This window comes from Enterococcus sp. E4-223 (assembly GCF_035727065.1).
GTDB classification, from domain to species: Bacteria; Bacillota; Bacilli; order Lactobacillales; family Enterococcaceae; genus Enterococcus_B; species Enterococcus_B faecium.
The window spans coordinates 1-115,343 of sequence record NZ_JAPMLH010000002.1 but is presented as its reverse complement, the minus strand read 5'-3'; the positions used below and the strand labels follow the sequence as shown (position 1 = coordinate 115,343).

At 38.3% G+C, this 115,343-nt stretch carries 107 protein-coding genes, 2 tRNA genes, 2 pseudogenes, 1 riboswitch and 2 other annotated features (1 of these 114 running past the window's edge); of the genes and pseudogenes, 25 read left to right on the top strand and 86 right to left on the bottom strand.

Annotated features, from left to right (window positions below):
• From murA to OS139_RS03220, 16 genes are all read right to left on the bottom strand, one after another.
• Nucleotides 1-90: the 5' end (the start) of a UDP-N-acetylglucosamine 1-carboxyvinyltransferase gene (gene murA / locus OS139_RS03295; protein ID WP_325066798.1), read on the bottom strand. 1,212 nt of this gene lie to the left of the window's left edge; 90 of the gene's 1,302 nt are visible here — the first part of the coding sequence; its start codon is at nt 88-90; its stop codon lies off the left edge, out of view.
• Between the two features lie 96 nt (nt 91-186).
• Nucleotides 187-417: a DUF1146 family protein gene (locus tag OS139_RS03290; RefSeq protein ID WP_002331563.1), complete on the bottom strand. Its 231-nt coding sequence runs from the start codon at nt 415-417 to the stop codon at nt 187-189.
• 468 nt (nt 418-885) lie between these two features.
• Complete coding sequence (locus OS139_RS03285; protein WP_002306202.1) at nt 886-1,308, bottom strand: F0F1 ATP synthase subunit epsilon; 423 nt, start codon at nt 1,306-1,308, stop codon at nt 886-888.
• Between the two features lie 13 nt (nt 1,309-1,321).
• Nucleotides 1,322-2,728: a F0F1 ATP synthase subunit beta gene (gene atpD, locus OS139_RS03280; RefSeq protein WP_002289006.1), complete on the bottom strand. Its 1,407-nt coding sequence runs from the start codon at nt 2,726-2,728 to the stop codon at nt 1,322-1,324.
• A gap of 22 nt (nt 2,729-2,750) precedes the next feature.
• On the bottom strand, nt 2,751-3,653 hold the full coding sequence (locus OS139_RS03275; protein WP_002292792.1) for a F0F1 ATP synthase subunit gamma: 903 nt from the start codon (nt 3,651-3,653) through the stop codon (nt 2,751-2,753).
• A 13-nt stretch (nt 3,654-3,666) separates the two neighbouring features.
• Nucleotides 3,667-5,223, bottom strand: a complete 1,557-nt coding sequence (atpA, locus tag OS139_RS03270) for a F0F1 ATP synthase subunit alpha (protein ID WP_002289008.1) — start codon at nt 5,221-5,223, stop codon at nt 3,667-3,669.
• A gap of 22 nt (nt 5,224-5,245) precedes the next feature.
• Nucleotides 5,246-5,788, bottom strand: coding sequence for a F0F1 ATP synthase subunit delta (locus OS139_RS03265; protein WP_002289009.1), 543 nt, complete (start codon nt 5,786-5,788; stop codon nt 5,246-5,248).
• Nucleotides 5,775-6,299, bottom strand: a complete 525-nt coding sequence (atpF, locus tag OS139_RS03260; protein WP_002289010.1) for a F0F1 ATP synthase subunit B — start codon at nt 6,297-6,299, stop codon at nt 5,775-5,777. Before atpF ends, OS139_RS03265 begins: the two co-directional genes overlap by 14 nt.
• Nucleotides 6,300-6,389: 90 nt before the next feature.
• Nucleotides 6,390-6,605 carry an ATP synthase F0 subunit C gene (atpE, locus tag OS139_RS03255; RefSeq protein WP_002289011.1) on the bottom strand — a complete coding sequence of 72 codons (216 nt, stop codon included), beginning with the start codon at nt 6,603-6,605 and terminating at the stop codon, nt 6,390-6,392.
• A gap of 52 nt (nt 6,606-6,657) precedes the next feature.
• On the bottom strand, nt 6,658-7,377 hold the full coding sequence (gene atpB, locus OS139_RS03250; protein WP_002289012.1) for a F0F1 ATP synthase subunit A: 720 nt from the start codon (nt 7,375-7,377) through the stop codon (nt 6,658-6,660).
• A gap of 301 nt (nt 7,378-7,678) precedes the next feature.
• On the bottom strand, nt 7,679-8,143 hold the full coding sequence (gene smpB / locus OS139_RS03245) for an SsrA-binding protein SmpB (RefSeq protein WP_002289013.1): 465 nt from the start codon (nt 8,141-8,143) through the stop codon (nt 7,679-7,681).
• Between the two features lie 21 nt (nt 8,144-8,164).
• The gene (gene rnr / locus OS139_RS03240; RefSeq protein WP_002289014.1) at nt 8,165-10,522 is read right to left on the bottom strand and encodes a ribonuclease R; all 2,358 of its coding nucleotides are present in this window, start codon (nt 10,520-10,522) and stop codon (nt 8,165-8,167) included.
• A gap of 2 nt (nt 10,523-10,524) precedes the next feature.
• Nucleotides 10,525-11,280, bottom strand: coding sequence for an alpha/beta hydrolase (locus tag OS139_RS03235; RefSeq protein WP_325066797.1), 756 nt, complete (start codon nt 11,278-11,280; stop codon nt 10,525-10,527).
• 102 nt (nt 11,281-11,382) lie between these two features.
• Nucleotides 11,383-11,619 carry a preprotein translocase subunit SecG gene (gene secG, locus OS139_RS03230; RefSeq protein ID WP_002289017.1) on the bottom strand — a complete coding sequence of 79 codons (237 nt, stop codon included), beginning with the start codon at nt 11,617-11,619 and terminating at the stop codon, nt 11,383-11,385.
• 117 nt (nt 11,620-11,736) lie between these two features.
• On the bottom strand, nt 11,737-12,015 hold the full coding sequence (locus OS139_RS03225) for a GNAT family N-acetyltransferase (protein ID WP_002296443.1): 279 nt from the start codon (nt 12,013-12,015) through the stop codon (nt 11,737-11,739).
• Between the two features lie 112 nt (nt 12,016-12,127).
• Nucleotides 12,128-13,096 carry an alpha/beta hydrolase gene (locus tag OS139_RS03220; RefSeq protein WP_002289477.1) on the bottom strand — a complete coding sequence of 323 codons (969 nt, stop codon included), beginning with the start codon at nt 13,094-13,096 and terminating at the stop codon, nt 12,128-12,130.
• Between the two features lie 214 nt (nt 13,097-13,310).
• A riboswitch (PreQ1 riboswitch) is annotated at nt 13,311-13,355 on the top strand.
• Between the two features lie 23 nt (nt 13,356-13,378).
• On the opposite strand from OS139_RS03220, the gene OS139_RS03215 reads away from it, so the two are divergent.
• Together OS139_RS03215 and OS139_RS03210 are read left to right on the top strand one after the other, a co-directional pair.
• Nucleotides 13,379-14,353: a nucleoside hydrolase gene (locus OS139_RS03215; RefSeq protein WP_002331564.1), complete on the top strand. Its 975-nt coding sequence runs from the start codon at nt 13,379-13,381 to the stop codon at nt 14,351-14,353.
• Between the two features lie 4 nt (nt 14,354-14,357).
• Complete coding sequence (locus OS139_RS03210; protein ID WP_325066796.1) at nt 14,358-14,933, top strand: ECF transporter S component; 576 nt, start codon at nt 14,358-14,360, stop codon at nt 14,931-14,933.
• A gap of 66 nt (nt 14,934-14,999) precedes the next feature.
• Here the strand turns inward: OS139_RS03210 and OS139_RS03205 are convergent, their stop codons facing one another.
• From OS139_RS03205 to rpoN, 7 genes are all read right to left on the bottom strand, one after another.
• Nucleotides 15,000-16,139 carry an ArgE/DapE family deacylase gene (locus tag OS139_RS03205; RefSeq protein ID WP_002331565.1) on the bottom strand — a complete coding sequence of 380 codons (1,140 nt, stop codon included), beginning with the start codon at nt 16,137-16,139 and terminating at the stop codon, nt 15,000-15,002.
• 398 nt (nt 16,140-16,537) lie between these two features.
• Nucleotides 16,538-17,836 carry a phosphopyruvate hydratase gene (gene eno, locus OS139_RS03200; protein ID WP_002331566.1) on the bottom strand — a complete coding sequence of 433 codons (1,299 nt, stop codon included), beginning with the start codon at nt 17,834-17,836 and terminating at the stop codon, nt 16,538-16,540.
• A 115-nt stretch (nt 17,837-17,951) separates the two neighbouring features.
• Nucleotides 17,952-18,707, bottom strand: coding sequence for a triose-phosphate isomerase (gene tpiA, locus OS139_RS03195; RefSeq protein ID WP_002292815.1), 756 nt, complete (start codon nt 18,705-18,707; stop codon nt 17,952-17,954).
• A 103-nt stretch (nt 18,708-18,810) separates the two neighbouring features.
• Complete coding sequence (locus tag OS139_RS03190) at nt 18,811-20,001, bottom strand: phosphoglycerate kinase (protein ID WP_002295135.1); 1,191 nt, start codon at nt 19,999-20,001, stop codon at nt 18,811-18,813.
• Between the two features lie 109 nt (nt 20,002-20,110).
• On the bottom strand, nt 20,111-21,112 hold the full coding sequence (gene gap, locus OS139_RS03185) for a type I glyceraldehyde-3-phosphate dehydrogenase (RefSeq protein ID WP_002292818.1): 1,002 nt from the start codon (nt 21,110-21,112) through the stop codon (nt 20,111-20,113).
• Nucleotides 21,113-21,152: 40 nt separating this feature from the next.
• Nucleotides 21,153-22,244 (bottom strand): sugar-binding transcriptional regulator, encoded by a 1,092-nt coding sequence (locus OS139_RS03180; protein WP_002321448.1) that lies wholly within the window; start codon nt 22,242-22,244, stop codon nt 21,153-21,155.
• A 148-nt stretch (nt 22,245-22,392) separates the two neighbouring features.
• Complete coding sequence (gene rpoN / locus OS139_RS03175; protein ID WP_002331567.1) at nt 22,393-23,727, bottom strand: RNA polymerase factor sigma-54; 1,335 nt, start codon at nt 23,725-23,727, stop codon at nt 22,393-22,395.
• A gap of 59 nt (nt 23,728-23,786) precedes the next feature.
• Here rpoN and OS139_RS03170 point away from each other — a divergent pair.
• Nucleotides 23,787-23,858 (top strand) — tRNA-Arg (locus tag OS139_RS03170).
• Nucleotides 23,859-24,049: 191 nt separating this feature from the next.
• On the opposite strand, the gene OS139_RS03165 is transcribed toward OS139_RS03170, so the two are convergent.
• The 5 genes from OS139_RS03165 to OS139_RS03145 all read right to left on the bottom strand — a co-directional run bounded on the left by OS139_RS03165 (nt 24,050) and on the right by OS139_RS03145 (nt 27,765).
• Nucleotides 24,050-24,934, bottom strand: coding sequence for a polysaccharide deacetylase family protein (locus OS139_RS03165; protein ID WP_002331568.1), 885 nt, complete (start codon nt 24,932-24,934; stop codon nt 24,050-24,052).
• Between the two features lie 86 nt (nt 24,935-25,020).
• Nucleotides 25,021-25,920, bottom strand: coding sequence for an RsiV family protein (locus OS139_RS03160; protein WP_002306193.1), 900 nt, complete (start codon nt 25,918-25,920; stop codon nt 25,021-25,023).
• Between the two features lie 16 nt (nt 25,921-25,936).
• Nucleotides 25,937-26,443, bottom strand: coding sequence for an RNA polymerase sigma factor (locus tag OS139_RS03155; RefSeq protein ID WP_002331569.1), 507 nt, complete (start codon nt 26,441-26,443; stop codon nt 25,937-25,939).
• Nucleotides 26,444-26,631: 188 nt separating this feature from the next.
• Nucleotides 26,632-27,252 (bottom strand): DNA-directed RNA polymerase subunit delta, encoded by a 621-nt coding sequence (rpoE, locus tag OS139_RS03150; protein WP_002292825.1) that lies wholly within the window; start codon nt 27,250-27,252, stop codon nt 26,632-26,634.
• Nucleotides 27,253-27,327: 75 nt separating this feature from the next.
• The gene (locus OS139_RS03145) at nt 27,328-27,765 is read right to left on the bottom strand and encodes a DUF1934 domain-containing protein (protein ID WP_002331570.1); all 438 of its coding nucleotides are present in this window, start codon (nt 27,763-27,765) and stop codon (nt 27,328-27,330) included.
• Nucleotides 27,766-27,927: 162 nt separating this feature from the next.
• Between OS139_RS03145 and OS139_RS03140 the strand changes: the two genes are divergently transcribed.
• The 3 genes from OS139_RS03140 to yidA are packed head-to-tail and all read left to right on the top strand — an operon-like array spanning nt 27,928 to nt 30,937.
• Nucleotides 27,928-28,758 (top strand): lipoate--protein ligase family protein, encoded by an 831-nt coding sequence (locus OS139_RS03140; protein WP_002313475.1) that lies wholly within the window; start codon nt 27,928-27,930, stop codon nt 28,756-28,758.
• Nucleotides 28,742-30,109 (top strand): HD domain-containing protein, encoded by a 1,368-nt coding sequence (locus OS139_RS03135; protein ID WP_002308544.1) that lies wholly within the window; start codon nt 28,742-28,744, stop codon nt 30,107-30,109. The genes OS139_RS03140 and OS139_RS03135 overlap by 17 nt, the downstream gene beginning before the upstream one ends.
• An 18-nt stretch (nt 30,110-30,127) precedes the next feature.
• Entirely contained in the window at nt 30,128-30,937 is an 810-nt protein-coding gene (yidA, locus tag OS139_RS03130; RefSeq protein ID WP_002292832.1) for a sugar-phosphatase, read from the top strand.
• Between the two features lie 48 nt (nt 30,938-30,985).
• Here yidA and OS139_RS03125 read toward each other — a convergent pair whose 3' ends face one another.
• Nucleotides 30,986-31,429 carry an NUDIX domain-containing protein gene (locus OS139_RS03125; protein ID WP_002331571.1) on the bottom strand — a complete coding sequence of 148 codons (444 nt, stop codon included), beginning with the start codon at nt 31,427-31,429 and terminating at the stop codon, nt 30,986-30,988.
• Nucleotides 31,430-31,562: 133 nt separating this feature from the next.
• On the opposite strand from OS139_RS03125, the gene gloA reads away from it, so the two are divergent.
• Nucleotides 31,563-31,934, top strand: a complete 372-nt coding sequence (gene gloA / locus OS139_RS03120; RefSeq protein ID WP_002295115.1) for a lactoylglutathione lyase — start codon at nt 31,563-31,565, stop codon at nt 31,932-31,934.
• Nucleotides 31,935-32,102: 168 nt separating this feature from the next.
• Here gloA and OS139_RS03115 read toward each other — a convergent pair whose 3' ends face one another.
• On the bottom strand, nt 32,103-32,885 hold the full coding sequence (locus OS139_RS03115) for a PhzF family phenazine biosynthesis protein (protein ID WP_002331572.1): 783 nt from the start codon (nt 32,883-32,885) through the stop codon (nt 32,103-32,105).
• Entirely contained in the window at nt 32,882-33,853 is a 972-nt protein-coding gene (locus tag OS139_RS03110; RefSeq protein ID WP_002306180.1) for an ornithine cyclodeaminase family protein, read from the bottom strand. Before OS139_RS03110 ends, OS139_RS03115 begins: the two co-directional genes overlap by 4 nt.
• 91 nt (nt 33,854-33,944) lie before the next feature.
• Here OS139_RS03110 and OS139_RS03105 point away from each other — a divergent pair, with 91 nt between their 5' ends.
• Nucleotides 33,945-35,339 carry an aminotransferase-like domain-containing protein gene (locus tag OS139_RS03105; protein WP_002331573.1) on the top strand — a complete coding sequence of 465 codons (1,395 nt, stop codon included), beginning with the start codon at nt 33,945-33,947 and terminating at the stop codon, nt 35,337-35,339.
• Nucleotides 35,340-35,530: 191 nt separating this feature from the next.
• Here the strand turns inward: OS139_RS03105 and OS139_RS03100 are convergent, their stop codons facing one another.
• Genes OS139_RS03100 through OS139_RS03055 form a run of 10 tightly spaced genes read right to left on the bottom strand, consistent with a single transcriptional unit; the run spans nt 35,531 to nt 45,448 of the window.
• Nucleotides 35,531-36,886 carry a TrkH family potassium uptake protein gene (locus OS139_RS03100; RefSeq protein WP_002331574.1) on the bottom strand — a complete coding sequence of 452 codons (1,356 nt, stop codon included), beginning with the start codon at nt 36,884-36,886 and terminating at the stop codon, nt 35,531-35,533.
• Nucleotides 36,887-36,915: 29 nt separating this feature from the next.
• On the bottom strand, nt 36,916-37,551 hold the full coding sequence (locus tag OS139_RS03095) for a V-type ATP synthase subunit D (RefSeq protein ID WP_002295103.1): 636 nt from the start codon (nt 37,549-37,551) through the stop codon (nt 36,916-36,918).
• A gap of 6 nt (nt 37,552-37,557) precedes the next feature.
• Complete coding sequence (locus OS139_RS03090) at nt 37,558-38,934, bottom strand: V-type ATP synthase subunit B (RefSeq protein ID WP_002292842.1); 1,377 nt, start codon at nt 38,932-38,934, stop codon at nt 37,558-37,560.
• Complete coding sequence (locus tag OS139_RS03085; protein ID WP_002331576.1) at nt 38,927-40,708, bottom strand: V-type ATP synthase subunit A; 1,782 nt, start codon at nt 40,706-40,708, stop codon at nt 38,927-38,929. Before OS139_RS03085 ends, OS139_RS03090 begins: the two co-directional genes overlap by 8 nt.
• A 21-nt stretch (nt 40,709-40,729) precedes the next feature.
• A complete protein-coding gene (locus tag OS139_RS03080) occupies nt 40,730-41,041 on the bottom strand; it encodes a V-type ATP synthase subunit F (protein WP_070704765.1) in 312 nt (103 codons plus the stop codon).
• The gene (locus tag OS139_RS03075) at nt 41,031-42,017 is read right to left on the bottom strand and encodes a V-type ATPase subunit (protein WP_325066795.1); all 987 of its coding nucleotides are present in this window, start codon (nt 42,015-42,017) and stop codon (nt 41,031-41,033) included. The genes OS139_RS03080 and OS139_RS03075 overlap by 11 nt, the downstream gene beginning before the upstream one ends.
• A 14-nt stretch (nt 42,018-42,031) precedes the next feature.
• Nucleotides 42,032-42,616, bottom strand: a complete 585-nt coding sequence (locus OS139_RS03070) for an ATPase V (protein ID WP_325066794.1) — start codon at nt 42,614-42,616, stop codon at nt 42,032-42,034.
• Between the two features lie 20 nt (nt 42,617-42,636).
• Nucleotides 42,637-43,107, bottom strand: coding sequence for a V-type ATP synthase subunit K (locus OS139_RS03065; RefSeq protein WP_002292848.1), 471 nt, complete (start codon nt 43,105-43,107; stop codon nt 42,637-42,639).
• Between the two features lie 18 nt (nt 43,108-43,125).
• A complete protein-coding gene (locus tag OS139_RS03060) occupies nt 43,126-45,129 on the bottom strand; it encodes a V-type ATP synthase subunit I (protein ID WP_002318568.1) in 2,004 nt (667 codons plus the stop codon).
• Nucleotides 45,116-45,448 (bottom strand): hypothetical protein, encoded by a 333-nt coding sequence (locus OS139_RS03055; protein WP_002349065.1) that lies wholly within the window; start codon nt 45,446-45,448, stop codon nt 45,116-45,118. The genes OS139_RS03060 and OS139_RS03055 overlap by 14 nt, the downstream gene beginning before the upstream one ends.
• A gap of 99 nt (nt 45,449-45,547) precedes the next feature.
• Nucleotides 45,548-45,595 (bottom strand) — a sequence feature (sodium ion sensor (DUF1646 type); this cis-regulatory element may regulate processes involved in with the transportation of sodium ions).
• A gap of 189 nt (nt 45,596-45,784) precedes the next feature.
• Between OS139_RS03055 and OS139_RS03050 the strand changes: the two genes are divergently transcribed.
• Entirely contained in the window at nt 45,785-46,504 is a 720-nt protein-coding gene (locus tag OS139_RS03050) for a gamma-glutamyl-gamma-aminobutyrate hydrolase family protein (protein ID WP_002300438.1), read from the top strand.
• Nucleotides 46,505-46,956: 452 nt separating this feature from the next.
• Here the strand turns inward: OS139_RS03050 and OS139_RS03045 are convergent, their stop codons facing one another.
• The 8 genes from OS139_RS03045 to zapA form a co-directional block, all read right to left on the bottom strand.
• On the bottom strand, nt 46,957-48,855 hold the full coding sequence (locus tag OS139_RS03045) for a fructose-bisphosphatase class III (protein WP_002331577.1): 1,899 nt from the start codon (nt 48,853-48,855) through the stop codon (nt 46,957-46,959).
• A gap of 160 nt (nt 48,856-49,015) precedes the next feature.
• Nucleotides 49,016-50,278, bottom strand: a complete 1,263-nt coding sequence (locus OS139_RS03040; RefSeq protein ID WP_002296456.1) for an ABC transporter permease — start codon at nt 50,276-50,278, stop codon at nt 49,016-49,018.
• Nucleotides 50,271-51,170: an ABC transporter ATP-binding protein gene (locus OS139_RS03035; protein ID WP_002295091.1), complete on the bottom strand. Its 900-nt coding sequence runs from the start codon at nt 51,168-51,170 to the stop codon at nt 50,271-50,273. Before OS139_RS03035 ends, OS139_RS03040 begins: the two co-directional genes overlap by 8 nt.
• Nucleotides 51,171-51,314: 144 nt before the next feature.
• Nucleotides 51,315-53,093: an excinuclease ABC subunit UvrC gene (uvrC, locus tag OS139_RS03030; RefSeq protein ID WP_002306170.1), complete on the bottom strand. Its 1,779-nt coding sequence runs from the start codon at nt 53,091-53,093 to the stop codon at nt 51,315-51,317.
• A gap of 181 nt (nt 53,094-53,274) precedes the next feature.
• Nucleotides 53,275-53,589, bottom strand: coding sequence for a thioredoxin (gene trxA / locus OS139_RS03025; protein WP_002290803.1), 315 nt, complete (start codon nt 53,587-53,589; stop codon nt 53,275-53,277).
• An 86-nt stretch (nt 53,590-53,675) separates the two neighbouring features.
• Nucleotides 53,676-56,036: an endonuclease MutS2 gene (locus OS139_RS03020; RefSeq protein WP_002296458.1), complete on the bottom strand. Its 2,361-nt coding sequence runs from the start codon at nt 56,034-56,036 to the stop codon at nt 53,676-53,678.
• A 114-nt stretch (nt 56,037-56,150) separates the two neighbouring features.
• Nucleotides 56,151-56,699 carry a CvpA family protein gene (locus OS139_RS03015; RefSeq protein WP_002331579.1) on the bottom strand — a complete coding sequence of 183 codons (549 nt, stop codon included), beginning with the start codon at nt 56,697-56,699 and terminating at the stop codon, nt 56,151-56,153.
• Nucleotides 56,700-56,756: 57 nt separating this feature from the next.
• Nucleotides 56,757-57,194 carry a cell division protein ZapA gene (gene zapA, locus OS139_RS03010; RefSeq protein WP_002295087.1) on the bottom strand — a complete coding sequence of 146 codons (438 nt, stop codon included), beginning with the start codon at nt 57,192-57,194 and terminating at the stop codon, nt 56,757-56,759.
• A gap of 201 nt (nt 57,195-57,395) precedes the next feature.
• On the opposite strand from zapA, the gene rnhC reads away from it, so the two are divergent.
• On the top strand, nt 57,396-58,313 hold the full coding sequence (gene rnhC / locus OS139_RS03005) for a ribonuclease HIII (protein WP_002295085.1): 918 nt from the start codon (nt 57,396-57,398) through the stop codon (nt 58,311-58,313).
• Nucleotides 58,314-58,568: 255 nt separating this feature from the next.
• Here the strand turns inward: rnhC and OS139_RS03000 are convergent, their stop codons facing one another.
• From OS139_RS03000 to OS139_RS02945, 12 genes are all read right to left on the bottom strand, one after another.
• Nucleotides 58,569-59,480 (bottom strand): N-acetylmuramoyl-L-alanine amidase family protein, encoded by a 912-nt coding sequence (locus tag OS139_RS03000; RefSeq protein ID WP_002331580.1) that lies wholly within the window; start codon nt 59,478-59,480, stop codon nt 58,569-58,571.
• A gap of 401 nt (nt 59,481-59,881) precedes the next feature.
• Nucleotides 59,882-60,460 (bottom strand): TetR/AcrR family transcriptional regulator, encoded by a 579-nt coding sequence (locus tag OS139_RS02995; RefSeq protein ID WP_002306167.1) that lies wholly within the window; start codon nt 60,458-60,460, stop codon nt 59,882-59,884.
• A gap of 19 nt (nt 60,461-60,479) precedes the next feature.
• On the bottom strand, nt 60,480-61,148 hold the full coding sequence (locus tag OS139_RS02990) for an ABC transporter ATP-binding protein (RefSeq protein ID WP_002295078.1): 669 nt from the start codon (nt 61,146-61,148) through the stop codon (nt 60,480-60,482).
• 14 nt (nt 61,149-61,162) lie between these two features.
• Nucleotides 61,163-62,233, bottom strand: a complete 1,071-nt coding sequence (locus tag OS139_RS02985) for an ABC transporter permease (RefSeq protein WP_002296464.1) — start codon at nt 62,231-62,233, stop codon at nt 61,163-61,165.
• Between the two features lie 171 nt (nt 62,234-62,404).
• Entirely contained in the window at nt 62,405-63,769 is a 1,365-nt protein-coding gene (locus tag OS139_RS02980) for an NAD(P)/FAD-dependent oxidoreductase (RefSeq protein ID WP_325066793.1), read from the bottom strand.
• Nucleotides 63,766-65,325, bottom strand: a complete 1,560-nt coding sequence (locus tag OS139_RS02975) for a helix-turn-helix domain-containing protein (RefSeq protein WP_016925810.1) — start codon at nt 65,323-65,325, stop codon at nt 63,766-63,768. Before OS139_RS02975 ends, OS139_RS02980 begins: the two co-directional genes overlap by 4 nt.
• A gap of 55 nt (nt 65,326-65,380) precedes the next feature.
• Entirely contained in the window at nt 65,381-67,861 is a 2,481-nt protein-coding gene (locus OS139_RS02970; RefSeq protein ID WP_325066792.1) for a hypothetical protein, read from the bottom strand.
• On the bottom strand, nt 67,845-68,180 hold the full coding sequence (locus tag OS139_RS02965; protein ID WP_002306162.1) for a hypothetical protein: 336 nt from the start codon (nt 68,178-68,180) through the stop codon (nt 67,845-67,847). The genes OS139_RS02970 and OS139_RS02965 overlap by 17 nt, the downstream gene beginning before the upstream one ends.
• Nucleotides 68,181-68,193: 13 nt before the next feature.
• Nucleotides 68,194-69,228: a DUF916 and DUF3324 domain-containing protein gene (locus OS139_RS02960; protein ID WP_002331585.1), complete on the bottom strand. Its 1,035-nt coding sequence runs from the start codon at nt 69,226-69,228 to the stop codon at nt 68,194-68,196.
• An 89-nt stretch (nt 69,229-69,317) separates the two neighbouring features.
• Nucleotides 69,318-69,998, bottom strand: coding sequence for a WxL domain-containing protein (locus OS139_RS02955; RefSeq protein WP_325066791.1), 681 nt, complete (start codon nt 69,996-69,998; stop codon nt 69,318-69,320).
• A gap of 283 nt (nt 69,999-70,281) precedes the next feature.
• Nucleotides 70,282-71,385, bottom strand: a complete 1,104-nt coding sequence (locus tag OS139_RS02950; protein WP_002331587.1) for an alpha-hydroxy-acid oxidizing protein — start codon at nt 71,383-71,385, stop codon at nt 70,282-70,284.
• 751 nt (nt 71,386-72,136) lie between these two features.
• Nucleotides 72,137-72,607, bottom strand: a complete 471-nt coding sequence (locus OS139_RS02945) for a DUF4809 family protein (RefSeq protein WP_002331588.1) — start codon at nt 72,605-72,607, stop codon at nt 72,137-72,139.
• Between the two features lie 329 nt (nt 72,608-72,936).
• On the opposite strand from OS139_RS02945, the gene OS139_RS02940 reads away from it, so the two are divergent.
• Nucleotides 72,937-74,577, top strand: coding sequence for a malolactic enzyme (locus tag OS139_RS02940; protein ID WP_002306156.1), 1,641 nt, complete (start codon nt 72,937-72,939; stop codon nt 74,575-74,577).
• Between the two features lie 153 nt (nt 74,578-74,730).
• Nucleotides 74,731-76,053, top strand: a complete 1,323-nt coding sequence (locus tag OS139_RS02935; protein ID WP_002301062.1) for a 2-hydroxycarboxylate transporter family protein — start codon at nt 74,731-74,733, stop codon at nt 76,051-76,053.
• Between the two features lie 67 nt (nt 76,054-76,120).
• On the opposite strand, the gene OS139_RS02930 is transcribed toward OS139_RS02935, so the two are convergent.
• From OS139_RS02930 to OS139_RS02900, 7 genes are all read right to left on the bottom strand, one after another.
• Entirely contained in the window at nt 76,121-76,555 is a 435-nt protein-coding gene (locus OS139_RS02930; RefSeq protein ID WP_002306155.1) for a GNAT family N-acetyltransferase, read from the bottom strand.
• Between the two features lie 64 nt (nt 76,556-76,619).
• Nucleotides 76,620-77,456 (bottom strand): sulfite exporter TauE/SafE family protein, encoded by an 837-nt coding sequence (locus tag OS139_RS02925; RefSeq protein WP_002331589.1) that lies wholly within the window; start codon nt 77,454-77,456, stop codon nt 76,620-76,622.
• A gap of 577 nt (nt 77,457-78,033) precedes the next feature.
• Entirely contained in the window at nt 78,034-78,339 is a 306-nt protein-coding gene (locus OS139_RS02920) for a DUF1292 domain-containing protein (protein WP_002290887.1), read from the bottom strand.
• Nucleotides 78,340-78,363: 24 nt separating this feature from the next.
• Nucleotides 78,364-78,795: a Holliday junction resolvase RuvX gene (gene ruvX / locus OS139_RS02915; protein ID WP_002296503.1), complete on the bottom strand. Its 432-nt coding sequence runs from the start codon at nt 78,793-78,795 to the stop codon at nt 78,364-78,366.
• Complete coding sequence (locus tag OS139_RS02910; RefSeq protein WP_002290885.1) at nt 78,792-79,058, bottom strand: IreB family regulatory phosphoprotein; 267 nt, start codon at nt 79,056-79,058, stop codon at nt 78,792-78,794. The genes ruvX and OS139_RS02910 overlap by 4 nt, the downstream gene beginning before the upstream one ends.
• 254 nt (nt 79,059-79,312) lie before the next feature.
• The gene (locus tag OS139_RS02905) at nt 79,313-80,038 is read right to left on the bottom strand and encodes a DNA/RNA non-specific endonuclease (protein ID WP_002296505.1); all 726 of its coding nucleotides are present in this window, start codon (nt 80,036-80,038) and stop codon (nt 79,313-79,315) included.
• A gap of 361 nt (nt 80,039-80,399) precedes the next feature.
• A tRNA-Gly gene (locus tag OS139_RS02900) sits at nt 80,400-80,470 on the bottom strand.
• A 116-nt stretch (nt 80,471-80,586) separates the two neighbouring features.
• Between OS139_RS02900 and OS139_RS02895 the strand changes: the two genes are divergently transcribed.
• Both OS139_RS02895 and OS139_RS02890 read left to right on the top strand, forming a co-directional pair.
• Entirely contained in the window at nt 80,587-81,339 is a 753-nt protein-coding gene (locus OS139_RS02895) for a threonine/serine exporter family protein (RefSeq protein WP_002289867.1), read from the top strand.
• Nucleotides 81,340-81,354: 15 nt separating this feature from the next.
• Entirely contained in the window at nt 81,355-81,834 is a 480-nt protein-coding gene (locus OS139_RS02890; protein WP_325066790.1) for a threonine/serine exporter family protein, read from the top strand.
• Between the two features lie 250 nt (nt 81,835-82,084).
• On the opposite strand, the gene OS139_RS02885 is transcribed toward OS139_RS02890, so the two are convergent.
• From OS139_RS02885 to OS139_RS02865, 5 genes and pseudogenes are all read right to left on the bottom strand, one after another.
• The gene (locus OS139_RS02885; protein ID WP_002306131.1) at nt 82,085-83,668 is read right to left on the bottom strand and encodes a hypothetical protein; all 1,584 of its coding nucleotides are present in this window, start codon (nt 83,666-83,668) and stop codon (nt 82,085-82,087) included.
• The gene (locus OS139_RS02880) at nt 83,661-84,404 is read right to left on the bottom strand and encodes an ABC transporter ATP-binding protein (protein ID WP_002287741.1); all 744 of its coding nucleotides are present in this window, start codon (nt 84,402-84,404) and stop codon (nt 83,661-83,663) included. The genes OS139_RS02885 and OS139_RS02880 overlap by 8 nt, the downstream gene beginning before the upstream one ends.
• 175 nt (nt 84,405-84,579) lie before the next feature.
• Nucleotides 84,580-85,355, bottom strand: a pseudogene (locus OS139_RS02875) (LytR/AlgR family response regulator transcription factor).
• A gap of 246 nt (nt 85,356-85,601) precedes the next feature.
• Nucleotides 85,602-86,444 carry a TIGR03943 family putative permease subunit gene (locus OS139_RS02870; protein ID WP_002306130.1) on the bottom strand — a complete coding sequence of 281 codons (843 nt, stop codon included), beginning with the start codon at nt 86,442-86,444 and terminating at the stop codon, nt 85,602-85,604.
• Between the two features lie 10 nt (nt 86,445-86,454).
• A complete protein-coding gene (locus OS139_RS02865; RefSeq protein WP_002331607.1) occupies nt 86,455-87,384 on the bottom strand; it encodes a permease in 930 nt (309 codons plus the stop codon).
• Between the two features lie 192 nt (nt 87,385-87,576).
• Between OS139_RS02865 and OS139_RS02860 the strand changes: the two genes are divergently transcribed.
• Nucleotides 87,577-87,930, top strand: a complete 354-nt coding sequence (locus tag OS139_RS02860; protein WP_002287745.1) for a thioredoxin family protein — start codon at nt 87,577-87,579, stop codon at nt 87,928-87,930.
• Between the two features lie 73 nt (nt 87,931-88,003).
• On the opposite strand, the gene OS139_RS02855 is transcribed toward OS139_RS02860, so the two are convergent.
• Nucleotides 88,004-88,660 carry a redox-sensing transcriptional repressor Rex gene (locus OS139_RS02855; protein WP_002287746.1) on the bottom strand — a complete coding sequence of 219 codons (657 nt, stop codon included), beginning with the start codon at nt 88,658-88,660 and terminating at the stop codon, nt 88,004-88,006.
• A 225-nt stretch (nt 88,661-88,885) separates the two neighbouring features.
• On the opposite strand from OS139_RS02855, the gene OS139_RS02850 reads away from it, so the two are divergent.
• Together OS139_RS02850 and OS139_RS02845 are read left to right on the top strand one after the other, a co-directional pair.
• Nucleotides 88,886-90,820: an ABC-F family ATP-binding cassette domain-containing protein gene (locus OS139_RS02850; RefSeq protein WP_002323592.1), complete on the top strand. Its 1,935-nt coding sequence runs from the start codon at nt 88,886-88,888 to the stop codon at nt 90,818-90,820.
• 193 nt (nt 90,821-91,013) lie between these two features.
• The gene (locus OS139_RS02845) at nt 91,014-92,627 is read left to right on the top strand and encodes an FAD-dependent oxidoreductase (RefSeq protein ID WP_325066789.1); all 1,614 of its coding nucleotides are present in this window, start codon (nt 91,014-91,016) and stop codon (nt 92,625-92,627) included.
• Between the two features lie 650 nt (nt 92,628-93,277).
• On the opposite strand, the gene OS139_RS02840 is transcribed toward OS139_RS02845, so the two are convergent.
• From OS139_RS02840 to OS139_RS02815, 6 genes are all read right to left on the bottom strand, one after another.
• On the bottom strand, nt 93,278-94,408 hold the full coding sequence (locus tag OS139_RS02840) for a 5-methyltetrahydropteroyltriglutamate--homocysteine S-methyltransferase (RefSeq protein ID WP_002331609.1): 1,131 nt from the start codon (nt 94,406-94,408) through the stop codon (nt 93,278-93,280).
• Between the two features lie 60 nt (nt 94,409-94,468).
• Nucleotides 94,469-94,696, bottom strand: a binding site (T-box leader).
• Between the two features lie 271 nt (nt 94,697-94,967).
• Nucleotides 94,968-96,041 carry an ABC transporter substrate-binding protein gene (locus tag OS139_RS02835; RefSeq protein ID WP_002293464.1) on the bottom strand — a complete coding sequence of 358 codons (1,074 nt, stop codon included), beginning with the start codon at nt 96,039-96,041 and terminating at the stop codon, nt 94,968-94,970.
• The gene (locus OS139_RS02830) at nt 96,038-96,865 is read right to left on the bottom strand and encodes an ABC transporter permease (protein ID WP_002287036.1); all 828 of its coding nucleotides are present in this window, start codon (nt 96,863-96,865) and stop codon (nt 96,038-96,040) included. Before OS139_RS02830 ends, OS139_RS02835 begins: the two co-directional genes overlap by 4 nt.
• Nucleotides 96,866-97,672, bottom strand: a complete 807-nt coding sequence (locus OS139_RS02825) for an ABC transporter permease (RefSeq protein WP_002287038.1) — start codon at nt 97,670-97,672, stop codon at nt 96,866-96,868.
• Nucleotides 97,673-97,683: 11 nt separating this feature from the next.
• The gene (locus OS139_RS02820) at nt 97,684-98,769 is read right to left on the bottom strand and encodes an ABC transporter ATP-binding protein (RefSeq protein ID WP_002331610.1); all 1,086 of its coding nucleotides are present in this window, start codon (nt 98,767-98,769) and stop codon (nt 97,684-97,686) included.
• A gap of 16 nt (nt 98,770-98,785) precedes the next feature.
• Nucleotides 98,786-99,328 carry a helix-turn-helix domain-containing protein gene (locus OS139_RS02815; protein WP_002287040.1) on the bottom strand — a complete coding sequence of 181 codons (543 nt, stop codon included), beginning with the start codon at nt 99,326-99,328 and terminating at the stop codon, nt 98,786-98,788.
• Nucleotides 99,329-99,585: 257 nt separating this feature from the next.
• On the opposite strand from OS139_RS02815, the gene OS139_RS02810 reads away from it, so the two are divergent.
• From OS139_RS02810 to OS139_RS02785, 6 genes are all read left to right on the top strand, one after another.
• Nucleotides 99,586-100,575, top strand: coding sequence for an oxidoreductase (locus tag OS139_RS02810; RefSeq protein WP_025481556.1), 990 nt, complete (start codon nt 99,586-99,588; stop codon nt 100,573-100,575).
• Nucleotides 100,572-101,309 carry a phosphopantothenate--cysteine ligase gene (locus OS139_RS02805; RefSeq protein ID WP_002331612.1) on the top strand — a complete coding sequence of 246 codons (738 nt, stop codon included), beginning with the start codon at nt 100,572-100,574 and terminating at the stop codon, nt 101,307-101,309. Before OS139_RS02810 ends, OS139_RS02805 begins: the two co-directional genes overlap by 4 nt.
• Entirely contained in the window at nt 101,306-101,857 is a 552-nt protein-coding gene (coaC, locus tag OS139_RS02800; RefSeq protein WP_002287045.1) for a phosphopantothenoylcysteine decarboxylase, read from the top strand. Before OS139_RS02805 ends, coaC begins: the two co-directional genes overlap by 4 nt.
• Before the next feature lie 15 nt (nt 101,858-101,872).
• Complete coding sequence (locus OS139_RS02795) at nt 101,873-102,505, top strand: ECF transporter S component (RefSeq protein ID WP_002287046.1); 633 nt, start codon at nt 101,873-101,875, stop codon at nt 102,503-102,505.
• A gap of 84 nt (nt 102,506-102,589) precedes the next feature.
• Entirely contained in the window at nt 102,590-103,237 is a 648-nt protein-coding gene (locus OS139_RS02790; RefSeq protein ID WP_002306120.1) for an NAD(P)-binding oxidoreductase, read from the top strand.
• Nucleotides 103,238-103,241: 4 nt separating this feature from the next.
• On the top strand, nt 103,242-104,225 hold the full coding sequence (locus OS139_RS02785) for an NAD(P)H-quinone oxidoreductase (protein WP_002306118.1): 984 nt from the start codon (nt 103,242-103,244) through the stop codon (nt 104,223-104,225).
• Nucleotides 104,226-104,684: 459 nt separating this feature from the next.
• On the opposite strand, the gene OS139_RS02780 is transcribed toward OS139_RS02785, so the two are convergent.
• Nucleotides 104,685-106,199 carry a flavocytochrome c gene (locus tag OS139_RS02780; protein ID WP_002287050.1) on the bottom strand — a complete coding sequence of 505 codons (1,515 nt, stop codon included), beginning with the start codon at nt 106,197-106,199 and terminating at the stop codon, nt 104,685-104,687.
• Between the two features lie 137 nt (nt 106,200-106,336).
• Between OS139_RS02780 and OS139_RS02775 the strand changes: the two genes are divergently transcribed.
• Entirely contained in the window at nt 106,337-107,143 is an 807-nt protein-coding gene (locus tag OS139_RS02775) for a hypothetical protein (RefSeq protein WP_002287053.1), read from the top strand.
• 174 nt (nt 107,144-107,317) lie between these two features.
• On the opposite strand, the gene OS139_RS02770 is transcribed toward OS139_RS02775, so the two are convergent.
• From OS139_RS02770 to OS139_RS02750, 5 genes and pseudogenes are all read right to left on the bottom strand, one after another.
• Nucleotides 107,318-107,887, bottom strand: a complete 570-nt coding sequence (locus tag OS139_RS02770) for a GNAT family N-acetyltransferase (protein ID WP_002287055.1) — start codon at nt 107,885-107,887, stop codon at nt 107,318-107,320.
• 82 nt (nt 107,888-107,969) lie between these two features.
• Nucleotides 107,970-110,033 (bottom strand): bacterial Ig-like domain-containing protein, encoded by a 2,064-nt coding sequence (locus tag OS139_RS02765; protein WP_002331613.1) that lies wholly within the window; start codon nt 110,031-110,033, stop codon nt 107,970-107,972.
• A 266-nt stretch (nt 110,034-110,299) separates the two neighbouring features.
• A pseudogene (locus OS139_RS02760) lies at nt 110,300-111,779 on the bottom strand (helix-turn-helix domain-containing protein).
• A 297-nt stretch (nt 111,780-112,076) separates the two neighbouring features.
• Nucleotides 112,077-113,012 (bottom strand): UDP-N-acetylmuramate dehydrogenase, encoded by a 936-nt coding sequence (murB, locus tag OS139_RS02755; protein ID WP_002291437.1) that lies wholly within the window; start codon nt 113,010-113,012, stop codon nt 112,077-112,079.
• A 72-nt stretch (nt 113,013-113,084) separates the two neighbouring features.
• A complete protein-coding gene (locus tag OS139_RS02750; RefSeq protein ID WP_325066788.1) occupies nt 113,085-114,005 on the bottom strand; it encodes a Gfo/Idh/MocA family protein in 921 nt (306 codons plus the stop codon).
• Between the two features lie 112 nt (nt 114,006-114,117).
• Here OS139_RS02750 and OS139_RS02745 point away from each other — a divergent pair, with 112 nt between their 5' ends.
• The gene (locus OS139_RS02745) at nt 114,118-114,870 is read left to right on the top strand and encodes an exodeoxyribonuclease III (protein WP_002306113.1); all 753 of its coding nucleotides are present in this window, start codon (nt 114,118-114,120) and stop codon (nt 114,868-114,870) included.
• Nucleotides 114,871-115,343: the final 473 nt, after the last annotated feature.

Here is a 115,343-nt window from a genome sequence, read left to right as displayed (position 1 = left end):
AGCTAAAATAGGCAAAACAGCATTTTTAGCTCCTTCAATTCTTACTGTTCCATTTAATTGATTGCCACCTCTTACGATGATCTCTTCCATGTTGTTCCCTCCAAAAAATTCCAATGAGCATACACTTACTCAAAATCTTTTCTATTATAACATCCTTGCTTTTAAAATAGTACCTTTTTTTAAAATTTACAGGCTAACGAAAAGATTTCGGCATAAAGCGATAACTTCTAAGAAAAAATTACTTGCAGTGTACCCTAAAAAAATTGAAAAAAGTACGATTGCCATTCTAATTTGCGTATTATGCATTGATCTGAAAAAAGTTTCAATGCGTAACGAACGTAAAGACCAGAAGGCTAAGTAGATAAACGCCAAATGACTCACGATTCGAAGCACCGCATCAATTCCGTATACTTGCATAATGACGTCCTTTCTAACGATTGTTTTATAATAACTAATAAAATGATAATACCATAAAATGTATAAAAGGAAAAACAAGTATACTTAAAAATATAGGAATCCCCTTACATTTTTTAGGAAATAAATGCTAAAAATATGCAAAAAAAGGGACTGAGACAAAAGTCTTGTCGCAGTCCCTTATTCCAAATAAACGGTGTTCAATCATCTGACCCTCGGTATTAGCTCAAAAAACGGCAAAATATGAGGAACTATTTTCCATTTGTTTCTCTAATACTCAGGACAAAACGCTGATTTCACAATCTCTGATATACGGTGTTCCAGAAGTAGCTTCTTCGAAAAATAAGCTGAGATTTCACAAAAATTTGAGAAGCAATTTTCGTAAATTCCTTCTTATGTCTTGAAGCTGACCACTTCTGTCATAACCTCTTTTTACTGTTCTTAAACACGGATAAACATCCGCATCTCATTTTATGAGTGCTTAGATACTTTGATACGATTGATTGCTCGGTGCAACGCAACAGTTGCCCGTTTCAATTCGTTCGTATCTTGTTTTGCTTTTGCTTCTTCGATTTGGCGTTCTGCACGTTGTTTTGCACGTTCCGCACGAGATACATCGATATCACGTTCACGTTCCGCACTATCAGCAACGATTGAAACAACATTATCACGAACTTCCATGATTCCGCCATTAACAGCGATCCAATCGACGTGGGTATCTGAATCTGTTCGTTTTACACGAACTTCATCAATCGTCAATGGAACGATGATTGGTGCATGTTTAGGCAAAATCCCAAGCTCACCAGCTGTCGTACGTGCAACGACGATAGCTGCATGGTGATCATAGACCAAACCGGCAGGAGTTACCACATTTACTGTTAAATATTGATTCATGGGGCACCCCTTTCTAGTAGCCTAGTGTTTTCGCTTTTTCTACGACGTCTTCGATTCGGCCAACACTTCGGAAAGCTTCTTCAGGAAGATCATCGTATTTGCCTTCCAAGATTTCGCGGAATCCTTTCACTGTTTCTTCTACAGGGACATATGAACCTGGAAGACCAGTAAATTGTTCAGCCACGTTAAAGTTTTGTGACAAGAAGAATTGGACTCTGCGGGCACGAGAAACTAACACTTTTTCTTGATCGGATAATTCATCCATACCTAAGATAGCAATGATATCTTGTAATTCACGATATCGTTGCAATACGTGTTGGACTTCTGTTGCTACTTTATAATGTTCTTCTCCCACGATTTCAGGTGCTAAAGCACTTGAAGAAGAAGCCAATGGATCTACCGCTGGATAAATCCCTTGTTCTGTTAATTTACGTTCCAAGTTGGTTGTCGCATCCAAATGGGCGAATGCTGTTGCCGGCGCCGGGTCAGTGTAGTCATCGGCTGGCACATAGATTGCTTGGATCGATGTGATCGAACCTTTTTTCGTAGATGTGATACGTTCTTGCAATTGACCCATTTCTGTTGCCAATGTTGGTTGATAACCAACCGCAGAAGGCATCCGTCCTAACAAGGCTGATACTTCAGATCCAGCTTGAGTGAAACGGAAAATGTTGTCGATAAACAACAGTACATCTTGACCTTCTACATCACGGAAATATTCCGCAATCGTCAAACCAGTCAAAGCAACACGCATACGTGCACCTGGTGGTTCGTTCATTTGTCCGAACACCATGGCTGTTTTTTCGATAACTCCTGAATCTTTCATTTCGTAATACAAGTCATTACCTTCACGAGTACGTTCACCTACACCGGTAAATACAGAAATACCACCATGTTCTTGGGCGATATTATGGATCAGTTCTTGGATCAGTACGGTTTTACCAACACCGGCACCACCGAATAGTCCGACTTTCCCACCTTTTAAATATGGGGCAAGCAAATCGATAACTTTGATCCCTGTTTCCAAAATTTCTGTACTTGTACTTAATTCGTCAAAGGCTGGTGCTTTTTTATGAATTTCGCTTCTTTCCGCATCTTCTGGGAAAGGTGTTTCTAAATCGATCGTATCTCCTAGTACGTTGAATACGCGACCTAATGTTTCTTTACCTACAGGAACAGAGATTGCTTTGCCTGTATCAATGACTTCCATTCCTCTTTGTAAACCATCTGTTGATTCCATCGCAATGGTCCGGATCACTCCGTCCCCTAATTCTAACGCTGCTTCAAGAACAACTTTTGATTTATTTTCGTCATTTTTATAAACAACTAATGCGTTGTTGATATCTGGTAAGGATTGGTCTAAAGAAAATTCCACGTCGACAACGGGACCGATTACTTGAACAATCTTGCCTGAACTCATCTTTTTTCCTCCAATCTCAATACTATTCTAGTGCCGAAGCTCCGGCAACAATTTCGGTAATTTCTTGGGTAATAGCCCCTTGTCTTGCACGGTTGTAAGAAACCGTCAGCTCATCAATGATATTAGCAGCATTATCAGTTGCTGTTTTCATTGCTGTCATACCAGCAGCATGTTCTGCTGTTTTGGCGTCAACGATCGCACCGTAGATCAAACTTTCAGCATACTGAGGCAATAACTGAGACAAGATTTCTTCTTTTGAAGGTTCAAAAATATATTCTTGTTCGAAAGTAGTTGCTTCTTCTGGATCTAAGTCTGAGATTGGCAGCATTTTTTCTACACGAAACTGACTAGTTAGCGAATTGATATGATGGTTATAACATACGTATAATTCATCGAATACTTCGTTTTGGTACATAGTTGTTGCCATATTTACGATTTTGCGGACTTCATCAAAGCTTGGCTGATCAGATAGATTGCGCAGCTCATATGCTAGATTGATACCGCGTGCTTTAAAGAAGTCTGCACCAGTTCCGCCAATTGCGATCATCACGTAATCATCGGGTGATTGGTGGTCTTCTTCTAAAATAGACATCGTTTGTTTCAATATCGAGCTGTTATATCCACCGACTAAACCGCCATCTGCAGTGATGACGATATAACCAGTTTTCTTAACAGGACGGCTGAGCAGCATGCTGTTGTAATTGATATCCCCTCTAGGATTTTCTGAGGCAATATCATTTAACTGAGTAGCAGTCAAATGCGTAACGATTTCTCTTACTTTTGTTGCATAAACCTGAAACTTCTGTGAAGAAGCTTCAGATTTTGTCAACTTAGAAGCAGACACCATCTGCATTGCCCGCGTGATTTGGCTCGTTTTTTTCGTTGAAGCGATACGTGTCTTGATTTCATTTAATGAAGCACCCATTCATCTCACCTCACTATGCATTTTGAATGGATTTCAATTTATCTTCTGTAGAGGAATTATTTCCTTTTGTAGCTAAGAACATGTCTTTATATTCCTGAATCGCACTGTTCAACGCTTCTTCTTCTGGAAGATCTTTTGTTGTACGGATTGTTTCAAAGATATCTGAATGATTGGTATCCAGATATTCGAATAATTCATGTTCGAAGTCTAAAATACTGTCTACAGGGATACTATCTAAGAATCCATGTGTCAAAGCATACAAAATCACTACTTGTTTTTCAACAGCTAGCGGTGCATGCAATTTTTGTTTCAAGATTTCTACTGTACGGCGTCCACGATTTAGTTTTGCTTGTGTTGCTGCATCCAAGTCAGAACCGAATTGTGTAAATGCTTCTAATTCACGGTAACTTGCTAAGTCTAGACGTAAAGTCCCAGCAACTTTTTTCATTGCTTTGATTTGCGCAGAACCCCCTACACGAGATACAGATAGTCCGGCATCAACCGCTGGACGAGTACCTGCGTAGAACAAGTCGCTTTCTAAGAAGATTTGTCCATCAGTGATCGAAATAACGTTTGTTGGGATATAAGCAGAGATATCTCCAGCTTGTGTTTCAACAAATGGTAAGGCAGTCATTGAACCGCCACCTAAATCATCACTTAATTTTGCTGCACGTTCCAATAAGCGTGAGTGTAAGTAGAAAACATCCCCTGGATAAGCTTCACGACCTGGTGGACGGCGAAGTAGCAAGGAAAGTTCACGATAAGCAACAGCTTGTTTTGAAAGATCATCAAAAATGATCAAGACATGTTTCCCGTTGTACATGAACTCTTCACCCATTGCAGTACCAGCATATGGTGCGATATAAAGCAACGGCGCTGGTTGAGACGCACCGGCATTCACAACGATTGTGTAATCCATTGCGCCATATTTTTTCAATGTTTCAACTTGTGTACGAACTGTAGAATCTTTTTGTCCGATTGCTACATAGATACAGATCATATCTTGACCTTTTTGGTTGATGATCGTATCGATCGCAATGGAAGTTTTCCCTGTTTTACGGTCACCGATAACTAATTCACGTTGGCCGCGTCCGATTGGTACAAGAGCGTCGATTGCTTTTAGACCTGTTTGCATTGGTTCGTTAACAGATTTACGTTGCATAACGCCTGGTGCCATTGCTTCTACTGGACGAGCTTTGTCAGTAACGATTTCACCTAGTCCGTCGATTGGCTGACCTAGCGGATTAACTACCCGTCCGATCAAGGCCTCTCCAACTGGAACTTCCATGATCTTTCCTGTTCGTTTTACTTTATCTCCTTCACGAATGGACTCGAAATCGCCAAGGATAATGATACCTACATCATTTGATTCTAAGTTTTGCGCCATTCCGTATGAGCCATTTGAAAATTCAAGCAACTCACCACTCATCGCGTTTTCTAAACCATGTGCACGAGCGATCCCGTCACCTACATAAGTTACGGTACCGATTTCTTCGACTGAAAGCACGTTTTGATAATTTTCAATTTGTTCTTTAATCAAGGCACTAATTTCTTCTGCTTTGATGGCCATTCGATTCACCTACCTCTTTGTACTATCTATTTAATTGATTACGCATATTTTCTAATTGCGTGCGAATGCTTCCGTCGATTACTCGATGGTTAGCTTCAACAATCGCGCCACCAATAATAGAAGAATCAACGATTTGTTTTAATTCGACTGATTGATAGTTCATTGTTTTTGCAACATTCTTTTCTAATTGTATTCGTTGTTCGTCTGAAAGTGGAACTGCTGTTGTGACACTTCCCAACAGCAAACCTTGATGTTCATCATATCGACGTTCATATTCTTCGATCATGAACAAAAGATCATCCATCCGGTTATACGCATAAACAACTTCTAAAAAGTTTTTAACGATTCCATCATAGCCACTAACAAGCTTGTCCATGATTTCTCGTTTTTCATGAGGTTCTAGACGAACATCACTTAACATATTACCTAATCCAGGTACTTGTTCATAGATTTGACGTAAGCTTACGAGATCTTGATAGATTTCTTCTGCTTGATTTGAATCGATCGCCAGTTCAAATAAAGCTTTCCCGTAACGTCTTCCTACTGTATATTTATCTAGTTTCATTTGAAGAACCTAGACCTTCGATATATTGATTGATTAATGATTCGTGCATTTCTGGAGATAATTCTTTGTTCAAGATTTTTTCCGCGATTTGAAGAGATAGTTCTGCAACATCGTCTTTTACAGAGTTCAGCGCTGAATCACGTTCTACAGTGATATCAGCTTGGGCTTTACTTTTTAGACGAGCTGCTTCTTCTTGAGCATCCTTCAAAATATTTTGGCGGCTTAATTCTCCACTTTCTTTCGCATTTTTGATGATATCAGCTGCATCAGAACGAGAGGCTAACAATTGTTGTTCGCGTTCTTGTTCCATTTTCGCTGAGTTGATGCGAGATTGTTCTGCAGAATCCAAATCATTGGCGATCTTGTCTTCACGTTTTTTCAAAATATCGCTGATTGGTCCCCAAGCAAAATGCTTCAAGAGAGCCAGTAGTATCAAAAATGAGCCGCTGACAACGATGACATTTCCTAACATCGCATTGCCAACTTCTGCAATTGCCAATTGATTCAGCATAGGCGAGCCTTCCTTTCTTTGAAGTACTTCTAGTTTTCATGTAAAAAAGCAGTAACAAACCAAATTGTTTCTGCCTTAATACTGATTCAATTAAACACCAAAAACTAGAATCAAGGCGACAACTACCCCTAAGATAGGAACAGCTTCGACTAGAGCTACCCCGATAAACATTGTTGTACGGAATTGACCAGACATTTCAGGTTGGCGAGCCATTGATTCGATTGTTTTAGAGATAACTTGACCGTTACCATAACCGGCTCCGATTGCTGCTCCCATGATTGCGATTGCTGCTGCGATATAATTCATAATTGTTTTCCTCCTAAATTAGATAAATAGTAGTTTGTTTTTAAAACGAATATTATTCTTCCACTTCAATCTTATGGCTCATATAAACCATAGATAAAGTAACGAAGACAAATGCTTGGATGCTTCCGATAAACAAGGAGAATGCAATCCAGACCATCTCTAATGGAATTGCTAACGGCAATGAGAACCAGCCTAAGCTTATTACCATTTTTGCAATCAAGGTTAGCAAAACTTCCCCCGCATAAATATTCCCATAAAGACGTAAAGCAAGTGTTAATAAGTTTGTAAATTCTTCAATCAGTTTCATCGGAAACATAAAACTATATGGTTTCAAGAACGAATTTACGAAATATCCTTTGAAGCCTAACTTTTTCACCCCAAATAAGTGAGTAAGTAAGATCATTATAAATGCCAAAGTTAAAGTAACAAACGGGTCTGCTGTCGGGCTTTTCCAAAGTGTTGTTTCGTTAGGTAAAACGATTTTTGTTACTAAACCGATGTTGTTTGCAACAAAAACAAATAAAAACAATGTAAATGCCAACAAATGGAAATTGCTCAATTCTTTTCTAGGCAGATTATCTGTTACGATTCCTCGACTAAAATCAATGACCCATTCTATCGCATTTTGTTTGCCTGTTGGTTTCAACTTAAGATTTCTTGTAAAAAAGTAAGCTAAGAAGAAAACAATCAAACAGGTCAGTAACACCATTATACAAACTGTACCATCAAACCAAATTGGTCCAATGTGGAACGTTAGCGAGCGTTCATCCAATCCATTTCACCTCTTTTCCCCGAAATTCACATAAAATCAATTCATGTGCGTATCTGGTTTTTTCCAATCGGTTTCTAACCACACGGTATCATACCACCATGAAACAGAAAATTCAAAACATTTTCATGAAAATTAGACACTTTTTTATTTCAGTCAAAAACGAAGCGAATTTTTCTTTATACACGGTGCTCCTGATCTAAGAAAAAACCTATGATAATCATGTTTTATCAGATTAAATGCTAACAAATTTTATCATTAAGTAAAAGCAAAAGCACCGAATATGCGAAAAAGGATAATGAAATTATCTAGAGAAATTTTTTAATGTTCGATCAATTTGTCGATCGATATCTTTTCGTTTCAAATCTTCCCGTTTATCATACGATTTTTTCCCTTTTGCCAGACCAATCAATACCTTGGCATAGCCGTTACGAATATAGACTTTTAAAGGAACAACAGTGATCCCAGTATTTTTCAATTCATTTTCAAGACGGATGATTTGTTTTTTGTGTAATAATAACTTTCTCGTGCGCAACGGATCATGATTAAAAATATTTCCTTGTTCATAAGGACTGATATGAACATTATGCAAGAAAGCTTCTCCGTTGCGGACGCGAATAAATCCATCTTTTAGATTGATCCGGCTGTTTCGTATCGACTTGATCTCGGTTCCTTGCAAGACCATCCCTGCTTCCATCGTGTCGATGATCGAATAATCATGGCGAGCTTTCTTGTTTTGTGCAATTAATTTTCCCTCGCCTTTTGGCATAGCTGTTTCCTCCAACTCATTTTATTTTTTCTTTTTCTTCTTTTTAACACCTTTGTAAAATGGCTTCTTCCCTTTTTTCTTACCGAACGTTTGCTTACTATCGCTATATCGTTTGTTCTTCTTGCCATTTCTTTCTGGGCGTTTTCCTGCTTGTTTTCCTTCGCGTTTTCCTGATTTTCCATTTCGTGTTTTTGGCCGTTCCAACGCTGTAACCTCTTCTGCGGAAACAAGTTCAAAATCTACTGCTCGTTCATCTGGATCAGCTTTGACTACTTTTACTCGCACTTTCTGTCCGATTTTAAAAGTCAGACCAGTTCTTTCACCTACAAGAGCTAAATGATTTTCAACAAAATGGAAGTAGTCCTGTTTCAATTCATTGATATGGATCAATCCTTCTACTGTATTCGGCAGTTCGATAAACAGGCCGAATTTCACAACAGAGCTGATGATCCCATCGAATTCTTCTCCCACTTTGTCCATCATGAATTCTGCTTTCTTCATGGAATCTACTTCACGTTCTGTTTCTACTGCACGACGTTCCATCTTAGAACTATGATCTGCAATTTCAGGAAGTTCCGCAGCCCACGAACTTTGATTGCTTTCACTTTTATCTTCACTGTAAGAACGGATCAGACGATGGACGATTAGATCGGGATAACGTCGAATAGGAGATGTAAAGTGTGTGTAGTAATCTGCCGCTAAGCCATAATGCCCAAAATTGTCTTCTGAATAGCGTGCTTGTTGCATGCTTCTTAGCAACATAGTATTGATAACTGCAGCTTCTGGTTTGTCTTCTACTCCTTCGATCACATGCTGTAAATCTTTTGGTGTGATCGTTCCTTTCGTTCCTCGGACCAGAATGCCCAAAGCTGAAGCAAAATCAAAGAAGCGCTGCATTTTTTCTTCTTTTGGCTGTTCATGGATTCGGTAAATAAACGGCAGATTTAATTTATTATAATGTTCAGCTACCGTTTCATTGGCCGCAAGCATGAAAGATTCGATCAAGCGTTCACCAATTCCTCTGCTTCTTAGCTGGATGTCATTTGGGTGTCCTTCAGCATCAACAAGGATTTTCGCTTCGCGATCCTCAAAAGAAATCGCGCCACGTTTGATTCGCATCGTTTCAAGGATTCGGTGCAATTCACCCATTTCTTGGAACATAGGTACGAGCTGAGCATAGCGTTGCATCGTTTCTTCGTCTTGATCTTCTAAGATTTGATTGACAGCTGTGTAGGTCATCCGTTCTGTTGTTTGGATCACACTTGGGAAAATATCATGAGAGACTACTTGTCCATTTGGATCAATCTCCATTTCGCAACTCATGGTCAGCCTTGGAACATGGGGATTCAGTGAACAGATACCATTCGATAAACGTTGCGGGATCATCGGAATTACTCGATCAGTCAAATATACACTTGTTCCTCTTTCATATGCTTCTCTGTCCAATTGACTGCCTTGTGTCACATAGTAAGAAACATCTGCAATGTGTACTCCAAGAAAATAATTACCGTTATCTAATTTTTTAACCGTAACTGCATCATCTAGATCTTTTGCATCTTCTCCATCAATCGTAACAATGAGCTGATTTCTTAAATCTCTACGTCCAGTTATATCCTTTTCGCTGATTTGATCTGGAACTTCATCTGCTTCAGACAATACATCATCAGGAAATTTCGTAGGGATACCATTAGCCACGACAATTGAGAGGATATCCATGCCAGGGTCATTCTTATGACCAATCACTTGCTTGATTATCCCTTCTAAACTAGTCGCATACCCTTTTTCAGGGTAATGGGTCAGTTCGATCAGCACAATACTTCCGTCAACTGGACGAACTCCCTCTGCTGCTGCATATACTTTAAATTGGTTGAGCTTTCTATCTTTCGGGATAACAACGCCGTAAAGATCTGTTTCTTGTATTTCTTCTTCTGAATAAGCAACGAATTCCCCTGCTAACTGAGTAGTCGCCCGGTCTCGAATCTCGACTACTTTACCCTCTGCTCCGCGATCCATATCTGTATTTGCTCGCTTCATGATATCGATTGCTACGGTGTCTCCATCCATTGCAAAACCAGTCGCTTCTTTTGGGATATAGATGTCATCTTCTTCGGGATCAATCGTTACAAATCCAAATCCTCGTTCATTTGCTCGAAATGTTCCTTCGATCAAGATTGGTTTTAAAGGAAGTTTCACTTTTCCTTTTTTATTGAAAACTATACTCTGTTCTCTTTCCATTTGAGCAATCGTTTGTACTAGTAATTTAAAATCATCGCTTTTTTGGAACCCTAAACCTTCAGCGATTTCTTCCATAGAAAAACTGCGTTTGCGACTGCTTTCCATGAAAAAGAGAATTTTCTCTTTTATCGTTTCTTTTGTCATATTTATTCCTCATTCCAAGGTAATTTTTCTAAAAATTCCAAGACGTCTTTTTCTAATTCGCGTCTTGCTGTACCAACTGTAATCACATGACCACTTTCAGGATACCATTGAAGTGTCACTCGCTGACGGCTCAACTTGCGTGCAGTTTCAAATACGCCATTAGGGTCGATCATTTCATCTTTCCCAGCTTGAGCTAAAAATATCGGCTGTTGGATATCTGACAACCTACTTTCTACGATTGCTGCCTGATCTTGTATATCCATTAATTGTTGTTCAGCTAACGAGCGGTAAGCAACTGCTTTTTCATTGATTTCTTTCTCTGATTTACCTGCTGTCTTCAGCACTTGACGTACGTATTTTTCAAAGTTTTCAGGCACGTTTGTTTTTACAGGAGACAAAGGCGAACAGAAAAAACCGCCGCCAATCACTGATTCTTCTTCTAGTGCTCGTACAGCAAAGATGCCGCCCATCGATAATCCTAATACGGCAATATCAGAAAACTGCTCAGACTGTAAAAAATGGATGGCTTTTTTAGTGTCTGCCCACCAGCTTTCTGCTTTTTCTTGCAAGATATCATATGGCTCCATTGTTCCGTGTCCTTTAAAAAGCGGCGCATAAACTGTATAATCTGCTTTTTCCAAAAATCGTGCGAGCATTCGAACATCGTTTGGACTTCCTGAGTAAGCGTGAAGCAGCAAAACCGCTCGCTTTCCATGTTTTGCATAAAGGTGTTTTGGTAATTGTCTCACTCGTCTCACCTCTTTCGCCTCATTTTACCATAGTTTCTTTCATAACTTCTTCTTAAGCGTTCTCTTTGCAATAAAAAAAGCCGCCCGCCGTTTTGCGAGAGGCTTATTCAACTACTTCGAAGATAAATATGCTAGGACAAATAATAAGATCATCCAGATAGCTCCCATAACTGCAGTTGATCGCTGCATGACAGCTTCAAAGCCGCGAGCTTTTTGTTTGCCGAATAGTTGATCCGCACCGCCGGTAAATGCACTCGCTGCACTATTTTGCTTGCTTGGCTGCATCATAATCGCAATGACCATAACAATCGATAAAACGATCACGATTCCCAAAATTAAATTATACATATCGCAGCCTCCTTCCCAAAAGATATCGTCACTTTAACTTTATCATAGATAAAAGTCCGTGACAACTCTATATAAATGGAATAACAGCTGAAAGTTCAAAACTTTCAGCTGTTATTCTTATGACTGACGTAAGACGTCTTGATATTCTGGTTTCTTTTCAAACTCTTTTTTTGCATAAGGGCATAAAGGAATGATCTTTTTCCCGTCTCGTCTTGCTAATTCTACTCCAGTATACACTAGCTTTTCAGCTAACTTTTGACCACGATATGCTGGATCTACAAATGTATGGTCAATGATCATGATGTCTGGGCCCGCATCTGACCATGTCATTTCTCCGATCTCTTGTTGTTCATCATTGAATAAAGCAAGACGATTTTTTTCTTCTTTGATTTCCATATGCCGCACTCCTCAAATAACTGATATTTTTTTATTCCTACCTTATTTTAGCAGTCTCCTGATCTATAAACAATTATTTATCCTCGAATTACTTACAAAAAAGAAGAGAAAATTAATTCATCGTTATTCTTTGTTCAATAAATGAAAAAATCACTGTCCAATAGGTTTTCGGATCTTTCATCGATGCTTCCAAGTGTTCTGCTTCTGGAACAAGCAGCAGTGCTTTATCCCCTGCCGTAGCATTTTGAATCGTGTACGCTGCTTCTGTAGGGACAAAATGATCTCTTTCACCATGGATGACTAATAAAGGCAGATGATTGCTGCCAAGCTGTCTCGTAGCTGATGCTTGCTTTAAGGAGTAACCGGCGTATTTCTGGGCATAATGATTCGCATATCTCATGACCATTTTTTTAGGAAAGACAGTGATTTTACTTAACATATATCGGAATTCTGCATAAACAGAAACATATCCGCTGTCTAAAATAAATCCTTTGACCGCTGATGGAAGTTTTTCACCACTTGCCATCATGATCGTAGAAGCTCCCATTGATCCGCCGTGTAAAATAATGGACGCATTCGGCTGTTCATCTAAGATGAGTTGGATCCAGGCAATTAAATCTAGCCGATCTAGCCATCCCATTCCGATGATTTCTCCTTCACTTTCTCCGTGCGCACGTAAATCAGGTACAAGAACGTTGAATCCTTTCTCTGCATATCTTTTACCTATATGAGACATGTCTCTTTTCCCTGTGCTTCGGTAATCATGTACGCAAATGACCCATTTATTCTGCTTATTTGGATGAATGAACATCTGACCAGCTAGTTTCAACCCGTCATAACTTTTGATTGTTTTGGGTGTTCCCTGCTCCCAAAAGCTTTCACACTCTTCTTCTAATTTTTGTCGTTTTTTTTCTACTGACGTGACTGCAGCAGGGTCCATCAAACGATGACCAGTGTCTTCATACCAGTCATATCCTCTCTGTACTCCCGCTCTTACTAATTTCTTTGCATAAAAATAAGAAAGAAAATGGTAACTGATCCCTATAATTATCAGAATAAGAATGAAATAAAAAATAACCATTGTACACCCGCCGCTTTCTGCCAAACTATAATCTATCTATTATCCAATGTACCGATCCATAGAATTCTTTATTTTCGGCACACGTAAATTCCATTTCTTTTTCATTGTATCATTTACTTAAAGCTCTCCTCAATAGATTTACTTGTAAGAGAGCATTTACATTCGCAATAAAAGCCAGTATACTAATTTCGTGCATTATAATCAAGACGCTCGTCTTGGACTGGTTCGGAAACTTCCCAGAATAAAAAACTAAGTATCTCTAAAGAAAGGAGATTGGAAATAATGCGAAAAGTAATTATTGATTGCGATCCAGGGATCGACGACACTTTAGCTTTATCATTAGCTGTCAAATCCCCTGATATCGAAGTAGTTGCTATTACCGTAGTTTGTGGGAATGTCCCTGCAGATATAGGTACGCAGAATGTGCTGAAATGCCTGGAACGCTGTGATCGTTTAGACATTCCTGTTTATCAAGGAATGGAAAAACCTTTGAAGCAACCTTTCATCAGTGCACAAGACACTCATGGTATGGATGGTTTAGGGGAAACAAATTTCCCGATGATCTTGAGAAAACAGGCAGAACCTCTCCATGCCGTTGATTTTTTGGCTGATTATTTCAAAGAAAAGACAAATACATCAGTCATTGCTTTGGGTCCTTTGACCAATATCGCTTTTGCTTTGAAAGTCAACCCAAATCTTGGGAAACATATGGAACGTTTTGTCTCGATGGGTGGAACTTACAAAAGCCATGGTAACTGTTCGCCAGTTGCTGAATACAATTACTGGTGTGATCCTGAAGCAGCTTCTTATGTATTCGAGAATCTCAAACAAACGATAGAAATGGTTGGGTTAGATGTGACAAGAGAAATCGTCTTGACACCGACTATCCTCGAATACTGCTGTCAAATGAATCCTGAAGAGGGAGAGTATCTAAAAGCGATCACTCGTTTTTATTTTGACTTCCACTGGAAACAAGAAAGAATTTTAGGATGTGTCATCAATGATCCGTTAGCTGTTGCTTATTTTATCGAGGGGGCCATCTGTGAAGGTTTCAAAAGCTTCACTGCTGTGGAAACTCAAGGAATAAGTCGTGGACAAACATTGGTTGATCGTTATGAATTTTGGCAGAAACCTGCTAACAGTAAAATTATGACAAAAGTAGATACTCGTCTTTTTTTCCAAAAGTTTTTAACCGTTCTTTTAAATGCACAAGAAGAAACGATTATGAAAGATTTGGAAAGGTTAAAGATGGGCTAACAAAATGAATAAAAACAAAATGGCAACTCGCGTACTTACAGTGATGGCTTTGTGTATTGGGATCAATTATATTGGAGGAACGATTGCTTTATGGCTTCGTTTGCCAATCTATCTCGATTCTATCGGAACGATTTTTGCTGGTGCATTGCTTGGGCCTGTACCTGGAATGCTGACAGGATTGTCCAGCGGTATTTTAAGTGGAGTGACTACAGATATTTTTTCTCTGTATTATTCGCCAATCCAAATTCTCACAGGCTTGCTTGCTGGATTGATTTTGCCAAGATATCTCGGCAAAGATAAAAACAGCTTGAAACTGTTATTACTCGCTTTGATTTTGTCGGTACCTGGAACGATCGTTTCTTCGATCATTACCGTTCAGTTATTTGGCGGGATCACCTCCTCAGGATCCAGTATGATCGTTCAGCTATTACATGGGTTAGGTTTAAGTCAGACAACAAGTGTGATCTTGGTACAGGCAGGTACAGACTACCTTGATCGTTTGTTGTCTATCGTCGTTGTTTCATTAGTCATCACTATGTTGCCACAACGCTTGATATATTCAAAAAGAAAAACAGGCTGAATAAACAGAGCTGGATTAGCGAAATAATGCTAATCTGGCTCTGTTTTTTCATTTATTAAAAAAATCTTACGCTAAGTAGGATAAAATAATTCCTTGATATTTTTCGATCATATTCAAATAATTATCGATTTCAACATACTCATCTACTTGATGAGGCAAAGTAACGACACCAGGCCCAAAGACGACAAAGTCGAAGGAATGGTTAGCTTTCGTAAATTCGGCTGCATCCGTTGTTGCTGCCGCTCCAACCAAAGGTAATGGCTGGCTGAATTGTTGCTGAATGCAATGAATCAAAGGAGAATCTGGATCAGCTTTGACAGGTATTTTGTTGTAATCGATCATCAATTCCAAATGATAGTCTGTCTCTTGATTCAATTCATTGACGATTGATTTCAGCAATGCAATGATTTTATCATTTGGGTATTCTGGAATCGATCGAATGTTCCCTTGGAGCTGCGCATGGCTTGGGATGCTGTTGACTTGATTCCCGCCACTGATCAATGTAACATTATGGATTGTTTTTCCTAGGACAGGATTCTCGATTGTTTCAGCGAGGTGATTCATTTCAGCATTTGCTTTCGTAATGAATTCATTTAGGTGATTGATTGCATTATAACCTTGGTCTGGCATAGAGCTATGCGCTTCTTTTCCGTGCGAGGTGACTGTATAGTTGATTGATCCCATGTGCGTATACATCAAACTGTAATTGGTTGGCTCTCCGATGATCAAGGCATCTAAGTCATCTACATAGCCTGCTTTCGTGAGCTGTTCCCCACCTAGTTCACCCACTTCTTCTCCGACAGTGGCTAATAATTTGACTGTTCCGTTAAATGGTTTTCCTGACTCTTTCAGTTCGATCATGGCAATCACCATTGCTGCCAAGCCACTCTTCATATCTGTAGCACCACGTCCGTACAAACGGTTCCCATGGATTTCTGCTGCAAAGGGTGCATAGGTCCAAGACGATTCATCACCAGCCGCCACGACATCCATATGCCCAGATAGGCCTAACACTTTTCCTGATTGGCCCTTTTGGTAACGAGCAATCAAATTATCTCTACCATCTCTGTAAGAAACAATCTCTCCTGTTATGTCATGCTTTGCCAAAAGCTTATTCAAATAGGCTGCTACTTCACCTTCGTTTCCATTCACTGATTTAATTCGGATGATCTCTTGTAAAATCGCGATTTTTTCTTCTTTTTTCATCTAATCCTCTCCCTTGCCATTTCTTTTTATTGTATTTGAGTGTGCTCGAATTTTCAAATAGGAGCAACCAAAGTAAAAATGAAGAAAGAGAGCCACTTTATGAAAAATATGCTGCTACTTCCCTCCTATTTTATTTATACGAGAGGACTTGCCCATAGATTCTTATTCTACTGTTCTATCCTTAAAAGCTCTTATATGATGCTAGTTATTGTTAGCTTTCCTTTTTCAAGGATGATCTTTTCTTGTACCTTTCTTTGTAAACATCATATACAGAAGCTAGTTGCAAAAAAACTCTCTACCTGCTGATATTTCAGCAAGTAGAGAGTTCGATTACTTAACTAAGTGATCATACTCGACTATCTTTCAATAGTCGATCATGTATCTTCATTAGAAAAGAATTATTTGTTTTTTAAGTTGTAGAAAGATTTCAAACCTTTGTATTCTGCAACTTCACCAAGTTGGTCTTCGATACGTAGTAATTGGTTGTATTTAGCAATACGGTCAGTACGTGATAGAGAACCAGTTTTGATTTGGCCAGCGTTTGTTGCAACAGCGATATCAGAGATTGTTGAATCTTCTGTTTCACCAGAACGGTGAGATACAACTGCTGTGTAGCCAGCTTCTTTAGCCATTTCGATAGCTTCGAAAGTTTCTGTTAATGTACCAATTTGGTTCACTTTGATAAGGATTGAGTTAGCAATTCCTTTATCGATACCTTCAGATAATTTTTGAGTGTTTGTTACGAACAAGTCGTCACCAACTAATTGAACTTTGTCGCCTAATACGTCAGTTAATTTCTTGAATCCGTCCCAGTCGTTTTCGTCTAATCCGTCTTCGATTGAGATGATTGGATATTTAGAAACTAATTCTTCGTAGAATTTGATCATTTCGTCAGTTGTTTTTTCGCCTTCGCCTGAATCAGCTAGTACGTAAACACCTTTTTCTTTGTCGTAGAATTCTGAAGAAGCAGCATCCATAGCAAGAACAACGTCTTTACCAGGTACATAGCCAGCTTTTTCGATTGCTTCGATGATTACTTCAAAACCTTCTTCGTTTGAACCAAGGTTTGGAGCAAATCCACCTTCGTCACCAACAGAAGTTGCTAATCCGCGAGCTTTCAAGATTGAAGCTAATGCGTGGAATACTTCAGCACCCATACGTAGAGCTTCTTTGAATGTTGGAGCGCCAACAGGCATGATCATGAATTCTTGGAAGTCGATTGAGTTATCAGCATGTGATCCGCCGTTGATGATGTTCATCATTGGTGTTGGCAATACTTTTGTGTTGAATCCGCCTAGGTAGTGGTATAAAGGTACTTCTAGGTAGTCAGCAGCTGCACGTGCAACAGCGATAGAAACACCTAAAATAGCGTTCGCACCTAATTTACCTTTGTTAGGAGTTCCGTCTAAAGCGATCATAGCTTTGTCAATAGCCATTTGGTCACGAACATCGTAGCCAATGATTGCTTCAGCAATGATGTTGTTTACGTTGTCGACAGCTTTAGTTACACCTTTACCGCCATAACGAGCTTTGTCTCCGTCACGTAATTCAACTGCTTCGTATTCACCAGTTGAAGCACCTGAAGGAACCATTCCGCGGCCAAAAGCTCCGCTTTCTGTGTATACTTCTACTTCGATTGTTGGGTTACCACGTGAGTCTAAGATCTCGCGAGCGTAAACATCAGTAATAATTGACATGTTTTGTCTCTCCTTTGAGTTTGTTTTTTCCTAAGGGATTTCCCTCATATACGATTTTAGTTAATTTTGCTCATTAGTGCAAACATTTCTTGCATTTTTCGCAAATTTTCAACAATTATTTTACAGCGTCTAACAATGACAAGAATGAATCTGCTTGCAAGCTTGCGCCACCGACTAAAGCACCGTCAACATTTTCTTTTGCCATGTATTCAGCAATATTTTCTGGTTTTACAGAACCGCCGTATTGGATACGAACTGCTTCTGATACTTCTTTTCCATAAAGTTTTTCAACTGTTTGACGTACAACTCCACAAATTTCGTCAGCGATTTGTGCGTCAGCTGATTTACCAGTACCGATTGCCCAGATTGGTTCATAAGCAATAACCATGTTTGACACCTGTTCAGCTGAAAGATCAGCTAAACCAGCTGTAATTTGTCCTTCGATCCATTCAGCAGTTTTGCCTGCTTCATAGGTTTCTAAAGATTCGCCACAGCATAGGATTGGTGTCATACCATTTGCAAAGATAGCTTTCGCTTTTTTATTGATGTCTTCGTCTGTTTCATGGAAATATTCACGACGTTCTGAATGTCCGATGATCACATAATGAACACCTAGATCAGCAAGAGCTGCTGGTGAAGTTTCACCAGTGAACGCACCTGAGTTTTCCCAGTAGCAGTTTTGTGCTGAGATTTTTAGTTCTGTACCTTCAGCTGATGTCATTAATTCTTGTAAGAATAATGCAGGAGATCCGATGACTGAATCAACTTTGTCATTTGAAGGGATTTTGTTTTTTACTGCTTCAGCAAATTCTTTTGCTTCTGATGCAGTTTTGTTCATTTTCCAGTTACCTGCGATAATAGGTTTACGCATTGAGGAACACACTCCTTAATTTATTGAAAAATGGCTAGGGAGTCATGAAAACTCCCTTCACCTTTTGTTCGATTACTCGTCAGAATTGAGCAAACTTGGTCGTTTATTTATCGTTGATTGCTGCTAGTCCTGGTAATTCTTTACCTTCAAGCAATTCCAAGCTTGCGCCGCCACCTGTTGAGATGTGTGTGAATTTGTCAGCAAATCCTAATTGTTCTGCTGCTGCAGCTGAGTCTCCGCCACCGATGATTGTTGTTGCGCCTTCTAAGTTAGCGATTGCTTCACAAACACCGATTGTACCTTTAGCAAAGTTACTCATTTCAAATACACCCATAGGTCCGTTCCAAACAACTGTTTTTGCACCTTGTAATGTATCAGCAAATAATTTTACTGATGCTGGGCCGATGTCTAAAGCCATCAAACCATCAGGAATGTCTCCTTCGATTACTTGTGTTTCAACATCATTTGAAAATTCTGGTGCACAGACATTGTCGATTGGCAAGACAAGTTTGTCGCCTGCTTTTTCGATTAATTCTTTTGCTAGTTCTACTTTATCAGCTTCTACTAGAGAGTTACCGATCTTGATTCCTTTTGCTTCGTAGAATGTGTAAGTCATTCCGCCACCGATCAAGATTTTATCTGCTTTAGGAATCAAGTTTTCGATTACACCGATTTTATCAGAAACTTTTGCGCCACCAAGGATTGCAATCATTGGGCGTTTTGGTTCTTCTACTGCTTCACCGATGAACTTGATTTCTTTTTCCATCAAGAATCCAGCAACTGTTGGGATACCAGTTGAAGCGATACCTACGTTAGAAGCATGCGCACGGTGAGCTGTACCGAAAGCATCGTTAACAAATACATCGCCTAATGAAGCCCAGTATTTACCTAGTTCTGTATCATTTTTGCTTTCTTTTTTACCGTCAATATCTTCAAAACGTGTATTTTCGAATACGACAACGTCGCCGTCATTCATGTTGCGGATTGCTTCTTCTAATTGTTCTCCGCGAGTTTCAGGTACGAATGTTACTTCTTTACCTAATAATTCGCCTAGACGTTTTGCAACTGGAGCTAAAGATTTTCCTTCTTTGTCTTCTTCTGTTTTTACACGTCCAAGGTGAGAGAAAAGGATTGCTTTTCCGCCTTGTTCTAGAACGTAGTTGATTGTTGGCAATGCTGCTTTGATACGAGTGTCGTCAGTGATCACGCCGTCTTTCAAAGGAACGTTGAAGTCAACACGGACAAGAACTTTTTTGTCTTTTAAATCGATATCTTTCACTGTTTTCTTAGCCATTTTATTTCCTCCTGAATAAACTTATTATCAAAAAAAGCGGAAGAAGCGCGATTGCTTCCCCGCTTTTAAATGTACATGTCTATAATTTACACTTGTACGTTTGTCTATCTTATAAGTTAGCGAAGTATTCTAAAGTACGTACTAATTGTGCAGTGTATGACATTTCGTTGTCGTACCAAGCAACAGTTTTAACTAATTGTTTGTCGCCAACTGTCATTACTTTAGTTTGTGTAGCATCAAATAATGAACCGTAAGTCATACCAACGATATCTGAAGAAACGATTTCGTCTGTGTTGTATCCGTAAGATTCGTTTGAAGCTTCTTTCATTGCTGCATTGATTTCGTCAACAGTTACTTCTTTTTCAAGAACTGTTACTAATTCTGTTAATGAACCTGTTGGTACAGGAACACGTTGAGCAGCTCCGTCTAATTTACCGTTCAATTCAGGAATTACTAAACCGATAGCTTTAGCAGCACCTGTTGAGTTAGGAACGATGTTTGCAGCAGCAGCGCGTGCACGGCGGAAGTCACCTTTAGGATGAGGTCCGTCTAGAGTCATTTGGTCACCTGTGTAAGCGTGGATAGTTGTCATTAATCCTTCAACAACACCAAATTTGTCGTTCAATGTTTTAGCCATAGGAGCTAAACAGTTAGTAGTACATGAAGCACCTGAGATAACTGTTTCTTTACCAGTTAATGTTTCGTGGTTTGTGTTATAAACGATTGTTGGAACATCGTTTCCGCCAGGAGCAGAGATAACAACGCGTTTAGCACCAGCTGTTAAATGTTTTTCAGCTGCTGATTTAGAAGTGAAGAAACCAGTACATTCTAGAACGATATCTACGCCTAGTTCGCCCCATGGTAATTCTTCTGGGTTGCGGTTAGCTAATACTTTAACTTCTTTTCCGTTTACGTTGAATGAACCTTCATGAACTTCAACTGTTCCGTTGAAACGTCCTTGAGTTGTGTCGTATTTTAACAAGTGTGCCAACATTTTAGCATCTGTCAAGTCGTTGATTGCTACTACTTCGATTCCATCTACATCTTGGATACGACGGAATGCTAGACGTCCAATACGTCCAAAACCATTAATACCTACTTTAACTGTCATTTAAGATTTCCTCCTTATGAAAATCAAAAAAATATTTATTTTAAAGGGTTACCCCTTTTAAAATCTCATTTGCAGCAGCTTCATCAGTGATGAGCCACGTTTGTTTTGGTGCATTTTTCATATAAGCTCGAATTGCTTTGGCTTTTGATTTTCCGCCCGCGATTGCCATGATGATCGGGACTTTTTCCAAATCTTGCAATTCTATGCCGATTCTAGGGACCTTATAAACGACTTCACCTTTTTCATTGAAAAAGTAGCCAAAAGATTCCGCAACAGCATTTGCTTGTTTCAGCATGACTAATTCTTTTTCAGTCATCTTACGACGTGCTGCCATGTGTAATGCACGCCCAATACTATGAATAACACAATTCGCTTCACTAATCAAGTTTAAGACTTCTTGGATAGATGGCTCATTGAGTAAAGAATTGTAAGTTGCCAGACTTAATTGTTCCGGAACATAAAGTGCACGGTGGTTACCGTTTGCTTTAGCAGCCATTCTTGCACTGACAGAATTTGCCTGTACAGTTATCGCTTCACCAATCCCGCCTCTTGCAGGGACAAACAGGTTATGCCGTTTCTTATTTTCCAGATTAGACAATTGTTCGGCTACCACAGCCATAGTAGTTCCTCCCATCACAGCGATGATATTCTCGCCTTCTGGAAGTAGTCGGTCTAGGGCTTCGCTCAGCGCTTCGCCGAATGCATCAGCCACTTTGGTCTGCTCTTCGCTGTTTCCTGAAACAACGATACAGCGTTGGTTACCAAAATATTCTGCCAACTGTTGTTCGGTTTGATGCGTACCTAAAAGCTGATCCATGAAGTTTTCAAGGCTTTGATAAACTTCTTCGCCCTTAGTTGTCAGCGTCATACCGCTTTTTGAGGTGTCGATCAAATTCAGATTTTTCAAAAGATCTGTTTCTGTTCGCAATACTCGTTCTGTGATCCCCATACTTTCCGATAAACTTCGACGTCCAATCGGCTGCATCCAATAGATATTTCGTAAAATTTTATAGCGTTCTTGCAACACTTCGATAATATCTGGTGCAACAGATTCAATCATTTTTATTTCATCCAGCATAGCGATCTCCTTAGTTGGACACTTTACGTCCAATGTAGACTTAAAACGACCCATATACGATAAAAAAAGAAATTAACTATTCGAATTTCACATCAATAAAGGGAAATCTCAACCTCACGACTGTAAGTCTAACAGTTTTGCTCTCGTTTTTCAACTAAAAAGACTAGAAAAAGTGAAATACTTTTTCTAGTCTTTTGACTGATTAGTTATCATAACGTTTTCTTTTTGATGAACTCGGGATTCCTAATAAATCACGATATTTTGCTACTGTTCGTCTTGAGATCGCTATCTCATCTTTTTTCAGCAATTCAACCAATTTCTGGTCAGACAACGGCTTGTTTTTGTCTTCTTGATCGACTAATTCCTGCAACTTTTTCTTCGCTGTATCTGATGAAAGGTCTTCTGTCTGTTCTGTACTATTCGTAGGAATTCGTGTAGTGAAAAATTTTTTTAATTCAAATACACCGAAATCTGTTTCCAAATATTTCCCGTTGACTGCACGACTGACCGTGGATTCATGCACATCTATCTCAGTTGCAACTTCCTTTAACGTAAGAGGCTTGATTGGACGTTCCTTGTCGATAAAGAAAGCTTTTTGCCGGGAAACAATGACTTGAGCAACCCGCAAAATTGTATCCCCACGTTGTAGGATCGTTTTCTTCAACCATTCGAATTCCTGTTTCCGTTCTTTTAAATAATTTTCAGTTTCTTTATCTGCTTGTTGTGACATTTGTTTGAAGTAACTCTCTTGAAAGCGTATATTTGGCTGATTTTTTCGGTTTGAGATAACTTGTACATTTTTATCGTCGTCCACTAATACCCGGACATCAGGAATAATGTACAATTCGCTGCTACGGTCGAAAATCCGGCCAGGGCTTGGACTCAACGTTTGTAAATAGTCGAATATCTGCTGAACAGCATGTAGATCAACAGAAAAACGTTGTGCGATTTCTTTCCATTTTCGCTCCACCAGTTCCTCAAAACATTCTTCCAACACGATATAAGCTAATTCCGGCGCATAATCATCTCGTTCTGTTTGAAGCATGAGACATTCTTGCAAACTACGTGCACCTACTCCAGCTGGTTCTAATTGCTGAATCAGAGTCAACGCATCGAGCATTTGGATAGGCGTAGCTCCAATCTCTTTTCCGGCTTCTTCTAAACTAATCGTCAAAAATCCGTTCAAATCGATGTATTCTACAAGATAAAGAACGATTTTCCTCAAAAAAGTATCTCGGTAATTCAGATGGACTTGTTCGATCAATGAATCAAATAAAGACCCTTTTGTATCAGGAATCTGATTTAGGTAATTTGTCTCTTCTCCTTCATAAGAAGATGAAGAAGCTTTTATGTAATCTGGCTGCCATTCCGGCTCAACAACTTCCACCAATGGATTTTCCATTGCTTGATTCTCAACGAATGCCAACAGCTCCTCACTGTTATATTGTAAAACTTGGATGGACTGTTGCAACTGTTGCGTCATGGCTAGTTTCTGTGTCTGCTGCTGTTTTTGTGAAAAATTTTGCTCAAATTTCATTTTTTTGTCCAATCCCCTTGTAATTTTTTATCTGTTTAGTTACAATTATCCCAGTGCTTGCGTCCTTAGTGTAGTGGATATCACGTAAGATTCCGGTTCTTGAGACGGGGGTTCGATTCCCTCAGGACGCGTTCTACTGCTATTTTAGCATAATTTACGAATAGTTGCTTCTTTATTTTTAAGTGAAAACTGTCCGCCAAAGAAAATTGGTGGACAGTTTTTTGTTGTATCTGTACAGATATTGTTAAGCCTTTGCAAGTAAGGCAGTTATGTGTTCAACTACTTATTAAAATGTGTTATTTATTAAAGATACTTGTCTCACTTACTGAACTGGCCGATGATCGTTTCTACCATAGTAGTTCTCGACAGCCGTTGGATGCCCTAATAAATCCCCAACTGTCGTGATGCGACAGCCTTGCTCTTTCAGATAATCGATCACTTGAGGAACGGCACGAATCGTTTCAGGATAGATATCATGGAATAAAATAATTGCCCCATCGTATACTGTTGCTTGGATCTTCTGCAAAATCAAGTCAGGATTTCTTGTCTTCCAATCTTCTGAATCAACAGACCATTCGATGATCGGTCGCTGGATGATCGTTGCCCCTACATTCGTGACAGAACCATAGGGCGGACGAACAAAAGCGGGGGTTTTGCCAGTGACTTTTTTGATCTCAGTGTCTGCTTTCGTCACTTCCTCCGTCATCGACTGGGCAGAAAGAGTGGCCAGATTCTGATGATCGTATGTGTGATTGCCAATCTCGTGCCCTGCTTCAGCTGTCTGCTTCACGATTTCAGGATGCTGCGCCGTATTTTCTCCTAAGACGAAAAAAGTGACATGCACGTTTTTTTCTTTTAAGATTCGCAGAAGCTGCGGCGTTGTGGTCGCTCCTGGTCCATCATCAAAGCTGATTGCGACGCTTTTGACAGCCGTATCTCGGCTCGTTTTTGTACTGTCTTGTGTTGATGGTGATGACTGACTTTGTACCTTTTCCGCTGATTCTTGAATGGCTTCTTTGACGTTAGCTGTTTCAGTTGATTGGCTTTTAAAGGTTGATTGTTCTGATTGTTTGAAAGATTGTGACGAATGCTCCGAAGAGTGTGTTTGCCCTTTTACTTCGGTGACCAAGGAGGCCACCGAAGTAATTTCGAAAAACAAAAGCATGGATAAAGCAATAATACTGATAACTAAGTAATTTCTTTTCACTATATCTCTTCTTTCTCTTTTTCTCTTCTTATTATTTACTTGTACTTACTTGAAAATTGAAACTGCTAGTCGCAACTACTTCTCGTCTAATAATCCAAATAATCTTCCGATGCCAAAATCGTTTTTGTCACGGACTTGGGAATGACAAATTCTGGTGTACCCATATAACCGGGAGCAATTTCGTATTGAGAAAAAGTCAAAACTAATTGATGCTCTTTGTTCAAATAAAAACTTCGTGTAGGCGTAACAAGTGTTGGTTTTTCTATTGTCCCTTCTTGAATATCTTGCTCAGTCCAATAGTACTTAGATGGATCTTCCTTGACTTGTTCGGCCATCTGCCGTTTGACTTCTTTTGTCAAAACAGATAGATAGGTGTCATCTTTGAATAAAAGTGGAAGTGAGAGCTGGACACTGTTTTTCTTGTCGATTGTGTCGTATCTTTTTTCAACATGGCTATCTGCTGCTGTTTGGGTGATCTGCCTTTCAATCACGAGAAACCGGTTATCGTCTACGATTTTCTGATAATCTCCCAAAACTTGGTAATGATCCGTTTCAAAATTTCCATATTCTTTTTCAGCTTTTTCAAAATCTGCTTGTCCTTCGCGAAAGTATTTTTGATTTAATCCATGAATTGTTTTATTTTCTTTCTCATTTTGTGTATTGATCTTCGGTACCTGAATATCGATTTTTTCAGATCGATCAGTAAAGCGTTCGCCTAAGATCAATTCAATGACTGATCCTAAGATGGGTAAATCTTCTGCAAAGCTTCGAACTTGACTATTAAAAAGAAGGCTACTTGTTGTAATCATTACGATAGCCAAAGATACTCCGAACCCTTGGAGACGTCTCTTTCTCCGCCTTGCTTTTATAAATGATTGCTCTTCGATAATAAAACGCTGGCGGATCTCCTCTTTAAGCCCTTTGGGAATTGCTTGTTCTTTATAAGTTTTCTTTAGTTTTTTTAAATTTTCTTTTTGGGAATACATGGCACTCTTCTCTCCTTCATTCTAGGATTTGACGTAAAGCATTCAATGAGCGGTACATTTTCGTTTTAACTGTGTTTTCATTCACATCCAAGATAGTCGCAATTTCTTTCAAACGAAATCCTTCAAAAAAGTAGAGGATCAGAATCTCTTTTTCCGGACTGTCTATTTTATCTAAAATCATATGGAGCTCTGCAACGGAAGTTTCTAAAGGTAACTGTTGGGGGATATCTTGAATTTCAAATAAGTCCACAGGCGTCCTTTTTTGTCTGCGCCAACTATCTAATGCCGTGCGGATCAATATCCGATAAAACCATGCACTAAAATGCTCGATCTCTTTTTCTTTTTCAAAATAGTTCAGGGCTTTATGAAAACTATCTTGCATCACATCTAAGGCCTCTTCTTTATCATGTACGTAATTCATCGTGATACGGAACATTTTTTGATAATCAGTTTCGATGAGTCCATTCAGCAGGTGACGGTATTTTTCGATCTGCCGTTTTTTCTTATATCCAGTAAAAATCATTCTCCACTCCTTTCTGCCTCACTTAATATGACGTACAAGGTGCGCTAAAAGTTTCAATTATTTTATATTTTATGTATTTACTTGGGATTTTTATATACAAAAAAGAAGGTGTGACAAAAATCGTGTCACACCTCCTTATTCTGATAGGCTGATCGTCTCTGTCACAACCTCTCGTAAGAAAATAATGTTTATTCTTTTTCAGAGTCAGAAAATTCTTCCTCTTCATAATCTTCATCATCATCGTCTTCGTCTATGATACTTAAATCTTCTTCGATATTTCCTGGCAAGTCTTCTTCATCATCTGTCGGGTCATCTGCTCCGATTTCTTGCAAGTCAGAATTATAAGCAGCGATTTCTTCATCTTCATCATCATCGTCATCAAACAGATCATCGTCATCTTCTTCTGTCAGATCTGTATCTTCTGGGTCATCGTCATTGTAATCGATCGCGTCTTCATCATCATTGATAAAGGCGTTGACTTTCTTGCGTTTACGGCGACGTGGAGTATCTTCATCCTCTTCGTCCATTCCATGGTTTACTTCTTCATCGATCGAATCGATAGCATACCATGAACGCAAGCCCCAACGATTATCCCCTAATGAGATAAAGCTGCCGTCAATATTCAAGTCAGTATAAAATTGTGCGAGTGAATCACGAATTTCACTGTCTGATTTCCCAAGATAGTTTTGGATCTGGTTAGCTAAATCAGAAAAATCCATGACATCGCCACGTTGTTCTAAGATCGCGTGTGCTACTTCGATCATTGATAATTCGCTTTTGTTTGCACCTTCAAATACACTAATTTCCAATCAGGACACGTCCTTTCACAGTCTACTCCTTATCATACAAAATCAGACACAAAAAATCAAACTTTTCTTTTATATTTACGCTGTAAAATCCAAGGTCAAATAATATTCGCCGATTTTTTCCGGTCCCATGAACAGATCATAATCGATTCGAACCTTTCCTGCTGTGGGACGGTCTTTCAAACTTACATGCAGTTCTTTCGTAAAGGTAGCAATCTGAATCATACCGTATGGTGTTCGGTAGGCTGTTTCTAACCGTTCTTTATAACCAAATTTCAAACGCATTCGCATTTCTCCTGCACGAATCAGCTGTACATGACCATCTGGAACTAATTTGATCGTTACAGGGATTTCATCGCCTGTTTCCTCTTGCATCTCTTTATACCGTATGTACAGCGTATCGCCAATCGTCACCATTTGCCCTTTCAAATCAAAATAAAAATCTTGCATTTCCCCTTGTTGTTTCACTTTTGTACGCAATTTGATCGAAATCGGTGTTCCTTGTGATAATTCCATTCTTCATTCTCCTTTACTTCTCATAGCTACATTGTTCCTAGTTTCTTTTGTTTTGTCAACCAACTTGTCCATTTTTACAGAAAACCTTTTTTCCAAAACAACTCCTTGAATTTAGAGTATAATATTGTAGAAAATATGAATTTATAAAAAGGAGCCGGTTGAATGAACCCTGCGATTCGACTAGATCAGCACATTTATCAAAAAAACGACTTTTCCCCTTTCGCATTAACAGATATATTAACGGAATATTCCAAAGAACACCAGCAGATCTTTTTGCATTTCTGGCAATATGACTGCACCGTCATCTTAGGTATGAAAGATGTTCGGACACCTTTTCTTAGAGACGGGATCCAAACACTGAAAGATGCAGGTTATGCTCCGATAATCAGAAACTCAGGTGGATTAGGAATCGTATCAGACGAAGGGATTTTGAATATTTCTTTGATTTTCCCCCAGAATGACAAAAAAAAAATAACCATCGATGAAGCTTACGAGCAAATGCTTCGATTGACTAAATACGCCTTTCCTAAGGCACCGATTCAAGCATTCGAAATCACCCATTCTTATTGTCCTGGAACTTATGATTTAAGCATCCATGGCAAAAAATTTGCCGGCATCGCTCAGCGTCGCATCAAAAATGGGATTTCTGTTATGATGTACTTAAGTGTCAACGGTAATCAGGAAAAGCGCGGGCAAGTCATGAAACGATTTTATCAATCTGCTTTAAAAGAAGGCTTTGGTACAAATGGCTATCCTGCAGTTGATCCTGCCACAATGGCAACACTTGAAGAACTGCTTGACCATCCCCTTCTCGTAGAAGAAGTCAAAGAAGCATTTGCAAAAGCTTTTGAAAAGCTGTATTCTGCAAGTGATTTACTGGATTCTACCGACTGGCTAAAAAAAGAAATCCAGCTGGAGCAATGGAACAACCAAATCCAGAGAATGGAACAACGCAATAACATAAAGGAGCTACAATATGACAACCCCTTATAAATATCAAATGCTGCCTATGGAGAAAGTTTTTCGTGACCCAGTCCATAACTATATCCATGTCCAGCATCAAGTAATCTTAGATTTGATCAACTCGAAAGAAGTCCAACGTCTGCGACGAATCAAACAATTAGGCACTGCTTCTTTCACTTTTCACGGAGCAGAACATAGCCGTTTTACCCATTCATTAGGTGTTTATGAGATTTCAAGACGAATTTGCGATATCTTTTCTCGAAATTTTCCAAAAGAAAAGATAGGCAACGGAGGCTGGGATGATCAGGAACGGCTGGTAACTTTATGTGCGGCACTATTGCATGATGTCGGTCACGGTCCTTACTCTCATACATTCGAGCACATCTTCCATACGAATCACGAGGCTATCACTGTAGAGATCATCACTTCTCCAGAAACAGAGGTGTATCAGATCCTTAACCGAGTAGAAGAAGGTTTTCCTGAAAAAGTAGCGAGCGTGATCCAAAAAACCTACTCTAATCCGCAAGTTGTCCAAATGATTTCCAGCCAGATCGATGCAGATCGAATGGACTATTTGCTTCGGGATGCTTATTTCACCGGAACGGAGTATGGAACATTTGACCTTACCCGAATATTACGTGTGATTCGTCCATATGAAGGCGGGATCGCCTTTTCCATGAGCGGCATGCATGCAGTGGAAGATTATATCGTTAGCCGATATCAAATGTATGTGCAAGTGTACTTCCATCCTGTTTCCCGTGGTATGGAAGTGATCTTGGAGCATCTGCTTCATCGCGCGCACGAGTTGTATCAAGAAGATGCCAGCAGTTTTGAACTACACTCTCAACTACTCTTGCCATTTCTTGACGGAAGCTTTACTTTAGAAGAATACCTCAAACTTGATGATGGGGTCTTGGGTACTTACTTTACTCAATGGTCTGAATCTGCTGATCCTATTTTAAATGATTTAGCTAAACGTTTTTTGAATCGTAAACCACTGAAATCCGCCACTTTTTCTGGCAACCGGGATTCAAATTTGATTCAAAAACTCACTTTGTTAGTAGAAAAGGTCGGCTATAACCCTGTTTATTACACTGCTGTCAACTCTAGCTACGATCTGCCTTATGATTTTTATCGCCCAGAACAAGGCAGACATCGCACGCAAATCGAGATTTTGCGAAATGACGGAACTTTGATAGAATTATCACAGGTTAGTCAGCTTGTTGCCGCTTTAGCGGGACAAGAACAAGGAGATGAGCGATTTTTCTTTCCAAAAGAAATGGTTGACCCATCCTTGCGTGATCATTATGATTTATTTGATGAAACTTATCAAGAATTTGCCAGCCATATCCGTAATGGCGCATTGATTGAAATAAACTAAAATATATTGGAGGAAATTATGGCTATCAAACTAGTCGCTATCGACATCGATGGTACTTTATTAAATGAGAAAAGAGAAGTAACAAAAGAAGTAAAAGAAGCGATTGCCGCTGCTGTTGCAAAAGGGGTCTCAATCGTTTTATGTACTGGTCGCCCCTTACCAGGTGTCCAAGAACAGTTAAACGAGCTGGACCTTTTTCAAGATAATGATTACGTTATTACTTATAATGGGGCACTCGTACAACAAACAAAATCAGGTAAAATCATCGCCCGTCACGGTCTGACTCATGAAGATTTTCTAGAAATCGAAGTGATGGCACGCCGTGTTGGCAGTCATCTCCATTCGATTGATGACAAAGCAATCTACACACCTAATCGAGATATCAGCGCTTATACGATACACGAAGCAAGCTTAGTCAAGATGCCGCTAAAATATCGAACACCTGAAGAAATGACACCAGACATGAACATCGTCAAAATGATGATGATCGACGAACCAGAAATTTTAGACGCAGCAATTGCACGTTTACCGCAAACTTTCCGTGATAAATACACAACGGTCAAAAGTGCACCCTATTACTTCGAAGTACTAAATAAAGAAGCAAGTAAAGGTGCGGCAGTTGCGAATCTTGGACAACATCTTGGTATTGACCAAGATGAAATCATGGCTATAGGGGATAACGAGAACGACTTATCCATGATTGAATATGCTGGTCTAGGAGTAGCTATGGGAAATGCCGTTTCTCTTGTCAAAGAAGCAGCAAATGTCATCACTTCATCGAACGACGAACACGGTGTAGCTGAAGCAATCAAAAAATACGTTCTGTAATAAATAAAAAACTGAGAGAAAGCTGGTCTACTCGCTTTCTTTCAGTTTTTATTTATTATTTTTTTCGATCCATCTCTCGACTGCCCATCGATGGCTGCCACGTTTCAATTTATCAAGTGCTTCTTGAGGGCTCACCCACCAAATTTTATTGGTCTTTTCAGTTGGTTCTCCTATACGCTTCCAAGAATCAGCAACAAAGAAATATCCTGGATTATAATAATAAGTTGCACGATAATTCGAGTAAAAATACTCATCAGCTTCTCCCAGATAAGAAGAAATTTCTGCCACAATTCCCATTTCTTCTATCAGCTCACGGACAATCGCTTCTTCTTTCGTCTCTTCTCCTTCAATTTCCCCGCCAGGAAGAAAAAAAGCACCATTTGGAGCCTCGATTACTGCAATCTGCTGATCTCTTTCTATGACAATATATGCTGCATAACGGGTTTGATAATCAGCAAATTGCTTTTTTTCACCAAAAATTGGTTTATCCATGAATAGTTTCCACCTTAACAGTTTTATTTTCTATCCATTTTACATGAGAAATTTCTCATGAACAAGCACAAATCAACTATTTCCTTACTTCTTTTTGTTATGATTGAGTAAAAGGAAAAGGAGAGATGAATCTATGAAAATGGCTCACACATGTGTTCGAGTGAAAGATCTTGAAGCATCAATCGAATTTTATCAAAAGGCATTTGGTTTTGAAGAAAGCCGCCGCCGTGATTTTCCAGAAAACAAATTTACACTTGTTTATTTGACACTTCCTGGGGATGACTATGAATTAGAGTTGACTTACAACTATGATCATGGTGCGTATGATCTAGGAGACGGCTATGGTCATATCGCTATTGCAGCTGATGATCTAGAAAAATTACACGAGCAACATAAAGCTGCTGGTCTTGAGATTACTGACTTAAAAGGATTACCTGGCACTGCGCCTTCTTACTACTTTGTCATTGACCCTGATGGTTATAAAATCGAAGTCATCCGAGGATAGTTAGTATGGGGCATTTTACTCTTGATTGAATAAAAAACAAACACCAATAATTAAAATGAGACGCAAACTTTTCATTAAATTGAAAAAGTTTGCGTCTTTTTTTAACAACCATTGTAGCTATAAGGCTGCCACTCTCCACCAATTTATTTTTAATTCATTTGAAAGAAATCAAATAAACGAGGTACCTTTAGAAAACAAAACTGCTTTTCCTCCTATTATCACACGATCTTCTTTTAATTCACATTCTAGATCCCCGCCCCTTGATGACATTTGATGAGCTGACAATTTTGTTTTATTCATTCTTTCTGCCCAATAAGGAATAAGATTAGAATGTGCTGATCCACATACTGGATCTTCATTGATTGTTAATTTTGGAAAGAAGGTTCTAGAAACAAAGTCTTTTTGCACACTTTCTGCTGTCACGATGACTCCTATTCCTAATTCAAAATTTTTGATAGCTGTAAAATCTGGCTGCAATTTAGCCACCGTTTTTTCATCTTCTAATACGAAAAATAAATCACGTGCTAAGTAGGCTTCTTTAATCTTAGCCGCAATTGCTTCTTCATATTCAGTCAATATCGGCACTTTTTTCGGCATAATACTAGGAAAATCCATGTAATAATAATCTTTACTTCTTGTCACAAATAGATTACCGCTTTGAGTAGAAAATTTAATCGTTTCATCAGGTATTTTGTAATAGTTAAATAAAACAAATGCTGTTGCTAATGTCGCGTGACCACAAAGATCGATTTCTCGATCTGGCGTAAACCATCTAAGCTCAAATTCTTGGTTTTTCTTCACTGTAAATGCTGTTTCAGATAAATTGTTTTCAATGGCAATTTTTTGCATCGTACCTTCTGGCAGCCATTCTTCTAGCACATAAACCGCTGCTGGATTTCCTTTGAACACCTCATCTGCAAATGCATCAACTACGTAATAATCTAAGTTCATTTTAAAGCCCCTTTCTCTAATTTGTTATAAATATATTCTGCACAACAAAGATCTTCAATAGCTAGACCAACTGCGTCGAAAATCGTCGGCCTCGATTCTCCTTTATAAAATGTTTTTTTCTCAGAAACTAATTCGCCTAATGTACCAACAATACAAGATTCCTCTAAATCTCCTTCTGCCATGGCTATAAACAGGTCCCCGCTTTCTGTTAAGGCAGCTGAGTAATCATCTACATAGATTTGAGAAGTTTCCATCAACGATGTACTTATCTCTCTTGTATCAGGAGTAAATGTGCCCACAGCATTGATATGTGCGTCTTCCCTTACCCACTCTTTTTGAAGAAATGCCTCTTTACTAGAGGTCAACGTACAAATGATTTCCGCTGGACGTACTGCATCTTCTACTGATATTGCATTTATAAACGTTATTTTAGGATACTGTTTTTTAGCTTTAGCGATAAAAGTATTTCGTCTTTCTTCTAAAATATCGTAAACAAACACTGTAGTGATGGGACGAATGGTAGAAATCGCAGTCAAATGCGACAATGCTTGTTGACCAGCTCCAATTAAAGCAAGTGTTTCTGCATGCGGATTTGCTAAGTAATCTGTTGCCAGCGCAGATACAGCAGCTGTTCGAATCCAGGTGACTGCATTTGCGTTTATCAATGCTTTGGGTAGTCCGTTTTGAGCATCAAACAAGAAAATCTCTCCTAAATGAGAAGGTAAATGATACTGATGATTATCCGGAAAAGCGGTAATGACTTTTGTTCCAAAATATCTATTCTCCCCCAAATAAGCAGGCATCATCGCAAACATATTTTTGTCTTTTCCGTCAGGTAAAATTTCCACCAATCGAGGATTTTGGCTGATTTTACCACTTTCATAATCAAAAAAACATTTTTTCATTACTTGAATCGCTTCTTCAAAACTAAAAGAAGCTACTACTTCCTCAAAATTAATAATTTTCATAGACAATTCCCTCCTCACAAAAGATTAACTTCTAAAATCAATACAATCAATGGTAAAATTGTATGGTATACAATTTTAAGGAGTGGAGAAAATGCCTATTAATTCTTATGACAATTACCCGTTAACTTGGCGACCAGACAAACAAAAATTGAAGCGTCCTTATTATCGATCGTTGATTCAACAATTAGAACAAGATATTTTAAAGAATAAATTACAGAAAAACACTCAGTTACCCTCCCAAAGAGAGCTAGCTGATTATTTAGATTTAAATTTTACTACCGTTGGCAAGGCTTATAAATATGGAATTGAGAAAGGTTTGCTGTATACGAATATTGGAAGTGGCACATTTATTTCTCCCAATGTCTTTGAGTCCATCACCCTCTCTACCAATGAAGTAACCGAACATATCATTGATTTTGGTCTGGTTAGTTCTTTTGAAGAATGTAATAAATTCGTTGTCCCGTTTATTCAATCAACTAGTAATAACCCAAATCTTGTTGGTTTGCTTAATTACCAAGATCCCAAAGGCACAAATTTTCAATTGACTACTGCAGCAAATTGGTTAAAAACTCAAGGAGTCATTCCGTCCTTAGAATCTCTATCTATTGTTTCCGGTGTTCAAAATGGATTGGCTATCACACTTTCTGCACTTTTCTCTCCAGGTGATAGAATAGCAACAGACCGATATACATACGCTAATTTCATTGAATTGGCTCAGTTATATCATTTAGAGATCGTTCCAATTGATTTTGACGAGCAAGGAATGCGACCTGATATATTGATTCAGGAATGTAGAAAAAAGAAGATTCATGGTGTCTTTCTTATGCCTTCTTGTAATAATCCTATAGGGTTTCAAATCTCTCACAAAAGACGAGAGCAATTAGCCGAAGTGATTGAAAAAGAAGGTCTATGGGTTATTGAAGATGATATCCATTCATTTTTAACAACTTACTATCAACATACGATCATTCCTCCTTTCCAAAAATTATTACCTAACCAAACAATCTACTTAGCTGGAATGACAAAATTTATTTGTTCTGGATTGCGAGTTGCTTATCTTGTAGTTCCAGTACATGTCCAAAGCAAGATAGAACAAGCAATTTTTAATATAAATGTGAAAACTTCTGGATTAGATGTGGAAGTCATCACTCAAATCCTCCATTCAAATGAAGCAAATAGGATCTTAGAAACTAAATTAAGTCTTACGAAAAGAGCCAATCAGCTTTTTGATTCTCTTTTCAAAGTAGAAAAACCAACGAATCGTGTCCCTTACTATCGAATTCTTCCAGTTGATCCTGAGATTGACCCTAAGATAATTGAGAATGACTTTCTTGCTAACGGTATCCGACTTTATCATTCCAGACGCTTTACTACACGTGCGCAACCAGATGCATTCGTTCGAATTTCCCTATCCTCTAATAACCTTGAAATTTTAGCTTCTGGACTAAGTATCGTAAAAGAAAAAATAAAAAAATATGAATTATAACCTATTGATAAATAAAGGAATCAAATCTTATTGATTCCTTTCAATAAAAAAGAAGCACTACCCGAGGTTCAACAACGGGTAGTGCCTCAAAAAATAAACGAACATTTTGCACTTAAAGTATCCAAGAAGCAAGAAAAATTATTTTATTTTCTTATTTTACTAAATCACTAGGTTTCTGTCAGAAGATGAAATTATCCAATCATGACACTTTCTTCTGGATATTTGTATTTTGATTGTGTTCTTTGTGCTTTTGTCATCAGAGAGAAGACCACAGTCAATACACCAACTCGTCCAATGTACATAAGCGCTATAATGATCAATTTCCCTATTGCAGTCAAGTCTGGCGTCAATCCCATCGTAAGACCTACTGTACCAAACGCAGAGAAGACCTCAAAAGCAATATATTCGATGCCAGAAGTTTTAGGTATCGTTTCAGTCACCGATAAAATCATGATGGCGACTACACACAACGTCAACGTAACAAAAAATAAAGTAAGTGCCCGCAACACTGCGCCTTGTCGGATGGTACGGCCAAATGCTTCCGCTCTCGTACGTCCTTTCAACATCGAACGCATCTGGATCAGCAACACACCTAACGTAGTTGTTTTCAATCCGCCGGCCGTCGACCCAGATGTTCCGCCGATGTACATCAAAAACATCGTTAAAATCAGACCTGCATGGCTCATATGGAGGTAATCAACTGAATAATATCCAGCTGTTCTAGGTGTCACACTCATAAAAAAGGTGTTTGCCAATCGTTGAAACATATTCCCTTCCACTAGCGTTGCCCCATTGCGCTCTGTGAAAAAGAACACAACGAATCCGCCTAATAAAAGGGTACCTGTAACGGTTAATGCGATTTTTGAATGAATCGTCATCTTCTTTTTCTGATGATATTCCAGTAAATCACGCCATACGATGAAGCCTAACCCACCAGAAATGATCAAAGCAGATACCACCATGATCAAATAAACATTTTGCTGGTGATTGGCTAAACTGTCTCCTAACAAATCAAACCCTGCATTACAAAAACTAGAGATTGCATGGAACAAACTGTACCAGATACCTTTCAACCAGCCAAATTCAGGCACGAATACAAAAGATAAAGCAACCGTACCAATCAGTTGGATCACAAAGGCCAATTTCAGGATGTAAAGCATGAGCTTCATCACACCTGATACTTCTTCTAGATTCAGCGCTTCTTTTAATATAATACGTGTGCTGAGACTGACTTTCTTCTTTATCAATGCAAAGCATAGAATCGGAACCATCATAAAACCAAGACCGCCGATCTCAATCAAAAGCATGATCAAAAATTGACCAGCACTGTTCCAATGCTCTGCTGTATTCAATGTTGTCAATCCCGTTACACAGACAGCAGAAGTTGCAGTGAAAAGCGCATCGATAAAATTTGTCCCATGCCCACTATTACTAAAAAATGGTAGGGTAAGTAGGCCGCCGCCAATTAAAATCAGGAGAAAAAATCCTAATGCGAGAAGCTGAACAGCCGGCAAGCGTTTCTTTATTTGTTTGCTTTGTTTAATCATCGTTTTCCTCTTTTAAAAAAGGATACCACTTAGTCAGTGGTACCCATATTTTTTACTTTGATCAACCTTGTTACTTCTGCGCGCTCGTTTTCTTCCAGCTTCATACGAATATAATAGATCGTTTCTTCTAATTGAGGGATCGTCATATATTCTAATGCATTGACTCGCCGACGTGTCTTTTCGATTTCACTCGCCATCAGTTGACAAGTTTTTTCGATTTCTGTCAGTTCCAAAAGTTTTGGAAGCAGGGTAGTAAACCGATCGATTGACCGATCCAGTTCGGCACTGGAATTCAAATACCCGTATTCCAAAGGTGTGTCTGTCAGCTGTTCATCATATTCAAAATTCATCACAGGTACTTTTACACTCATGATATTTTTGTCTACGATAGACAAATCAACGTTTTCCGCCGGCAAAACAAATAATTCTTCGATGAAAGGTTCCGTGATCGAAGCATTTGCCAATACAAAATCAGACATTGCTTCTGTCATAGACTCTTCCATTTCTTGACGCAGCTGGTTGTTCTTTCGAATCAACAGGATGAATTGACGCATCAGTTCATCTTGCTTATCTTTTAATAATTTATGCCCTCTTGTGGCAGTTGTCAACTGTTTTTTCAATCGAGTCAATTCCATGCGGGTCGGATTCACATTCAATCGTGCCATCAGAACTCACTTCCCTTCTGGCAGATATTTGTCCAGCATGTCGTCTTTGATTCGTTTTAATTCGGTTCTTGGCAACATCGATAGCAGTTCCCACCCTAGATCAAGTGTTTCAGTAATCGAACGGTTCGTGTAGAATCCTTGATTGACATATTCTTTTTCAAACCGCTCAGCAAACTTCGCATAGATCTTGTCTACATCAGATAAAGCAGATTCACCTAAAACTACGGCTAATTCTTTTGCCTGTTTTCCTTGTGCATAGGCTGCAAAAAGCTGATTCATCGTAGCTGCATGGTCTTCTCTTGTCTTTCCGGGTCCAGTTCCCTTATCTTTTAACCGCGAAAGAGACGGGAGTACATCAATTGGTGGCTGAATCCCACTCTTGTAAAGCTCTCTAGTCAAGATGATCTGTCCTTCTGTAATATAACCAGTCAAGTCAGGGATTGGATGAGTTTTATCGTCTTCTGGCATTGTTAGAATCGGAATTTGAGTAACCGATCCTTTTAGTCCGCGGATTCTTCCTGCTCGTTCGAATAAAGTAGCTAAGTTCGTGTAAAGATACCCAGGATATCCTCTTCTTCCTGGAACTTCTCGCCGTGCTGCAGAAATCTCTCGCAATGCCTCTGCATAGTTGGTCATGTCTGTCATGATAACCAAAACATGCATTCCCTTTTCATAAGCAAGATATTCTGCAGCAGTCAAAGCCATACGAGGAGTAGCGATACGTTCGATTGCAGGGTCGTTTGCTAAATTCATAAACATGACAGAACGGTCGATTGCGCCCGTTTGACGAAAATCTTCCATGAAAAATTCTGCTTCTTCAAAAGTGATTCCAATAGCAGCAAAGACTACGGCGAAATCATCTGATGAATCGAGTACCGTTGCTTGTCGCGCGATCTGAGCAGCTAATTCTTTATGAGGAAGACCAGAGCCAGAAAATACTGGTAATTTTTGCCCACGAACTAATGTATTCAAATGATCGATTGCAGAGATACCTGTTTGGATAAACTCATCTGGATAATCCCGAGCTACTGGATTGATTACTTCTCCGTTAATATCCAAATGCTTTTCAGGCAGGATCTCTGGTCCGTTATCTTTCGGTCGTCCCAAACCATCGAATACTCGACCGATCATGTCTTCCGATACACCTAGTTCTAAAGGATGGCCTAAAAATCGTACAGAAGAGTCACGTAAATTGATACCACTTGTTCCTTCGAATATTTGGACCATTGCTTTATCTTCTTGGACTTCCAATACTTGTCCACGACGAATCTCGCCATTTTGCATACGGACTTCGATTAATTCTTCATATTTGACACCAGCAACTTTTTCAACCGCCATCAATGGACCGACGACTTCACCGATCGTACGATATTCTTTAATCATTGCTCATGCCTCCTTCTGAAACGATCGTTTGCATCGTTTGCTTGATTTCACCAATAATTTGATCTAGTTTTTCTAATTCTGTTTCCGGGATATATTTGCTTCGTCCGATCCTTTCACGAATCGATACGGTACCGTCCATGATCTCACTTAAATAAGCACCTAACGACAACGCACGGCGTCCTTCTTCACCAAAGGTCAAGATCATCTTCAACATTTTGAATTGTTTCTCTCTTGAAGTGAATGTATCGACATCATCAAAAGCATTTTGCTGCAAATAATCTTCACGAATGGATTTTGCCACTTCTAATGTCAGACGGTCATTATCTGAAAGGGAATCAATCCCTACCAAACGCACGATTTCATTCAGCTGCTGTTCTTTCTGCAAAATACGCATGCCCTCGGTGACCATGGATGCCCAGTCAGCTTGAAGGATATGATCCATATACTTCCCTACTTCTGTTGAATAAAGAGAATAGCTTTGTATCCAATCGATCGAAGGAAAATGTCTTTTTTGGGCTAAACTGGAATCAAGACCCCAGAATACTTTTACGACCCGCAATGTATTTTGTGTGACTGGTTCCGAAATATCCCCTCCAGACGGCGATACAGCACTGATTGCGGTTATACTTCCTTCGCGAGCTTCTGATCCTAATGCAATGACTCTTCCAGATCGTTCATAGTATTCCGCAAGCCGTGAACCAAGATAAGCTGGATAACCTTCATCACCAGGCATTTCTTCCAAACGTCCGCTCATCTCACGAAGTGCTTCTGCCCATCGTGAAGTGGAGTCTGCCATGATAGCAACGTCATAACCCATGTCACGGAAATATTCCGCAATTGTGATTCCCGTATAGATAGAAGCTTCTCGAGCCGCTACTGGCATGTTTGATGTATTAGCAATCAATACCGTACGTTCCATCAACGATTCTCCTGTATTAGGGTCAATCAATTCAGGGAATTCATTTAAAACATCCGTCATCTCATTTCCACGCTCGCCACATCCCACATAGACAACCATGTCCACATCGGCCCATTTTGCAATTTGATGCTGAACGACTGTTTTCCCTGCACCAAAAGGACCAGGTACAGCTGCTGCTCCTCCTTTTGTCACTGGGAAGAATGTATCAATCACTCGCTGTCCAGTGATCATGGGTGCATCCGGGTTTAATTTTTCTTTGATTGGCCGACTACGTCTTACTGGCCATTTTTGAAGCATCGTCAAATTTTTGTCACCATTTTCGGTTTCAATGACACATACTGTTTCATCAATAGTGAATGAACCTTTTTCGATTGTTTTGATCGTACCTTTTATCCCATTTGGCACCATGATTTTATGTTTGATAACTTTTGTTTCTTCTACGATCCCGATAACATCTCCAGCACTCACCGTTTCTCCGGCTTCTACTGTTGGTTCGAACCACCATTTTTTCTCATGGTCCAATGCGGGCAATTGAACTCCGCGCCCTAAGAAATTACTTTGTGTGATTTCCATAAAGGTATCTAATGGCCGTTGGATTCCGTCAAACATTTGTGAAATGATCCCTGGTCCTAATTCAACAGATAAAGCTTCACCAGTAGAGCGAACCGGTTCGCCTGGACCAATTCCAGAAGTCTCTTCATATACTTGAATAGACGCCACATCGCCACGCATCTCGATAATTTCTCCGATAACTCCTAGATCTCCCACTAGACACATGTCTTGGATACTGGCATCAGACATGTTCTCAGCCATTACAAGAGGTCCGGAGACTTTTATGATTTTTCCAATTTGCAAAATTTCTATCTCCTTTTCATACTATAAGATATTTTGACCTACTGCTTTTTCTACGTTTTTTTGAATTTCTTCCAGCCCTATCCCTAATGATCCTTGATGATTGGGAATCAATACGATAGCAGGTATCATTTGTTCCTTGTAACGTTCGATCGTTTCTGGGCTCAATGCTGCACATTGCTCTGTGACATAAATCACGCCATACTCATTCTTTGCCATTTCTTCAATTGCCTGACGAACGGTTTGCTTGGTTGTACCATAACGAACATCAAAGCCAAACAATTTGAATGGCAAAACAGAATCTTTGTCGCCAACTACACCGATCTTATACGTCATAGACTTGTCTCACCCGCTTTCTGATTGTTTCTGATTCGAAATGGCTTCTTTTGCCGATAACCAGTAAACGAAGGTTTTTGCTTTCTACCTCTTTTGCGTTCAAAAAGGCTAGTAGTGGCAGTGGTCCGAAAGCCTGGGTTTGTGCTTCTTGATACAATGAACTTAGATAATCATCTTTCAACTGTTCAAGCTTTACGAGATCAAGATTTCCCTCACGGATGACAGGGCGCAGAAAATCAGCATAATCTGTCTCTAATAGAAAATTCGTGTAATCTTCCATGTCTTTATCTACAAAGTTCAAAAATACTTCTTTTTCGATACTTCCCGAGCTGGAAAGTACCGTCGTCATGAACCCATATGTTCTTTTCTGCAATATTCCTCGAGCCATCGTTGTGATATTGGTCAAGTCAATAAAAGCAATGACTTCTGTTAGCAATTCTTGATATCCTAGCTTATCGGCAAGCCGTCGCTGCTCTGTCAAAAACTGTCGATCATAAATCACGTCAATTCCCTGAAGAATGGTAGACTCTTCAAAATAATCACGTACTTCTCGTATACTGTCCATAATGCTTTCAGGAAGTTCATTTGAAACTTGCGTATGAATGGCATCCTTCAAGGTTTCTAATGAATAAAATCCATCGTCGATATACAAATGGTCCAGATTTTGATTTGTCATCTCGGCTTTTGTCAAAACCTTCAGATTATGGAAAGTATAGCGCATCGTATAGATCCAAACGATTTCAGGCTCCGGTGCTGATTCCTTTAACCAGCGAAATAGACGGCTCTGCTCCTTTAAAAGATTCTGTTCGAAGTCATATTCATATCCGTCATAAATATATGGACTGTAAATCGTGGATTTCAATATTTCACCAAGTGCTTCGACAGAATTTGTTTGAATCATCCGTTCAAATGTCTCATTGGACAAAAGTTCAAGCTCTCTTCCGCGAATCAAGGGATTTAGTTCGTGGTATTCCATACACTGATCCCTCCTTATTCGAATAATTGATTGGCAATCTCAAAACTCATCGTTCCTTGGATATCTTGTACAAGGCTGCTGAAAAGAAAATTATACTGAACTCCTTGATCGTTTATCAGAAAACCCGCTTGAGCAGCAACAGTTTCATCACTTAAAACCATCATAAAGGGAAGTTCATTGTTCCATTCATCCAACAACGTCTGAGAAAGATAGGCTGCTGATTTTTCTCCAGCAATGAATGCTACTTTTCCTGTCAAAGGTAATGAATACAATGCATTTTTGATAAACTGGATTTGTTCAGATTCATCCCAATTTTCCATTTCAGTTACCGCATCTGCAAACAATCGTCTTAAAAATTCCTGCTTCGCATTCAAATTTTCTTGTCGTACTTCTACTTGCTGGCGATTCCTTAGCTGACGGTATTTTTTTTCGAGTAATTCGATTTGTTTTTCTTTTTGTTTTTGATGTTCTGTTTCAACTTGCGTACGTTTTTGTTCAAAGTTTTGATCGATCTTCATTCGCTCTTCTTGTTCTAACGCCGCTCTTTCCTGCTCTGCTGCTTCGTTCATCTGAGAGATGATTTTTTCAATGGCGTTCATCTGCTTTTCCTCCTTTATGCTTAGGCATTCAACACTAATAGGAAGGAAATAACGAAACCTAAAATCGCGTATGTTTCAACCATCGCAGCAAAAATGATTCCTTTTGTAGCATGTTCAGGTTTTTTCGCTAAAATTTGAATACCTGCCGCTGCGACTTTTCCTTGGGCAATACCTGAAAACAAGCCTGTAAAAGCAATCGGCAGAGAAGCACCTAGAAAGTTCAGTCCTTGTACAACTGACATGTCATTTCCTAAGTTGATAAAAATCAAAAAGGCAATAACAAATCCATACAAACCTTGCGTACCTGGAAGCAATTGCAGAATCAGAGCCTGCCCGAATTTTTCGGGTTGACTTGTTGTCAATGCTGCTGCTGCCTCACCTGTCATTCCAACACCTTTAGCTGAACCGATCCCTGAAAAAATCGTCGCTGTTGCCATCGCTAATACCGCAAATACCATTCCACCATTTTGACTAATTAAGTAATCCATCATTGTATAAAAATCCTCCAATTATTTATTGTTTTTTTTTTTGTGATTGATGTTGACGTATTTTTCCGCCGTTTTCAGCGGATCAAAGGCACGTCCGCCTCCTGTATAAAACTTCCCAAAAAATTCGACATACTGCAATCGTGCGCCATGGACATAGGCACTTAGCAGTGTCAAAAACATATTCAGTGCGTGTAAAGCGATGATCAAAAGGATCCCTACACTGAATCGAGCAGCTGGCGGCATGAAAGCAACTAGCATATTGAATGCCGCTCCAATACTTCCGCCTGAAATACCCAATGCCATCAAACGTGTATAACTGACTAAATCACCGATATAGCCGGTCAGTCCGTAAAGATTATACGCACCTTTGGCAGCACCTTTGACTTTAGACGGCGTTTGGATAATCGGAACGATCAAGATACATAAGGCAGCAATGATCGATAGCCCAGCGCCAAGGTAAACAAATGCTGTATTTTTTATCAACATGGCACCAACCAACGCAATAACGATCCCAATTAGGATACCTTGCCAGGCAAATCCATCACTGACAGCACTCAAGTAATCTTTTCTCCTGATATTTTCCTTTGCTGCCACAAATAATCCAACCAAAATCTGTATCAGACCGAAAATCACGGATAAAATCAAAATCGTATTGACGTCATCCGTCGTAGATAGGATTGGGAAAGGCAAGCGGATGCCAAACAGTTCTTTTGGTAATGCCTGTCCGAAAAATGAACTGTAGATCAATCCCCAGATGATCGATGGTATCGAGAGAATCTCAAAGAATTTTACGAAACGTTTCATCCCGCGTGGTAGAACAAGTAGTTTTTGAGCTAGTATTGTCCCAATGAGCATCAGCAATCCGTAACCAACATCTGCGACCATCATCCCGAAGAAGACAAGATAAAATGGTGTCATCCAAGGTGTTGGATCTACTTCTTCATATTTTGGCAGACTGTACATTTCAGTCAGCAATTCAAAAGGTTCGACAAGCGGATGGTTTTTCAATTTAGTAGGGACTTCCTGCTGAATCTCTTCTGAGTTTGGTGTTTCGAAACTGACGTATATATCTTCTTCTGATACGGTTTCGTTTAACACATGCAGCAAATTCTGTTTTTCTTCTGCATCTACCCAACCTTGCAAAACGATCAGATAAGTCGCATGGATAAACCGTTCTTTTATTTTTTCTCGTTCTGCAACGGCAAGTGTGACTTCTTCTACCCATTCAAATTCTTGGATATAGCCACTGCACTGACCTAACGCTGTCGTTATCTTCTTTTGCTGCTCGTGAACAATGGATAATTGCTGCTTGGTCTCTTGCAGTTTTTCTTTAGGATTTTGTTCATAAGGATACGTTTCTTTATTGAACCCGTATTTCCCAGCAATTTCTTCTATAACAGCAACTGATTTTTTTAAAGCAACATACGAAAGATAAACTTGTTTTGGCGTATAATCTATTTCTTCCATATAAACGTCATCAAGCTTACTCAGTTCTTCCTTGAAACTTTCAAAATTTGCTGCACTCACAGTCCCCATCTCAAAAATGGTCGTCTTACTTGCATACATACTTGGAGCAATATCCAGCTGTTGCCAATGAAGAAGCCATTCTTCCTCTTCTTCTAAACGATCACGTTCTTCAGTTAGTTGTTCCCACTTTTCTTTTAAATCAAGGACTTCTTTCAATTTATTTATGAAATTTTCTTCGGAATAATTGGCTTCCAAATCTTGTAAGGAAAGTTCTTGACGTTTCAAATGGAGTTTCTTTTGACGGCTATCGCCGTGGTGTTGTATGAATTGGATAGCTTCTTGGATGTCTTTCAACCGATTACCTAAAGCGCTTAATTTTGCTTCTTTATCAATAATCGTGGTATCTGGAAAATACTTCTCCACCCACTGGTTGTTTGTTCTATTTTGATACAGATCCCGGATTTCAACGTTTTGGATTCCTTGTACTGCTTGTAAAATCCTCTCCTGATTTCTTTTATCTGAAATGAGGGTCACTTTTTCCATCTTAGTGACGGCCATAAGTTTCTTTCACCCTTTCAATGATCGCACCGATCGCTTGACTCTGATGCTTTTGATATTGATCTTTCAAAGTTGCTTGCACCTTGTCTGCTTCTGCTTTCAATTTCATTTTTTCTTTTTCTAATTCTTGTATTTCGAATTGTTCTTTTTCTTCCACCAACTGTTTTAGTTGTTGTCGATAGTTTGTTTGGATCGTTTCCAATTCCTGCTCTTTTTCTGTTGCATAGATCTTCAGCTGCTGCCGCAGTGTTTGAGCACGCTTTTCATTTTCTTCTTCTGCTTTTCGGATTTGTTCCAAAGCTTCTAACACTTGCTTCACTTCCTTTCGATTTAAAAAAGAGGTACATGCTTTCTTTTTTCATTGAAAGTATGTACCTCTAAAGATAACTTAGTATAGGCAGGCCCCTTCAATAAAATGCCCTTCTCACCCCTTGAAGAACTAGATCCTTGAAGCTTACGCCCAACCTTTTTATTTCTGCTTACTTTTTATTATAACAAATTAAGCAATATTTTCAACTATCGTCATGAATTTCACACGAAATTTCTCTTTACAGATAGTAACACAGCAAGAACAGATAAGTATAGGGGCAAGTCTTACATAGTTTAATTTTTTTATAATCCTTGTTACAATAGGTCTACTTTAGGGGGAATACAAATGAAACCAATCATCGGCATTGCCGGAAATCAACTGATTCGAGCAACAGATACTTTCCAAGGAAATCAAGTGAGCTATACACCGCAAGGATTCGTGGATGCAGTTTTAGATGCTCAAGGATTGCCTCTTATTCTGCCAGTCATGTCTCCAGATTCAGCTCCTCAACTGATTGGACAAATCGACAAACTCATTCTTGCAGGCGGTCAGGATGTTAGTCCGCAACTTTACATGGAAGACCCTCATCCAAAACTAACGGAAACAAATATTCAACGAGACCAATTTGAACAGGCACTGATCTTGGAAGCATTGAAACAAAGAAAACCAATTTTTGCAGTCTGCCGGGGACTCCAACTATTGAATGTCGTTTTGGAAGGTACACTTTATCAAGATCTTTCATTATATCCAAAGTGGTCAGTAAAACATGAACAACAGCCCACTGCCCCGCAATTTACGACTCACGAAGTCAAGATTGTTTCAGACAGTTTGTTAAGCAACCTTCTCCCCGATCCATATTTTGTGAATTCTTACCATCATCAGGCAGTCAAAGATCTTTCACCTTTATTAAAAGCCATCGCTTTTTCTAACGATGGACTCGTTGAAGCGGTTCAAAGCAAAGATGATATGCATAAAATCCTCGGTGTTCAATGGCATCCGGAACTTACCCACCGTGTACATCCATCTGAACAGCGCTTATTCGATTTCTTTGTGAATGAATTTTAATAGACTTTCTGAGGGGGGTGTGAAAAAGCTGTTTAGTTTCGAGTATTAAGAAAAATTTTGTGAAAATGGCTTTTCACATTTTTGCATAAATTTGGCTTAATACCGAGAAACTGGCTTTTGAACACCGTTTAAGGAAGAGGTTGTGAAATCAGTGCCTTGTCCTGAGTATTAGAGAAACAAAACGGAAAAATAGCTTCTCATATTTTACCGTTTTTTGAGCTAATATCGAGGGTCAGCTGATTGAACACCGTTTATACCAAGAGGTCGTGAGCCTGCCGTTCAACTCTGAGTCACAAGGAGCAATTTCAAAAAACAGCTTTTCATGTTTGTTTGATATTATGACTTGTGACCGAGGAGTTGGCAGAAGAACACCGTTTATCCGGAAAAAGAGACTGCAACACGACTTTTGTCTCAGTCTCCAGTCTATGGAACAATGTTCACTGGAATTTTTCTCAATCGTCCTTTCGATAGTCCAACAGTCTTTTGAGCTGGGTAATCTGCTGCTGCAGTTCCATTCCTTTTGTTGTATCACGATTGAGTTTGCGTGGTAGCTGCTGTTCGATTACTTTTTTCACATTCGTTTGGTCAGATTTTCTTGCAAATTGTTGTTCAATAGGCAAAAACGGATAATGTGTCACGATTTGGAAACCATAAGAATTGCATAATAGTGAATAACCGGCAATTCCTGTCGTTTTTTGATAAGCTTTGGATAAACCTCCGTCAATGACAAATACTTTTCCATTTGCTTTGATCGGTGACTCCCCTTTTTTTACTTTTACTGGCGTGTGCCCATTAATGATTGCTGACCCTTCTTCTTTTGTGTCGAATTCTGCTAAAATTTTTTCACTGAACCACTCTTCATCTCGCAAGTGATAATAAGGGTTGCTTTTCTCGATGTGCGTATGAGGCTCTGTGAGAAAATAACGTTCAAAAGTCGCCATTTTACTCTTACCGAATAAAGGCGAAAATGGCCCACTCCACGCATACCAAATCAAATCGGTTGCTAAATCTTCTTTTGCAGTCAGATCTTTTGCGCTTTCAGTTATCTGTTTTTCAAAAAAGCCCAGCAGTTCTTTTCCGCGATAAGATTGGTCTAATTCAAATGCTAAGAGCTGTCCCTTCTCGTCTACAGGTATACAGCCATGAAACAGCACATGCTGATTGTTCGTGAGATACATTCCCCCTTTTTCGATCAAAAACGTCATATGTTTTTGCATTCTCAAAGAGTGCTGGAATGAATACATCAAACTATCAATCACTTTTTGTTCCTCTTCCAAGAATTTTTTTGGATCATCTGGCTGGATCGTTTGAAAACAAGTTCCTTTCAACTCATAGAGCTGACCTTCTAAATCAATCGTTGATGCTTCATAGTCGATTTTTTCCAGCAATTTACGATCGTCCATTTTAAATTCAGGTCGACGATCCAATAACTGATGTTCTGATTTGAATTGAAGGATAGAAAGTGCCTGATGGATTTTTTCTAATTCTTCTTGCTCTCTTTCGGATAGATTTTTACTGTTTTTAGGCGCAAATACTGGATTCTTCTGATAAGTTTGATGAGCAAAAGAAAACAATGGACGTAAATTCAACCCATATTCTTTCTCTAATTCAAATAAATAATTATAGCGTGCTGCAATCCGTAAAAGTGTCAGTAAACATGCCTCAGAGCCGCAATACGCACCAATCCACAAAATATCATGATTTCCCCATTGGATATCTACAGAAGAAAAATCCATGATTCGATCCATCACTTTGGCTGCTTGAGTTCCTCGGTCAAAAATATCTCCAACGATATGCAAATGATCGATGACAGATTTTTGGATCGTCTGTGCAAGTTTCGTTAAAAATTTTTCTTCTTCCTTCATCAAAATAAGTTGTTCAATGATTTTTTTTACATAGTCTTTTTTTCCATTGATACGGTCATCGATATACAAGAGTTCCTCAATGATATAGCTATATTCTTTCGGCAATCCTTTTCGAACTTTTGACCGGGTATATTTGACTGTCGTAAACCGTAAAAGATCGATCAAATGATGGATCAGCTGCGATTTATCTTGTTCTTTGTACCAATCAGTCGTTAATGCATATTCTGGATAAGCCGTAAAAATAGTGAATTGGCTGATATCCGTTTCCGTCATTTGCTCAGAAAAAAGGTCTTTGATCTTTTCTTTAAGATTTCCTGAACCGATACGCAGAATATGATCAAAAGCAGGAAATTCGCCATGTATATCACTCAAAAATAACTCTGTTCCTTTTGGAAGCTGCAAAATTGCTTCGAGATTGATGATTTCCGTGATGACATCTTCCGTTGAGGGGAATTTTTCTGAAAGTAAATCTAAATAACGGTCCATTAAAACGCCTCCAAAAATTGGTATACTCAATATTATAAAGTTGTTATACACTATTTTCAATGAATATATATCCAATATAGTAAAATAAATAAAATAGGTCTATACAAAAAGAAGCTGGGAACAATAGATGTCCAGCTTCCTTCTATATTTTAGGATTGTTTTATGCTTTTTTTCGTTCATTCCTCATAATTGAAATCGATTGTTTCAATGAACTCCATAATCCGCCTTCGCTATAAACGAGTACATTCGATTTGTACATGTTTGCAGACAAGATCATCAATAAGAATGTTACGGCTACAAGTACCAACAAGGAAATCAATGCTCCGCCCATACCGACTGTCTCATTTGCTAAGCGAACCGGCATAATATATGAAGATAAGAATGGAATATACGAAGTGATCCGAATAACGATATTGTTTGGATCTGAAGCTCCTAGTATCAATCCAAGCATGTATCCGCCTAGAGATAGATAAGTCACTGGCAAAATTGCTTTTGCTGTATCTTCTGCTTTGTTGACCAAAGAGCCACATAAAGCTGCTAAAACAGAAAAAATCAAAATGCCAAAGATCATGAATAGAAGAGAATACCACAAGAATGGTCCAATCAAGTTATCCAATGAGATACCGTCTAATATATTTTTGACCATTTCCATATCTTTGAATTGACTGTATCCTATACCAAAAATAATACCGTATAATGCCATTTGCGTTAATGCAACAAGTAAAACACCTGTTAATTTTCCGTAAAAATGCTTTTGTGCAGTCGTACTGGACAGGATCACTTCCATGATCCGCGTGCCTTTTTCAGAAGCGATCTCTTGTGCAATGATCTGCGCATACGTCAAAATAATAATGAACAAGACAATCGTTGCTACATAACTTACGACATATTGGACTGTCGAGTTATCTTCTCCGACTGTCATTTTTCCTTTTGAATCAAAATTGACTTTTTGTCGAGTCAAACTTGCTTGTTGGCTCAAGCTAGCTACTTCTTCTGGTGAAATGCCTAATTGACTCGCTCGAAGCATCGATTGCAAGCCAGTCAGTTGTTGTTGTATCAGTAGTTGTGTACTTTGTCCTAATGAATTTTCGCTATAAAGCATCCCATTTATCTTATCATTCTCAGTTGAGACTACTAAATACGCATCGATTTTTTCTTCCGAAAGCTCTTTTTGTGCTTTTTCTTCAGAATCAACTGCTTTGAACTCAAAATCATCTGTTTTGACTTGGCTCATTTGCTGACTGATTTGCTCATTATCAGCCAATACGCCGATTTTATTGACATCACTATTTTGTTGAGCAAAGTTTCCTGCTACATAAATGATACCCAGCATGATAAAAGGGACTAATATCATGATCAAGAAAGAAATCGACTTAACATTTTTTAAATAGACATCTTTGGTAATAATCCAAAACTTACGCATCGATTTCACCTGCTTTCAATTTGAAAATCTCTTCCAAAGTTGGCGGTTGCTGGTTAAACATAGGAATGTAGCCGAACTGAGTCGCACGAGTAAAGATTTCTTTCCCAGCTTCAGGATCTTCTAAGGTAATCTCTAATGTATTGTCTTCATGAAGGATCACTTTTTTCACGCCTTCGATTTCTTCTACTTCCTGTTGGCTTAAACCAGATTCCAAGAATAACTTCGTACGGCCAAATGATTCACGAATCTCATGTACTTTTCCATTCAAAACCATTTTTCCGTTTCGCAACATGATCAAATGATCGCAGATTTTTTCTACATTATCCATATTGTGGCTAGAAAAAATGACACATGAACCATGTTTTTTCAATTCCAATATTCCATCTTTTAGCAATTCAGCATTTACCGGATCTAACCCGCTGAATGGCTCATCCAAAATGATCAATTTAGGTTCATGGATTAACGTGGCGATCAGCTGGACTTTTTGCTGATTTCCTTTAGACAAAGATTTTACTTTATCCGTCTTTTTCCCTTTTACCTGAAATTTTTCCATCCAAAAATCGATTTTTGGTTCAATCTCTTTTCTTGATTTCCCTCTAAGTTCTGCAAAATAAAGCAGTTGGTCTTGAATCGTTACTTTCGGATAAAGTCCCCGTTCCTCCGGAAGATAACCGATGACATCATAATCTTTCTCCCCAAGATGATGGCCATTCCATAACACTTCTCCTTGGTCTTGTGTCAAAAAATCCAAGATCAAACGAAAAGTCGTTGTCTTCCCAGCCCCGTTTTGGCCAATTAGCCCCATGATTTTTCCATCGGGGATTTGGAAAGAGACATGATCGACAGCTGTGTAGTTCCCAAAAGTTTTAACAAGATCCTTGACTTCTAACATTTCTTCACTCCTTCTTCAAGAAATCACATATATCCTTAGACACCAGACGTAAGCGATTTATTATTTACCAACAAAACGTAAACGCTCTTTTTGTTGTACATAAAATGATAGGACACTTTACTTTCTTTGTAAAGTGCCCTTTCCTCATTCCTGATGTAATTTATCAAATACGTTTTGTGCGACATTTTTCGGCAGTCCGATTTCTTGTAATTCTTCTGTCGTGGCTGCTGTGATATTTTTCAACGATTTGAACTCTTTAAGCAGCATTTTTTTTCGTTTTGGTCCTAACCCTTCAATTTCATCTAATCGGGAAGCAAAACTGTTTTTACTGCGTAGCTGCCGATGGAAAGTGATTGCGAATCGATGGACTTCATCTTGGATTCGCTGGAGTAAGAAAAACTCTGGTGAATTTCGCTCAAGCGGTATTACAGCCAAATCTGTACCGAATAGCAACTCATTTGTTTTATGTTTATCGTTTTTTGCCATGCCAGCAATAGGAATATCGATTCCTAATTGATTTTCTAAGACATCTTTTGCCACATCTACTTGTCCTTTTCCTCCATCGATCAAGATCAAATCAGGTAAAGGCAACCCTTCGCGAATCACTCGCGAATATCTGCGATAGATGACTTCTCTCATTGATGCATAATCATCCGGTCCGTTGACTGTTTTTATTTTATATTTCCGATATTCTTTTCTTGCCGGTTTTCCATCAATGAATACGACCATCGCAGCCACAGGATTCGTCCCCATGATATTAGAGTTATCAAAAGACTCGATACGTATTGGGGTCGGGATATTCATCGCGTTTCCTAAACGTTCAACTGCTCCGATCGTCCGTTCCTGTTTTCTGGCAATCAGATCAAACCGTTCATTCAAAGCAACTGAGGCATTCTTATTCGCCAATTCAACTAATTTTTTCTTTTCTCCTCGTTTTGGTTGCAGCACTTTCGTAGCTAATAAAGCTTCTACACTTGGCTTGTCGATCGTATCAGGAATCAAGACTTCTTTAGGAATGAAATGCTCATTTTCCTGATAAAACTGACCGATGTAAGTCAAGAAATCTTCTTCTGCTTCGTTATAGAAAGGAAACATTGAAACATCTCGTTCAATTAGCTTTCCTTGTCTTACGAAAAACACTTGGACACACATCCATCCTTTGTCAATCGCATAACCAAATACATCTCGATCCAGTAAATCAGTATTTGTCATTTTTTGGCGAGTCATGATTGTCTCAATGGCACGGATCTGGTCTCGGTACTCTGCAGCTTTTTCAAACTCCATATTTTCAGCAGCTTTTTCCATTTTCTGATGGATCTCTGACTCGATTTTTTCGTGTCCTCCGTTTAAAAAGTTTTTCACTTCATCAACGATTTTCGTATAGACTTTCGGATCTACGTCGAAATAATAAGGACACAGACATTGTCCCAAATGATAGTAAAGACAAGGCTCCTTCGTCTGACTAGGTTTGCATTTTCTCAGAGGAAATAATCGATCGAGGATCTTCTTTGTCTCATTCGCCGCACCGACATCAGGATATGGTCCAAAATACAGTGCTTTGTCTTTTAGTACCTTACGAGTAATCACCAAACGGGGATATTTTTCATTCGTTATCTTAAGGAAAGGATAGGTTTTATCATCCTTTAACATAATGTTGTATTTAGGATCATTTTTCTTTATCAGATTGATCTCTAAGAGCAATGCTTCGATATTCGATTCTGTAACGATGTATTCAAAGTCTTCGATTTCACTAACAAGCCGTTCCGTTTTCGTATTATGGCTGCCAGTAAAATATGAGCGGACACGATTTTTTAATATTTTGGCTTTGCCGACATAAATGATCGTTCCATTTTTATCTTTCATCAAGTAACAGCCGGGCTGATCAGGAAGTAAAGCTAATTTGTTTTTGATTCGTTCGTTCATCTGGTACTCCCCTTCATATTCAATTAAAGTTATTATAGCATGTCTGTCAAAAAAACAATCCAGCCTGACAACGTAATTATACTCAAAAAATATTAATTTGAATAACCTTAACTCAACCGCAAAAAAACCGAGGACGGAACTGGATTCAGTCCCACCCTCAGCTTATTTTTGCTGTAAGTTTTTATAAATATTGATCGATCATTTGACGTAGTTGTTCTTTTGAATGAACACCAACAGCTTTTTCTACTACTTGACCATCTTTTTTCAACATTAATGTTGGAATGCTCATGATACCGAATTGTTGAGGAGTTTCTGGATTTTCATCCACATCCATTTTAGCAATTCTGAATTCTTCTTCATCATATTCTTGTTCCAACTGATCCAAAATCGGTGCTTGCATACGACATGGACCACACCAAGTTGCCCAAAAATCAATCAATACAAGTCCTTTATCTGTTTCTTCATTAAATGTCTTATCTGTAATTACTTGTGACATATCAAAGACCTCCATTTTTAAAATCTATGACTAGTATAGCATTTCTATACTTGGATAGCGAACCATCTGCTTACCTTTAGTAAGCTTTACTTAAATTTAACAATTGTCGCACCATTTCCGCCTTGGTTTGCCGGTGCAAACTCAAAGCTTTTGACGCTCCGATGGTTTTTAAGATAATCAGTAATTCCCTTGCGAAGTGCGCCTGTTCCTTTTCCGTGGACAATAGTCACTTGAGGATAACCAGCTAGAATGGCAGAATCCAAATATTGATCTACCTCACTTAGCGCTTCTTCGTATCGTTTTCCTCGAAGGTCCAATTGATTCGGCACGTGACTACTAGATTCAGATCGTACAGCATGGATAACTCGTTGTGTCGGCTCTTTTTGAGGAGCAACAGGCGTCAGCTCGTCTTCGGACACATTCATTTTTAATATACCGATTTCTACTTGCCACTGATTCCCGTTTTTACGTAAAAGCGTCCCTCTTTGACCGTAAGTCGTAACCAACACTTCGTCTCCCGGTTTCAACGTTTTTTGTTCTTTCGCCTTCTTCAATACTTTATTTTTCTTCAAAGTTTCTTCTTGATGTAGATTTGCTAATTGGGTCTTTGCATCGATCAACTGATGCTCTTTCACATTTCCTTGCCCAATCTGCTGTTGCATTTTACGAATATCAGCAATGATTTTTTCTGCTTTTTCTTCCGCCTCTGACACGACTTCGTTTGCTTTTTTCTTTGCTTTTTCCATTTCTTTTTCACGTTCTTCAAAGAAATAGCTGTAAGCTTCTTTCAAATCATCGTGAAGTTCTTGTGCCTCAGAAACAAAATGACGCATTTCCAGATATTCGGTCTCTGCCATTTTCCGGCGATTCTCTAAATCTGTGATCATTTCGTTTAAATCTTGGCTCTCATCATTCATCAACTGCTTCGCTTCATCAATAACTTCTGTATCAAGACCTAATCGGCTAGAGATTTCAAACGCATTGCTTCGTCCAGGAACGCCAATCAGCAAACGATACGTTGGACTTAGTGTATCCACATCGAACTCCATGCTGGCATTAATCGTATTTGCCCGATTGTATCCATAAACTTTCAATTCAGGATAATGCGTTGTTGCCATCACATAAGCAGACTTTTTACCAAGATCATCTAAGATTGCGATTGCTAGAGCAGCACCTTCTTGCGGATCTGTTCCTGCACCGAGCTCGTCAAATAATACCAGACTTTTTTCATTGACTTTTGATAAAATATCTACAGTGTTCGTCATATGAGAAGAAAAGGTCGATAGACTTTGCTCAATCGACTGTTCGTCTCCTATATCCGCAAATACTTCCTCAAAAATACCGATTTGACTTTCTTCACCTGCAGGAATCGGTAATCCTGCTTGCCCCATCAGTTGTAACAGACCTAAAGTCTTCAACGTGATCGTTTTCCCGCCTGTGTTAGGTCCTGTAATGACGATGGCTTGATAGTCTTTTCCGATTGTGATGTCATTAGAAACTACTTTTTCCTGATCGATCAGTGGATGTCTTGCTTGTTTCAAGACGACATGATTGTCTTCACTGATTCCCGGCACGATAGCTTTTACTTCTTTACCAAATCGTGCTTTTGCATTCATCAGATCCATTTTACCAATCACATAAGCATTGTGGATGATTTCTTGACGATGGGGAACAAGTTCAGCAGAAAGTTCACTTAAAATACGTTGAATCTCATTTCGTTCAGCGATTTGGTATTGACGCAAACGATTATTCAAATCCACCACTTGTTTTGGTTCAATAAATAAAGTCTGTCCTGAAGCACTTTGATCGTGGACTACACCGCCAAATACACCGCGGTATTCTTGTTTGACTGGGATAACGTAGCGGTCATTTCGCATGGTGATGATCGCATCACTTAAATACTTTGCATTTTTCCCACGGACGATCCCATCTAACTGTTCACGAACAGCTTGTTCACTTCGCCGAATGTTCTGTCTTATGCTCTTTAACTCAGGAGAAGCGTCATCAGTCACGCGTCCGTCTTCATCGATTGCTTCCTTTAAACGGCGGCTCAAAACAGGGATCGTGACTAACTGATCTGCCCACATATACAAACGTGCAAATTCGATTTCACTGTCAGAAAGATCATCAATGAAACGATTCAATTCGCTTGTCGTAGACAATACTCTGGAAACTTGTGCAAGCTCCACTCCATTCAAGTCTGCTCCGATCTCGATCCGTTTCATATGGGGACGGATATTTTCAAGTTTAGGTATAGGGATCCCGCCTCGCAGACGTTGCACTTTCAATCCATCCTCAGTTTCTTGAAGCCAGTTTGTGATCGTTTGTTTCTCACTCACTGGTACCAATTCTGCCAGTTCTTCTTTTCCTTGTGCAGTCACTACAAATTGTCTGACCATCTGTTTGACTTTTTCAAATTCCAATGTTTCAAGGATTCGGTTATTCATTTTATCACCTTATCTTTCACTATGAAAAAAGAGCTGTGCCGGACATACGCTACGCAGCCTTCTTAAATAAACTACTCTGTACAAAAAACGAAATATTTTCCAGCACTATTTTCCTTAATTCAAAATATTCGTTACCCAAAGCTCATACATCTTGTGGGTAAGAAATGGCGTTCTCTCAACGATAAAACGAGCGAAACTATGCTCGCCGAATTGATTTTGGACCACATCTAATGGAACAAAGGCAAGTAACTGCAAAATCAAAAATATAGTAACGTAAGCCATGATTAGTGACAGGATGCCTCCTGCAATCCAGTCTACCTGTCTCAAGATCGGCACATACGTCAATCCATGGACAAAAACCCCCACAAATCGGGTAAGCAGCCAGCCAATTAGCAAAATAATCAGAAAAGCAGTTCCTGCATAAAAAGCTTCATCTAGGTGAAAGGCAAATACCTGATCAAAAAATGCTAACTTTGATGTTGGGGTGACAGCTGGGTATGGAATGTATAATTCCAAATGACTTGCTAATGGTTTGTAAAAATGCTGGGCAGCAATAAATGACAATACATATCCAATCGCGAATATGATTTGCAAAGCAAACCCGCGACGTGCTCCAGAAAAAAACGCAATTAGCAATAAAAATAAAATTAGCAAACTCAGCATGCTACGTTCCTTTCTCTTCTAACTTTTTTAAATTTTTCTTATTTTGATAAAAGGATCTTAATTAGAAGATTTTTGTTTAATTTGTCCTTTTCGTTTCTCGTTTAAAATCTGTTGTGCTTCCACATGATTTTTAATGGTATGATCTGCTTGACCATTTTCTTTCAATACTTCCCGAGCTTCGTTCTCGATTGCTTCAATGCGTTTCACACGATTTTCAAGCTCTGTAAATTTGATCATTTTTTTCTTTAATTCTGCTGTTTCTTCTTCCAGCTCCAAGATTCTTTCTTGTTTCTTCAATTGATCCGAAAGCGCATTGACAGCCATCAAGATTGCTGCTTGTTCATTATCCATTTGTGGTGATAATTGTTTCAATTCTGCTAACTGTTCATTAATCAGCTTCGTTACGATATCCATATGATGCTTGGTTTCCCGTCCGATAATAGTATATGTTTGGTTGGCAATAACCGCTTTGTAGCGTGTTTTTTCGTGCGCCATACGAATCATTTCCTCCTATTTGATGAAAGTTTTATTTAGTGTACCATGAAGTTGGTTCTTTCACCGTTCTCCACAAATATTTTTCACATACTTAACTATTATATGATAAACTTTAAAAAAATGCTATGTCTCGCAATCTCTTAGAAAACGAAAAGTCGTGAGTTGCGGTATAGTTTTATGTATAAAAACGAGGAGAATTTTATGAGCAACGTCATTATCAAAGCAACAAACGACCAACTTAGTCAAATGAAAGCATACTATCGCTCTTATTTGTTAAATAAACAGATTCCTTATACTAGCTTTGCTGCAAAAAAAGACGGGACGACCATTACCGCTTATACATCCGGAAAAGTGATGTTTCAAGGTACGAATGCAGCAATAGAAGCTGATAAATGGGGGGAGGCACAGGATAAACAAGCCAAGCCAGCAAAAACAGCCTCTTCTTTGCCAAAAAATATCAGTCAATTATCCGTTTTAGGTAGTGATGAGGTCGGAAATGGCAGCTATTTCGGTCCGCTAACAGTATGTGCTGCTTATGTGAAACGTGATCAGCTTGCAGAATTACGTAAACTTGGTGTTAGAGATTCAAAAGAGTTAAAAGATAGCCAAATCATCCAGCTTGCTGACATCTTAAAAAAAACCATCCCCTATAAACTGCTTGTCTTATCTCCAGAAAAATACAATGAGATCCAACCAAAATACAATGCCGTTCGGATGAAAGTCGCTTTGCACAATCAAGCGATCCATTTGCTGCTAAAAAAAATCGAGCCAGAAAAACCAGAAGCGATTTTGATCGATCAGTTTACGCCGGAAGCAAATTTTAAAAAATATGCGCGTTTAGAAAAAAATCAATTACAAGAAAAACTGTACTTCGTTACTAAAGGAGAACAATATCATTTAGCTGTTGCTGCTGCTTCTATCATCAGTCGTGCCAGCTTTTTGGAAGAGTTAGACAAAGCATCAGCTGAAGCTGGAATCACCCTTCCGTCAGGAGCTGGAACGAAATCTGACCAAGTAGCGGCAAAACTATTGGAGAAAGGCGGCATGCCTATGCTTGAAAAATATGCCAAACTTCATTTTGCCAATACAGAAAAAGCTTTGAAGCTACTAAAAAAATAATGGAACTGTGACAAAAGTCATGTCACAGTCCCTTGTTCCGAATAAACGGTGTTCTCATGCCAACTCCTCGGTCACAAGTCACAATAGTCATCAAACATGAGAAGCTGTTTTTTGAAATTGCTCCTTGTGACGCGGAGTTAAACGGCAGGCTCACAACCTCTTCCTTAAACGGTGTTCAAAAGCTTGCATCTGCGATAATAAGCCCGGCCAAACGAAAAATATGAGGAGCTATTTTTGTTTGGCTGGGCTTATTTATTACTGAAAATAAGTGGTCAATGCTTGTGTCAAACTTGCAGCAATCTGCTGCTGATAACTGTCTGTTACTAATTCCTTTAAATCACTATCATTATTCATATAACCCATCTCGATTAAAATAGAAGGTTGAAGATTTTCTCGAAGAACTTGATAGTTCCCAGTGGAGATTCCTCTTGAATCCAGAGGCAGATCAGTGAAGGAGTCAGCAATTGTCTGTGCTAATGTTTCCTCTTGTCCATAGTAATAATATGTCGTGATTCCAGTTGCTTCATTCGCATATTCCGTAGAGTCTGCGTGTAAACTGATAAAGACATCTGCCTTTTTTTCTTCACTGTAGTCGCATATATCTCCAAGCTGTACTAATTCATCTGTAGTATGGGTCAAATAAACCGTTGCTCCAGCATCCTCTAGCGCCTTTTTTACTTTTATGGCTGTACTTAATGTTATATCTTTTTCTTCTGTTTGTTCATCATTGCTTAATGCCCCAGTATCATTTCCGCCATGCCCAGGATCTAATACAATCACTGCATCAGATAGCTCTTCCGGTTTTGTTTGTATATTCTTTGTGACTTTGGTTCCATCTTCGAGGGCTAAATATCCAGTATAGCCATCATTTGTCTTGATCTGATAAGCATTTTTTGTTTCAGAAAGAAACTCCGCCAGCTCTCCGCCGTTTATAGTTGCAAGTGGGGTAGTTAGCGAGTCATCTGTATATAGTGTACGGTCATTTTTTCCGATTTTGATTAATGTCTCTTGTTCTGTGTCATCAGATGATTCCTTTGTCTTTGTAACCGTACTGTTCGTACTGCTGACCGTTTGTCCAACTATCTTTTTTTGACCAAAAACATCTATTTGAAAACAGATAATAATGATAATGATTGCAAATACAAAAGCTCCAATTATTTTTTTCATTCTTGACTCTCACCTCGTAGATCCAGACTAAGGGCCAAAACTTAAAATCAGCTTAAGTACGCAAAAAAGGGGCTGTAAAAGATATAACCGTAGAAAATAACATTACTGCTAAAATGATTTTTTTCATTTTTGGCATATCCTGAAATCTCCTTTTGACTATTCGTGGTGATTCATCTACCCAATAAATAGTTTCCTTCATTCTACAAACAATTAATTTCTTCGTTATTAAATTAAAACACTTCCTGGAACACCGACATAATAAATAAAAATATACCCTGATAATCATGAGAGAATAACAAATTTGTATTTATGAAAAACTACCTATATAAAAAAGCAAGATATAACGATCTTCGTCATATCTTGCTTCTTCACCTAACTATTTTTCTCCCTATATAACAGCTTTACGCTTCTCCTAATACACCATTCAAATATAAATCGATCAATTGCGCCACATTTAGCGGTTCTTCCACAGGTCTTTTCGACCGGGTGATGTAAGGTGCTAACACTAAGAAAAAATGCCTTGCTGCGATTTCTTTTGAAATCCCATTTCTTAGCACAGATTGGTTTGCTGAAAAGATTTCTTCAAAAGGTTCACGATAATTTTTCTTCCATAGAAAGAAAAGATGATCTCTTGTTTCCTTTGAAAGATTGCTTTCAAGATCGTGAAGCATCAGAAACAAATCGACCAGATGTGTCTCAATCAAAAACTGCGCCATTTTTGTCAAGGTCACTTGAAATCCCGTTTCGCTTGTTTGAACGATTTCTCTCAAAGCTTTTCCAACATCTTTTAAGTGGTTTTCTAAAACTGCCGTATATAGTTTTTCTTTATCACCGAAATAATGATAGAGATTGGGCTGGGTGATCCCAACTTTTTGTGCGATCTCTCTTGTTGAAGTGCCGAGATATCCCTTGGACATAAACAAGTCAGTCGCTTCTTTCAAAATTTTTTGCTGTGTATCTTTATTGTATCGATGGATCATTTTTCCACCTGCTTTTTGGTTATTCTTTTTCTTTCAATACACCATCTTCCATCATAAATATTCTATCGCATTTGTCAATCAGCCGTGTATCGTGAGTAACCATGATCGTTGCTTTATTTTTGTCTTTTGATTCTTTTGCCAAGATATCGACTACTTCTCGTGCCTTTTCTGAATCCAAACTAGCAGTTGGTTCATCTGCTAGAATAATGGACGGATCATTGTACAATGCACGAGCGATTGCGACCCTTTGCCGTTCTCCACCAGATAGTTCTTCTGGATACTTGTTGATCAACTTATCCACGCCAAGCTGCTCAAATAATTCGTTTGCTTCTTTTTGACGATGTTCATGTTTGATCTTATCTACTAATAATAACTGCTTTTTTACTGTCAGAAAAGGAACCAGATTGGAAGCTTGCAAAATAAAGCCAATTTCTTTAAAACGTAGTTTAACGCGTTCACTTTCTTTTTGATTACTGAATTCTTGATCATTGATAAATACAGAGCCACTGCTAGGCGTCTGCAATCCGCCTGCCAAAGTCAAAAAAGTACTTTTACCTGAACCAGAAGGACCGATGATTGCAACAAATTCCCCTTTATCGATACTCATGGTTGTTTCTTTCAATGCTTTAACTACTTGGTCGCCATCTTGGAAACTTTTTTCTACTTCTTTAAATTCTATTGCTTTCATGCTCTTCCTCCTTCTTATCCAATTGCCTTCAACGGATCGATTTTTACGATTGTCCGAACAGAAAATAGTGCGCCTAACACAGCTACTACTAACATCAACAAGCTAATGACGCCAAAAAACAGCCAATTGCTTTGGAATGGAACCGCATCAGGTAGAACAAGGGATGTTCCCACTGTTCCTAATAGACCAAGAAGAATACCAACAAATGATAAAATAAATGTTTGTGCCACTACAGAACGCGCAATAAATCCTCCTGTGATCCCTTGTGCTTTCATTACACCAAAGATATTAATCTTTTGCATCGTCAGTACATAAATGAAAATCCCGATCACAATAGCCGCAATAACGATCAAAAATCCGATCATAAATCCAAAAGTCAATACTTGCGCATTATATCCAGGTAATTCATTGATGAATTTAGAAATTTTGATCTGTTCTAAATCTTCAGGTAAATTACTGATTTTACCTCTGACAACTATTGCGTTAATCCGTGCATTTTCACTTGTATCTTCTTTTTCGAAGCGGATCTCTTGGTAAGCATTGATGGTTGTATAGAGAACTGGTGAGACATTGAATTTGGCATGATCCGTAAAGCCAGTTAGTTTAAACGTCTTGTCACTACCAGATAACTTAACTGTATCTCCTACGGCTAGACCATATTCTTCTTTCAAACTAATATCGCCTACTGCCTCATCATCGTTATCAAAAGCTTTTCCTTCAACAAGATTGGGCATGATGAATTGATTTTTATCGATACCGAAGAAGCTAACATTGATTTTTCCTTCTTCTGTACTGTCTTTACTAGTCACGACTCCAGGTGTCTGGGCAAGATACGCCACTTTCCCACCTTCGACTTCTTCTGCTATCTTCTTAGTAATCATGGACATCCCTAGATTTGAATTTGCATCTTTCGAAAGCACAATCGAATCTGCCTCCCACTTGTCGACTGCTGTTCGATTATCTTGAGCTAAGCCATAAGCTAACCCAGTCAAAAAAAATACCAGGTAGGCAATCAAAAACATCACCCCTGCAACTAACGCATAACGTAACTTTGAATGCATAATTTCATTTAATGCTAAAAACATTTAACTCCTCCTCCTGAAATAATCATTTTATACAACAATTTTATCACTTGATAAATTTTTGGCGAATATTAAGCTCAAAAAATTCTTCCGCTATTTCATTATATGAATTTTTTTATTCTCGATTGATTAATATTTATTATATCCCCACACAATAAAAGACCGTGATGTTTCTCACAGTCTTTTATCTACTCTATTGCTATTTGCTCTTTTAGCTAGTACTTTAAAAGCTAACTCATTAAGGTAGTGAAAACGAGGGGTATATTCAGACAGAAATCCAAAATCCTCAACTGCTAACTGTGGAATCGTAGTTTTGTGTTTCACGATATCCGCAAGCAGGTTCAAATCTGATAATAAGAATTCTTGGCTTATCAGCTGTCCGCCAATTATTTCTAATGTATCCGGATGGTAGATCAGCTTTGCATTTACTGTTTTATTTTCTTCATCGTATTGTGGAAATAGATCAAATTCTCCTGAACACGAACCGGTATTTTGTTCCAAGAATGGCGCTTCATCTTCTGTCAGCCCTACAGTTCCTAAAAAGTAGTCTATAATGACTGCTGCTGTTATCTTTTGTCTGAGGTCGTAAGCGGTTGGCTGACCACTCAAAGTTAGCGCTACTGCTCTTGCCATATGTACAGCTCGAGTAACTAAAGGTAAAAAGAGATGCCGTTTATTTTTGTCAAAACTGACTGGGACGATATCTCCAATCGCATAGATGTCCGGATCACTTGTCTGCAGATATTCATTGACTATCACAGTCTCATCCTCATACAAAGCCACTTTTTCTTTTAACAATGTCGTATTAGGACGAGTTTGGGCAGAAAAAATGACCATATCTGCCTTTATTGTTTGAGACAGAAGTTGTACGGATACTACTTTCTCTTCTGATTTTTTCCAATCGATCAAGAATTCATTTGGATAAAAATTTATTTGCTTAGTTTGCAGCTGATTTTGAAAACTGTTGATCATATCCTTATCGAAATATCTTGATAAAACATTCGGCATATAATCAACTAGATGAATAATGTATCCTTTATTTCTCAAAGCATCTGCTAATTCCAATCCAATGTAACCAGCATCGAAGATCACTACTTCTTTTGCTTCTTTTAAAGCGGCAAGTACTTGCTTAGATTGCACTAGATTTTTATAGGTGTAGACATTTTCAGCTTCAATTTGTTTATACAAGGTGACAGGAGAGGAACCTGTCGCTACGATTAATTTATCATAGGTTATGGTCTCGTTTTTTCCTTCTTTGGATGCGAGGATGAGCTGATGTTTGTCTGGATCAAGTTCAGTTACTCTCCATTCGGTGATCAGTTTTGCCCCACTTTCTTGAAGAGTCCGCATGTTATGGGCAACTTCAGCTAAACTACGTATCTTTCCTTTTAAATAAAGGTTGATTCCATTTGAAACATAGCCTAGTCCATCTTTATGATCTTCATCGATCAGTAAAACTTCTGCTTTCGGTTGAAGTTTTCTTAGATTTAGGGCAGCTGTGATGCCTGCATGGGAAGCACCAATGATCACGATTTTCATGTTTTATTCATCCTTAAATTCAATTTTTCTAAATAACATTCTTTTAAAAATTGGTTCAAATAGGGGAAATCATAATTATATTCGTTGCTAGTGAATACAAAAACTTTAGCGGACTTCTGTGACGGGTACTCTTTCAATTGGCTAGTCAAAATGATATCATACTGCTTTTCTTTCTCGTATTCGACTAAATCATATTTGATCGTATTCAGCAATTGTTCCTGGATGATTTCTTTCACGATATCCGCCATTAGCCTTTCATAAGGAAGATCATAAGCAATTTGCAGACGTAATTCTAACTGCTTGATCAGCGTCCGTAAAATAGATGCATAGCGAGCAAATAATTCAAAGCGGGCATTTTCCTCGTCTACTTCAGTAAAATCAACAATAGCAAATGTTTGTCTGACCAATCTTTCACATAAAACCAGGAATTGTTTATCTTCTACTTCAGTTAACCGCTGTTTTAATCCTTCTTGGCCAAAAATATTCATCCATCCTCTAAAATAGGCAAAATGAGCGTGGTTTTGCATCACTGTCAACGCAATCTTTTGCGAAATCTCTTCTGGAAAAACATAAAAAGAGAAATATTCTTCTATCGATTGTTTAAACGTTCGATTCAATTGAGCTACTACGTCGTCTTTGTATTTTTCGCTTATCAAAAACTCCTGGACATGCGAGTTATGTGTATCTAATGTAAAGTTACTGATCATGAAAAGATAAAAAACCAACGTTTCATTTTGATTCCAAGGAAAGGCATATTGAAAGAAGTAACGGGTCAAAAATGTATGGAGGTCCAATAAAAATTGTGTCGTTTGAAACAATCCAACAGGAAGATTGCTATAATCTGGTTTGGATTTTTTCGTACAGCGCATTCGCTTCTTCATAATGGAAAGCCATATTTCAAATTTCAATCGTCCTTCTTCTGTAATAGCAAAACTAAACTCTTTTTGCAGCAGATCTAAAAAAGTGTTTCCTGATAAATCACTGTATTCTTTTTTGTTTTCAAGATAGGGACGTCCAAACCAAAATAATTGGAAATAAAAATAACGAATTTGACTTTCTGGACCGGTCAGCCGCCCGCTTTTTATTTTCAGATGAAACTCATTTAAAGAATCATTTAATTCCTTCACTCTGCGAGACAAAGTAGCCGAACTGATATTAAGTTCCATGACAAGTTTCTGCCGATCAAATGAGCCATTTTCCAACAGATAAAGAAGTATCTGATATTTTGTAGAATAGCGCAAGTAGCAATGATAATAAACATCGACTGCTGCTATATTTCCATGTCTGATTAATAAAATATTCCCTTCTTGGATAACAATTTCCAATTGTTTGATATTTTCCAAGTTAGCTTGTAAATAAAACAGATCTTCTTTCAAGGTAGCCCGATCAACTGATAAGCGGGTAAGTACGTTATTAACGGAAACCTCTCCTTTTTCCTCTAATAAAAGTTGGAAAAGTTTGATTTGCCGTTGTTCATTTTTTTCAAGCAAACTGAAAAGTTCCAAGTCCACTCCTCCAAGCATTTCTGATTTTAACAGCAGAAGTTTCCTTCTCATCCTTGAAAAAGAGGATCTGTGACAGTTATCACAGATCCATACAAATTCTAATCACTTAGCTGGTTGGCCCAGCTGTCAGTTCCCATGTGACCATGCCTTGATACGTTGCGCCAGGTTGAGCATTCGTACTGCTATTTACCTCTAAGAGTAAACCATCGGTATCGGGAAAGTCAACGAGAACCTCTCCTTTAGCTGTTCCATCACTCTCATAAATCAACGTGTTTTGACCTTGCTGAATCAATTGCTTTAATCCAGAATGATTGAAGTATAATTTTGTTCCGCTTAATTCTTGACCTTGATCATTCTTAAATAAAGAAGTCAATGTACCTGTCAGTTGCCAAGGAGATGTGCTTGGAAGCCGAGTATCCCGTACATCAAAAGAAAAATCGCCTTTTGCTTCATAATAACTTGTCTTCAACGGTTTGGGGAGATCGTTACCAAATGTAAAATCATCTGGTACATTAACTAATGTTAATTCTTGTTTGGGGACAAGAATTGTTTTAGCAGATGTTTGGACAACTGGGTTAGGAAGCTTAGCACCATCTGCTAATGTAATATTGCTGGAAAGTACAGCTGCCTTTGTCAGTATGCTGACGGATTGTACAGAAGTATCTACAGTATTTAATTGATAGTTGTAAGTAAAATGAATGGTATCTCCTATTTTGCTCAATAGATCTGCTGGGACAGAAACTCCTTGTTGAATGCCGGTATCTGCGATAGTTGTACCATTTAATTTTAAGGAACCATTGATATAAGTAGTATTTTCAGGAAGTGAGATCGTGATTTTTTTGTCGGTTATCGCATCCCCAGATTTTGTTAACGTGAATGTCACATTTTCTTGAATCGTATCTCCTGATAGAGCAGACAGGGGATCTCCTGTCTCAGGTTGTCTGCTAAGGTTTTTTAGCTGACTATCTGCACTCACAGATGGAAAATTAGCCACTGTTATTTGAGGAAGAGTGGTGATTCCAGCTTGTTCAGACTGCCATTTGTACGCAAAAGACGGATACATGTTAGTAAGTACATCGTCCACCAAGCGATAATCAAAATAATATTGCCCTGAAGCCAATGCAGGTAGTGTAGAAGTAGCTGTATTTACACCCCCGTTATTTGATTGGATCGTTTGGAAAAGTTGATCTGTCCATCCTGTCGCTAATTTTTGGGTTCCTTTCGAATAAAGCCTGTAATGGATCGAATCCTTTTTTAGTTCAGTTGCTGACCAATTGGCCGTGACTTGGTACGATGCAGAAGAAAGGAGCTTTCCCCACTGACTATCGGCTGTTAAGTTTGTTGGTAAAACCGTTCCGTCTAGCTTGTACTGCTCCAATACCTTTAAAGCAACAGGAGAAAGCAATCCGCCTTGCGCATCTTTCCCACTGTACACGATATTGGCTGTCTGATTCAATCCACTTGTGCTTGCTGGAGTATGAGTCAGTATTGCTCCTTGTGTAACGTTTTTTCCTGTAAAATAGTTGACTACGCGATCAAAGCGACTAAATGGCAACTGATCAAAACGTCCTTCAGTCAGCCCCATCGTCAATGTCCGACTATTGGTAGAGCCTGGAAGGTTCTGGTTATTTCCATCCACGTATTCTGTGGTATCAGCAAATGTATTATATTTTCCTGTTGAATCACTTGGTGAGATGTAACTATTCCACGTATTTATCTCTGCACTTGCAGAAAATGCATATGCTCCTGGATTCAAGTTTCCGCCAGTTAATTTAGGATAAAATCTACCTGCAGCTGGAGCTAAAATCGAATTGAACATACGATCTTGGATAATATTATTCGAATCATAAAAATCAACAGAAAAAACGGCCTTTTTCGAAACAGAAGGCTGTAATCTGCCTTTTGTCAAAACTTTGTTTGGGCTCGTATCATATTTATCTCCGTTTTCTGTCATCTTCGCTACATTAGCTGTAACATCAAATTGAAGCGGGATATCGTCCACGTTGAATTCGCCTCGCGTAATAATAGCAATAATATCTGCCAATAGAGTATTTGTATCCCACGACCCCATCCCAAAACGCAAGGTATGGCTTCCTGCTGATAATAAACTTCCGCTAGTAACCTTGATGGGGGCACCGGCAATATACAAGTAGGCGTTGTTCCAGTCAATTGCTTTTAATACATCACTGCTTGATACATGTTCCGGCAAATTGATGATCGCCACAAACGCAAATCCTTGTGCAGTGATATTCACCAAATCAAGTACATTTGTTAGTTTCACATGGCTTTCCCAATGAAAACGGACCGTGCCACCTTTCCAAGGATCATTTGAACCATCGTTCAAATAAGTAGCAGTCAATTTAGGCAATTGATTAGCCCCAGTTAGTTGGACAAGCTTCCCGCCATTGACTGCACTACGTCCACCATTTGGAGGTACGATATTTTCATACGTGTATGGATCATAAGAAATGGCAGGAGGCGTTGCTCCAACAGCTTCTGCCGAAGGTGAAAAGGTAAATATACTTAAAACAAAAAACGAAGTAAAAAAGAAGGAGCAAAAAAATGAAAATTTATTTTGTAGCAACATGTTCATCCTCCTTTTCCTTTCTTCTCCATAACAACAACCACGCAAGAAGCCATAATTCTATACCAATGATCAAATAAAGAAAACGGATCTTTTGTTCATTCGTCTCCGGGAATACGCCATGTTGATTAGATTCTTTATAAATCGGTAGCTGTGTCTGCTGTTTTGATGCGCCATTGACTGAACCACTTGGATGCGGAACTGGACTTAGATCATAAAATGTAATCGTACCTGAACTTTTGGTATCTGCTTGGACTGGCTCTTGCCAGCTGAAGAACAGCAAACTTGCAATAATCCCTCCCAATAAGATCGATGTTTTCAACGAAATCACCTCATCATGTTGTTTCTCCTTTTTTCTTTTTCTTGTGGACCCACAAAAACAGCAAAATCAACCATAACACTAGAACTGCAGCAACCAATCCTGCATAAAGCCATGGGAAAGATTGTTCTTGTACTGCAAAAACGGAATTTTCATTTACTTTTTGTGCTTTTTCTTTTTTGATCGTAAAGTTTTGTGTAAATCGCCATTCATTACTGTCGCCTGATTTTGCTATGATTTCTGCGCGGTAATCGCCGGCTTTTGCTTTATCACCAGCTAAATCAAGATTCAAGTGAAAATTCGAATTTGGTGCAACTAAAAATGCATTAGAGGTATTTTCAATATAAAGCTGATTTTCATAAAAGATCTTGCTCGTAAATATCAAATTGCTGATAATCCTAGGCTGAGGATTTTGGAAACGAAGCTGAACAATTGGCTTTGCGTTGACCTCGTCCAAATCTCCTGATAAAAGTTTCAGATCCGGTTCTATCGTCTCTTGACTTTCTTGTAAAACGACTGCGAGATTATAAGCAATACGATTTTTGATTTGTGCTCCTTCTGTAGCATTTTCTGTTTCAGCTTCTTCTTTAGGTGAAACATGAATACCCGCTAATACACGTCCCTTAAAGCTTTTTGCTGGGATTTTCACTTCTATAGGTACAGTTGTTTCTGCATGTGCTGATACATTGATTTCCTTTTTCGCAATGAGCAAAACGTCACGGACATCAAACGGCAATGTCTCATCTAACGTTGTTTTTTTTTGACTATAATCGATCGTTCCACCATCACTCGTTACCGCCGGATTGACAGAGACCTCAAATGTTCGTTCTTCATCTGAAGAATTGCTGATAATTACTTCTAGTGTCTGATTTTGTTCCGGTGCCACTAATAAATCAAAATAACCGATTGCTTTATCTATTTGGTTCTCTGGAAATACCGGTTTGATTCCAAAGTCTCCTGCTGAATCCTTTGCTTGACTGATTGACGGAAAAATGAAAAATAGACTTAAAATAGAAAAAAACGAAACAAACAGTCGTTTACTTTGATTCATTGTCCACCACATCCTTTCAACAACAACTGCGGTAAAAGATCCTTCACCTATAGTATTTTCACCGCAGTTTGTTGAATTTATTTCATACTCTATGCTACTGGGCCAGCCACGAGGTTCCAAGTCAAATCAGCCGTGAATGTTCCAGCTGCTGCTTTCGGCACTTTCAGTGTGATATTTGCTGGATCATAAACAGAAAGCCATGTTCCCAGACCTTGATCTTTTGCTGCTGTAAATATTGGTGTCGCTGCACTTGCTTTACTCAACCCAGTTACAGCTTGACTAGTTGGTGCAGTGGTTTCGTTATCTGACGTACTTTTCACAGTGGATGTTCCAAAATCTAATTCAGCGCCTTGCAAAACTTGTGAACCGTTTACAAAATCTGAAACCGAAACTGTCACGTCCCACCCTTGTGCTTGGCCATCTGCACCTACACCTCGACGATCTGATACTTGGAGATAAGGTGTATCGTTTTTTGAAGCGTCTACTTGATACGTTTTTGTTCCGCTTTCAATCTCGTGTGTACCAAATGGCAATTCAGGAACTACATCCAATGTTAAAGAACCTGTCTGGCCAGTTGCTGGATTTTCCGGATCTGCTGGCTCTACTGGTTTTGAAGGATCAGTCGGGTTAAGAAGCTCAACGGTATTTGTTGGTTCAGTAAAGGTAATATCTCCTTTTGAAGTCGCTTGACCCTCAGCAAAAGCTGGTGTTGCCAAGCCGCCTAGAAGAAGTGTTGAAAGTAATAATGTCCCAATCATGTTCTTTTTCATAATAAATCACTCCTTTTTCTTAGTGACCTAAGTATAGTAGAGACAGTATGCAAAAAATCCTCATGAATTCATCCGCTTACTTGAAATTATGACCCTTTTTGTATAAAAGAGAAAAAAACAATAAAATCGTTTACATGAATATTCTTCCTTTTTTATTAAGTATGAAAAAATATTTCAATTTTATTTTTTCGTTTCAAATTATTCTATTAGTGACATCCTTGAACTATAAAAATAGGAGTACGGCATCATCTGCCGCACTCCTATTTTTTTCGTCATTTATTTCTTAAATAAAACGATTCTCACGCAATTTTATTTTTTTGATATCTTCTACTGTTTGTGTTCCAGCTAATTGCATGACCATTTCCAATTCTGTTTTAAAGAAATCAAACACTTGATGGACTCCTGTACTTCCTCCTAAAGACAATCCATAAATAACGGGTCTGCCAATAGCAACAAGATCGGCACCTGATGCGATTGCTTTGAAAACATGTTGTCCACGTCGTACACCGCTGTCAAACACGATTGGTACACGTTTATCTACTGCTTCTGCCACATATTGCAACGAATCAAACGCAGCAGGCCCCCCATCTAATTGACGGCCACCATGGTTAGATACCCAAATTCCACCAGCACCAGATTCTAATGATCGATAGACATCTTCTTCTGATTGAACACCTTTCACGTAGACTGGCAAATCAGAATGAGCAGCGATAAATTCTACATCTTTTGGACTAAGTTTTTGTTTGGAAGATTTATATACAGCATCCATCGTTTGGCCTACTCCTGATTGATAAGCCTGAACGATCGGCATTGGCAGCGGGAAGGTAAACCCGTTTCTGCGGTCTGTTTCACGGTTTCCGCCAACTGTTGCATCCGCTGTCAATACGATTGCTTTTGCTCCATTACGCTTGGCCACTTCAAGAATATCCAAATTGATTCCATTATCTTTGCTCATATAAAATTGAAACCATTGCGGTGCTTTCTCCCCGCCTGCTTCTCTTATCTCTTCTAAAGTACAAGAAGCGTAAGAACTTGCTGTATAGATCGTCCCAAAATCTGCTACACCTTTTGCAGAAGCTTTCTCCGCCTTCACATGAGCTAATCCATGAGCAGCAACTGGTGCCATGATGATTGGTGCAGTCAGTATTTCTTCGTCAAAATGTGTAGTTGTATCGGGTAATTCTACATCTCTTAATACATGAGGAATAATCAAACGATGATTGAATGCCCGTTCATTTTCTTGATAAGTAAATAAGTCGCCAGCACCACTGCTGATGTAACCATAACCACCAGCTGGAATCACTTGTGAAGCCGCGATTTCTAAATCTTCCATATTGATAAAATCTACTATTCCTTCATTTGTACCTGCTTGATATGTTTTTTCCATCTCAATGCCTTCTCTCTATAAAATTAGAATGATGAACAATATGATAGCGTTTACACTTTTTATATTACTCTTCGACATTGATACAGGCAAATAATCTGTTTACATTTCAGCCATTCCAGATGTCACTACTCTGGAAGAAATGATTGTAATAAAAATAGATAAAAAACCGATGGGACTTTGACAAAATTCGTGTCAAAGTCCCTTTTTTTGAATAAACGGTGTTCAAAAGCCATTTTCTCGGTATTAAGTCAAATTTATGCAAAAATGTGGAAAGCCATTTTCACAAAATTTTTCTTACTACTCGAAACTAAGCGACTTTTTCACAACCTCTCGATAAAACGGTGTTCAATCAGCTGACCCTCGGTATTAGCTCAAAAAATGGCAAAATATGAGGAACTATTTTGCCATTTGTCTCTCTAATACTCAGGTCAGAACTCTGACTTCACAGTCTCTTCCTTAAACGGTGTTCTCCTGCCAACTCCTCGGTCACAAGTCACAATATTCAACAAACATGAGAAGCTGTTTTTTGAAATTGTTCCTTGTGACTCGGAGCTGAACGGCAGGCTCACGACCTCTTTCTTAAACGGTGTTCAAAAGCTTGCATCTGCGGTAATAAGTTCAACCAAACGAAAAATAGGAGGAGCTATTTTTGTTTGGCTGTTCTTATTACTTGATGCAGGGCAGCTTTTTCACGACCTCTGATTCACGGTGTTTCTTTTTCATCAACATTTTTACGAAATACTGTGGAAGACTATTGAAATAAGTGTGGATTGTTTCTTTGTGTTTCAATCGTTTCTTGCCATTCTTCATTTAATTTTGGATTACCGTTTTCTTCCTTGAACTCATAAGGTCCTAATTCAAAAAGCCCAGACAGTATTTGATTCACGATTTCATATAGTTCAGTGTGATCAGACACATGATTCTTGAAGATCATCTCATTATAACCACGTTTGAACCTCACATTCGGGCTCTCATGATGAACCTCTATGCATTTTTCTCCTTTTTTTAACTGACGGACTTCTGAAAACATCTCATAAATATCTTCTCCAGTAAAACCTTCAGCAAGCGCCAGACTGTCCACAAGACCGCCTACTGTCAGTTCAGAGATTATTGCTTGATTGGAATCTAATTTTAATGTATAGCTTGTCGCTTCTACTACGCCACATGCATTGCAACCGCCTTCTGATAGTTCGCTTTTTCTAATCAATTGAACTTCTTTCATTTTCTCTTCCTCCTCTTAATTTTCTACTTATGTATTTTTATCACCTGACATAGGTGACTCCTATCAACGCTATCATGTGCTTTTTTCCTCAGAAATCCTATTTATCCATTCCATCTATCCCTTATTCTTCTACTTTTCTTTCTCTAGCATATAAGAGATACGCATAGTATTCAAGCAAGGATTGTCGATATAAAAAGAACAAATACTGCTATTTTGATTTCTTTTGGCTATATTACATATAAATAAAATTTATCATACCTGCTCTTTTTGACTATATCATCATCTGACTTCTATACTTCGTTTGTATTAAAACTTAGGAGGAATCATTCATGCTTACAGGGTTAAACTTATTAAATAATCCTTTTCTAAATAAAGGAACAGCTTTTACAAAAGAAGAACGGGCAAAATATGGAATCACTGGTATGCTTCCAAGTACTGTCCAAACACTGGAACAACAATCTGTTCAAGCTTATGGTCAATACTTAAGCAAACAAACAGATTTGGAAAAACGTATCTTCTTAATGAATCTATTCAATACGAATCGGACGTTGTTTTATAAATTGATGGGCGAACATTTAGTTGAATTCATGCCTGTCGTTTATGATCCTGTCGTCGCGGATTCAATCGAACAATACAACGAAATTTTCTTGAAACCGCAAGATGCTGCATTTCTTTCAATCGACGAACCAGAAAACATCAAAGCAAGTTTGAAGAACGCGGCAGATGGACGAGACATTCGTTTGATTGTTGTGACTGATGCAGAAGGAATCTTAGGTATGGGCGACTGGGGTGTGAACGGTGTTGACATCGCTATCGGCAAATTGATGGTCTATACTGCTGCTGCTGGTATTAATCCAGCACAAGTTTTGCCTGTATCGATCGACGCTGGTACTAATAATGAAGAATTATTGAATAATCCCTTATACTTAGGCAATCGTCATGCTCGTGTAGAAGGCGAAACTTACTATGAATTCATCGATCAATTCGTTCAATCAGCTACCGAATTATTCCCAGAATTGTTATTGCATTGGGAAGATTTTGGACGAGGAAATGCTGCAGCGATCTTAGAAAAATACGAAGATCAAATCACTACTTTCAACGACGATATCCAAGGTACAGGAATTGTTGTCCTAGCAGGTGTATTAGGCGGATTGAATATATCCGGTGAACAATTGAAAGATCAAATAATTTTGACATTTGGTGCTGGTACTGCTGGTGTGGGTATCGCAAACATCCTTTTAGATGAGATGATCCGTCAAGGTGTACCTGAAGAAGAAGCACGCCAACATTTCTATCAAGTAGATAAACAAGGTTTATTGTTTGAAGATACAGAAGGATTGACTCCTGGTCAAATCCCATTCGCTCGCAAACGCTCAGAATTCACTAATGCTGATGAATTGACAAACTTAGAAGCAGTTGTAAAAGCGATCCATCCGACAATCATGATTGGTACTTCTACCCAACCTGGAGCATTCACTGAAGAAATCGTGAAAGAAATGGCTGCTCATACACCACGTCCGATCATCATGCCTTTGTCTAATCCAACAAAATTGGCAGAAGCAAAAGCAAAAGATTTAATAGAATGGACGGACGGAAAAGCATTAGTTGGAACAGGTATCCCTGCTGCTGATGTTGAATATAATGGTGTAACTTACCAAATCGGTCAAGCAAATAATGCTTTGATGTACCCAGGTTTAGGACTTGGTTTGATTGCTTCAACAGCTACACGAGTAAATGCTGAAATCATTTCTCAAGCTAGTCGAGCATTAGGCGGAATCGTTGATGTAACAAAACCAGGAGCAGCTATCTTGCCTCCAGTAGCAAAAATCACTGAATTTTCTCAAACGATTGCTGAAACTGTCGCAAAATCAGTTGTCGCACAAAACTTGAATCGTGAAGAAATCACGGATATCAAAGAAGCAGTTGAATCTGCTAAATGGGTTCCTGAATATAAATCTTTAGAAGATTAAGATCGTTATAGTAAAAGAACATACAGAAACTTTGTATGACGTCTAAAAAGAAAAAAGCGACTGCGGCAAAACAGCGGCCAGCCAACTCCTGCTCTTTTGCCGCTTTTCTTTGGCTTTTTTCATATGATACAGAATAAGAAAGGATCTGTAAAAATGGCACAAAAAACAACAACTGCAACTGCAGTTGAGGAAAAGAAAAAAGAAGGTTTTTGGTCCACAAAAATCACCGGCGTAAGTTTGCCACTTTATTTGATCATGGTCCTTGTCCTGATCATTGCAATGGCTTTAGGGAAATTACCGACGAATATGATTGGACCAATCGCAGTTTTGGTTATTTTCGGTAATTTATTTCATTTTATCGGGACAAAAATCCCTATCGTCAAAAGTTATTTGGGTGGTGGTTCCGTTTTTGCGATCTTCGCTTCTGCTGCGATTGCTACATTTGGGATCTTACCTGAATATGTAGTGAAATCCACAGAAAACTTTGTCAGCAATATGGGCTTTTTGGACTTTTATATTGCTGCCTTGATTACTGGTAGCATCCTTGGTATGAACCGTAATCTATTGATGAAAGCTTCTGTTCGTTTTATTCCCGTTGCACTTATTTCAATGGTCGTCTCCTTTTTTGCCGTAGGACTCGTGGGCATGCTTATCGGAAATGGTTTTGCAAATTCCGTTTTATACATCTCATTACCTGCGATGGCTGGTGGTGTTGGAGCCGGAGCCGTTCCTTTATCAACGATTTATGCAAATGTTTTAGGTACGGATGCTTCTTCTATCATTTCCCGCCTGATTCCTGCTACAGCAATGACAAATGTCTTAGCTATCATCGGTGCAGCATTAGTTGCTCGTGCTGGACAATCAATGCCAAAATTCAACGGCAATGGTAAATTAATGGAAAAAGGCGATCTTGGCGATGGAAAACCTCGAACTGTGAAACCTTCCATTCCACAGTTAGGTGTTGGTTTGATGGTATCATTGACTTTCTTCATCTTAGGACAAATTGGTAACTATTTTGTTCCTAAAGTCCATGCATACGCATTTATGATTATTATCGTTGTCATCTGTAAAATCGCCAACCTATTACCAGAATATTATGAAGATGCAGCTATCATGTTCAATAACTTGATTGTCAAAAACTTGACAGCAGCTGTTCTTGCCGGTATCGGTATTGCGTTGCTGAATCTGAATGTATTAGCTTCTGCTTTGACATGGCAATTTGTTGTCTTATGTCTGACAAGTGTTATCGCGATTTCAGTTGTTTCAGGATTTGTCGGTCGTTTGTTTGGTTTATATCCAATTGAATCAACTATTACTGCTGGCTTATGCAACAACTCGATGGGCGGAACAGGAAATGTAGCCGTCTTATCTGCAGCTAATCGGATGGAACTTATTGCTTTTGCTCAAATGGGCAATCGACTTGGTGGTGCCATCGTTTTGATCATCTCTGGTTTCTTGATGCAATTACTTTCTTAGTCAAAAAAACAAAAATACCTGATCATCAAGTATCGGCTTGATGATCGGGTATTTTTTTGATAAAGATTTACAGGATTTTCAAAAATCTTTTTTGCATTTTATCGGAATGATAACCGATGTGTTCATAAAATTGGTGTGCTTCTACTCTGTATTCTGCAGAATTAAGCCTTATTGCCGTTATTCCTCGTTTTTTCGCTTCTTCTTCTACGCCAGTCATCAAAGCCTTTCCGATGCCTCTTTTTTCAGCATATTTAGACACAGCAAGTGCCATAATATTGAACATTGGATCGCTAAAAATCGATTCATAGGACTCCGCTTGTACATAGCCAGCTGCTTTTTTAGAAGTAGGATCTTCATAAACCAAGAAAAAATTTTTCTCTGGCTCCTTCAGCAGTTTCTTCATTTGTCTCACCGTAACGGTTAATGGTATATCATACCCTAATTGATCCGCATTGATTTCACGTAGTGCTTCTGCATCTTCTAAACGCATTTCCCGTAACATCCAAATCACCAGCCAATTTCTGATTTTTTAAAATGAATTTTTTTATCATAGTATACTCTTTTTTTCATTTAAAACAATATGTTTCAGTGATTTTGACTTGCGTTAGTCTAGATTCTCCTAATGTTTGTAAGATGACAAAGGCATTGTAACAATTAACCAAAAGAACCACGAGGACAATTACTTGAAAAATAAAGGTCACTTTTTTTGGAGACAAAATCCTGCTAAATTTTGCTCCCCACAAACCTCCAATAACAGCAGCGGGGATAATATAAAACAACATAGATAAATCAAAGCGCATAAAGCCACTTGTTAAAGCAATCGTTACTAATTTAGCCAGTTGAGAAAAGAAAATCGTAGATAGAGAATACAGCGTTGCTTCTTTTATTGGCAAGGCAAACATCAGCATCAGCAATGAAACATTGATGGGTCCACCACCGATACCTAAAAAGCTAGCTAAAAAGCCCAAGATCACCCCACATATAAGATACCAAATCCATGACGTTAGATGAAATTTTGGCTGATGATGCTTGGTGTAGAAGAACGCAAAAACCAAGGTCAATACCGTCAAGAAAATTTGGATCAGCTGCACATGCTTTTCATTTTCAAACAACCGTAAAAAAACTTCGAATACAATGTTACCGGCTATTCCTCCAACTACAGCTCCACCAGATACCCAACCGACAATCTGCCAATTCAGCGATTTCCCACTTGATACTTGTCGCACTGTCGAAACAATAGACATCGTGAATACCGCAACCGTTGAGTAAAAAGAAATACCTGCAATAGAATGGGCACCGATAAGATCAAGAATCGGTTTGATCAACACGCCTCCGCCCATGCCGGAAATAGCGCCAACTGTATTTGCCAGAACGATCACCACAAAATAAATCAGACCAATCATATCATCTTGTATATCCTTTCTCTTATTTATATCTTTTAGCGATTTTTACTCTTTGCTTATATTATACAGTAAAAGAAACGAACGAGGCTTCGAAAGCTTTTCTACTTTTTAAGGAAATGTAGTACTAAACGAAAAGAGGTTGTGAAAAAGCTGTCCTGCATCAAGTAATAAGAACAGCCAAACAAAAATAGCTCCTCCTATTTTTCGTTTGGTTGAACTTATTACCGCAGATGCAAGCTTTTGAACACCGTTTAAGAAAGAGGTCGTGAGCCTGCCGTTCAGCTCCGAGTCACAAGGAACAATTTCAAAAAACAGCTTCTCATGTTTGTTGAATATTGTGACTTGTGACCGAGGAGTTGGCAGGAGAACACCGTTTAAGGAAGAGACTGTGAAGTCAACGTTTTGACCTGATTATTAGAGAAACAAATGGCAAAATAGTTCTTCATATTTCGCCGTTTTTCGAGCGAATGCTGAGGGGCAGCTGATTGAACATCGTTTATTTGGAAAAAGGGATTGTGACAAGACGTTTGTCACAATCCCTTTTTTTATATCTTATTAATTCATTCATTCTTTTGTTCTATTCTTCTTCTTCCGCCATGAATGTATTGAATACTTCTTCAATCATGTCCCACTCTGCGTCTGTTTCGATTTGTTCTAACTCGCCTTCTGTTCCATCTTCGTTTTCGATGTATGCATAAGCTTGTAATTCTACATCTTCATCTTCTGAAACACCAGCAGGATATAAAAGAACATAGTTACGTCCAAATTCTTCTTGTCCGTCAACTGTTAGTAGGATTTCATATAATGTTTCATTTCCTTGGTCATCCACCAATGTGATGTGTTCGTGTCCTTCATGGTCGTGGGAATGGTTATGTTCTGTCATAAGATTACCTCTTTTCTTTTATTATTAAAATAATTGCTTACCTGAGCCGTCTAAATAATTTTGTAAGATCATCACAGCTGCTAATTTATCGATGACTTTTTTTCGTTTGGCTCTTGAAGTATTTGCCTGCTCTACTAGCATACGTTCTGCCTGAACAGTGGTTAATCGTTCATCTTGATAATCAACTGGCAAGGAGAATAGTTCTTTGATCTTTTCTCCGTATGACATGGAAGCCTCTGCCCTTGGTCCGATGGAATTGTTCATATTTTTAGGTAATCCAACTACAAACCGGTCTACTTCATATTGTGCTACTAATTCCTTCAACCGATCAAAGCCAAACTCTTCTTCTGCTTCATTGATCCGAATGATCTCTACTCCTTGAGCTGTCCAGCCAAAGGGGTCACTGATAGCAACACCTACTGTCTTAGAACCGACATCCAAGCCCATTACTCTCATAAATTCACTCCATGATTTGAGAGGTAGTCCTTGACAATTACTTCCATGATCTCATCGCGTTCGTGACGGCGAATCAAATTTCGAGCATCACGATAACGAGGAATGTAGGCCGGGTCTCCAGAAAGCAAGTAGCCGACAATCTGATTGATTGGATTGTAGCCTTTTTCTTCCAAAGCCCGATAAACAATCGCTAATGTTTCGCTCACTTCTTTTTTGCGACTATCGTCAAAACCAAAACGTACGGTTTCATCTGTAAAACCCATGATTCTACACCTCTTTCCCGCAAGGTAATTCCAGCTTACCTTCTACAACCTTATTTTACTCGAAGAAAGGGAAAACTACAAACAAATATTCCAAACTTCCGAATAAATTAAGAAACACTATTTGTATGTTTTTTTCCTTTTTTCTGTAGCTTTATCAAAAGTACTCTTTTCATAAAGTATACGCTATATTTCTTTGAATGTATGTTTTTACACAATTTTTTCATAATATTCATAAAAAATTCGAATAGCTGCTACTAATTTTTTGTTTTTGTTGCTTGTCCTGTCTCATAATTGATCGTGTAGCCATCTTGAACATTGTAGATAAAGACATTGAATTCAATTTTTTTGTCTTCAATGCTTTCTGCTTCCAATTGCACTCCCCTGGCTACCAGTTCATTCCCCTCAAAATGAGGAGTGACACGGTAGCGTACATGATGATTTGTTTCTTTGATATATGCCGCAATATCATTTTCGTGAGCAAGCATGTATGGAGCATTCAACGAACGTGTCCCTGTCATCAAGTTTTTAATGTTGTTATTTTGACCAGTCAGCTGGAAACCAATTAAATGGCTGCGATTATATAACCATTGCCCGTCACTTAATTTCTTTTGTTTCCAACCTGTCGGGTCAATATACAAAGGCTCTCTCTTTTCAGTAGGGAACAAATCTTTTCCAAGCATAGCATTGGCTTGTCCTACTCTGTTCAATTTATCAATATTTGAATAGCTTTCCCATGTCCCTTTGGAAAGGCTAAGATCCTCTTTTGTAAATTCCGGCTGATTCCCATTGATTTCTATTTCTTGATGTTTTCCATCATATTCTGGCACATCCGCTACTTGAGAAGCTTGTGGTGTGGAATCAAAAATAGTTGTAATCTGCTGAAAGATATCTGAATCTTTTTGTGTGGTGGAAACACCAAATGCCCCTGCAATCACAGCAGCGACAATCCCCACGATCGCCTTGGTTGTTTTTTTGCTCATTTCTTTACTCCTTTACTAACAGCTCCCTAAATCTTAACATATGTTCCCCTATAAATAAATACTGGAAAGAAATAGAAACAGCAAAAAAATAAAACCAATTTTAAGATGGTTTAAAAATACAAAAAAGAGACGGATTCCTCGTCTCTAATCAGTCACCACTCTATCTGTAAGGTATTTATTATTATTCAAAAATTTTCTTCATACTCAAGACAATACACTGATTTCACAACCGCTTGGTAAACGGTGCGCAAAAACTTGCATCTGCGGTAATAAGTCCATCCAAGTTAAAAACATAAGAAGTTGTTTTTGCTTGGCTGTTCTTATTACTTGTTGCAGAGCAGCTTTTTCACAACCTATTTTAAGCGGGTGACGGGAATCGAACCCGCGACATCAGCTTGGGAAGCTGGGATTTTACCACTAAACTACACCCGCAATACAAAAACAGTATACGCCTCTTTTATTCCTTCCTCAAGTTTTTTTATTCTTTACGCTTCTGGTATGTTTTGTAGTAAAATAAAACTAATCAATCAATTATTGGAGAAGATGCTATGACGGGAAAAGAATTAGATCTGTTGCTGGACACTTGTTTACTCGCTGGGAAAATCATGATGGAAAGCAATGCGGAGATGTATCGGGTAGAAGATACGATGAGTCGAATTGCTTTAGCTTCTGGAAATTTCCGTTTGGTCAGCTATGTCACTCAAACCGGTCTCTTTATTGGTCTTGATCGTACCTCGACCATCCGAATGGAACAAATTACCAACCGTTCGATTAATTTAGAAAAAGTAGTAAAAGTAAACGATCTTTCACGTAAATATGTTGCTTCAGAGCTAACATTAGAAGAACTTTACTGCGAACTGCAAGCAATCGACCGAGACCGTTCTTTCTTTCCTGTCTGGTTGCAAATCGTTAGCGCGGCAGTGATCAGTGGAACAATTATGGTGTTATTTGGCGGAAAGATGACCGATTTACCTGTGACTTTAGTCATTGGAGGATTGGGATACGCAGCTTATCTATATAGTTTGAAATTTTTTAGAATCAAATTTTTATCGGAATTTTTATCTTCTTTATTGATTGGCATAGCCGCTATCTACAGCGTACGTTTTGGCTTAGGAAGCAATCAGGATCTAATCATTATCGGATGTGTGATGCCTTTAGTTCCTGGAGTTCAAATTACGAACGCTATCCGTGATTTGCTAGCTGGACATTATGTCTCAGGAGTTTCTCGCGGAACAGAAGCGATGATGACTGCTACGATGATCGGTTTTGCGATTGCTTTTATTTTCCAGCTTTTTTATTAGGAAAGGAACACAAGTATGGGGACGATATTTATTCAGTTTTCTTTTAGTTTTTTAGCGACTGCGGCATTTGCCGTTATTACAAATGTACCTAGGCGTTCATTGATTTGTTGTGGTCTTTCTGGTGCTTTTGGCTGGATGATCTACTGGATCTGTTTTCAAATAGGCGGATCTGCTGCTTTTGGTTCATTGCTTGGTTCTTTAGGAGTAGCATTCATCAGCGATCTTTTCTCTAAACGTTTGAAAATGCCCGTAACGATTTTCAATATTCCCGGGATGGTTCCTCTAGTCCCTGGTGGTTTAGCTTATCAAGCGGTTCGGAATCTCGTTACTGAATCCTATCGAGAAGCGGCTCATTATGCGGTCCAAGCCATTATGATTGCTGGAGCAATCGCTTTAGGTCTTGTATTATCAGAAGTCTTTAACCATAACATCCGTAATTTCAAAGTAAAGCGTGACGCAATCATGATGAAACGAAAAAAACGGCTTTTTAAATAAACGAAGTGTAACAAAGAAAAGGTTGTGAAAGAGACGTTCAGCCTTGAGCGATGACAAAATATCTCACAAACATTGCGACAAGTAACCGCAGGAGCAATAAGAAGTAATTATGAGTATTAAAAAAAGTTTTGTAAAAATAGCTTCTCACATTTTTACATAAAATTGACTTAATACTGAGAAACTGACTTTTGAACACCCTCTATCTGTAAAAAAGGGGCTGCGACATGATTTTTGTCACGGCCCCTCTTCTTTATTCAAATTTTTTCCAAAACGTTCGTTGATAATAAACGATCCATAGAGCGGAAAGTATTAGAACTAAACCGATCACAGGAATATTCACTAACCAAAATGGATAAAACAAAGCCAACATTCCGTATAAGACGATAAGAATAATACTGATGATCAATGAACCCATCATAGTTGCGACTAAACCCAAACTTCCTGAACCTCTGTTAAATAATTGGTTAATATTGGTCCAGTTCAGCAGCAGCAACCGATAATCTCTAGCGAAATAACGTAGTGACAATAAGTAGCAGCCGAATAAAGAACCAAATAGCAAGCTAGGGATAAAAAACAAAGGCAGCCGAAAAGACAGTCCGCTTAATAATGCGATCCCACCAGTTAAAAAACTCTGCAATATCCATCCGAATCTGAACTTTTCTTTTAAATATTGGTTCATAGAGATTGGCAAAGAACGGATAAACAGAAAATTTTCTTGATCCAAAGAAATAAGATTACTGATAAAAGAAGTCTGATTAACTGTTAAGAAAGCCAATGCGATCCCTACCAGGAAAACAACACCGATTAACTTATTATCTAAATCAGTTAATTTTATTTCGCCTCCTAGGGCAAAAGCAAGAATAAAAATGATTGGAGTTAACAAGGAAGAAGAAAGAACTTGCATAATCAAATTAGGTTCTTTTACTAATTGAGCATTGTAACTAAATAAAAGCTGATGCACATTTTGGTTCTTTTTATGGGTTCTTTTTATTTTGAACTCACTGTTTGAATCAGTCAGTTGCTCTGTAAGCTTTGGTACTATCAGCTGTTTTACAGCAAGGAAAAATCCCAGAGCCATGATAGCTAGTATTCCCCAACCCAATAAACCTTGTTGAGAAAGTGGCTGACTGGCAGCATCATAGAATGGCAATAATATCGAAATCGGATGCCGATCTGTTAACTCATTTTCAATAATAGTCCCCGTTTGATGATTCATCCACATGATTCCAGCAAATGCGATCAGCATCGAGCTGCCAAGCAAGATACTAGAAACTGTTTTTCTATGTTTTTTAAACACTGCTGTTCGAGCCAAACCAAAAACAATCAAACTAGCCAGACAAAAAAGAATAATCAAAAATAGAGAAAACAAAAGGATTGAGATAATGATAGTAAGCAAAATCCCTAGATCAGCTCGCCATCCGGTTAAAATAAACATGACTAGAAGCGGAAAAACAAAAGGAATGATGGTCAAAGCAACTACCAAAATCTTTGCTGAAAAAACCTGTCCTTGTCCAAAAGGCAGAGGCAAAAATACTTGCAGGTCATTTCCTTCAAAAAAGATATTATAAATGACTGATATACTTTGAGTTAAACCTAACATACCAAAAAGTGCCACGTAATAAGTAAAGAAACCTGGCAATTTAACAAAGTTCATAGCAAACATAGCAAATCCGTAAATCAGTAAAAAAATCAGCCCTGAAAAAAGATTTTGAGACAAAAGATAGATAGTTAATCGCTTTCCCTTTTTTCCTTTCTCTCTTGCTTTATTCGTGAGCTGTGGATTAACATATAAAAGATTAACTCGAATTAATTCTAATAATTGTCGCTTATACATACGGTCCATCTCCTGTCGCTTGCCTTCCAGCCATTTTCAAATAAATCTTTTCTAGCGTTTCATCAGGTGAGCCATTCAATAATTCACTAACTGCCCCCTGATAAATCAATTCACCTTTCTTCAAAATAGCCAGTTTATCGCATAACTGTTGTGCGGTATCCAATACATGTGTAGAAAAAATGACCGTTTTTCCTTTTGCGGCATGAGCCTTCATCATTTCTTTCAAATCAAATGCTGCTTGAGGATCAAGTCCTTGCAAAGGTTCATCCAATACCCAAATATCTGGATCCGGCAGCAACGTGCCGATCAAAATCGTTTTTTGACGCATTCCATGTGAAAAACTTGCGATTGTTTCATTTTGATGACTATACATATCAAAAAGCGCTGTCAATTCTGCTAAACGCTTTTCTTTTTTTTGTGTGTCTAATTCATAGGCAGCTGAAATCAAGTCCCAATATTCTCCAGCCGTCAATTGTAAAAAAATATCTGGGGAATCAGGCACATAACCGATTTTTTGTTTGATACTCAAGCGATTTTCCGTCAATTTCATTCCATCTACTAAAATCGTTCCCGATGATGGTTCAATAATACTAACTAAACTTTTAATCGTAGTTGATTTTCCGGCACCATTATGTCCTAAAAATCCAAAAATTTCCCCTTGTCTTATCGAGAGAGACAAGTCTTTTAATGCTTGTTTTTTCCCGTAACTTTTACTTACATTGATGAATTCAATCATTTCTGTACTCCTTTTGTTTGTTATTACTTTTTATTGTACCCTTCGTTATTGGTGGAGTAAATGTCAAAAAGAGTGCATAACAAAAAAGGATAGAAACGACTAGGCTGCTACTTGGGTTGTTCTCTTCTACAGGAAAACACTCTTCTAACAGGTAAGATATGAGTCTTTGTTTTCTTTAAAATGATTCATTTTCTATCTTTTCTTGCATAAAATTCTTTAGTTTATCAATACTTCTCTTTCCCATCTCTAGTTGTTCTCCATTTGCAAATGTTACTATTTCGTTTACTCTGCTAATAGATGTGATGTTTTCAGTATTAATGATATAAGCTTTTAAATCTTTACATAAATACTCATATTCGAGTGATTTTTTATATTTTTTAATTGTGCCGTTTACGAGAATCTCTTCATCTTTCAATACTAGGCCTATTTTATTTTTATAACCTGGCATGCTCTTAGATAAAGGATTTCATCGTAATGGATATAGTGATCGCTATTACCATAACGGACAGTTGTCCACCTTTTTTTCGTAGCATGTTGAACAGGATAGTTTTCTTTTTCTTTCAATAAGTAACTTTGGATGCTTTTTTTATTTTTTTCATAAGTGAATTCTTTTATCAAATAACCACTAGGCGTAATCTTTCGATTAATAACAGTTATTGCTTTATTCGGATGAGACGTTAGATAAACAATTTTACACTTTTCATTCTTTTCTCTAAGCATTTCGCCTAGTTCAATACCGCTATAATAGGCGTTCAAATCGATGTCTAGGAAAAAAATATCTGAGGAATAGATTTCATTATTTTTAATGAATTCAACAAATTGTATAACGTTCAATCCCTGAACGATCTCAAATTTCCAAGGACTTAATAAAATTCTAGATTCTTCCAAAATTTCTACTAGCATTTTTTCAAAAACCAAACTATCATCCAAAATAAATATACGCGTTACCATAAAAAGTACCTCCACTCGATATTTTACTATCAAAATCATTTCATACAACTTTTCAACATACATGTTAGGAATAAATTGTAATTCTCTTCACAATCTTTTCCAACACCTTTGAAACCGATATCAAATACTTTCAGGATGCTGCTTCTAAAATAAATATCAAACAAATGAATACATCATGAAAAAAAGCCAGACAACCGACGTCCTTGCGTGTCAGCTGTCTGAGCTATGTTTATTTATTTTGTTCTTTTAAAAAGAACGATACACATACTGATTTTTCGGAGCAGAGACTTTCTCAGCGTTTGTAACAACTACAGATGGGATTTCACGCTTGAATGGTTGATAATAGTCTGATTGGATGGTTCCTTCTATTTTATACCATTCATCATTTTTAACCGTTACTCCTTCCGGCATATGCGTCAACAAACCAAAGACTCCTGAATCTGCCACACAATGGATAATGCCGAATCGGAACAAGAAGATATCTGTATTGCTATCGTTCGGTGTTTGGTAAACAAATCCTTCATAGCTGATTTTTTTGCCAATGAATTCGCTAGGGTAATTATAAATTAACTCCATAACTTCTAAATAGTTTTCATCTGTAATCTTGATAGTTTGCTTATCCCCATACTTTTCTTTCAACTCATTCATTTGGTCTAAGTAGTCTGATTTGTTGAAATAAATACTGGTATCCGGCTTTAAGTATTGTGTCTGCATCTCCGGATCCCCTACTGATTCTTTACTTACTGGGAAATTAAATCCTTTGGCTTCTACGATCGTAGTGTCGAGACTAACTGTTGGAAACAACGTCCCCACGATTACTGGCAAAGCTAGCAGTACATAAGCGATTCCACGTTGATAAGGTTTTGACAACCCATGGCCATGGTCATGATCATGCTCATATGCCTTTTCCTCTGCTTTTCCGTTTTTGACCCACAAATACAGCTGAACTAAAGCCAAAAGAGCAGATAAAATCATTGAAAGAATAGCTAAGTAGCGATAATGGACATTGATATATTGATCGAGTTTGCCAGAAACTTGCAAGTACATCATCAATTCGAAATACCCAGATAAAATCAAAAACCGTAGCATATTTTCCCTCCTAAATAAATAATGTGAATCCAATAACGCTAAGGGCAATCAGTCCGATCAGCGATAAAATAAAGCGTCCTGTAAAATATTGTTTCATCATCAGTAGATTTTTGATATCGACCATTGGGCCAAAGACCAAAAAGGCAGCTACAGGTGCTGTGCCGAACAGACTTAACAAAGAAGATCCTATAAACGCATCTGCTTCTGAGCAAAGAGACATCGTAAAGGCCAATAACAGCAAGATGATAATGGCTAAAATCTTTGTTGAGCCGAGCGTTAGCATAATTCTAGTTGGTAAATAAGTCTGCATCGCAGCTGCGATTAATCCGCCAATGATCAAATAACGACCTGTATCAAAAAATTCGTCGATTGAATGTGTCAACACATGCCCAGTTTGATGGATCAGCTGATTTTTTGGTTCATTCTTCTCACTTTGTTCTTCTTCATGGACATGATGATGGTGATTTCCTGCTACTTTAGACGTGATTTTTTCTTTCAATACAGCGTCTTTTTGAAAATAGGCAAGCCAGACACCAATCACAAGGGCAACAAAAAAGCTGCCTATCACCCGCCAGCTTGCCATCTGCCAAGAATTGCCAAATGCGATAAAAGTGGAAAAAATCACGATTGGATTGATGATCGGAGCAGTCAGCATAAAAGCAAACGCTGTGTGAACTGGTACGCCTTTTTTAACAAATTGATGAACAATCGGTACGATGCCGCATTCGCATGAAGGAAAGAAAAATCCTAAGATCGAACCAGTAAAAATAGAGAATATACGATTTTCAGGAAGCCATCGCTTCACACGTTCTGGGGTCAAAAATACTTGTAAGGCACCTGAGATAAGACAGCCTAATAATACGAAAGGTAATGCTTCAATAACGATCGATAAGAAAATCGTACTCATCTGCAAAACCGAATTTGGAATAAAAGAAAACATGAGTTTCCTCCTTTTTATTTCTAGTTCATTCGCTTTGCAAATATACGCTTTTATTCAAAAAAAAACAAGTTGCTCTGTAAATTTTTACACAACTCTTATTTTTTACCAAAGCACTTCAATTGACTTTTTCTGTTATTCCCATTAAATTAAGGTCTCATACATATCACTTCTATCATAAAAGGGAGAATAAAAATGAAACAAACCACTAACTTGACTGAAGTTCAAGACATACTGCAACAGTCATCCGTTGCCGTCATTTATCTTTCGATGCCTAATTGCAGTGTTTGTCACGCTGTTCGTCCACGACTAGAGGAACTTCTCACACATTATGATATTCCGGCACTTCATTTGGATGCATTTGAAACACCAGAAGTAGCTAGTAAATTTGAAGTGCTGACTGCGCCAGTTGTCCTGATTTTTCATCAAGGAAAAGAAGTCTTTCGGCAAGCACGGTTCATCGACTTTAAAAAAATCCGTTATCTACTAGATGAACTGACAGCAGAAGATGATTCCCTTTCTTATGAAGAAATCTTCCGAACAAAATAATCGTTGTCCAAACAGAAAAAAGCGATTGAACAAGTGAAAGTTTTGCCTTCATTTGTTCAATCGCTTTTTATTTTTATTCTGCTGTATTTTCGGAATGCGCATTTGCGTCAGAATGCAAGAAATAGATCAAGGTTTGCAATTCATTCGTCAAATCAACATTTTGGATCAATACATCTGACGGAGCATTCAATCGAGCAGCGGTAAAGTTCAAGATTCCTTTGATTCCTGCTTCCGTTAACTGATTGACTACTTCTTGTGCTCTTTCAGCGGGTATCGTTAAAATTGCTACTTCGATTTGTTGGATCTTGATTTGTTCTGACATATCTTCCATTGGATAAACGGGGATACCGTCTACGATGCGCCCAACGATTTCCTCATTCACATCAAAAGCACAACTGATACGTATGCTATTACTTTGATGGAATTTGTATTTTAGTAAAGCACTTCCCAAGTTCCCTACACCGATCAGCGCAACATTTGTCAATTGATCGTCGTTTAATGTCTTTGCAAAAAAGTGCATAAGATCTTCTACATCATAACCATACCCACGTTTTCCTAATTCGCCAAAATAAGAAAAATCTCGACGGATCGTTGCACTATCTACTTGAACGGCTTCACTTAATTCAGTTGAAGACACTTTTTTCTTTCCAGCATTATTTAAAATCCTTAAATAGCGATAATACAAAGGCAGTCTTTTAGCTGTCGCCTTTGGAATAATATGATCTTTCACGAAATGACCTCCACGTATTGTCTAATTACATCTTTGATTTCTCCATCATAGCAGTATTTATAGGAAAAAATCAATTCCATTGCTCAGATATTGTGAAATTTTATTCTTTATTCATTTATTTATCATTTCTGCAAATCTCGCAGTATAATGGAATTTATGGTAGACTACTAATTGAAAAATAGTTTTTTATTTGAGGAGAATTCACAAAGTAGAAAAGAGGATTCCATGATATTATTACAAGCCAATCAGATTGCTCGCCATTTTGGTGCAGAAGTCTTATTTGAAAACATACATTTAGAAATCAGTACAGGCGCTCGTGTCGCTTTAGTTGGCAGAAATGGCGCTGGAAAATCGACTTTATTGAAGATCATTGCTGGAATTGAAGCACCTGATGAAGGAAAGATCGCTAAAAATAAAACAGCGACTCTCGGATACCTCGCTCAGGACACAGGACTTGATTCCAATGAAACAGTTTGGAACGAGATGCTGAAAGCTTTTGAACAAGTTAGACAAATGGAAGAGCGAATGCGCGAGCTAGAGATTTTCATTAGCGAAGGTACGCCAGACACACCTGCATATACTTCTTATTTAAAAGAATACGACCGGCTGCAACACGATTTTTCAGATCGAAACGGCTATGGTTATGAAAATGAAATTCGTTCCGTATTGCATGGGTTTAAATTCGATTCTTCATTTTATGATCAGAAAATCGATACTTTATCAGGCGGACAGCGCACACGTTTAGCTTTAGCTCGCATGCTTTTGCAACACCCTGACATTTTGATTCTAGATGAACCAACGAACCATTTAGATATCGAGACGCTTTCCTGGCTTGAGAATTATCTGCAAAGCTATACTGGTGCATTATTGATTGTTTCCCATGACCGTTATTTTTTAGATAAAGTAGTCAATGAAGTCTATGAATTAAGCAGAAGAAAAATGCGCCATTACAAAGGTAACTATTCGAAATATCTAGATTTGAAAGCAGAACAGCTAGCAAGTGAATGGAAGGCTTATGAAAAGCAGCAAACAGAAATCCATAAATTAGAAGACTTCGTTGCTCGGAACCTTGTTCGCGCCTCTACCACAAAACGAGCGCAAAGCCGCAGAAAGACATTAGAAAAAATGGACCGGCTGGATCGTCCTCAAGGGGATGAAAAACAAGCAAACTTTCTATTCAGTATAGAAAAGCCTTCTGGAAATGTAGTCTTGCAAATCGAAGATGCCGCTATCGGATATGATAATGTCACCTTATCTGAACCAATCAATCTAGATATCCGTCGTCAAGAAGCGATTGCTCTAGTAGGTCCGAATGGTATCGGGAAATCGACATTGCTGAAATCAATCATTCACCAGATCCCTTTTATCCGTGGAAAAGAAACGCTAGGGACAAATGTCACCATCGGCTATTACGATCAAGGTCAAGCTGATCTGCATACAAACAAGACGATCCTAGCAGAATTGTGGGATGAGCATCCTACCACTCCAGAAAAAGAGATTCGAAGTGCTTTAGGTGCTTTCTTATTTTCTGGCGAAGATGTAGAAAAACCAATCCCTCTGCTAAGTGGCGGTGAAAAAGCACGGGTTGCTTTAGCCAAGTTAGCGATGAACAAAGAAAATTTTTTGATTTTGGATGAACCAACAAACCATTTAGATATTGACAACAAAGAAGTATTAGAAAATGCATTGATCGATTATGACGGCACACTGCTTTTTGTTTCCCATGACCGATATTTCATCAATCGGATCGCGACAAAAGTCGTCGAACTCTCTGAAAATGGCAGCAAAGTCTATCTAGGAGACTATGATTATTATTTAGAGAAAAAGCAGGAAGAAGAAGAAATCGCCGAATTGTTGGCACAAGATGAGCCAGAATCTGCTCCTGCTCCCACGAACAAATCTGATTATTACCAAAGCAAAGAACAGCAAAAGCTTATCCGTAGCCTTCAACGAAAAATTACTCAGGTTGAAGAAGAAATGGCGCGGATCGATGAATGGATCGATCAGTTGGAACAAGAAATGGTCGCGCCAGAAAACCTGGAAGATCACGTAAAACTCAATGAGCTGAACCAAGATTTAGAAGCTGCTAGACAAGATCAAGAAACAAAATTGACGGAATGGGAAGAACTAAGCTTGGAATTAGAAGAATACGAGAATTAAAAGCCAATGGAAAGAGGTTGTGACAGCACTGTTGTCATAGCCTCTTTCTTTTTTATGCAGAAACATAGCGAAACCTTTCTCTTTTTCTTACTATTTTTCTCTACTGACAAAATAAACAATAATTTTCCGGCACAATTATTTGCTGTTTTTTACCATAACATAGTACGATCAACGTAGAAAAGGAGATGTTTTTATGAAAGTTGTTGTCATTGGCGGTGTAGCTGGCGGTCCTTCATTTGCCACTCGTTTCCGTCGATTGAATGAAGCGCACGAAATCATTATCTATGAACGCGGAGAAAATATTTCTTATGCAAGTTGTGCTTTGCCTTATTATTTAGGAGGTGTGATCACTGACCGTGACTCGCTGATCAAACGTACACCAGAAATATTGAAAACAAAAAACAACATCGATGTCTTTACTAAACACGAAGTAACAACAATCGATCCTTCTACTAAGCGATTAACAGTTAAAGACCTATCCACAAATGAAGAAACAAAAACAGATTACGATAAGTTGATCATCTCTTCTGGTGCTAGACCAGATTATCCGGATATTCCCGGAGTTTTTGAAGCAGAAAACGGCTTTGTCCTCCGTAGTGTGACGGATGCGGATCGAATCAAATCGTTCCTTGAAGAAAAAAATCCACAACATGTCGTCATTCTTGGTGCAGGTATTATGGGTCTGGAATTAGCTGAGAATTTCAAGCATCGCGGCTTAGACGTGACTTTAATCGATCAATTGCCACAAGTCGCTTTCCCTTATGATCCAGAAATTGCTGATTTAGTTTATGACAAATTGCTGAAAGAAGGATTAGCCGTTCATTTAGAAACAAGAGTTACTGAGATCCGTGATAAAGGTCGAGAAATAGTATTATCAGATGGCTCCGTCCTTTCTGCTGATATGCTAATCTTTGCTGTTGGTGTTTCTCCGAATAATGAAGTGGTGAAAGCAGCCGGCATACAATTATCAGATACAGGCCAGATCATTGTTGATGACCAGTTACAAACCAATCTGCCGGACATCTATGCGATTGGCGATATTATCGAAACGACTAGTGTAGTGACTGGTCAGCCGATCCAAAGTATGCTTTCCAGTGCGGCCAATCGTCAAGGACATATGCTGGCAGATATTTTAAATGGTACGCCTATGCGCTATCGCGGATATATTGGTGCAGGTGTCGCAAAAATCTTTGATCATACAGCAAGTTATGCGAGAATGACAGAACATGCATTAAAAGCATCAGGCATAACAAATTATAAAACTGTTTTTATCACTCCTTTTGACCATGCCTATTTCTATCCAGAAGCTACAAGATTAAATCTAAAGCTGATTTTTGATGCAGATAGCGGTCGTATTTTAGGTGGACAAGCATTTGGAGAAAAAGGTGTCGATAAACGGATGGGAGAACTTTCTGTAGCAATCACCGGAAACTTGACAGTCTTTGATTTGCCTGATTTGGAGTTGCCTTACTCTCCACCGTATTCTACTACCCGTGACCCGTTGAATATAGCTGGTTATGTCGCAATCAATCAAATGACGAATATCGTAGAAACGATCAAAGCAAGTGATATACCCGAAAACGATTTGAAAGAAGCGTTCTTTTTAGATATACGTGAACCTAATAAAGCACCTTCTGGCAGTATCTCGGCAACAAAAAATATTCCAATGAATGAGTTACGAGATCGAATCAATGAAATCCCTAAAGATAAAAAAATTTATATTACTTTCAGAAGAGGATTGAATACTTATACTTCTGCCCGAATCTTGGCAGGTTTGGGTATCAAAGCGATTTTGATTGAAGAATAAAAAAACGACCGCGGTGGGTAGCTGCGGTCTAGGAGTTATTTTTACTTGAGGAGTAAAAATGAAAAAGTATATAGGGTTGTTGGTTGGTATGTATATAGAATAGAAGATAAATGTGAAGAAATTGTGCATTATTTCTTCACATTTATTAGGTTATAGTTTAAGAAAGTTTAAACATTGCGCAATTTAATTATTTTAGCTGTTTCTTTTCATAAAAAAACATGTTGTGACTCTGAGACAAATCATAGTCCATAGTGATGTCTCTAGAGTAACTACGCCTAATATTACGAGGCATCATATTAATTCATCAGCACTAGTACCTAAACTAGCATCCCTTTCGAATATTTTTTCTTATATAATAAAGTTTGCTTTCACTCCTCCAATCTCATCAAATCGACTGGCTTGCGTTGTGTGATACTAGGAACTGATTTGTTTAGAACGACTTTTCTATTGTAATCATATTTTTCGCCATCCTCGTTGTCTTCTAATCCTTCAACGAATGATCCCTAATGTGTGTATTAAGTAATTTAATTTTTTTGTTCCTATTTATTTAACAAATAAATAATATAAAAGGTAAATAAAAAAGAGTGGATTTCTCCACTCCATGAAAAGCCGACTTTTTGGGACGCTTTTTTTTGCCAAGCCTCACATTTTTATAGCCAAACTTCTTTTGCGACTTGCTGCAATAATTGGATTTTCTTCCATTGTTCTTCTTCTGTTAAATGGTTTCCTTCTTCTGTTGAAGCAAACCCACATTGAGGACTGATACTTAGATTTTCCAATGGTACAAATTGTTGTGCTTCTTTTATTCGTTCTTTTATTTTCTCCGTATCTTCCAAATCTGGAAACTTAGAAGTAACTAATCCTAAAACAACTTTACTTTCTTTGTTACTCCAATGTCTTAAAGGAGTAAAATCTCCTGCTCGGTCAGAATCGTATTCCAAAAAGAAACCATCATAATTTGTTGAAAACAACTCTTCTGCAATGGGTTCATATCCACCGGAAAACAGCCAAGAAGAAGCGTGATTCCCGCGGCAGATATGTGTTGTGATCGTCAAATCTTCTGGTTTGTCTTCCAGTGCGTTATTGATAATCTCTGTACAAATATGGGCCATTTCTTTCGGATCAATTCCTTTTTGAAGAAGTGCTTCTCTTTTAGTTTGATCAGCTAGAAACGCCCAATTTGTATCATCGAATTGCAGGTAACGGCAACCTTTTTCATAAAAAGCCTGAATCGCTGCTTTGTAAGTAGAGGACAAGTCCTCATAAAAATCAGATAGATCAGGATAAATCTCCTTGATTTTTGAAGAACCATCATTAGATAGGATCTCTTGTCGTAAAATCATCGTGGGACTAGGGATCGTTGCTTTTGCAACAAAAGTATCATCTGTTTCCACTACTTCTTTCAGAAAAGCAAAATCTTTTAAAAATGGGTGATTTGGATTGAAAGATAATTTATCTACTACCCGAATATTATAAGCTGGTGCTGCTTTTCCGTGGAATGTTTGATTATATCCAGTTTCTGGAACATAGCCTTCGATACCATTTAGTTCTTCTAAAAAATCAAGATGCCAAAATCCACGCCGAAATTCACCATCTGTAATTCCTTTGATGCCGACTGCTTTTTGGTCTTCCACTAATTTTTTTATTTCCTGGTCTTCGATTGCACGAAGTTCTTCTTTTGAAAGTAAGCCTTCTTGAACTTTTTTTCTTGCTTCTTTGATCGATTGCGGGCGTAAGAAACTTCCGACATGATCTACTGTAAATGGTTTGTTTTTGCTCATTTCACTCACTCTTTTCTTTGTTTTTTTGTAAAAAAAAATCCTTTTACTAGCAAATACTAGTAAAAGGACGATTATACTCGTGGTACCACCTTTTTTCAGAAAAAACATTCTTTCTCTCAGCCTGACAATAAAATCAGTGGTCTTGGTAACGAAAGACTGTTCGTTTTTGCCTACCTTTCGACAAAAAATCCTCTAAGGCCATTTTCGACAGTCAACTTCTAGCTTTTTACACCAACCAAAGCCTCTCTTGAACCATTTTCTGTCTACTTTCCTTCTCATCGGATACTATTAGAATAAAATTAGAATAGCATGTTTGAAAGAAAAGTCAATAGGGAATAAGAACAAACAAAAACTAATTTGTTATTCTTAGTAATTTGTTTGTGGAATACAATAAAGCTTTTCTAATATGATAATTGTTCAGTCGTCCTTTCATCTTAGATCACTTCCTTAAAATGATCATACCCGTTTCAACCACATAAAAAAGGACTTAATTTTGAAAAATTTCCCATCAAAACTAAGTCCTTTTTATTATAGTTATGCAAATTTGCTTATTTTCTCGCTATTTCCGATACATCTTGAATTCTAAGAATAGGTCATTATAGATGCCTAGGTATTTCGATCCTAGATCTTCGTAGACTTCAAGATGGGAGATCGTGTCATCAGATGGATAGAATTGTTCGTCCGACGAAATGTCTTTTGGCAATAACGCTTTTGCTTTTTCATTTGGTGTAGAATAACCAATATACTCTGCATTTTGTGCCGCATTTTCCGGTTCTAGCATAAAGTTGATGAAATCATAGGCACCTTCTTTATTTTTCACGGTTTTTGGCATAACGATATTATCAAACCAAAGATTGGAACCTTCTGGTGGGATTACGTAATGTAAATGTTCATTTTCCCACATCATATCGGCAGCTTCGCCAGAAAATGTCACTGCCACGGAGGCTTCTTCATTGATCATATACATTTTGATCTCATCTGCCACGATTGCTTTGACATTTGGCGTTAAATGATTCAATTTATTTGCTGCTTCTGTCAGCTGTGCCATATTCTTACTATTCAAAGAATAGCCTAAACTATTCAAAGAAAGCCCCATAACTTCTCGTGCACCGTCAATCAGCATCAAACTGTCTTTTAATTCCGGCTTCCACAAATCATCCCAATGCTTAATTTGATCTGCATCAAAGAATTTATCGTTATATACGATCCCTAAAGTTCCCCAAAAATATGGAATCGAATACTGATTATCTGGATCAAAATCCAAGTCTAAAAATCGTGGATCAATATTATTTAATCCTTTGATCTTCGAATGATCTAATGGAAGTACTAGTTTTTCTTTGATCATTTTTTGGATCATATATTCACTTGGTATAGCGATGTCGTAGTTTGTCCCACCTTGCTGGATTTTTGTGAACATCGCTTCATTAGAATCAAATGTTTCATAATTCACTTTGTATCCATATTCTTTTTCAAATTTCGTGATCAAACTAGGATCGATATAATCTCCCCAGTTATAGATGGTAAGTACCTTTGCTCCACTCATGCCACTTGTTTTTTCAAGTTGACGAACACCAAGCAGCAGCACCGCAATAATGATGAGAATACCTAAAAACAGAGATTGTAATTTTTTCATCGCAGCCGTGCCACCCCCTCGCGTACTCTTCTGTTTTTCTTCAGCCGTTTTGGACGGTTTTCTTTACTAATGAAGTAGTATCCAATGACCAATATCATGGAGAACAAGAAAACTAACGCACTTAGCGCATTGATTTCTAAACTGATTCCTTGTCTTGCACGAGAATAAATCTCTACTGAGAGCGTCGTAAAGCCATTTCCTGTGACGAAAAACGTAACCGCAAAATCATCAAGAGAATAGGTAAATGCCATAAAATATCCAGCTATGATTCCTGGAGAAAGATAAGGCAAAATGATATTTTTGACTACTTGGAAATTATTAGCACCAAGGTCTCTAGCCGCATCGACCATTGAATCGTTCATTTCCTGCAATTTTGGCAAGACCATCAAGACGACGATTGGAATGCTGAAAGCAATATGGGAAAGCAATACACTCTGAAAACCTAATCCGAATCCTAGTAGTGTAAAGAAAATCAAGAAACTAGCACCGATAATAACATCAGGAGAGACTAATAAGATGTTATTCATGCTCAACAACGCTGTCCGTGCACGTCGTTTTTTCGTGTAATAGATTCCCATAGCCCCAAATGTCCCGATGATCGTGGCGATCAATGCAGATAAGAAAGCCAGCATGAACGTATTCAATACGATAATGATCAAACGTGTATCTTCAAAAACAGCTTCATAATTTTCCCAAGTAAATCCTGTAAAGCTGTTCATCGTTCCTCCTTCATTGAAGGAATAAAAAATCAGATAGAAGATCGGTGCATATAAGAATAAAAAAACAATCCCTAAATAAAGATACGACCATTTAAATTTTTTCATTTATGAGCGACCTCCTTTTTTCTTCTCGCCTGTCAGGAGCATCACGATGAACATAGCAATGATTAAAATCACACCGATTGTAGAACCCATCCCCCAGTTTTGTGTAACCAAGAAATGCTGTTCGATAGCCGTTCCTAAAGTGATCACCCGATTTCCGCCAATCAGACGAGTCAGCATGAATAAAGAAAGAGAAGGAATAAATACTGCTTGAACACCACTTTTCACACCATTTAATGATAACGGAAAAATCACTCGTCGGAAGGTCTCAAAGCTATTCGCGCCTAAATCTCTGCTGGCACTGATCAAAGAAGGATTCATCTCTTCCAATGCATTGAAAATTGGCATAATCATAAATGGAATCTCGATATACGTTGCCACGAACAGAAAACTGAAGTCTGTGAATAATATCTGTTTCGGCCCGATCCCGATAAAATCAAAGAAATGATTCACGCTGCCGTGCACACTGAAAATTCCAATAAATGCGTAAGCTTTAAGCAGCAGATTCACCCATGTAGGCAAAATAATCAGCATCAGCCATAATTGCTTGTGCTTCAGTTTTGTTAAAAAATAAGCAGTCGGGTAACTGATGATCAGCGTGAAAAACGTGATCAAAAATGCATACCATACAGAATTGATCGTCATAGAAAGCGATGTCCCCGACGTAAAATAAGATAGATAATTATTCAGCGTGAATTGCCCATTCATATCAAAAAAAGATTGATAAATGATCATTAATACAGGCGCGATCACGAATAAACCGAGCCACAAAATATAAGGGACGGAATAGATCCTGCGCATTGTTTTCATTCTTGTACCCCCTATTCTTCGTAGCTGTCAAGACGTGCATCGAATTCTTCTTCAGACTCGTTGAAACGCATGACATGGATATCTTCTGGCTCAAAGGCCAATCCTACTTTGCTTCCTTCTTTAGCTTTTTTCGTTGAATGGACCATCCATTCATTTTGCTGTTCATCATAACAGATGATTTCATAATGGACACCACGAAACAGCTGAGTATCGACCGTTACGACTAGTTTTCCTTTATCTGGTGTCGTGATCGTCAAATCCTCTGGGCGTAAAACAACTTCAACTGGTTCATTTAGACGCATCCCGCCATCGACACATTCAAATTGCTTACCAACAAACTCAACTAGATTATCTTCGATCATTACACCGTCCACGATATTGCTCTCCCCAACAAAATCAGCAACGAAATGATTGATTGGCTCATCATAAATATCTACGGGTGTACCACTTTGGACGATTTTCCCTTTATTCATGACAAAAATCTCATCACTCATTGCCAACGCTTCTTCTTGGTCATGAGTAACAAAAATAAACGTGATTCCTAATCGTTGTTGCAGATCCCGCAGTTCATACTGCATATCTGTACGTAGTTTCAAATCAAGCGCCGATAACGGTTCATCTAGTAGCAATACTTTCGGTTCATTTACAATTGCTCGTGCAATCGCTACACGCTGTCTTTGACCACCAGACATTTCACTGATCTCCCGTTTTTCGTATCCAGGAAGCTGGACCATACGCAAAGCATCTTTTACCTTCTTTTCGATATCTGATTTGGACATTTTCTTGATCTTCAATCCAAAAGCAACGTTATCAAAAACATTCATATGAGGAAAAAGTGCATAATCTTGGAAGACTGTATTTACTTGTCGCTTATTAGCTGGCAAATCATTCAACCGTTTCCCTTCAAAATAGATGTCCCCTTCTGTAGCTTCGGTGAATCCAGCTATGATACGTAGGATCGTTGTTTTACCACAGCCGGAAGGACCAAGCAGTGTATAAAATTTTCCTTGTTCGATCTCAAAATTTACTTTTTTTAATACTGTTTCATCATCATAGCGTTTCACTACTTGATCAAATGAAATGATTGGTTTCCCCACGTTTTTACCCCCTATATTACAAATATGATTGCGTTGCAACAATCAATACTTTTGTTCGTTTTTTGAGATGATTCCTTAATTGATGTTGTTTTGTCGCTTGATAATAGATCGACTGTCCTGCTTTTGCCACATAGACCGTCTCTCCTAAGCTTAACTCTAATTCCCCTTCTAATACAAAAATAAACGTTTCAGATAATGAAGGTTCAAACGTCTTATATTCTCCTGCACCTTCAAAAGTCAGCAAGACAGGCTCCATTTCTTTTTCATTCGAATCAGCCACGAGCCATTCCAATTCATACCCGTTTTCTTCATCGAAATAAACCGTATGATCTTCTTTTGAATAAACCACTTGCAGATTCGCTGCTTCTTGATGAAAAAATTCTTCTGGAGTCACACCTAAGACTTCAAGAATAGAAAAGAATGTTTCCATTGATGGTGAACTTAAATCTCGTTCCAACTGGGAAATATACCCTTTTGACAAATCTGTGCGTTCGCCTAGTTCTTCTTGTGTCAAATTCTTTTGGATGCGCAAATTTCTTAACTTTTCACCAATTTCCATAATTTCCTCCGAATCGAAGTTTTCTAATAGTAAACTTCCTGTTTACTACCACTCGTATTAGTATACGAAATTTATTGAAAAAGGCAACCCTTTGTAAAATTTTTTTTGCTGAATATTTCTTTATCTTTTGGAATAAATTCTAGTTGTTTGATTCTTTATTTTTCACCTAATTTTTGTCTAAATTTACGGAAGAACAAGAATAAAAGAGTAGGCTTTATGGTATGATAAAAGAAAATTTTAAAAGGAGTGTCTCACGAATGAACGCTTTTCGATCTTTTCAGGTAATAAAGGAACCTGTTTTCCATACAGCAATCAGTGATCTGCCATTTACTGAATTGGCTGAAAATGAAGTCTTGGTAAAAATTGCCTATTCTGATGTCAATTATAAAGATGCATTGGCAATGAGCGAATCTGGTCAGGTGATACGAACTTATCCGATGACTCCAGGGATTGATTTATCCGGAACTGTCGTCCAAAGTAACAATCCACGTTTTTCAAAAGAAGATCTTGTACTTGCTACTGGTTTTGGGCTTGGCGTCACCCATCCAGGCGGTTATAGCCAATATCAAAAAGTACCAGGAGACTGGTTAGTTCCTCTACCAAAAAATATGACGCTGCGTCAAGCGATGATCCTTGGTACAGCAGGGTTTACTGCTATGTTGTGTGTGAACGCTTTAATCCGTCAAGGTATGACCTCCGATAAAAAAGTTGTCGTTACTGGTGCTTCTGGCGGTGTAGGCAGTACAGCGATAGCCCTGTTACATAAACTAGGATTCCAGTCAATCATTGCCTTTTCCAGAAAAGAAGAGTCTGTCACATGGCTAAAAAGTCTAGGTGCTTCTCAAGTCGTACGACCTGATGAATTTCTGCCAGAGACAACAAAAGCTTTAGGAAAACAGCAAATCGACTATGTCATCGACACAGTAGGTGGCGAGCAGCTAAGTAGTCTTCTTCCATTGATCTCTTATAACGGTGCAGTAGCTTTATGTGGCAATGCTGGGGGAATCAAACTAAACGCGACTGTCTTGCCTTTTATTCTGCGAAACATCCAGTTGATTGGAATTGATTCTGTCAATGTACCAATAGATCAACGTCTTTCTTTATGGCAACAGATGGCGGATTTGCAGATTGCAGATGAACTGGTCGTCCAAGAGATTACTCTGGATCAATTGCCTGAAACAGCATCTAAACTACTTGCTGGAACACACCAAGGAAGAACACTAGTAAATGTAGGTGACCATAAATGAAGATTCTAATCACAGCTGGAGGAACGACTGAAAAAATCGATCAAGTACGTGCTATTACAAATCATTCGACAGGACGATTAGGGCAAGCATTAGCTGATTATTTAGCTGCCAATCCGGATACCACAATCGATTACGTGACTACGAAACAAGCACTGAAACCGAAAAGACACTCCAATATAACGATTTATACGATCGAATCTGCACTGGACTTATTTTTACAATTAGAAGCACTAACGAAAAAAGAACACTACAATGCGATTATCCACAGTATGGCAGTCAGTGATTTTACTCCTGCTTTTAGTTTTTCAGAAGAACAGCTGGCAAAAAACCTACCCACTTCTTCAACGCAAGAAGAACTGGACAATTGGTTTGCGGAAAATGAACAGACAGATACCACTGTTTCAAAGATCTCTTCTGACACCGAGCATCTTGTACTCGTTTTGAAGAAAACACCAAAAATCATTTCTTATCTACGTGAATGGCAGCCAAAAGCAAAAATCATTGGTTTCAAACTATTAGTAGATGTACCAAAGGAATCTCTTCTGGCAGTCGCAAAAAATAGTCTGATAAATAACAAAACTGATTTTATTTTCGCAAATGATTTGACGGAAATCCATGGCGAGACACATCACGGCTATCTCTTATCTAAAGATGGAACAGTGGAAGAAGCTCAAAGTAAATCTGAGATTGCTGCATTGATTACTGAGAAAATTAGACTGGAGGAAACAAAATGAAAAAGATCTTACTAGGCGTTACTGGAAGTATTTCTGCTTACAAAAGCGCTGATCTTACAAGTCAATTCGTCAAATTAGGTGCCCAGGTAGATGTGATTATGTCTAAAAGCAGCACACATTTTATCACGCCATTAACCTTGCAATCTCTGTCGAAGCGCGCAGTCCATACAGACGTCATGCAAGAATCAAATCCGCAGGTAATCAATCATATCGAACTAGCAAAACAAGCTGACTTGTTTCTCATCGCGCCTGCTACAGCAAACATTATCGGCAAGCTAGCAAATGGCATTGCAGACGATCTTCTTTCAACAGTCGCAATGGCGCTTCCAGTGGGAACACCAAAATTGATTGCCCCTGCCATGAACACGAATATGTATCAAAACCCGATCACTCAGCGTAATCTGGAAACATTGAGATCTGTCGGCTATCAGGAAATTGAACCAAGAGAATCTCTTTTAGCTTGTGGAGATTTTGGAAAAGGTGCCTTAGCTGATATTCAGACGATCATCGAACAGGTCATGCTGACTCTTAATGAAAGAAATGCTTAGAAAAAAGGAGTACTTATGAAAAATACAAAAAACTTTACATTAACTGCGATGTTTTTAGCTATTTTGATTTTATTAGCTGTTACGCCTTTAGGTTTTATCCCTATCGGTCCAATCAATGCAACAACCATGCATATTCCTGTAATCATTGCTTCGATCGTTTTAGGACCAAGACTAGGTGCTTTTCTTGGCGGTACATTTGGACTGATCAGCATGATCCGTAGCACAGTTATCCAAACACCTTTGTCTTTTGTCTTTTCTCCGTTTATCCCAGTCATCGGAACAGAACATGGAAGCTGGAAAGCCTTGCTGATCGCGTTTATTCCTCGCATCTTGATTGGGGTGGTTCCTTATTTCGTTTATAAAGGTCTGCGCAAACTAATGAAACAAAAAGCAGATTCCGTTTCTTTATTCTTAGCTGGACTTTCCGGTTCATTGACCAATACGATTTTAGTGATGAATATGATCTACTTTTTATTCCAGCAAGATTATGCCAAAGTCATCGGAACAAATTTAAATGCTGTTTATTCAGCTATTCTAGCGGTTATTTTTACAAGTGGTATACCTGAAGGAATCGTCGCAGGTCTTGCGACTGCAGCAGTATGCAATGTCTTGTTAAGATACTTCAAGCACCCTTCTCTTACTAACTGATAGTCATCGTAGCCGATCTCTGATTTTTTTCTCTTTTGGTGTTACTATTGAATGGAAAGATTTGACGTCGAAAGGATGATCCAAATGAAAATTTTTGTTGTAGGTGCAAACGGACAAATTGGCCGACACCTGATAAAAGATTTAGCTCCAAGTTCCCATGAAATTTTTGCAGGGGTGAGAGATGTCGCTTCCCAAACATTAGTAAAAAAAGAGAATGTTTCGTATGTCTCTTTTGATTTAACTTGGTCCGTGGAAAAAATGACCGAAGCATTCAAAGGCATCGATGTATTGATTTTTGCTGCCGGCTCTCAAGGAAAGAATCTTCTGCAAGTAGACTTGGATGGCGCAATCAAAACAGTGATCGCAGCTGAAAATGCGCATGTCTCTCGCTATCTGATGGTCAGTGCTGTTTATGCAGATGAACCAGCAAAATGGCCTGAGTCCATGACAGATTATTATATTACTAAACATTATGCAGATGAATGGCTGAAACGAACTAACTTAGATTTTGTCATTCTTCAACCAGTCACATTGACTAACGATGAAGAAGTTACTTCCATTCAATTAACTAAGCCTAATGAGAAGGCATCAAAAACGATCACTCGCTCTACAGTTGCTGCTGTACTTGCCGCTCTAGTGGAAGAAACGGATATTTCCCGTACTACTCTTGTACTTTCCGAAGGCAGCAAAGAATTGGATGCAGCATTCCATGAATGGACAAAGGAGGAATAGACCCATGCGTGCCATTTCAATTAAACATCCTGGTTCTGTAGATGTATTAGAACAAATTGAAGTGCCTGTTCCTGAACCAAAACAAGGCGAATTACTGATCAAAGTCCATACAGCAGCTGTCAATCGAACAGATATTATGAAAAGAGAATCAGTCTCTTTGAAACCTCCCTACCCTATTTTGGGAGTCGAAGTAGCTGGAGAGGTAGTTGAGAATAAAAGTGATATCTCCACTTTTACTCCTGGGACAAAAGTATACGGATTAGTCAATCTAGGTGGTTATGCCGAATATGCTGTGATGCCTGCCGATCGTGCAATCCTTCTCCCTGATACGCTAGACTATGTTTCTGCTGCTGGAATCTCAGAAGTTTTTTTGACTGCTTATCAAACACTTTACTGGCTTGGAAAATTACAAGAAGGCGAAACTGTCTTGATCCATGCAGGAGCAAGTGGTGTGGGAACAGCAGCGATCCAATTAGCTAGACAGCTTTCTCACGCGAAAATCATCGTTACTGCAGGATCAGAAGAAAAACTCGCCTTTTGTAAAGAACTTGGTGCAGATGAATTGATCAACTATAAAAAACAAGACTTTCAAGAAGAGGTACGAAAAATCACTGAAGGTCGGGGAGTCGATGTTATTTTGGATTTCATCGGCGCTTCTTACTGGGAAAAGAATTTAGCTTCTATAGCCGTTGATGGACGTTGGGTCTTGATTGGTATGCTAGGTGGGACCATCGTGCCTGAGATAGACCTTGGTGTATTGATTGGGAAACGTGTCCAACTGCTTGGTACATTATTGACACCTAGAAGTGATCAGTATAAAGCAGAGCTCGCACAAACTTTTATGCAAAAAGCTGGGCCTTTTCTAGAAAATGGCAAGATTCGGCCAATCATTGACCGTACATTCCAATTCAGCGCAGTCAAACAAGCGCATGAATATATGGAAGCAAACAAAAACATCGGAAAAATCATTTTGAAGATAACTGAATAAAATCATGCTGATCAAAAAAGAGGCTGGGACAGAAGCGTTTAACTCCAAGAAATAAGAAGAAATTCACGAAAATTGCTTTTCAAATTTTTGTGAATTTCAGCTAATTTCCAAAGGAGTTTCTTCTGCTTCCGCCGTTTATACGTGTTTAGAGCGTGAGACAAAAGTGTTCTTTACTTTTGTCCCACGCTCTTTTTCCGAATAAACGGTGTTCAAAAGCTTGCATCTGCGGTAATAAGTCCAACCAAGTTAAAAACATAAGAAGCTGTTTTTACTTGGCTGTTCTTATTACTTGATGCAGGGCAGCTTTTTCACAACCTCTTCACTAAACGGTATTCAATCAGCTGACCCTCGGTATTAGCTCAAAAAACGGCAAAATATGAGGAACTATTTTGCCGTTTGTTTCTCTAATACTCAGGTCAAAACGCTGATTTCACAACCTCTTTTTATTTACGTTCTATTTCATTCATTTTCCGAAGCAAATCGAGCTGCTTGTATGCCCGCTTGTCGCCCAAAAATAATGATCTCCGCAACTGAATTTCCACCGATCCGGTTGTTTCCATGTAAGCCACCTGTGACTTCACCAGCAGCATATAACCCCCTAATTGGCTGGTTTTCTTTATCTAATACTTCAGTGTTCGTATTGATTTTCACACCGCCCATCGTGTAATGGATTCCTGGTGCGATTTTGATCGCATAATAATTCGGAGACGATAAGTCATGTTCCATGGCTGTGGCACGGTTGAATTGAGCATCTTTTTTCTCCGCAACATCCGTATTCCATCCATCAACTGTTTTTGCTAGTGTTTCTTTTGGTAAATCGATTTTTTCTGCTAATTCTTCCATTGTCTTCCCAGTTGTGACATATCCTTTTTGGTCATAAAATTCAATAGCTGTGGCACGATCACGCACGCCTTGGTCAAAAATCAAATAAGCTGATTTTTCTGGCAATGCTGTAATTGCTGCAGATACTTTATCCCTTGTATCCATTTCATTGACAAATCTTTTCCCCTCTTGATCGACCAAGATTGCTCCTTCTCCGCGAACAACCTCACCAATCAAGACCCCCTCATCCTGCTGCACAGTTGGATGAATTTGTATTTTATCCATATCAACGGTTTGTCCACCTAATTTTTCAATCATGGTGATACCATCTCCAGTTGATCCTTCTTGATTTGTCGTAATATAATCAGCTAAATCGGGACGATATTTTTCAATAAATTCTTTGCTGGCACCAAAACCGCCTGTGGTAACTACGATTGCTTTTCCGGTGACCTCTTTTGGTTCTTCTCCTTGAACATGTACAGTCACTTCATTGACCGTTTCCCCATTTTTCTTAATGTCTGTCACATCTGCGTTGACAAAAATAGGGATTTCCCGCTCATGGACGTTATTCAATAACCCCTCCACTAAGTATCCACCAATAGCCGAGCCATCAGACGGACGATGTGTCCTCTTTTCACTCATCCCTCCAGTGATCGTTAAGTTGTCCAGTTTGATACCGTTTTGATCTAGCCAATCGACCGCATCAGCAGAGTGATCGACAAAGTATCGAAGCATTTCTTTATCATTCGTTCCTCCACCACCTTTTAGCGTTTCTTCATAGAAGGCATCATTCGAGTCTTTGATTCCTTCTTCTTTTTGAAATTTTGTTTCTGAAGCATTCATACCGCTTGATGATTTAGATGTGTTTCCTCCGGCAACAGGCATCTTTTCCAAAATTACTGGATTCAACCCAGCATCTTTTGCTTCGATAGCTGCTGCCATCCCTGCACCACCAGCTCCAATAATCACGACATCATAAGATTCTTTCATTTCTTTTGGATCTGTATATACTTGTTCAGAAGCGCCTGATGATACTTCGGCAGATTCCTTCGTACTAGAACTTGTCTGCGCTGTATTTTTCTGATCTGCGCCGCATGCGCTCATAGCAAGAAGTGCAACGGCTGTTAATAAACCAGCAACTAATTTTTTCATTTGTATCCCCCTTTTCTCCTTATACTATATTAAGTGATTTTTTTCACAATATCAACTCTGTTTTTCTTTAAGTCATATAGCTTTGGTAAACACACGCTTCTTAGTATAATTAAGGATATACATGAAGGAGTTATTTTATGAATCATTTGAAAACCTTTTTTACGAACAGTACAAAAACTGCAGGTAGAATCACAAACGGAATCTATATTTTATTACGTATCATCGTCGTTATTATGCTAGTGGATCAGGTCTGGAACCAACACTGGGGAAATACAATGCTTTTATTACTGACACTAATTTTATTTGAAATCCCTTATTTTCTGGAAAAGATATTAAAGATACAGATTCCAAATATGCTAGAAATCATTTTGTTATCTTTTATTTTTAGTTCAACAGTTTTAGGAGAGTTAAGTGATTTTTATGGCTATTTTTCAATGTGGGATACTTTTCTACATGCATTCAGCGGATTTTTAGCTGGGGGTGTCGGCTTTTCCCTTGTTTATTTGCTCAATAAAAATACAAAAACCATGAACTTGACTCCTTTATTACTAGCAGTTGTTTCCTTCTGTTTTTCGATGACAGTTGGTGTTATGTGGGAGTTTGTGGAATTTTCAGCAGATAAATTACTGCAATTCGATATGCAAAAAGATACGATCATCCAGCAAATCAATAGTGTGGAGTTAAGTAAAGACGGAAACACTGTCTATCATGTTCCAGATATCACTCGGACAATCATTGAAAGTCAAAATGCAGATGGTAAAACAGATAAAACAATCATCCAAAATGGTTACTTAGACGTGGGAATCATGGATACTATGAAGGATTTATTTGTTAATTTTATTGGAGCAGTTGTTTTCAGTGTATTTGGTTACCTCTATAGTCGAAACGATTACCAAAAATTTACGTTCATCAAGAATTTTATTCCTAAAAAAATCAAACGATAAAACATGCTAAAAAACAAGAGAAGGGGCAGTGACAATACTTTTGTCACTGCCCCTTCTTTTTTGAATGTATGGCATGCCATTAGTTATCCGATAGTATTAACTCAAAAAAGTAAGATATGAGGAATGACTATTTCGCTTTTTATCCCAATACTGAGGACTTGTTTCACCATTTCGTTATTTATCTAATTTACTTAAAACCTGCATAACTTTTTCATAATCTGGATTAGGTGTGCCGTCTAGATTTTCAGCAATAAAAGTAAAACCCATTTTTTTATAAAGAGCAATCGCCTGATGGCTCCATGTCTGTGTGTGAAGATAGATTGGTCCGTCCGTATGGAGGGTAGGAAATTCTTGCAAGACTCTGGCAGTCAATGCTTTTGCGAGCCCTTTTCCTTGGTAATCTGGTTTCACTGCTAACCAATGAAAAACCGGATACACTTGCTCTCTTGATTTTTTTCGCCAAGCGGTACAGGTTGCTACTTTTTCTCCTTTTTTTGTCTCTACAAAAAACATCCTTCTTTCAAGTTCTTCAGGATAAGGAGCAAAGTTTTGTTGAAAATACTCAAGTGCTTCATCTGTCGTTTGAAATTCCCCAACGGAAGTCTCAATCTCCGCCCAAGCAGATTCATCTTCTTTTTGATAAAATCGAAATTCAAAACCTTCCGCTAAAGGCGTGATTGGAACATTTTGTTGAAGTGGTCTTGTCATCCAGATTTCTGCGTAAGGTAACGTTTTATCTAACATTTTTCTATCCCTCCTCGTCTCCATTATGCCAAATAACATATGACTCAGCTACTTATTTGACTATAACAGATAGAGATATAAATCAGAACCAGTCATCTGCGTCAAATTCATTTCGATTAGCGTATACCCATGTTCCTGCGATACCTCGCATGAAATCTCCTAAAGCAGAAGAAGAAGGAATACCTCCACCAGGTGCGGGTGTTCCCGGACTAGGAAGTGGTACTTGCGGCTGCAGATGCTCATCGGTGGAATCAATAGTTGACAAGCGTTTTTTCTTCGTTTCCTTGTGGTCATCTGATTCATTCTGATCTTCCGACTGTTTAGCAACAAATTCTTTTTCTGATTGTTGTTTTATTTTAGGCTCTAAAATTTCATTTTCCAATCCAGAAACTTGTGAGGCCAAATGAGCTTCTTGCCTTATCGTTTTATTAGATTCTGAGATTTTTCTAGATATTCTTGCTAACTCTAGGCTTCTTGTTTGTTTTACTTTCCCTGTTGGAGAAACTGCATGAGCCATTTGTTGTTTTTTTTCTGACAAGCTTTCTTCTTGTTTTTTTTGTTCTTTTTGTCTTATCTGTTTTTTTAATGGTAAAACGTGTAAAAGCGACTGAGTGTTGCGTTCTTGGAGTGAATACGGGTCATGATAACTATACATAATCGTAAAATCACCTGTCTGTTTGGTCAAATAACCATCCTCCAATGGTTCTCCGTTGATTGTAACCGATACATCCTTTAACGGTACGGGTTTACCTAAGGAATTTGTTGCTGATTGGATCAACTCTTCTTTGTTTATTTTTTCGTTTGGATGAACAATAAGATCATGACCTTCTAATGAACGATTGTCTGGTATATAAACATAAGTAAAGGTAATTTCCCCTCCTGATTGCTTCCTATTATTCATCAGTTCTGAGTGAAGTACTTCAAGGATCTCCGACCAGTGACTTTTTCTGTCTAATCCGTTTGCTTGCATCCAATCAGAAATAGAAGTGACTTTCCCATTTTGTTCATAAGTCGATAAATCTATATTTGGCACTCGATCAGAAAATTCAGCAGGTAGGCGCAAATCAGGAATACGATTTACACTACTCATATGTGTTTCTGCTTGAAGTTCTTTATTTGTTTGACTATCTATAAAATGAGTGATGACAGTCGATGAAGCAGCAGATGCTTCTACATAAACTACAGCTGTTGTTTCTGCCACATTTGATGTTTTCGAGTCTATATAAGTTAATACAACGGGATATTCTCCCGGAGTTGTAGTATCTACTGTCCCGTTCATTTTGATTTCTTCTTTATTTCCTGAAGTTCCATCGCTTTTTGTTACATATTCAACAAGATCTTTAGGGGCGTAACTTTCTCCTGTTCTTAAGTGAAGATCTTTTCCTTTGATAGCTGTTTGATCAGCACGAACATGGATCACAGCAGATGCAGTCATTGTTTTTAAAGCAATTGGATCAAAATAGGACAAGGAAATAGTAGATGTTCCTGTATTAGTCGTATCCACTATATTCCCATTGTTTGAAATTACTTTGGACATATCTCCTTGTGTTCCATCTGCGTTCTTCAGCCTTTCTACCAGATCAGATATCGAAACTTTTGTCCCTGCCAGAACATCGATTTTCTTTCCTTCAAACTGTGAATAATCTTTTTCATATACATAAGAAGCTTGTGCGCTTCCACCGTCCTTTATATCTGTCAAAGCATGATTCAAAATATCAGTGATCTGTTTTAACTGATCACCTTTTGTAGGATCAGTCATATCGGAAAAGATAGAAAGCGGCACACTGCTTCCGGTTTCCGATGTCCATAATGTTTTGTTAGGAATTAACCAGTAGTGGTTTATCGTTGGAGGATAACTGACTTTATTATAGGAAGTCAATGCAGGAAGTAGCTGTTTTCCATTTGCATCAGTGAAAGTATGAGTAATAGTGATAGGGGAATCAGTGGTCTCAGAAACAGAGGTACGTACGACCTTGATGGTTTGTGCCGTTGCCTGAACGGGTACATGCATATAGACACCTACAGATAAACTGATCAGCATCGTGCGCATCATAAACTTAACGTAGTGTTTTTCAGAACACGACCGTTCCTTATCTAAACGACAAGCGTGTTTATTTAGTTGTTTTGAACGTCTTTTTGAACACATTTATTCTTAGTCCTCCCTACTCTTGTCTAAACATGAAGTAGTAATTTTCATAAGATGATTTCATTATATAAATAAAATCAAAAGAAGATGGACTATTAGGAGAGTATTTTTTTTGATTTTTTATTGTTTCAAGAAAATCGGAATAATAACTTATGTACTTTTTAATTTTGTTAAGTAATATATCTAGTTATATCTAGTTACCTTTTCTTTGAAAAAAACATAAATCAGCTAATAAATATGTGAGACAAAGCTGCCATCCATAAATACTAGCTGATTTTTTCAGTTAAATGTCTATTTTTTTCTCTGATGATGATATTTCCAAAATATTCCCAGTCATCTGGAGTCGGTGGATTTTTCCAAATTATCTGTTCTTTATTAAATTTTTCAAGTAAACAATCAGATAAATAAATATTCGTACGAGAAGTGATTCGACTCTCAACCACAATATTGTAATTTTTAAATCCTTTCACTTGAGAAATAATGTAATCGGTATAAGCAGATCCTTGCGAAAAATCAATACAGACATGAATCGGTGCTTCAAAATATGATACCGGACAAATACCGACCAATAAAAAGAGATAATCATAAAATAAGCGAATCATGAAACGTTCATCTTTTCCCAAGAAATAGCGTTTATTCTCTTGTATGACCTTTTGGATTGCTGTACTGAATATTGGATACGTCTCGAAGAAAAACTGTAGCTGCTTTTTAGACGTAAAGCTAGTCATCTCAAAGTCGAATATCCAATTTTTTCGATTGACATGCATCATACCCATACGAAGTTCTTTTCGTATATATAGTCTTTCTTCTTCAGAGATTTCAATCGAAAATGGTAATTGATCAATCAATTCCACTGACATTTTTTGACTAATCATGTGGATATCATGAAAATGAGCTTCCGCAAGTCCAAATGCGCCATCTAATTCAAATTCTTCTTCCGTGATCAAAAACAACATGATATAAGAAATCTCATCAATGATCTGCTCTTTAGGGATATGAAGAAAAGAAATATGTGATAAATCCTTGATGATCTTCATTCCTTCTGAGCTCTTAAAGTATTCATCTGAAAAGAAACGTTTTCCGATTGGTTGATTCCCATAGGCCCTCAACAAACTAATAGTGGTTAGCAAATTGAATTTGATTCGTTTTGTTGCAGACAGTTTTAAATTGAACAGATATTCAAAATATTGCACGATACTCTTTGCTTCATTCATGACGCTTTCTCTAAATGGCATAGAAAAACCATTAAAGACCCCGAAATATACCCCAAATAATACGTTCCGTATGTTTATTTTCTTCCCCAACTAATATGTTTTTCTTTAACTTTATTTGATGCTGTTCAAGAAAAGAGACTAATTCTCTTCTTTTTACATAGGCTCTTGATATGCTTAAAAAATGATTCTCTGCAAATTTTTCGATCGTTACTTTTGAATCCACGATCTCCGTTAACAGTCGAGCAATTTTTGATCGTTGAAAGTAGATTCTTCTTAAATTTTTGATATCCGTCAAATTCAGACGTTCGACATGGATCTCTGCTTCTTCTGAAATTTGGATCTCTGGCTTTGTTTTGAATTCAGTAAATTCTTTATTTAATTCTATGATATAATTTCTTGTTTTAAATTTAGACAAACCTAATGTTTCATATAACTTAGGCAGCACTACATAATTCTTTTTCTCAAATTCTAAATATCTAGCTAGCAGCAGTTTTTCTCTATCTTCCTCTTCTATAAGGTAATCCAACTTCATATCCTACACCTCAAAAAATGCCTCATACCAATTACTTGATATGCAGATGAAAGTTCATCTTTTCACCTATACTGATTTTATGATGGATTATGCTTGTTTTTTCATCAGTTATTCTCATTTTTTATCTTTTTTTTGAGAATATTGCAAAAAATGGAAAAATTTATGAGGAAATATTCTATATTTTTTGTTTTATTGTGTTAAAATGTACAAGATTTGCGCCATTTGCGTAAACAACCACAAAAAAGAGCAGGACGGCCACCGTCCTGCTCTTTTACTTATTTTAAGTTCCATTACTTATTAATTGGCTAAACTTCTGCTTGTTTCTGATATTGCTTGTTTTTCTCCAATGATCCGCACTTCTGTTTCTAAAGACACATCAAATTTTTCTTTGATTACTTCTTGGATGTGCGCAATCAATTCAATATAATCTGTCGCTGTCGCATGATCGATATTGACGATGAATCCAGCATGTTTTTCAGAGACTTGTGCACCGCCCCATTTCAGGCCTTGCAATCCTGCTTGTTGGATCAGCTGACCTGTATAGTGTCCTACTGGGCGCTTAAAGACACTTCCGCATGAAGGGTATTCTAATGGCTGTTTTGATTGACGCAATTCGGTCAACTCATCCATTCTTGCTTTGATTGCTTCATAATCCCCTGTTTGCAAACTGAATCGAGCTTCCAATACGATAGCACGTAATTCTTGGACTTTACTGTGACGATAAGAAAATACCATTTCGTCTTTTGTCAAAGTTTTCAATGTTCCATCTTCAAGTAAAAGATCCACTTCAGCAAAAACATCTTTGATCTCTCCGCCATACGCACCTGCATTCATATAAACCGCTCCACCGACACTTCCCGGGATGCCGCAAGCAAATTCAAATCCAGTCAATGATTCTGCCAAAGCTGCATAAGTCGTATCAATCAGTGAGGCACCTGCTTCCGCAATGACCATCGTTCCTTTGACATGAATCTGTTTCATTTCAGTCAGCATGATGACTACACCGCGAATCCCGCCATCTTGAACGATCAGATTGCTTGCATTTCCTAATACCATCCAAGGTATATCATGGATTCGGCAATAATCGATGATTTGCTTTACTTCGTCTTGCTTTTTCGGGAATGCAAGGACATCAGCTGGTCCGCCTGTTTTCGTAAACGTATAGTTCATCAATGGTTCATCAAACAATAAAGTAATCGTGGCTAAGCTTTCAACTATTTCTTCTTTATTCACTGAGGATTTTCCTTTCTTTTCTCAAACGTCCTCATTATTCTATCACGCTTAATACAATCTTGCCAGTCTTGTTCAAAGTTGATGACGGTAGTGATCTTTAAGCACTTTCTCACATAATTCATGACTTCTTACAACTTCTTTTTGTTTAAGCATTTCTGTTTCCGATTTACCTAAACGGATCTGAGAAAAGAAGGCCTCTACCATTGGCTCAAACCCGCGTTTGACTAGCGTGTTTGTCCAGTCGCCAAATTCTTTCACTTTTTTTCCATCAGCATCTTGAATGACAAGCTGGGTCAGATCGTTTACTTCATAAGTACCATTTTTACTTGTTACTTGATATTTTTCTATATTAGCGCCACTTGCTAAATCCATCGTTAAAATAGCCGTTTGATTTTGTGTTTCTAATTGTAAAATGGCATATTCCAAAAATTCCTTTGTTTCTCTTATCTGGTATTTTGTTCTCAAAATGGGTTCATCAAATAAATACACAGCTGTATCAATAAGATGTAAAAACAAATCATAAAGGACGAACTCTGTCATTTCTTTTGCCGCTATTCGATTTTTTTGCAGGTGGATCAACCGCTTATCTGGGATACGTTTTAATTCTTCTACCATAGGAGCAAAGCGCCGGTTGAAACCGATCATCAAAATTTTTTGGTTCTTATCAGCTAATTCTTGCAATTCACGAACTTCATTTAGATGGACACTCAGTGGTTTGTCAATATAAACATGGATACCATTTTCTAGACATTTTTTGGCTAATTCATAATGTACTTTTGTTGCTGCGTGGATCATACATGCTTCGATTTTTTCTTCTAAAAGCTCATCGATCGTTTCATATAGATGTTGGAACCCGTACTCTTTTTGAATTCTTTCTTTTGTTTCTTTATTTCTTGTTGCAAAATAAAAATCAAGTGTTCCTTGTTTTTTCGCATAAGTTGGTAAATATGCTTTTTCTGCGATATTCCCTACACCGATTACACCAATCTTCATCTACTTTCCTCCTGGATCATTTAGTTACTTTCATCTTACACCATTTTTTACTAAAATGAGGTACAATAGTATCGCAAAGGTAAGGAAATTAATTCGAAGGAGTGTGCTTTTATTGAAATTTATCTCTTGGAACGTAAACGGGCTTCGTGCCATCGTAAATAAAAATTTTTTAGAAGTTTTTCATGAGTTAGACGCCGATTTTTTCTGTCTGCAGGAAACAAAACTCCAAGCAGGACAAATTGATTTAGATCTTCCAGGTTATTATCAATATTGGAATTACGCGGAACGAAAAGGCTATTCCGGCACAGCGATTTTTGCTAAAAAACCAGCATTGAATGCCACTTACGGAATGGGTATCGATATCCATGATACAGAAGGCCGTCTGATTACTTTGGAATATTCCGATTTCTTTCTTGTAACCTGTTACACGCCAAATTCTCAAAGCGAATTAAAACGTTTAGATTACCGATTAGAATGGGAAGAAGCATTTTATAATTATTTGGAAAATCTAAAGAAACAAAAACCAGTGATCATTTGCGGAGATCTAAATGTCGCGCACCAAACGATCGATTTGAAAAACTGGAAAACGAATCAAAAAAATGCTGGATTTACTCCAGAAGAAAGAGCGGCTCTTTCTCGACTGTTGGATAACGGGTTTGTCGACACATTCCGTTATTTTTATCCAACCCAAGAAGGTGTCTACTCTTGGTGGAACTACCGATTCAATTCAAGAAAAAACAATGCTGGTTGGCGGATCGATTACTTTTTGGCGAGCAAAGATTTAGAGCCAAGACTAGCTGATGCAAAGATCCATACGGACATTATGGGCAGTGATCATTGTCCAGTAGAATTAGATTTGAAATAAAGAGGTTGTGAAAAAGTCGTTTAGTTTCGAGTATTAAGAAAAATTTTGTGAAAATGGCTTTCCACATTTTTGCATAAATTTGGCTTAATACCGAGAAACTGGCTTTTGAACACCGTTTATTAAGAGGTTGTGAAATCAGCGTTCTGACCTGAGTATTAGAGAAACAAACGGAAAAATAGTTCCTCATATTTTGCCGTTTTTTGAGCTAATACCGAGGGTCAGCTGATTGAACACCGTTTAGTGGAGAGGTTGTGAAAAAGCTGTCCTGCATCAAGTAATAAGAACAGCCAAACAAAAATAGCTCTTCATATTTTTCGTTTGGTTAGGCTTATTACCGCAGATGCAAGCTTTTGAACACCGTTTATTAAGAGGTTGTGAAATCAGCGTTCTGACCTGAGTATTAGAGAAACAAACGGAAAAATAGTTCCTCATATTTTGCCGTTTTTTGAGCTAATACCGAGGGTCAGCTGATT

Excerpts from the sequence above, each read along its gene's own strand:
- OS139_RS03290 (WP_002331563.1), bottom strand. The coding sequence starts at position 417 with ATGCAAGTATACGGAATTGATGCGGTGCTTCGAATCGTGAGTCATTTG.
- OS139_RS03285 (WP_002306202.1), bottom strand. The coding sequence starts at position 1,308 with ATGAATCAATATTTAACAGTAAATGTGGTAACTCCTGCCGGTTTGGTC.
- atpD (WP_002289006.1), bottom strand. The coding sequence starts at position 2,728 with ATGAGTTCAGGCAAGATTGTTCAAGTAATCGGTCCCGTTGTCGACGTG.
- OS139_RS03275 (WP_002292792.1), bottom strand. The coding sequence starts at position 3,653 with ATGGGTGCTTCATTAAATGAAATCAAGACACGTATCGCTTCAACGAAA.
- atpA (WP_002289008.1), bottom strand. The coding sequence starts at position 5,223 with ATGGCCATCAAAGCAGAAGAAATTAGTGCCTTGATTAAAGAACAAATT.
- OS139_RS03265 (WP_002289009.1), bottom strand. The coding sequence starts at position 5,788 with ATGAAACTAGATAAATATACAGTAGGAAGACGTTACGGGAAAGCTTTA.
- atpF (WP_002289010.1), bottom strand. The coding sequence starts at position 6,299 with ATGCTGAATCAATTGGCAATTGCAGAAGTTGGCAATGCGATGTTAGGA.
- atpE (WP_002289011.1), bottom strand. The coding sequence starts at position 6,605 with ATGAATTATATCGCAGCAGCAATCGCAATCATGGGAGCAGCAATCGGA.
- smpB (WP_002289013.1), bottom strand. The coding sequence starts at position 8,143 with ATGCCAAAAGGCGAGGGAAAATTAATTGCACAAAACAAGAAAGCTCGC.
- rnr (WP_002289014.1), bottom strand. The coding sequence starts at position 10,522 with ATGACAAAAGAAACGATAAAAGAGAAAATTCTCTTTTTCATGGAAAGC.
- secG (WP_002289017.1), bottom strand. The coding sequence starts at position 11,619 with ATGTATAATTTAATTTTGGGAATCGTGATCGTTTTATCGATTGTTATG.
- OS139_RS03225 (WP_002296443.1), bottom strand. The coding sequence starts at position 12,015 with ATGGAAATCAAAGAAGAAAAAAATCGTCTTGCTTTATTCAATGATGAA.
- OS139_RS03220 (WP_002289477.1), bottom strand. The coding sequence starts at position 13,096 with ATGGTTATTTTTTATTTCATTCTTATTCTGATAATTATAGGGATCAGT.
- OS139_RS03215 (WP_002331564.1), top strand. The coding sequence starts at position 13,379 with ATGCGAAAAGTAATTATTGATTGCGATCCAGGGATCGACGACACTTTA.
- OS139_RS03210 (WP_325066796.1), top strand. The coding sequence starts at position 14,358 with ATGAATAAAAACAAAATGGCAACTCGCGTACTTACAGTGATGGCTTTG.
- OS139_RS03205 (WP_002331565.1), bottom strand. The coding sequence starts at position 16,139 with ATGAAAAAAGAAGAAAAAATCGCGATTTTACAAGAGATCATCCGAATT.
- eno (WP_002331566.1), bottom strand. The coding sequence starts at position 17,836 with ATGTCAATTATTACTGATGTTTACGCTCGCGAGATCTTAGACTCACGT.
- tpiA (WP_002292815.1), bottom strand. The coding sequence starts at position 18,707 with ATGCGTAAACCTATTATCGCAGGTAACTGGAAAATGAACAAAACTGCA.
- OS139_RS03190 (WP_002295135.1), bottom strand. The coding sequence starts at position 20,001 with ATGGCTAAGAAAACAGTGAAAGATATCGATTTAAAAGACAAAAAAGTT.
- gap (WP_002292818.1), bottom strand. The coding sequence starts at position 21,112 with ATGACAGTTAAAGTAGGTATTAATGGTTTTGGACGTATTGGACGTCTA.
- OS139_RS03180 (WP_002321448.1), bottom strand. The coding sequence starts at position 22,244 with ATGGGTCGTTTTAAGTCTACATTGGACGTAAAGTGTCCAACTAAGGAG.
- rpoN (WP_002331567.1), bottom strand. The coding sequence starts at position 23,727 with ATGAAATTTGAGCAAAATTTTTCACAAAAACAGCAGCAGACACAGAAA.
- OS139_RS03160 (WP_002306193.1), bottom strand. The coding sequence starts at position 25,920 with ATGTATTCCCAAAAAGAAAATTTAAAAAAACTAAAGAAAACTTATAAA.
- OS139_RS03155 (WP_002331569.1), bottom strand. The coding sequence starts at position 26,443 with ATGATTTTTACTGGATATAAGAAAAAACGGCAGATCGAAAAATACCGT.
- OS139_RS03145 (WP_002331570.1), bottom strand. The coding sequence starts at position 27,765 with ATGGAATTATCACAAGGAACACCGATTTCGATCAAATTGCGTACAAAA.
- OS139_RS03140 (WP_002313475.1), top strand. The coding sequence starts at position 27,928 with ATGAACCCTGCGATTCGACTAGATCAGCACATTTATCAAAAAAACGAC.
- OS139_RS03135 (WP_002308544.1), top strand. The coding sequence starts at position 28,742 with ATGACAACCCCTTATAAATATCAAATGCTGCCTATGGAGAAAGTTTTT.
- yidA (WP_002292832.1), top strand. The coding sequence starts at position 30,128 with ATGGCTATCAAACTAGTCGCTATCGACATCGATGGTACTTTATTAAAT.
- OS139_RS03125 (WP_002331571.1), bottom strand. The coding sequence starts at position 31,429 with ATGGATAAACCAATTTTTGGTGAAAAAAAGCAATTTGCTGATTATCAA.
- gloA (WP_002295115.1), top strand. The coding sequence starts at position 31,563 with ATGAAAATGGCTCACACATGTGTTCGAGTGAAAGATCTTGAAGCATCA.
- OS139_RS03115 (WP_002331572.1), bottom strand. The coding sequence starts at position 32,885 with ATGAACTTAGATTATTACGTAGTTGATGCATTTGCAGATGAGGTGTTC.
- OS139_RS03110 (WP_002306180.1), bottom strand. The coding sequence starts at position 33,853 with ATGAAAATTATTAATTTTGAGGAAGTAGTAGCTTCTTTTAGTTTTGAA.
- OS139_RS03105 (WP_002331573.1), top strand. The coding sequence starts at position 33,945 with ATGCCTATTAATTCTTATGACAATTACCCGTTAACTTGGCGACCAGAC.
- OS139_RS03100 (WP_002331574.1), bottom strand. The coding sequence starts at position 36,886 with ATGATTAAACAAAGCAAACAAATAAAGAAACGCTTGCCGGCTGTTCAG.
- OS139_RS03095 (WP_002295103.1), bottom strand. The coding sequence starts at position 37,551 with ATGGCACGATTGAATGTGAATCCGACCCGCATGGAATTGACTCGATTG.
- OS139_RS03090 (WP_002292842.1), bottom strand. The coding sequence starts at position 38,934 with ATGATTAAAGAATATCGTACGATCGGTGAAGTCGTCGGTCCATTGATG.
- OS139_RS03080 (WP_070704765.1), bottom strand. The coding sequence starts at position 41,041 with ATGACGTATAAGATCGGTGTAGTTGGCGACAAAGATTCTGTTTTGCCA.
- OS139_RS03075 (WP_325066795.1), bottom strand. The coding sequence starts at position 42,017 with ATGGAATACCACGAACTAAATCCCTTGATTCGCGGAAGAGAGCTTGAA.
- OS139_RS03070 (WP_325066794.1), bottom strand. The coding sequence starts at position 42,616 with ATGAACGCCATTGAAAAAATCATCTCTCAGATGAACGAAGCAGCAGAG.
- OS139_RS03065 (WP_002292848.1), bottom strand. The coding sequence starts at position 43,107 with ATGATGGATTACTTAATTAGTCAAAATGGTGGAATGGTATTTGCGGTA.
- OS139_RS03060 (WP_002318568.1), bottom strand. The coding sequence starts at position 45,129 with ATGGCCGTCACTAAGATGGAAAAAGTGACCCTCATTTCAGATAAAAGA.
- OS139_RS03050 (WP_002300438.1), top strand. The coding sequence starts at position 45,785 with ATGAAACCAATCATCGGCATTGCCGGAAATCAACTGATTCGAGCAACA.
- OS139_RS03045 (WP_002331577.1), bottom strand. The coding sequence starts at position 48,855 with ATGGACCGTTATTTAGATTTACTTTCAGAAAAATTCCCCTCAACGGAA.
- OS139_RS03040 (WP_002296456.1), bottom strand. The coding sequence starts at position 50,278 with ATGCGTAAGTTTTGGATTATTACCAAAGATGTCTATTTAAAAAATGTT.
- OS139_RS03035 (WP_002295091.1), bottom strand. The coding sequence starts at position 51,170 with ATGTTAGAAGTCAAGGATCTTGTTAAAACTTTTGGGAACTACACAGCT.
- uvrC (WP_002306170.1), bottom strand. The coding sequence starts at position 53,093 with ATGAACGAACGAATCAAAAACAAATTAGCTTTACTTCCTGATCAGCCC.
- trxA (WP_002290803.1), bottom strand. The coding sequence starts at position 53,589 with ATGTCACAAGTAATTACAGATAAGACATTTAATGAAGAAACAGATAAA.
- OS139_RS03020 (WP_002296458.1), bottom strand. The coding sequence starts at position 56,036 with ATGAATAACCGAATCCTTGAAACATTGGAATTTGAAAAAGTCAAACAG.
- OS139_RS03015 (WP_002331579.1), bottom strand. The coding sequence starts at position 56,699 with ATGCTGAGTTTGCTAATTTTATTTTTATTGCTAATTGCGTTTTTTTCT.
- zapA (WP_002295087.1), bottom strand. The coding sequence starts at position 57,194 with ATGGCGCACGAAAAAACACGCTACAAAGCGGTTATTGCCAACCAAACA.
- rnhC (WP_002295085.1), top strand. The coding sequence starts at position 57,396 with ATGAGCAACGTCATTATCAAAGCAACAAACGACCAACTTAGTCAAATG.
- OS139_RS03000 (WP_002331580.1), bottom strand. The coding sequence starts at position 59,480 with ATGAAAAAAATAATTGGAGCTTTTGTATTTGCAATCATTATCATTATT.
- OS139_RS02995 (WP_002306167.1), bottom strand. The coding sequence starts at position 60,460 with ATGATCCATCGATACAATAAAGATACACAGCAAAAAATTTTGAAAGAA.
- OS139_RS02990 (WP_002295078.1), bottom strand. The coding sequence starts at position 61,148 with ATGAAAGCAATAGAATTTAAAGAAGTAGAAAAAAGTTTCCAAGATGGC.
- OS139_RS02985 (WP_002296464.1), bottom strand. The coding sequence starts at position 62,233 with ATGTTTTTAGCATTAAATGAAATTATGCATTCAAAGTTACGTTATGCG.
- OS139_RS02980 (WP_325066793.1), bottom strand. The coding sequence starts at position 63,769 with ATGAAAATCGTGATCATTGGTGCTTCCCATGCAGGCATCACAGCTGCC.
- OS139_RS02975 (WP_016925810.1), bottom strand. The coding sequence starts at position 65,325 with ATGAGAAGGAAACTTCTGCTGTTAAAATCAGAAATGCTTGGAGGAGTG.
- OS139_RS02970 (WP_325066792.1), bottom strand. The coding sequence starts at position 67,861 with ATGTTGCTACAAAATAAATTTTCATTTTTTTGCTCCTTCTTTTTTACT.
- OS139_RS02960 (WP_002331585.1), bottom strand. The coding sequence starts at position 69,228 with ATGAATCAAAGTAAACGACTGTTTGTTTCGTTTTTTTCTATTTTAAGT.
- OS139_RS02955 (WP_325066791.1), bottom strand. The coding sequence starts at position 69,998 with ATGAAAAAGAACATGATTGGGACATTATTACTTTCAACACTTCTTCTA.
- OS139_RS02950 (WP_002331587.1), bottom strand. The coding sequence starts at position 71,385 with ATGGAAAAAACATATCAAGCAGGTACAAATGAAGGAATAGTAGATTTT.
- OS139_RS02945 (WP_002331588.1), bottom strand. The coding sequence starts at position 72,607 with ATGAAAGAAGTTCAATTGATTAGAAAAAGCGAACTATCAGAAGGCGGT.
- OS139_RS02940 (WP_002306156.1), top strand. The coding sequence starts at position 72,937 with ATGCTTACAGGGTTAAACTTATTAAATAATCCTTTTCTAAATAAAGGA.
- OS139_RS02935 (WP_002301062.1), top strand. The coding sequence starts at position 74,731 with ATGGCACAAAAAACAACAACTGCAACTGCAGTTGAGGAAAAGAAAAAA.
- OS139_RS02930 (WP_002306155.1), bottom strand. The coding sequence starts at position 76,555 with ATGTTACGGGAAATGCGTTTAGAAGATGCAGAAGCACTACGTGAAATC.
- OS139_RS02925 (WP_002331589.1), bottom strand. The coding sequence starts at position 77,456 with ATGATTGGTCTGATTTATTTTGTGGTGATCGTTCTGGCAAATACAGTT.
- OS139_RS02920 (WP_002290887.1), bottom strand. The coding sequence starts at position 78,339 with ATGACAGAACATAACCATTCCCACGACCATGAAGGACACGAACACATC.
- ruvX (WP_002296503.1), bottom strand. The coding sequence starts at position 78,795 with ATGAGAGTAATGGGCTTGGATGTCGGTTCTAAGACAGTAGGTGTTGCT.
- OS139_RS02910 (WP_002290885.1), bottom strand. The coding sequence starts at position 79,058 with ATGGGTTTTACAGATGAAACCGTACGTTTTGGTTTTGACGATAGTCGC.
- OS139_RS02905 (WP_002296505.1), bottom strand. The coding sequence starts at position 80,038 with ATGAGCAAAAAAACAACCAAGGCGATCGTGGGGATTGTCGCTGCTGTG.
- OS139_RS02895 (WP_002289867.1), top strand. The coding sequence starts at position 80,587 with ATGACGGGAAAAGAATTAGATCTGTTGCTGGACACTTGTTTACTCGCT.
- OS139_RS02890 (WP_325066790.1), top strand. The coding sequence starts at position 81,355 with ATGGGGACGATATTTATTCAGTTTTCTTTTAGTTTTTTAGCGACTGCG.
- OS139_RS02885 (WP_002306131.1), bottom strand. The coding sequence starts at position 83,668 with ATGTATAAGCGACAATTATTAGAATTAATTCGAGTTAATCTTTTATAT.
- OS139_RS02880 (WP_002287741.1), bottom strand. The coding sequence starts at position 84,404 with ATGATTGAATTCATCAATGTAAGTAAAAGTTACGGGAAAAAACAAGCA.
- OS139_RS02870 (WP_002306130.1), bottom strand. The coding sequence starts at position 86,444 with ATGCTACGGTTTTTGATTTTATCTGGGTATTTCGAATTGATGATGTAC.
- OS139_RS02865 (WP_002331607.1), bottom strand. The coding sequence starts at position 87,384 with ATGTTTTCTTTTATTCCAAATTCGGTTTTGCAGATGAGTACGATTTTC.
- OS139_RS02860 (WP_002287745.1), top strand. The coding sequence starts at position 87,577 with ATGAAACAAACCACTAACTTGACTGAAGTTCAAGACATACTGCAACAG.
- OS139_RS02850 (WP_002323592.1), top strand. The coding sequence starts at position 88,886 with ATGATATTATTACAAGCCAATCAGATTGCTCGCCATTTTGGTGCAGAA.
- OS139_RS02845 (WP_325066789.1), top strand. The coding sequence starts at position 91,014 with ATGAAAGTTGTTGTCATTGGCGGTGTAGCTGGCGGTCCTTCATTTGCC.
- OS139_RS02840 (WP_002331609.1), bottom strand. The coding sequence starts at position 94,408 with ATGAGCAAAAACAAACCATTTACAGTAGATCATGTCGGAAGTTTCTTA.
- OS139_RS02835 (WP_002293464.1), bottom strand. The coding sequence starts at position 96,041 with ATGAAAAAATTACAATCTCTGTTTTTAGGTATTCTCATCATTATTGCG.
- OS139_RS02830 (WP_002287036.1), bottom strand. The coding sequence starts at position 96,865 with ATGAAAAAATTTAAATGGTCGTATCTTTATTTAGGGATTGTTTTTTTA.
- OS139_RS02825 (WP_002287038.1), bottom strand. The coding sequence starts at position 97,672 with ATGAAAACAATGCGCAGGATCTATTCCGTCCCTTATATTTTGTGGCTC.
- OS139_RS02815 (WP_002287040.1), bottom strand. The coding sequence starts at position 99,328 with ATGGAAATTGGTGAAAAGTTAAGAAATTTGCGCATCCAAAAGAATTTG.
- OS139_RS02810 (WP_025481556.1), top strand. The coding sequence starts at position 99,586 with ATGAACGCTTTTCGATCTTTTCAGGTAATAAAGGAACCTGTTTTCCAT.
- OS139_RS02805 (WP_002331612.1), top strand. The coding sequence starts at position 100,572 with ATGAAGATTCTAATCACAGCTGGAGGAACGACTGAAAAAATCGATCAA.
- coaC (WP_002287045.1), top strand. The coding sequence starts at position 101,306 with ATGAAAAAGATCTTACTAGGCGTTACTGGAAGTATTTCTGCTTACAAA.
- OS139_RS02795 (WP_002287046.1), top strand. The coding sequence starts at position 101,873 with ATGAAAAATACAAAAAACTTTACATTAACTGCGATGTTTTTAGCTATT.
- OS139_RS02790 (WP_002306120.1), top strand. The coding sequence starts at position 102,590 with ATGAAAATTTTTGTTGTAGGTGCAAACGGACAAATTGGCCGACACCTG.
- OS139_RS02785 (WP_002306118.1), top strand. The coding sequence starts at position 103,242 with ATGCGTGCCATTTCAATTAAACATCCTGGTTCTGTAGATGTATTAGAA.
- OS139_RS02780 (WP_002287050.1), bottom strand. The coding sequence starts at position 106,199 with ATGAAAAAATTAGTTGCTGGTTTATTAACAGCCGTTGCACTTCTTGCT.
- OS139_RS02775 (WP_002287053.1), top strand. The coding sequence starts at position 106,337 with ATGAATCATTTGAAAACCTTTTTTACGAACAGTACAAAAACTGCAGGT.
- OS139_RS02770 (WP_002287055.1), bottom strand. The coding sequence starts at position 107,887 with ATGTTAGATAAAACGTTACCTTACGCAGAAATCTGGATGACAAGACCA.
- OS139_RS02765 (WP_002331613.1), bottom strand. The coding sequence starts at position 110,033 with ATGTGTTCAAAAAGACGTTCAAAACAACTAAATAAACACGCTTGTCGT.
- OS139_RS02750 (WP_325066788.1), bottom strand. The coding sequence starts at position 114,005 with ATGAAGATTGGTGTAATCGGTGTAGGGAATATCGCAGAAAAAGCATAT.